The sequence below is a fragment of the Kribbella sp. CWNU-51 genome (genome assembly GCF_054073265.1).
Window position 1 is genome coordinate 1 of record NZ_JBSXMZ010000020.1, and the last position, 111305, is coordinate 111305.

Below are 111305 nucleotides of genomic sequence, written 5' to 3' on the forward strand. Positions count from 1 at the left end.
ACCGCACCTCGGACAACTTCCGCCCCATCACAACACCCTCCAACAATCAGGCGTTGCAACAATCCCCTGAATCTGCCGCCCGATTCGGGGGCAAGATCCTCCCCAACCGGCTTGTCAGGTGGATGGAAAGCGCGTGCCGGTGAGGTCTTGACCTCGGTGGCCGGGGATGCGAACCTCTCTTCACGCCCATCTGTCGAAGCGCTTCGATCATCACCGTCAGACTCGCTCGAAGCGCTTCGACACACAGCTCGCAGCGGAGTCGACGCCGATGAGTACTGCAGCCACGCCTCCCCCGTACCGCGACCCGGCTCGGCCAGTCGGCGAGCGGATCGACGACCTGCTGGCCCGGCTCACCCTGGACGAGAAGACCGCGCTGCTGCACCAGCACCAGCCGCCGATCCCGCGGCTCGGCCTGGACGCGTTCCGCACCGGCACCGAGGCCTTGCACGGCGTCGCGTGGCTCGGTCCGGCGACGGTGTTCCCGCAGGCGATCGGCCTCGCGACCAGCTGGAACCTGGACCTCGTCCGCGCGGTCGGCGCCGCGGTCGGCGACGAGGTCCGGATCTTCCACCGCAAGGACCCGGCCGGCGTCGGCCTCAACGTCTGGGCTCCGGTGGTGAACCCGCTCCGCGACCCGCGCTGGGGACGCAACGAAGAGGGGTACGCCGAGGATCCTTGGCTGACCGGCGTCATCGCCACCGCCTACGGACGCGGCCTGGCCGGCGACGACCCGGCGTACCTGAAGACCGCGCCGACCCTCAAGCATTTCCTTGCCTACAACAACGAAACCGACCGCTGCACCACCTCGAGCAACCTGCCGCCGCGGGTCCTGCACGACTACGAACTCCCGGCGTTCCGCGCGCCGATCGAGTCCGGTGCGGCCGTGGCGGTGATGCCGTCGTACAACCTGGTCAACGGACGCCCCGCTCATCTCAGCCCGCTCATCAACGACGCCCTCCGCACATGGACCGCCGACGACGTGCTGGTCGTCAGCGATGCGTACGCGCCAGGCAACCTCTTCGGCCTGCAGCAGTACCACCCCGACGGACCCACCGCGTACGCCGCGGCGCTCAAGGCCGGCGTGGACAGTTTCACCCAGGACGGCTCCGACTCCACTCCGACGATCGAGCGGCTGACCGAGGGACTCGATCGGGGTCTGATCACTCCGGCGGACATCGACACCGCGGTCCGACGGGTTCTCGTGATCCGCTTCCGTCTCGGCGAATTCGATCCACCCGAGCTCGACCCCTACCGCTGGCTCGAGCCGGATCTGGTGAACTGTCCGGCACATCGCCAACTCGCCCAGGACGCGGCCCGGCAGGCCATCGTCCTGCTCAAACACGAGTGCCAGGTCCTGCCCCTCGAGGCTTCGGCGATCAAGCGGATAGCCGTCGTCGGACCGCTCGCCGGCCGTCTCGCGGAGGACTGGTACGCCGGGACCCTCCCATACCAGATCACCGCATTGGACGGCATCGTCGAGCGACTGGGTCCCGAACGCGTCGAGTACTGCGAGGGGTCGACCGGATCACGCTGCGCGTCGCCGGCGCTTCGACGTATCTCGCGATCAGTGCAGACGCCGTACTGCGTGCCGAGGCCGAGCCTGGTGAGTTCGACGTGTTCGATTGGGGCGGCGACGCGTGCGCGTTGCGCTCGGTGCGGAACGGCCGGCACCTGACTGTCACCGACGACGGCACGCTCGTCGCGGACCAGCCCGGCCCGAACGGTTGGGAGGTCAAGCAGACATTCCGGCTTGTGCAGGTTGCCGGCACGGTTCTCGTCCAGCACCTGCACAGCGGTCGCTATCTGCACGTCGATGCGACCGGAGCTGTCACGCTGTCCGACGAGGCGACCGGCTTCGAGCTCGACGTCGTGATCGACGGCGCGGCCCGGGCCGCCGAGGTGGCCGCCCGCGCCGACGTCGCGATCGTTGTCGTCGGCAACCACCCGCTGGTGAACGGCCGGGAGACCGAGGACCGTTCCAACCTCGACCTGCCGGTGGCGCAAGACCGGCTGATCCGTCAGGTCCACGCGGCGAACTCCCGCACGGTGCTGGTGCTGAGCAGCAGCTACCCGTTCGCGATCGGCTGGGCGCAGCAGCAGTTGCCGGCGATCCTTTGGTCGGCGCACGGCGGCCAGGAGTACGGACGCGCCCTTGCCGACGTGCTCCTCGGCGACACCGACCCAGCTGGGCGCCTGACCCAGACCTGGTACCACTCCGCCGCGGATCTCCCCGATCTCCTCGACTACGACATCATCGCGACCGACGCGACGTACTTGTACTACCGGGGCACACCGCTCTACCCCTTCGGTCACGGCCTCAGCTACACAACCTTCGCGTACGGCGATCTGCGGCTCAGCTCGCCGTCGATCCCGGCCGACGGCGAGGTCCGGGTCACGTTCACCGTCACCAACACCGGAAGTCGTCCGGGGCGCGAAGTCGTCCAGTTGTACACCCATCAGCAACTCTCGCGGGTCAAGCAGCCGCTGGGGCAACTGCGTGGCTTCCGGCGGGTGTCGCTGTTGCCGGGTGAAAGCGTCGAGGTCGAACTGACCGTTGCTGCGACCGACCTTGGGTGCTGGGACGTGACGCGAGATCGCCATTGCGTCGAGACCGCGCGGCACAGTGTCATGGTCGGCCGTTCGTGCACCGATCTCCGACTCACCGCAACGCTCGAGGTCGTCGGCGAGCGGATCCCACCGCGATCACTCGACCATGTCGCTGCCATCAGCTTCGACGAGTACTGCGCGATCACCTTGACCACTGCGGCCCGCGACCGAGGCGACGCGGTCGTCTCGCTGGAACCCCAAGCCTGGTTGGCCTTTCACGACGTCCTGCTGGACGGCCGCGAGAGTTGTCAGGTCTCAGCCGCCAACCGCGGACCGGAGCCGGCGACGATCGAGCTACGCCTGGACGATCCGCTGCAGGGCGAGCTGTTGAGCACCGTGCAGGTTCCACCGATGCACCGGCTCACCTCGATCGCCGCCGAGCTTGCCCCGGCCACCAGTGTGCAGACGCTCTACGCCGTCTTCTCCGCGGCGTCCGTCGTACTGGAGAGCTTGACGGTGTAGCTGTCGCAGACGCCCTCGATCACCCGAGACTCGGGCTGGCCGTCGCGCAGGCTGAGCTCGATCACCGCGGCCACTCCCCCGTCGGCGTCCGGCAGTTCGACAGTCGTCGTCACATCCTCGGACGGCGCGAACCAGCGCAGCTCGACACCATCGGCCCAGTCGTACTCCGGCCGGTCGTCGACGGCACCGACCGGGATCACCGCGCCCTCGCGGACCAGCACCGGCAGGCTGTCGAACCCATGCGTCTGCCGCACCCACCGCGGACCCGCGATCACCTCACCGGTCAGCAGGTGAGTCCACCGACCTCCCGGCAGATAGAACGAGACTTCGCCGTCGAAGCTCATCACCGGCGCGACGAGCAGATCGTGGCCGAGCATGTACTGGCGATCGAGGTAAGCGGCGGCCGGATCGTCGGGGAACTCCAGGACCATCGGCCGCATCATCGGCACACCGTCCTGGTGCGCCTCGGCCGCGGCGGTCATCAGGTACGGCATGAGTGAGAGCTTCAGCTTGGTGAACTTCCGCAGTACGTCGACCGCCTCGTCGTCGAACGCCCACGGCACCCGGTACGACGACGAGCCGTGCAGGCGCGAGTGTGAGGACAGCAGCCCGAACGGCACCCACCGCTTGAAGATCGCCGGGTCGGGCGTGCCCTCGAACCCACCGATGTCGTGACTCCAGTAGCCGAACCCCGACGCGGCCAGCGACAGCCCGCCGCGCAACGACTCCGCCATCGCCTCGAACGTCGACTCGCAGTCGCCACCCCAGTGCACCGGGAACTGCTGGCCGCCGGCCGTAGCCGAGCGCGCGAACAGCACAGCCTCGCCCTCGCCGCGGTTCTCCTCCAGCAGGCCGAAGACGGCGGCGTTGTAGAGCTGCGCGTAGTAGTTGTGCATCCGCTCCGGGTCGGACCCGTCGTGCCAGGCGACGTCGGTCGGGATGCGTTCGCCGAAGTCGGTCTTGAAACAGTCGATGCCGAGGTCGATCAGCGCCTGCAGCTTCGAGCGGTACCAGGCGGTCGCGTCTGGGTTGGTGAAGTCGACAATCGCCATGCCGGCCTGCCACATGTCCCACTGCCAGACCGAGCCGTCGGGGCGTTTGAGCAGGTAGCCGAGCCGGCGGCCCTCCTCGAACAGGACTGAGCGTTGCGCGATGTACGGATTGATCCAGAGACTGATGCGCAGGCCGCGATCCTTCAGGCGGCGGATCATCCCCGCCGGGTCCGGGAATGCGATCGGATCCCAGACGAAGTCGCACCAATGGAACTGCCGCATCCAGAAGCAGTCGAAGTGGAACACGCTCAACGGCAGGTCGCGCTCGGCCATCCCGTCGACGAACGCGCTCGTCGTCTCCTCGGTGTAGTCGGTGGTGAACGACGTCGACAGCCACAGGCCCATCGACCACGCGGGAACGCGAGCCGGCCGACCGGTCAGGCCGGTGTAGCGGCGGAGGACGTCCTTCGGCGTCGGGCCGGCGAAGACGTAGTACCCGAGGTCCTCGCCTTCGACGCTGAACTGGTTGCGCGAGGTGACCTCCGAGCCGACCTCGAACGACACCCGGGCCGGGCTGTCGACGAGGACGCCGTACCCCTTGCTGCTCAGGTAGAACGGGACGTTCTTGTAGGCCTGCTCGCTCGACGTGCCGCCGTCGGCATTCCAACTGTCGACAATCTGACCGTTCTTCACCAGAGGGCCGAAGCGCTCGCCGAGCCCGTAGATCGTCTCGCCGACGCCCAGCGCGAGTTGCTCATGCAGGTAGTGCTTGCCGTCGGCATCGGTGATCAGGCCGATGCTGCGGGCGCCGGAGTTCGTGAGCGGACGCCCGTCCTGCTCGAACCGCACGTCCCACGGCCCGTCGAGCCGGACGACCACGCTGAGCTCACCCGACGTCAACCGAGCCTCAGCGGCGCCGACGTCCACCTTCACCGAATGATCGTCGTCGGTGTTCAGCCGGTACGACGGACGCGCGGGCAGCCCGCCGAGGTGGTGGGCGATCCGGACACCGATCACGCCACGGGCCGGCGACGAGAACGTCACCGTGAACATCGGCTGGTTGAGCGTGTCCCCGCGCCGCTCGATCCGGTGCGCCGGCGCGAACACCGTCAGCTCACGCTCGCCGGCCTGCACACTCTCGACCTCGGCCGGACGCAGCCGTGTCAGTCCCGCCCGCAACTGCCAGTACCCATCGGTGAACTTCATCGGGGAAGCCCTCTCTCGAGCTGAAGCCTTCTCTGGGCGGCGTAGTCGAAGCGCTTCGACAACGCTAGGTCGGGCGACTTCACGCCGTCAAGTTTGGGCCGGCTCGAGTGTCAGGCCAGGTACAGACCGGTCCCGACCAGGGCGACCCAGGTGAGGCCGGCGATCAGCAGCACGCGGTCCTGGAACAGGTCGCGTTCGGGGACCTCGCCGTTGCCCGTCGAGACGATCAACGCGTAGCGCAGGAGCCCGGTCAGGAACGGCAGGAACGAGATCGCCAGGAGTTCGCGGTAGACGTCGTACCCGAGGTGCTGGAATGCCCACGAGCCGTACGAGAGCGCGGCGCCGAGCAACGCGACCGTCATCACCTGGTCGAGCCAGCCGTCCGAGTAGGCCGCCAGGACGGGGCGACTGACCGCTGCCTGCGGTTCCGTGGGCTCCCCCGCGGCCATCCGTTCCGCCTTGCGTTTGCCGGTGACCAGGAACAGGGCGCCGAACAGGGAGACGAGGAGGAACCAGTGCGACACGGGCACGCCGGTCACGGTTCCGCCGGCGGCCGCGCGGAGGACGAAGCCGAGTGCGACCAGGATCAGGTCGACCACCGCGACGTGCTTCAGCTTCAGCACGTACAGCACCTGGGCGACGAGATAACTCACGCCGAGTAGGAACGTCGACAATCCGAGTGTCGACGTGACGGCGAGGCCGAGGAGCGCGGCGACGCAGCCGAAGAACACGGCGCGGGCGGGACTGATCGCCCCGGCCGCCACCGGGCGCAGGCGCTTGCGGGGGTGACGGCGGTCGTCGGCGACGTCGCGGACGTCGTTGAAGGCGTAGATCGCGATCGCGAGCAGCGTGAACCCGACAGCGGCGAGCGCTGCCTCGAGGAGGACGAGGGGTTGGTCGAGCACGCCGGCCGCCGCGGGTGCGGCGAAGAGCATCACGGCTTTGTGCCACTGGCGCGGCCGGCTCAGCCTCAGGAAGGACCGGGCCGACGACTCGGTGCGCGCGACGACTACCGGCGTACGGACGTCTGTCATTTGGCCACGACGTAGAAGAAGTCGCGCTGGTCGTCGACCAGGTAGCGATCCGACGGTGAGTTCATCGAGGCGAGCAGCCGTCGGCCGGTGACGGTGCCCTGCGGCCCGGGCTGTTCGATGTCGAACCTGACCATCGCGGCGTGGATGTCGAGTTCCATCCCCTGCTCGATACCGGCCTGCTGCATCGCCGCGGCCAGCGTGGCCAGCGTCAGGCCCTGGCCGGCCACGTAGATCAAGTTGCCGTGGGCATCGGTTCCGAGTCCGGACCGCCAGGTGTACTGGTACTGGCTTCGGTAGCTCCCCCAGCGGCCGTTCGCGTTCCCGGTCAGGCCGTCGACGATCCGATGGTCGACAATCAGCTGATCGAGGTTCTGCCGGACCGCGACGACGTCCGGCGTCATCCGGACGGTCCGGTTCCAGGTGCCGATCCGCGCGGTGCCGTCGCGGAAGATGACCACGGACGCGCGACCGTCGGCCAGCGGCACGGCGGCGGACTCGGTGGTCCACCAGCCGCCCTGCGAGTCCTTCATCTTGAAGCCGCCGTTGAAGGTCGCGACCAGGGCGGCGTGATCGGTCGAGGGGACCGAGTAGCCGTGGCGGGAGGCCATGCCGACGACTGGTTCCCGGGTGCCGGGCATCAGGACCAGGCGGTTCGCGGACTGTGGGATCAGCGCGGCAGCGACCGAGACCGGCAGGTGCGCCGGATCGGGCCGGAACCAGGTTGTCCAGAGCAGCGGCTTGCCGGCCGTCGTCTGCCGGGCTACCGACCAGGCGCCTTCGTGCGGCAGCGCTCGTACGCCGGGGAGCGCCTTGACGACCGGCAGACCCGCGGCCGCTGCATGGGTCGCGCCGGTCGAGCGGACAGTCACGCTGGGTGCCGTGACGTCGCTCGGGGTGCCGGTGGCGGGCGGCTGATTGCGTGAGTACTTCCAGTTCTCGACCGCATCGACGATCGGGCCGCCGCCGTGGTCGCGGAACCATTCGACTGTCCGGACCGAGAAGCTCGCGTTACCCGGATATAGCAGCGCCCGGACGTACGACACCGCGGGGACGACCAGCAACAGGCAGCAGACCAACGCGATCCAGCGCTTCCGTACTCGGCGGCGACGGCGTCGGAGCGCGTTCTGCTTCATGGCCTCAGTAGATCCGGAAGTGCCTGAGAGGATCCGGAGAGCGCTCAGCGCCAGGCGGCTGGAAGCATCCTTCGCGGCAGCAGGTTGAGGATCCGTACGGCGAGTCCCATCGTGCGTGGCGCCCAGACGATCGTCTGACCGCTGCGCACCGCGCCCGCGACCCGTCGGGCGACGCGGTCCGGCGTGGTTGCGAGCGGCGGCTTCGACTGGCCCGCCGTCATCCGGGTCGCGACGAACCCCGGGCGTACGACGAGGATCCGCACGCCGGACTCCGCGGCCTGGCGCGCGAGCAGAACGGCCGTCGAGTCGGCGAGCTGTTTGCCCAGCGAGTACGCCGCGATCGACTGCCTCGGCCGGACCGCGGCAGCCGACGACAACAGCACGATCTGCTCAGGTCCGCGCTGCACCAACGCTCGCAGCAACAGTGCGACGGACAGACCATTCACGACGATGCCGTCGGCGAACGACTCTTCAGTCATCGTGCCGACCGCCAACACCGCGAGGCCGAGTGGATGGTCCGCGCAGGCGTGCTCGAGCATCCCGTCGACCTCATCGGCCCGCAGGCAGGCGTCGTACTGCGCCGTCGTCACGGAGTAGCCGAGGTCGCGGAGCTTCTCGGCGTTCCACCACAGCTCGCTACTCGGCCGTCCTGCCAGCACGACCCGCCGCGGCGGTGGCCCGAGCAGCTCGGTCAGTACGGCGATGCCGATCTCCGACGAACCGCCGACGAGCAAGGCGGTCCCGTCGGTCATCGCAGCAGGCCCAGGCGCTCGGCCAGGGCGGACGTCCAGCGGCGATCCGGGTCCAGGCGGGCCTGCGTGCGTTGCCAGGCCGGCAGCCGTGGATACATGACTGGGATGAGGTCCGGGTCGCTGAGGGCGTCCTTCGCGAGGTAGACCCGGCCGCCGGCGGCCGCGACCAGCTTGTCGATCGGCCGTAACGCCTCCGTGTCGTGCAACCAGCGCGCCGGAAGGTCGACGGCCAGCGTCCAGCCGGGAATCGGGAACGACAACAGCCCGCCGGACCCGCGGCCGAGATTCTTCAGCGTCGCCAGCGCCGGCGCCATCCGGTGCGTCGCCAGGTAGCCCAGCACCTCCTCCACAACGTGCCCCTCCTCCGGCGGAACGGCGAACTGATACTGGATCAATCCCGCACGCCCGAACGCCGCCGGCCAGGACTCGGCCCGATCGAGCGGGCAGAGCGCCGCATGCAGCGGAACCAGTTGACGCCCGGCCCGGCTCAGGTGCCACCGGGCCGCCGACGCGGCCAGAATCGTTGCCCTCGACATCAATCCCGGCCCGGGCAGGGAGCGGGTCGGCCGGGCCGCCGTGGTTCGCCCGCGGCGTTCCGGGAACGGCGGGACGGCGGCGGGGAGATCTCTGCTGGTGGCCGGGTGGAACTCGTCGATGAGGGCGCGGCCGAGGGAGGTGCCGGTCGAGTGGGCGTCCAGCCAGGCGACGACGTGGTGATCGGGGTCGGCTTCCTGGTGCGTGGCCAGGGTTCGGAGGACGGACAGGGTGCCGCGCAGGGACTCGGTCCGGTGGCGCTCGCGGACAGCCCAGCCGGTGTCGACGCGGTGGAGTTGGATGGCCGCCTGCAGGATGACGCCGGTCAGGCCCATGCCGCCGATCGTCGACCAGAAGGCGTCGGTGTCCTGGCCGGGCGACAGTTGGGTGGGCACGCCGTCCGCGCGGAGCAACGCGAGCCACCGAACATGCCGGCCGAATGATCCCGCGCCCGGATGGTTCTTACCGTGCACATCGGAAGCGATCGCTCCGCCCACAGTGATCCACTCGGTGCCGGGCATCACCGGGAGCAGCCATCCGAGCGGCAGTGCCTGCTCGGCGATCTCCTTGAGCAGTACGCCGGCTTCCACCACGATCACCCCGTTGCCCTGGTCGAACGAGATGATCCGGTCGCGCGCGGTCATGTCCAGCACGATCCCCCGACCGGGCAGCGCCGCGTCGCCATAGCTCTTGCCGGCGCCGCGGATCGTCACCTCGGGCTCGGCCAGTACTGCGTCGACCACACCGCCCTGCGTGTCCGGCCGTCGTACGCGGGTGTGCTTGTGAGTGGTCCGCCCCCAGCCGGACAGTTCGGTCGTGCTGGAGTGGTCGGGGGTCATGATGCCGACGTTAGGGTCAGTGCACTGAGAGACACCTGAGTCTGGTACGTCGCCAGATGCTGCGGGATGACGTGGTCCCACGTCATGGCTGGAACGGTGTCGCGGTTGTGTTGCTGGATCCGCGCGAGACGGGCGAGGTCCGTGAGGAGAGCGGCGGTGGTCTCGCCCATCTCGACGTCGGAGTCGACCAGGTAGCCCTCGACTCCGTGCCGAATGAACTCGCCGACACCACCGGATGCCATCGCGACCACGGCCAGACCGGCGCAGCGCGCTTCCAGGGCGGCGACTCCGAAGGACTCCAGCCCGGCGGGCGCGAGATACACATCGGCAGCGGCGTACAACTGCTGGATCTCGAAGCGGGTCAGGCGTCCCGGCAACTCGACCCAGTCCGCGAGGCCACGACGCCGGGTCTCGGCGGCCACCGCCGCGGCTTGCGGTCCGCTGCCGACGATGACGGCTCTGACGTCCACATTGGGTGGCACGAGGGTGCGGATCCGCTCGAAGGTACGCAGCAGGGCCAGCGGGCGCTTGCGCCGAGTGAGCCGCATCGTGCTCACGATGGTCAGCGGATGCCTGCCAGGCCTGGGGTTTCGCCAGTGCGTGGGATCGACGCCGTTGTGCAGTACGTCGACCGGCCGGTGGGGCAACGATCGGCGCAGTACGCCGGCCACCACCTCGCTGACCGCGGTCCAGCGGGCCGGATCGACGTACCGGTCGAGGTGCGCGAGCGGCCACGGCATCGTTGGACTGGGCAACGAATGCAGGGTGATCACGGCGGCCGGTGCGACCCGAGCGGCGTGCCAGGCGAGTGGCGAGAACAGCGACGTGTGGGCGTGTACGACGTCGACCTTGTCCAGCGCCCGACGCAGGCGATCGGTTGCTGCTGGCAACGGTACGCCGCCGAGCGCCGGCAGTCGTACGACGGGGACGTCGCCGGCTGCGGCCGGACCGTCGGTGACGGTGAAGACGGTGACCTGATGGCCGGCGCGGATCAATTGTCCGGCGAGGTCGTGGACCTGGAGTTCGATCCCACCGAGCCGCGGGAGATAGCAGTCACTGACCAGGGCGATCCTCATCCGGCGAGCGCCTCCAACTCGGCAGAGCGCGCCCGGGTCCGGTGCTGGATGCCGAACCAGATCGCCAGCGTGATGCCGCCGACCGGGATCTCCATGGCGTAGGTGAAACCGCGGAACAGGATGAGTCCGGCCGCGACGCCGGCCGGGTCGCCGCCGAGGGCGACCAGCGCGGCCGCGGTGCCCACCTCGACCACCCCGGCCGCGCCCGGGGTGATCGGGACCAGGGTCAGCAGCCGCTCGACCGCCAGCGCGGTGAAGAGCACCGGAAGGGCGAAGGAGATACCGAGGACGTGGAAGCAGAGCCAGAGCAGGGCCAGTTGCAGCGCGAGGTAGGCGAGCATGCCGGCCGTCATCGGGCGCCAGCCGTTGCGCAGGACCCGCAGGATCGAACGCCGCAGGTCCGGGAGCCTGGCCGCCAGCCGGCCACGCTTGCGGCGGAGGACCTTGTCGAGCGCGGCGCCGATGCCGGCGGCAACCTTTTCGTCGGCGAGCATCCAGACGACGGCGACCACGCCGAGCGGCACCGGAAGGAAGAGCAGACCCGCCGCACCGAACGCCGATGCGCTGTGCAGGATCGGCACCAGCGCGAGCGCGACCGCGATCACGCCGAGTTTGGAGACGGTGTTCAGCAGGGTCGTGACGGCGAGAAAGCCGCCGAACGCGGACCGGCTGAAACCCCAGCGGCGGACCATCGCGAAGTTCAGGCCGGTCCCGGCCGCGCCGCCCAGCGGGAGGACATTGGCGACGGCGCTGCCGGTCAGACTCAACGTCAGGCCGCGGCGCTTCGTCAGTCCTGGCAGGGACGCGGCCAGGACGAACGAATGCGCCCACAACCCCGCGATCCAGACGACCGCGAGGACCACGACCGCACCGGCGGAAACCCGGCCGAGGACGGCTCCGACCTCGCTCCAGGTCGCACCCACCGCCCGCGGGAGCAGTACAACCAGCGCGGCGGTCGCCAGCCCGCTCAGGACTGAGGTCACGACCCGGCGGGGTGCTCTGGGCTTCATCGCACCATCGTGGAAGGCAGCTGCTGAGAGGGTCCTGAGAGCGAGTCGGGCGGCCCTTGGCGGCCGTGCGATGCTCGGGAAGTGGCACATCCGCAGGACACCGACGCTGCCCGGTTCACGCTGGTGGCTTTCCACGCGCACCCGGACGACGAGGCGCTGCTGATGGGCGGCACGCTGGCCCGGCTCGCGGCGGAAGGGCATCGGGTCGTCCTGGCGGTCGCCACTGACGGCGAGGCGGGTGCGGCCGCCTCGTCGTACCGGATGGCCGGCCGGCTGGCGGCGTACCGGCGGGACGAGCTGGACAGCTCGGCCGCGGCGTTGGGGTGTGCGCGGGTCGTGCGGTTCGGGTTCCCCGACTCGGGGTCGTCGGGTCCGGTGGCGGACGGCGCGTTCAGTCGTGTCCCCGTCGAGGAGGCGGCGGCGCCGTTGATCGAGCTGCTCCGGGCCGAGCGCGCCGACGCGTTGACGATCTACGATCCGGCCGGCGGCTACGGGCATCCGGACCACCAGCAGGTCTATGCGGTCGGCGTGTATGCGGCCGCGCAGGCCGGTACGCCGTTGGTGCTGGAGGCAACGATCGACCGGCGGCTGATCCGGCGGCTGATCCGGGTGGTCGAGGCGATTCCCGGCGTACTGCCGGCGGTGCGGGCGGCCGACTACGACTGGGCGTACTCCCCCGCATCGGCGATCACGCACTGTGTCGACGTCCGTGCGTATGCGGACCAGAAGCGGCAAGCGTTCCGGGCGCACGCCAGCCAGGCGAGCTCGGACGACGGTGCGCGGACGCTCGGGCTGCTGCTCAAGCTGCCACCGTGGCTGTTCCGGCGGGTGCTCGGACGGGAGTGGTACGTCGAACACGGCCGGACCCCGGGACATCGGCTCGACGACGTGTTCGCGACGCTCCGATGAGTGGCTCTCAGCAGATCCTCAGCGAGCGGCGGTGAGACTGAGACCATGCGGGTGCTGATGGTGGAGGACGAGGTCCGGCTGGCCGACACGGTCCGCCGTGGTCTCACCGACGCGGGGTTCGTGGTCGAGCTGGTGCACGACGGCGAGGACGCGGTGTGGGCGGCGACGGAGAACAGCTACGACGTGATCGTGCTGGACATCATGTTGCCCAAGGTGAACGGGTACAAGGTGCTCGAGCAGTTGCGGGACCGCGGCGTGTGGACCCCGGTGCTGATGCTGACCGCGAAGGACGGGGAGTACGACCAGACCGACGCGTTCGATCTCGGTGCGGACGACTACCTGACCAAGCCGTTCAGCTTCCTGGTCCTGATCGCCCGGTTGCGGGCGCTGATCCGGCGTGGCGGTCCGGAGCGGCCGGTCGCGCTGACCGCCGGCGACCTGGTGCTCGACCCGGCCCGGCGGCGGGTCGAACGGGCCGGACAGGAGATCGCGCTCACGCCCCGGGAGTACGGCCTGCTCGAATTCCTGATGCGTCACCGCGGCGACACCGTCAGCAAACTCGAGATCCTTGCCAGCGTCTGGGACCCCGCGTTCGACGGCGATCCCAACGTGGTCGAGGTCTACATCCGCTACCTCCGCCTGAAGATCGACGGCCCGTTCGGCCGGCGCTCCATCGAAACCATCCGGGGCATGGGCTACCGCCTCGATCCCGAGGGCGGCTGAGGCGTGGCGGTTCGGCGATTGGTGGCCGTGGCGCCCGGTCTGGTGATCGCGGGCGCGGGCGTCGCCGCGGTGGCCGGGCTGGCCGATTCGGTGCGCGAATCCAACGGGCTGGCTGCTGACGACCCCAGGCTGGCCGGCGACGTGCTCGGGCTTCGCACCGTGGAGCTGACCGACGTGGCTCGGGCCTTGACCTTCCTGGGCGACGTACCGGTCTTGATGGTGTTCACGCTGATAGCCGCCCTGGTGCTCTGGCGCGTGACCAAGAGTCGGCGGCCTGCCGTGCTGCTGCTTGTCGCGATGGCCGGCTCTGCCGCGCTCACGTATGGCATCAAATTGCTGGTCGAGCGGCCGCGGCCGAGCGTCAGCTATGTGCTCGGCGCCGTGGACACGACGTACTCGTTCCCGTCCGGGCACACGTTGAACTCGGCCGTGTTCTTCCTGACGATGGCGGGGTTGTTGTGGATGCTGCGGGCCGGGCTGGTGTGGCGGATCGCCGGTACGGCGGTCGCCGTCCTGCTCAGTGTGGGAATCGGGCTCAGCCGGATCTATCTCGGCTACCACTGGGCGACCGACGTACTGGCCGGGTGGTTGCTGGCCGCAACCTGGCTGAGCCTGGTCGCGACCGGTGCCTATTACACGCGGCGCCCGGGAGGATGATGGGGTGCGGGAACCTCGGCTGCCGGGAAGGAACGGTGTGTTGGCCGCGAGGCGGAAGGTCGGAGTCGGGCTGCGGCGCGCCAGCGTCCGGAGCAGGTCGACCGCGGCGGCAGTCATCGTTGTCGCCGTGGCGATGGGCCTCGGCGCCGCCGTACTGCTGCTGCTCCTCCAGCGCGCGCTGATCACCGGTGTGTCGGACGCGGCCGACGGGCGGCTCGCCGACGTGGCCGGCCAGGTGTCCGAGGAGGGTACGGCGGGACTCTCGCGCGATTTGACCGACACGACCCGGCCGAGCCAGCTGATCCAGGTCCTGGACTCGTCCGGGCGGGTGGTCGCCGCCTCGTCGACGCGCGTGGACAGCAGGCCACTGACGGATCTCCGTCCGGCGTCCGGGGCGGTCCTGCGGGCCGAGGTCGGTGAGATGCCGCTGCTCGACGACGACCACGCCTACCTCATCGTCACGCAGGGAGCGTCGTACGGCGGCCAGACGTACACCGTGGTGGTCGCATCGTCGGTGCAGACCCAGCGCGACACGGTGGCCACGGTGGCGAAGTACCTGCTGATCGGGTTCCCGGTCCTGCTGATCGTGGTCGGGGTGGCGGGCTGGCTGCTGGTCGGGCAGGCGCTCGGGCCGGTGGAGCGGATCCGGGCGCGGGTGCAGGGCATCGGGTCGGGAGATCTGACCGAGCGGGTCCCGGTGCCGGCGACCCGGGACGAGATCGCGCGGCTCGCGGCGACCATGAACGAGATGCTCGATCGGCTGCAGACCGGGCAGGCCATGCAGCGGCGGTTCGTCTCGGATGCGAGTCACGAACTCCGGTCGCCGCTGGCCACGCTGACGGCGGCGCTGGAGGTCATCGAAGCGGACACCACCGGGCATGCGTGGCAGGAACTGCATCTGGTGATGGAGGCCGAGACCGAGCGGATGCGGCGGCTGGTCGAGGATCTACTGCTGCTCGCGAAGGCGGACGACACCGGCCTGCGGATGCAGCGTACGGACGTCGACGTGGACGACCTGGTCGCGGCGGAGCTCCAGCGGTTGCGGAGTTCCGCACCCGATCTCACCGTGACGAGCGAGGTTCATCCCGTCCGCGTGGCCGGCGATCCGGCCCGCCTCAGTCAAGTGCTCAGAAACCTGGTCGACAACGCGGCGCGGGCCGCCCACACCACCGTCCACCTCACCGCCGCCGAGCAGAACGGGTCAGCCGTGATCACCGTGGCCGACGACGGTGACGGTATCCCCGAGGCCGATCGCCTCCGCGTCTTCGAACGCTTCGTCCGCCTGGACACCAGCCGGGCCCGCGCCAGCGGCGGCTCCGGCCTGGGGCTGTCCATAGCTCTCGAGATCACCCGGGCCCACCAAGGCACCATCACCCTCACCCCCTCCCCCGACGGCGGAACCACCGCAACCATCACCCTCCCCCGCTGACCACGGGTCGGAAATACCCCGGCGTCGTGGGCAACCCCGGATGAAAATGAGTGCATGGATCTGTCGGTCGTGCTGGGGTTCGTGGTTGCTGTCTTCCTGGTGTGCGTCGTACCGGGACCGGACATGCTGTTCATCGTGGCCAATGCGGCGGTCGGCGGGCGCCGGGCAGGTGTGGTGGCCGCGGCCGGCATGTCGACCGGTGTGGCTGTGCACAGTCTGGCCGCCGCCGTCGGTCTCGGTGCGCTCATCCAGGCCGCACCTCAGGTGCTGAACGGCGTACGCGTCGCCGGTGCTGCCTTCCTGCTGTATCTCGCCTATCTGACCTGGCGTGCCAGCCGGCACGAGGTCGGCGAGCCCGACGAGACGCCGGAGCTACCGAAGCGGACGCTTCGCCGGACCTATCTGATGGCGACGTTGACCAACCTGGCCAATCCGAAGGTGATTCTGTTCTATCTGGCGTTCGTGCCGCAGTTCATCACGACCGGCACGGGCAGTTGGCCGGCGACCACGCAGTTCCTGGTGCTCGGCGGGATCTTCATCGCCGTCGGGTTCCCGATCGACGCCACCGCCGCGCTGGTCGCGGGCAGTCTGACCGAGCGGTTCTTCCGCGCCGGTAGCAGCGTCCGCCGCCGTCTCGAGCGCGTCACCGCCGGTATCTTCGCCGCCCTCGCCGCCCGCCTTGCCACCGACATCCACTGACGATCAGACCGACAGGACCAGCTTGCCGCGGTTCGCGCCGGTGGCCAGGCGGTCGAGGGCCACGCCGGCATCGGAGAGCGGCAGTACGTCGGTGACGTCGATGTGGACCTTCTTGGCGGCGACGAGGTCCAGACCGGCACGGCCGAAGCGGGTGACGAGCTCCGGCGCCCGGCGCGCCAGATCCCCGATGTTGAACCCGCCGACGAACTGATTGCTCTTCCACAGCGGCCGGACCGCCAGGGTCAGATCCGGATGGTTCCCCGCGTCCCCGTACGCCGCCAGCCGGCCGAACACCGCGAGTACGCCGAGGCTGTCCACGCGGGTCTGCCCACCGACCGAGTCCAGCACCAGGTCGACTCCGCGCCCGCCGGTAAGCTCCCGGACCTGGTCCGCGAATCCGTCACGCACGACCACCTCGTCGTACCCGAACTGCCGCGCGTACGCCGCCTTGTCCGCCGAACCGACCGTGCCGAACACCTTCCCGGCACCCAACGCCTTCGCGATCTGCACCGCGACCGTCCCCACCCCACCGGCCGCGGCATGCACCAGCACCGTGTCCCCGGCCGCCAACCGCCCGGCGCCGGCCAGCAGACCGTACGCCGTGGTCAGCACCGTCGGCGCCCCCGCCGCCACCACGGGATCGAGATCCCCGATCGGATAGGTGAAGGCGGCCGGTGCGATCACGTACTCCGCATATCCGCCGAAGCCCGGCAGGTACGCCGTCACCTGGTCGCCGGCCGCGAGTCCGCTGACCGCCGCTCCGACCGCAGCCACGACGCCCGCCGCCTCGAGCCCGGGCACGTCGCCCTCCGGCTCCGGCTCCCCGAAGTCACCGCGCCGGTGCTGGACCTCGGCGAAGTTGACTCCGGCGTGCGAGACCCGGATGAGCACCTCACCCGCGCCCGGCTCCGGCACCGGCCGCTCCAGCTCGACGATCTCCCCATTGATCTTCGTGAACCCGACAGCGCGCATGCCCCCACCCTCACACGCGAACAGGCCACGGCCGGCGGTGGTCCCACATCCTGACAAGGCGTGGGCGCGGTCAGATTCAGCGGCTGAGGGGTGGTGCGGGCGGGGCTGTGGGGCCAAGCTGGGGGTGTGCCCGGGCGACGGGTCGCCGTCGCCCTACGAGCGACGAGGAGTGACTGATGAACGGCGAGAGCGGGTGGGTCCGGTGAAGGCCGCGGCGGGCGACCAGGTTGTTGTCGAGAGCAACCACCTGTCGGCGCACCGGCGGCAGGGCGAGATCGTCGAGGTGCACGACCCGAACGGCGCCCCGCCGTACCTGGTGCGCTGGAGCGACACCGACACCGAGTCCCTGTTCTTCCCCGGCCCGGACGCGCACATCATCCACGCGCAGTGAAGAATCCGGTTGCCGCCTGACCGGCCATCCAGCAGGATCGCCCCATGACGCAGCCGGACACGCAACGCCCAGTCGCCCTCGTCACCGGCGTGGGCCGGACCATCGGCATCGGCGCCGGCATCGCCCGCCGGCTCGCGGCCTCCGGATGGGACATCGCCTTCACCTACTGGGCGGCGTACGACGAACGCATGGACTGGGGCGTCCAGTCAGGCGCGACGGCCGAGATCACCAAGGAGCTGACCGAGCTCGGCGCGACCGCGGTCCCGATCGAGGCGGACCTGGTGGACCCGGCGGCGCCGGAGCGGATCTTCGCCGCGGCCGAGGAGCGGCTGGGCAACGTCACGGCGTTGGTCATGTGTCACTGCGAGTCCGTCGACTCGAGCATCCTCGACACGACCATCGAGAGCTTCGACCGCCACTTCGCGGTGAACGCCCGGGCGACCTGGCTGCTGATCCGCGAGTACGGGCGCCGCTTCACCGGAGCCCCCGGCACCGGCCGGATCATCGCGCTCACCAGCGATCACACGGTCAACAACCTCCCGTACGGCGCGAGCAAGGGTGCGCTGGACCGGATCACGCTGGCCGCCGCGCACGAGCTGTCCCACCTCGGCATCAGTGCGAACGTGATCAACCCAGGTCCGATCGACACCGGCTGGATGAACGACGACATCCGGGCCGCCGGCACCCGGGAGACCCCGCTCGGTCGCCTCGGTACGCCGGAGGACACCGCCAACCTGGTCGACTTCCTCTGCTCCCCCCGAGGCCAGTGGATCAACGCCCAACTCCTCCTCAGCAACGGCGGCCTCGCCTGACCTCGAGCCTTAACCGTCATCTACCGACGAGCGCCGGCCCGATCAGGCGCCGGCGACCCCGTCGATCTGCTCGCGGAGGATGTCGGCGTGGCCGCCGTGCCGGGCGTGCTCCCTGATCAGGTGCACGTAGATCCAGCGGAGTGAGACGTCGTCCACGTCTTCGCGGGACACGACGTGGTCGAGCGGCAAGCCGGCTGCGATCCGTCGCGACTCCGCGCAGGCCTCCTCGAAGGCCGCGATCATCCCGGCGACCGTCTCGCTGTCGTCGACCAGCCAGCTGGCGTCGCCGCCGCGCGCGTCGCCGGCGATCTCGTCCCGCGGGCGCCCGGCGACGATGTGCTGGAACCAGTTCCGCTCGACGCCGGCCAGGTGCTTCACCAGCCCGATCGGTGTGGTCAGCGACGGCACCAGCCGGCGCCGCGCGTCCGACTCGGACAGGCCGCGGAGCTTGTCCACCGCGACCTGCCGATGCGAGTCGAGAAACGCTTCGAGTACCTCACGCTCCCCCGCCGTACGAACCAAGCTCTCCATCCGGCGACTGTATTCAGGAGCGGGTCCATTTCTGGTCGTCGGAGCCGTTGCAGGGGGCGGTGTTGACGGCTGCGCCATTGCCGGTCCCGGTGGCGGTCAGACAGAGAGTGGGGATGGCAACACTGGTGACCGTTTGGTCGGCATTGACTTCCCAAGCCTGATTGGTGGCACCGGTGCAGGCCTCGATCGTGACGGAGGTGCCGGCGGTCATGCACTTGTCGGCGTACACGGCGAGTTGCTTGTCGGCCGTGTAGTTCCACGCCTGGTTGCCCCCGTTGTTGCAGTCCCACAGGTCGAGCGCCGTACCAGGAGTCGTCGAGAAGCCGGGTACGTCGACGCACCGGCCGCTGGCCACACCGCGAAGGGGCTCACCCGGCGGAGCGGGCGGCAGGGTGTTCGTCGGCTCCTGCTTCAGCAGGCCCCAGCCCCACCACAGCTGCGCGCGACCGCTCTGGCTGTTGACCTGGAGGTCGGCCGGGCCGACCTGCGTGGTCATGGAGTACGAGTCGCCGGTGCGCAGGCCCGGCCAGTAGACGATGCCCATCTTCTGTTCGTTCGCCACCTGGGTGAGCGCTCCGAGGTACGCCGTGTAGACGTTGCCCTCGTGGTTGCCGTAGTTCAGCCCGATCGTCATCGGCGAGCCGGCCTCGTCGATGATCGTGCGCCAGCCGTACGAACCGATCCGCGGCCGCAGGTTCGCCAGCCAGGCTGCCTCGGTCGTGTCGGAGGCCCAGAAGCCGTAGAAGTGCAGCGACAGCAGCGTGCCCGTCAGCTCGGGCGCCGCACCGACACCGGTGACGTTGTCGTTGTAGCCGGTGCCGGAGATGACGATCCGGCTGCGCGGAACGTTGCTGTGCCGGGCGATCCAGGACGAGGTCAGCGACACCCACTCGGTCAGCGAGTAGCCGAACGGCTCGTTCATCGGCTCGAAGTAGACGTGCGGGTTCTTGGCGTAGGCCTTCACCACCGTGTCCCACATCGCCGCGTACCGGACCGGGTCGTCGACCCGGCCGTCCTTGGCGTTGTCGGCCTCCCAGTAGCTGAGGATGACCTTGAAGCCGCTCGCGACCGACGCGTCGATCGCCCCGCGGTAGGAACTCCACCAGGTGGTCCCCACGCTCGACGGGTTGATCGGCAGGCGGATCGTGTTGGCCTTGAGCTCCTTGCGGAACTCGCCCACGATCCCGGTCGCCTTCCGGTACGTCGTCCGGTAGTCGTCCGTCGTACTCAGTCCGGACGGGACCACCTCGTCGTCGGCGTAGTTGTCCCGCGGATCGGCCCAGTTCACTCCCCGGAAGTCGTTGGTCCCGGCCGGGCCGCCCGCGTGCGCGGCGGCGGGTGCGGCCGGGGTCGCGGTGGGTGACGCCTCGGCCTGGATGGTGACGGCAGCTGCGATGGCGGTGGCAGCGAGCGCAGCGGCGGCGATACGGCGAACTGTTGATCTCACGCGGCGATGTTCACGTAGCCATACGGGACCGTCAATGCCTTGTGTTTGCGTCAACATCGGATGTGACCGGCGTCACGCCATGACGACGAGCTCCAGGTCGAGCCATTGCGCGAGGTCGCGGAGTTCGCGGTGGACGGCGGTGCCGAGCGACTTCGGGAACGGCGCGTCCTCGTGGATCGCGTCGACCCGGAAGACGCCGGCCTTGCGGTCCGACGTGGCGTCGACCTTCCCGACCAGGCGGTCGCCGTGCAGGATCGGGAGCGCGAAATAGCCCCACTTGCGGCTGGCGACCGGCTTGTACATCTCCAGTTGGTAGTCGAACTCGAACAGCTCGGTCATCCGCTTCCGGTCGTACACCAATCGGTCGAGTGGCGAGAGCAGCGCCGTACGTCCGGAGAAGGGCCGGCCGAGCAGCTCCGGGTCGACGCGCCACTCACCGCGGACACCGTCGACCACGGCCGGCTCCCCCGCGACGCCGCCGTCGAGCGGCTCGCCCGGGCACGCGGGGCCCTTCGCCCGCAGGATGCCCATCGAGCGCAACCGCTGTTCGTCCCGGATCTGCCGGGCCTTCTCGACCGGGACCACCGGCTCGTCGGGATATATCCGCGACGCCAGGTCCCACAGGCGGTCGCGACCGTCGCGGCCCGCGATCGCCACCTCGCCGCGCTGCATCATGAACTCGAGCAGTTGCGAGACATTGCGGTTGTTGGTCCAGCCGCTCGACTTCCACGGCACGACGCAGGTGTCCGGCAGGTCGCGCATGAGCAACGGGCCGTCCTGGCGCAGGCGTTCGAGGATGTCGAGCCGGCAACCTTCGTTCGCCTGCACCCAGTCGCGGCGGTACACCTGGTCGTCGAGCAGCTTCCCATCCGGCGTCTTGCCGGTCGGCCACTCCGCCATCTCCGCCCGGAACAGCGCCAGACTCTGCGGCAGCCGCGCGAACCCGCGCAACTCGAGCAGCTCCTGCGTCGCCAGCGCGTCGGCCAACTCGCGCACGTCGTACGACGATCCGAGCCGGCTCCACGCGACGAGATCAGCATTCGGCGCAACGTGGGCAGTCTGATCCAGCTGCAGCACGTTGAGCCCCTCGACCACCTCGAACAGCCCGGGCGGCCGCTCACTGGTCAGCAGTTGCGCCCGGACCGCAAGGCGCCGCGCGTCGCGCCGGGACAGCTGATGGACGGTCATACCGCGAGGCTAAGCCACGCCCAGGACAGTTCGCGGCCGCCGGGACGGTTGTCCAACTACTCCGCGTGATGCGAGACTGGGGCTAACCGAGCAGGTGGGGACCTCGGAGCTCGGCGGTGGGGGGTCATCGTGGCGGTGCGTGGTCGGGCGCTTATGCCCCTTGCGGTCTTGATCGCGACGGTCGCCGTCGCGGGTTGTTCGAGTGCGGAGGGCGCGGACTCCGGCGACGGTACGGTCGGGACCCCGTCGATCGTCATCCCGCGCACCCCCACCGCGGTCCTCAAGCCGGCGAAAGACTGCTCGCAGGCCACCGAGCCGCTCGAGCCGGAGTCCCAGATGGACGGCGTGCGGCTCGACGCCAGCACCGACCCGACCCACACGTCGCTGCTGTTGAAGAACACCGGCAGCCTGTCGGTCATCGTCGTACCGGATGCGAGCTTCGCGTCCCGGCTGGTCATGGCGCCGTACGCGAATCCGACCGACCAGGCGTCGAAGGCGGCCCTGAACGCGGTGACCCACAGCGGCCCGCTCGGCCCCGACCGCGGGCTGCCGCCGTACGTTCCGTCGACGCAGGTGTTCATCGTGCCGCCGCAGTGGGCGGTCTGCGCGCTCACCGACGACGTTCGCGAGGCCGCCGGCGTGCGCTACCTGCGGGACAAGGTGTCGAGTGCGGAGTACTTCGTGGCGAAGGGACTGGCCGACCAGCTGGTGTCGAAGTTCGAGTCGAAGAAGACCGGGCCGACGCTGATCAGGTGCGTGAAGAACACTCTGCAACTGCTGCGGGCGCACCCCGACCTGGCGGACGTCGAGCTGTACGCCGAGATCCTCGGTGCGGAGTCCACGTGCCGGGCCGGCTACAAGGAACTGCTCGGCCACGACGAGCGTGCCACCGAACGAACCGGTACCACCGTCCTGAACATGCTCGAGCGGACCCCGCGCCTGCTCGAGACCACCAGGCTCTTCGAGGCGCTGGCGCGCGCCTGACCAGGGTCCGCTCCGGGTGCGATCAGGGTGAACTCCACTGCACGGGACCGCATCGGGCCCGGACACTGGATGCAGAGACCCATTAGCACTCGGAGGACAGAACATGATCGGCTTCATCGTCGCCGGACTCATCATCGGAGCGCTGGCCCGGCTCTTCACGCCCGGCAAGCAGAAGCTCGGTCTGCTCGCCACGCTGCTGCTCGGATTGGCCGGTTCCGTGATCGGTGGCACGATCGCGAGCCTGCTCGGCACCGGCGGCATCTTCGAGCTGAACGTGCTCGGCTTCATCGTCGCCGTGATCTCGTCGGTGCTGCTGGTCGGCACCGCGGAGTCGCTCTCTGCGCGCAACAAGAAGTCGCTCTCTGCCCGCAACAGGCACTGAGCCGCTCAGCTGTCCCGCTCGTTGCTCGCCATCGCCGCCCGCGGTTCGCGGCCGGGTGGCTGCGGCGGGCGGGGCAGCAACGGCGTGCGCTTGTCCAACGTCCGGATCACCGGCTTGTCCGCGGTGACGATGATGTCCTCCCCCGCGTGCCGGATTGTCACCTGAGCGCCCTCGCCGTCGTGCACCGAGTACTTCACCGACACCGGATCGATCTCCACCTTCAGCCGAGCCCCACGCCAGCGGATCGCGAAGTTCAGCCCGGACAGACCTTGCGGCAGCGCGGGGTCGAAACACAGACAACCCTCCCGGTCCCGCAGGCCACCGAAGCCGGCGACCAGAGCACTCCAGGCACCGCCCAGCGACGCCATGTGCAGACCGTCGCCGGTGTTGTGATGCAGATTCCGCATGTCGATCAGCGCCGCCTCGTAGGCGTAGTCGTAGGCCAGGTCCAGGTGACCGACCTCCGCCGCCATCACGGCCTGCACACACGCCGACAACGACGAATCCCGGACCGTCAGCCGCTCGTAGTAGTCGAAGTTCCGCGCCTTCTCCTCCGTCGTGAACGCGTCGCCGCACCAGTACGTCGCCAGCATCAGGTCGGCCTGCTTGACCACCTGCATGCGGTACAGCTGGAAGTACGCCGCATGCAGCATCAGCGGGTACTTGTCCTTGTACGCCTCGAAGTCCCACACGGCGTTTCCGGTGAAACCCTCCGACTGCGGGTGTACGCCGAGATCCTCGTCGTACGGCACATACACAGCGGCGGCGGCGTCGCGCCAGGCGGCCTCCTCCTCCGCGTCGACATCGAGCTCGCGGGCCACGGCCGGCAGCCGGGCCGCGGTCTCCGCGGCCGAGCGCAGGTTGCGTGCCGCCATCAGGTTGGTGAAGACGTTGTCATCGGCAACAGCGCTGTACTCGTCGGGTCCGGTCACGCCCGGCAGATGCCAGCGGCCGTTGCGGTCGTGGTGGCCCAATGAGATCCACAGCCGGGCCGTCTCGACCAGCAGTTCGAGCCCGACCTCCTCGAGGAACTGATCGTCGCCGGTGGCCCGGTGGTAGCGCATCACCGCCTCGGCGATGTCCGCGTTGATGTGGAAGGCCGCCGTACCGGCAGGCCAGTAGCCGGAGCACTCCTGACCGCGGATCGTCCGCCACGGGAAGGCCGCGCCGCGTAGGCCCAGCACCTCGGCCCGTTCGCGAGCCAACGGCAGGATCGAGTGCCGCCAGCGCAACGCATCCGCGGCGGAGCCGGGCATCGTGTAGGTCAGGACCGGCAGCACGAATCCCTCGGTGTCCCAGAACGTATGGCCGTCGTACCCGGCGCCGGTCAGGCCCTTCGACGGGATGGCCCGCCGCTCGGCCCGGGCACCGGCCTGCAGGATGTGGAACAGCGCGAAGCGCACGGCCTGCTGCAACTCCGGATGACCCTGCACCTCCACATCGGCGCCGTCCCAGAAGTCGTCCAGGAACTCGGCCTGCTGGGCGGTCAGCCCGTCCCAGCCGGAGAAGCGTGCACTCGCCAGCGCCGCCGCGACCTGGTCCCGGACGGCGGTCTCCGACCGCAGGCTCGACCAGCCGTAGGTCAGGTACTTCACCACGCGCAGACTCTCGCCGGGCTGAAGCTGGCAGATCACCGTCGACCGGGCCCAGTCCTCGCGGACATCCAGGTCCATCGCGTAGCGCACCGAGGTGTCCACCTCGTGGCTCATCGCGGCCGCCATCAACTGCCGGCTGCGCGTCGTCCGGTGGATCAGGACGACGCCGTTCTCCCCGCCGTCGTGGCTGACCGGCTTCAACGGGTTGTCCAGTACGGCGGCCACCCGCGGATCGTCGGACAGCTTCGGCTGGGTCTCGTTCGCGACCAGCTCGGACTGGATCACGAACCGCGCGGGCTGGTCCACCGGCTCGACGATGTACTCGATCGCGGCGACGGCCCGCTGGGTCAGCGACACCATCCGGCGGCTGCGGACCCGGATCCGCTTGCCACTGGGTGAGGTCCAGTCCACGTCCCGCTGCAGGATGCCGGTCCGGAAGTCCAGCGACCGCTCGTGTTTGGTCAGGTAGCCGTAGCGGACGTCGAACGGCGAGTCGTCGACCAGCAACCGGATCAGCTTGCCGTTGGTGACGTCGACCAGGGTCTGACCGGACTCGGGGTAGCCGTAGCCGGCTTCGGCGTACGGGAGGGGGCGCTGCTCGTAGAACGAGTTCAGGTAGGTGCCGGGGATCGCGTACGGCTCGCCTTCGTCGAGGTTGCCGCGCAGCCCGATGTGACCGTTCGACAAGGCGAACAGCGACTCCGACTGAGCCAGCTTGTCGAGTGCGAGCCGGGTCTCCCGCAACCGCCACGGCTCGATCGGATGATGCCCGCGGTCGATCATGCGCCCTCCAGCAGTTCGGCCAGGTCGCGGACCACGACATCGGCACCGTGCATCTTCAGCTCGTCGGCCTGTCCGACGCGGTCGACACCTATGACATGCCCGAAGTGTCCGGACCGGCCGGCCGACACGCCGGCCAGGGCGTCCTCGAACACGGCCGCCTCGGACGGGTCGATCCCGAAGCCCTTGGCCGCGGCCAGGAACGTGTCCGGCGCGGGCTTCCCCCGCAGCCCTTCGGTCCTGATCGTCACGCCGTCGACGATCTGCTCGATGTACTGCGCGAGTCCGGTGACATCCAGTACCTCGCGGGTGTTCGCGCTCGACGACACCACGGCTCGCCGGAGTCCGGCCTGCACGGTGGCCTGCAGATAGCGCCGGGAACCCTCGAACACGTGCACGCCCTCGGTCCGGATCCGCCGTTGGACCGCCACGTTCTTCCGGTTGCCGAGGCCGTTCACCGTCATCGCGGTCGGTGGATCATCCGGCGTACCGTCGGGCAGCGTGATCCCGCGCGCGGTCAGGAAGTCCCGCACCCCGTTGGCCCGCGGCTTGCCGTCGACGTACGCGTCGTACTCCTTGCGCGCGTCGAAGGGCACGAACGGGATCCCCTGCCGCTGCGCGTAGGCACGGAGGAACTCGTCGAACATCTCTTTCCACGCGGCGGCATGAACGGCGGCGGTGTCGGTGAGCACACCATCCAGGTCGAACAGGCAGGCCCGGATCCCCGTGGGTAGTCCCAGCAGCATGTCCCCAGACTAGGCCGTGCCTCAGGTCGTCAACCGGTCCGGCAGGCCGAAGGCCGGGAAACGGGAGTAGCCGAAGGTGATGATCTCGACGACCTTGCCGCCGCTGACCCGGAGCACGTCGAGCTTGAACGCCCGATACACCGTGTCCCCGGGCCGCAGCAGGTACGACGCCGCGGCCGGCAACCGGTTCGCCGACGTCGGCACCAGCCGCCACTCGCCGTCCCGGTCCGGACCGAACGCCCGCTCGAACAGCGGCAGGACGGCGGCCAGGCCGTCGAAGGTCAGCGGGTTCGGCGGCATCGACACGCGCAGGTCCTCGCCCGCGATCGCGATCGCCGCCGCGGCGTCACACCGCTCATGCGCGTCGATGAACCGATCCAGCACGTCGCGCTCCTCGGCGGTCGGCCGTGGCGCACTCCAGTCGGTACGACGAGCCGGCAACCGCTGCTGCATCGTCGCCCGCGCCCGCTGCAGTGCGGAGTTCGCCGCAGCCACACTGGTCTCGAGCAGTACGGCGGTCTCCGCAGCCGACCACCCGAGCACATCCCGCGCGATCAGGGCTGCTCGCTGACGCGCGGGCAATGCCTGCAGCGCGATCAGGAACGCCAGCTCGATCGTCTCCCGATCCACCGCGACGGCATCCGGCTCGTCGGCGGGTGCCGCGATCTCGTCGAGCATCCTGTCCGGGTACGGCTGCAACCACGAGACCTCCCCGGGTGACGCCGTACGCCGGGTGTGCCGTCGTACGACGTCCAGACAGACGTTGGTCGCGATCCGGTACAACCACGCGCGGAAGTAGGTCCGGCCGTCGTACCCGTCCCGTCCGCGCCAGGCCCGCAGCAGCGTCTCCTGGACGGCGTCCTCCGCATCGTCGAAGGACGCCAGCATCCGGTAACAGTGCACATGCAGTTCGCGCCGGTGCCGTGCGGCGAGGTCGGCGAACGCGGACTCGTCACCCGCGAACGCCAACTCCTCCAGCGTGCTCACTTGGTCTTCCCGACCTCCTGGACCGTCCAGCCATTGCCGTCCGGATCCGAGAAGCTGAGGAAGGTCTCGTAATCACTCCGGTTCGGACTCAGACCGGTCTGCTGTCCTTCGGCGGTGAAGTGGAACGGCTCGCTGACCTCGACCCCGCGCTCGACCAGCTCGGCCCGGGCCGCCTCGATGTCGTTCACCACCAGGTGCATGCCCTGGTAGGTCCCGGGCGCTGCCTTCGTCAGCCCGATGCCGATCGTGATCGAGCACGCCGACCCCGGCGGGGTCAGCTGCACCACGCGGAACGACTCCCCCACACTGTGGTCGACGTCCTCGTGGAACCCGAGCTGGTCGGTGTAGAACTTCTTCGCCCGGTCCACATCCGTTACCGGGACGATGACGAGTTCGAGCTTCCAGTCCATTGACGGCCTCCTGCGGTCGGGTCGGTCACAGTCTGACCGACGCATGTGACCGTGTAACGCCGCCCGCACCGGAAACTCATCGGTCCGTCGATGATTCCTTCGCGGCGAAGATGTTCGCGATCCAGTCGAGCTGGGCCAGCTGCTGGTAGGTCTGACCGCCCTCGTGCTCGTTGTAGCTGTAGACCTCGATGTCCTTGGCGACGTCAGGCCGGGCGCCGTAGTGGTTGTAGGCGGCGAAGACCGTGGACGGCGGGCAGATGGCGTCCATCAGCGCGACCGAGAACAGCGTGGGAGCCGTGGCCAGCCGGCCCAGGTTCACCCCGTCGAAGTAGCTGAGCGTCCGCAGCGCCGCGTCGACGTCGTGGCGGAACCCCTTCAGGTACCGGGTGATCTCGCCGTACGGATCCTCGTCGGTGATCTGCAGCGCCCGCTCGAAGTGGCACAGGAACGGTACGTCGGGGGCACAGCCGAGCAACTCGATCCCGGCCAGTCCGGCGAGCCCGGCCGCCGCGATCGCGATGCCGCCGCCCTGGCTGGCGCCGGTGACGATGATCTTGTCCGGGTCGACCAGCGGGGACGCCTTGGCGGCCTCGAGTGCGCGGACGGCGTCGATGAAGACGCGGCGGTAGTAGTAGGTCTCCGGGTCGGTGATGCCCGCGGTCATGAAGCCCGGGGTGTGGTTGAGACCGGCGTACGCGCTGTCGTCCGGCGTACCGCTGCCGCCGCCGGCGCTGTAGCCCTGACCGCGGGTGTCCATCACGAAGTGGGCGTAACCGGCCTGCGCCCACAGGTTCGTGACGTGCGGGAAGCCACGGCCGCCCGAGTAGCCGAAGTACTGCACGACCGTCGGGAGCGGACCGGTGGCACTGGCCGGCACGTGCAGCCAGCCCTTGACGGGCGCACCGCCGAAGCCGGCGAACGTGACGTCGTAGGTGTCGATCACGGCGAGCTTGTTGTCGATCGCGGTGAACGAGGCGGACAGGTCGTCGGTGCGCGCCTTCTCGATCGAGCGGCGCCAAAAATCGACCAGGTCGGCGGGTGCGGCCACCTCGGGCCGGTATGCGCGGAGCTTGTCGAGGGAAAGATCGAACATGGCCATGAGCAACAAACCTACGCCGAACCGGACGCCGGTGGTAAGCGATCTCCAATACCGGACAACTTCCCGCTAGGGTGAGCTGATGCCTGGTCCGAACATCGTCTTCGTCATGTCCGACGACCACGCCGCCCACGCGATCTCGGCGTACGGGAGCAAGGTCAACAGCACTCCGCACCTGGACCGGCTGGCTCAGGACGGGGTCCGGATGGATGCGACGTACTGCACCAACTCGATCTGCTCTCCGTCGCGGGCGTCGATCCTGACCGGCACCTACAGCCATATCAACGGGGTGGCGTCGATCTACACCGAGATCGACTACCGGGTGCCGACGTTCGTGGAGGTGCTGAAGGACAGCGGCTACCAGACCGCACTGTTCGGCAAGTGGCACCTCGGAGAGCGACCCGAGTCCGCGCCGCGGCACTTCGACGCGTGGCGGGTCTTCCCCGGGCAGGGCGAGTACGTCGATCCGCTGATGATCGGCCCGGACGGCGCCGGGATCGTACCCGGCTACGCGACCGACATCGTCACCGATCAGAGCATCGACTGGATCCGGCAGCGCGATCCGGACCGGCCGTTCCTGCTGCTGGTGCACCACAAGGCGCCGCACCGGCCGTGGGTTCCGGACGAGAAGCACAAGCATCTCTACCCGGTCGGATCGATCCCGGAGCCGGCCACACTGCTCGACGACTACTCCACCCGGAGCCAGGCGGTCCGCCGCGTGCGGATGTCGGTGGCGGACGACCTCGGTTCGGACGAGCTCGGCGAGGAACTGCCGGCCGAGCTGCGCGGCCCGGAGAACCGGGACGCGCGGATGCGGTGGAACTACCAGCGCTATCTGCGGGACTATCTGCAGTGCGTGCAGTCGATCGACGACAACGTCGGCCGGTTGCTGGACGTCCTCGATGACGAAGGGCTCCGCGACAACACGGTCGTCGTGTACACCTCCGATCAGGGGTTCTTCCTCGGTGAGCACGGGTGGTACGACAAGCGGCTGATGTTCGACGAGTCGCTGCAGATGCCGATGCTGATCCGCTGGCCCGCGGAGATTCCCGCCGGCAGCACCTGCGACGCGATGGTGACCAACGTGGACTTCGCCGCGACGTTCCTCGACATGGTCGGACTGGAGGCCGCGGTCGCACTGCCGACGTCCCAGGGCCGGAGCTTCTTGCCGTTGCTGCGCGGAACGGACCTTCCGGACTGGCCGTCCGCGATCTACTACCGGTACTGGGAGCATGACGACCCCAGTCACCACGCCCCAGCGCACTACGGCGTACGGACGAAGGAGTTCAAGCTCATCCACTACTACGGCGCGGGCCTCGGCGTACCGGGGTCGTCGGAGCGGATCTTCGCTGCGGAGTGGGAGCTGTACGACCTGCGCAACGATCCGGAGGAGCTGGTCAACGTTGCGGACGATCCGGCGTACGCCGAGACCCGTGCGGCGTTGACCGACCAGATTGCCGAGCTGCAGCGGCACTACGCGGACACGCCGTACACCGGCCCGTCGACGCCGCACCCGACGTGGCCGTGGAGCTAGCGGGGCAGCACCTGGTCGAGTTGGCTGCGGGAGGTGATGCCGAGCTTGGGGAAGACCTTGCGCAGGTGGTACTGGACCGTGCGGGCGCTGATGAACAGGCGGGTGGCGATCTCGGGGTTGGAGAGGCCGTCGCGGGCCATCCGGGCGATCTGCGCCTCCTGGGCGGTGAGCTCGCTCTGGGCGGGAACGACGCGCCTGCGGGCGGTCCCGCCGGCGGCCTGCAGTTCGCGGCGCGCCCGCTCGGCGAAGCCGGCCATCCCCATCGCCTCGAACCTCCCGTGCGCCGACTTCAGGTACTCGCGGGCATCGGTACGCCGTCGTTCGCGGCGCAGCCACTCACCGTAGAGCAGGTGGGCTCGGGCGAAGTCCACCTTGAGCCGAGTCTTCTCCAGGTGCCCGATCGCCTCTCGGTAGAGGCGCTCGGCCGTGTCGCCGGCACTGAGCAGCGCCTGGGATCGAGCGTGCACCCCGAGCACCCAGTCGGTGCCGGTCGCAGCGGCCATCTCGCCGAGCCGCAGGCCGGCGCGGTGCGCGGCGTCGATCGCCCCGGTGCGTACCGCGGCCTCGACCAGCTCACTCTGCGCGAGCATCATCGACAGTGCGTCTCGGCGATCCTCGAGGGCCCGGGCCGCCGCCTCGGCCGCGTCCTGGTACCGGCCGAGACCGTTGCCGAGGACAGCGGTCGCCCATTCGGCGAACACGATCCCGATCCCCTCGCCGCGCCGGCTTCCGTCCTGTTTGGTGGCCTCGACCAGTGCGAGGGTCTCGGACCGATCGCCGCGGAAGGCGGCCAGCGCCAGCCGGCCGTACGGCGCGAGGTTGCCGCCAGTCGCCTCGTTGGCCGCCTGGACCTCGTCGGTCAACGTCGCCGCGGCGGTCAGGTCCCCCGCGAACACACACACGTAGGCGAGTGAGGTCAGTGCCAGGGCGACGTTGCTCAGGACTCCGGTCTCACGGGCGAGCTGCACGTGCCGTCTGGACAGCTGCTCCCAGCGATCCGCGTCCCAGAGGCGCAGCGATGTCGTGGTCGCCATCCACAGCAGCTGTAGCTCCTCCTCGACCGACAGGCCGGTGCCAAACCCGGCCAGTGCCTTGTGCAACAGCTGTGCTCCCGCCGCGTAGCCATCCCGGAAGTACAGCGCGGTGCCGTCGAGCAGGAGGTCCGACGGGCGCTCGAGGGTAGGCCGCGGCGCGTCTGCCGCCGCGCGGGCCACGTCGATCACGTCCCCGCCGGGCGTCGCCAGGCCGCCGGCGAAGATCGCTGCCGAGAGCGCATCCAGGTACGTCGCCCGCGACAGCGCGGCGTCGATGGTCTCCAGCCGCTTGGCCGCCTTGAGCATCAGCTGCGGCGCGTCGTTGCCACGGTTGGTGACGAAGGCGAGTTGCGCGCGGATCAGCTCGGCCCGGGCGCGCTGCAGCTCGGTGAGCTGCTCTGCCTCGGCCATGGCCAGCAGGTCCGCGGCCGATTCGAAGGCACCGGCCTGCATCTCGGCCTGCGCGGCCGCCAGAGCCCGGCCCGCTCGCTTCGCCGGGTCGAGCGTCAGTGCCGCCGAGCGCTGCAGGAACGCGGCGGTCGCGGCGAAGCCACTCCGTGCCTGCGCTCGCGCGGCCGACCGTTCGAGCTCTGCCGCGATCTCCTCGTCGGGTCCGGCGGCGGCCTGGGCCCGGTGCCAGGCCCGTCGATCCGGATCGACCTCGGCATCGATGACCTCGGCCAGGGCCTGATGCACCTGACGCCGCTCCACGGCCGACGCCGAGCGGTACGCCGCTGACCGCACGAGCGGGTGCCGGAATCGGATCCGGGTCGCGAACTCCGCCAGTCCGGCGTCGGTCGCCGGGGCCGCCGCCTCCGGACGGATCCCGAGTCGTGCGGCTGCTCGTCGTACCAGGACGTCGTCGCCGGACGGGTCGGCCGCGGCGAGGACCAGGAGTCGCCGGGTCTCGTCCGGCATGGCGGTGACCCGGCGTACGAAGCTCTCCTCGATGTCACCCGCGCCCGGCAGCCCGAACCCGCCGGCCAGCTGCGCCGGAGTCAACCCCTGTGGCAGCTCCAGCAGGGCGAGTGGGTTGCCATGTGCCTCGGCCACCAGCTGATCCCGCACCTGCGCGTCGATCGGTCCGGCCAGTACGGCGTCCAGGAGCAGCCGCGCGTCCGTGTCGTGCAGACCGTCGATCGGGAACTCAGGCACGCCCGCGAGGACCTGGCCGACGTCTCTTGTCGCGAAGATCAGCCCGACGGACTCGGCGCCCAGCCGGCGCGCCACGAACGCGAGGATCTGCGCCGAGCACCGGTCCAGCCACTGCTGGTCGTCGACCAGGCACACCAGTGGCTGCCGCTCCGCCGCCTCGGACAGCAGGCTCAACACCGCCAGACCGATCAGGAACATATCGGGCGGTGGGCCGGCGCTGATGCCGAACACAGTCCGCAATGCCTCGCACTGCGGTGCCGGTAGCTTCCCGAGAAGATCCAGCGCCGGCGCGCACAACTGGTGCAGACCAGCAAAGGCCAGCTCCATCTCCGACTGCACGCCCGAGGCGCGCGTCACCCGGCAGTCGTGCGCCTGTTCGGCCAGGTAGTCGAGCAGTGCGGTCTTGCCGACTCCGGCTTCGCCGTGCAGGACCAGCGCCCGGCTCTCCCCGGACCGCACCGCCCCGATCACCTGGTCGAGGACGCCGCACTCCGCGTGGCGGCCGGTCAGTTCCACCGCGCGCCGCCACCCGAGCAGATCCGCAGGCCCGTGCACGAATTCACGCTATCCCTTGCCGGCGCCTGGCGAAGATGGCCAGCCACTGGCGGATGCCAAGCCGTAAGACCTGACCGCACGCTCCTCCTATGACTCTGAAGAACAAGCACCTCGCACCGCGGCCGCGAACCACCGATACGAGCGGAGTCGAGTGATGGGGCTTTCCTGGCAACAAGGACCGCTGGCCACGGGTGCCGTCGGCCGATTCCTGGTTCCGGTCGAGCTGCCCGAGCGGATGCTGTTCGCCGAACCGCTGCGGCGGCGGATGCGGGTCCGGTTCGGCGACACCTGGATCGCCGACAGTGAGGACGTCGTACTGCTGCATGAACCGGCGCGGTATCCGGTGGCGTACTTCCCACTCGGTGACGTCGTGGCCGACGTACTCGCGGCCGAGGAGCGCACGACCAGGCACAAGGACCTCGGCGTCACGTCGTGGTACACCGTGAGCGCGGGCGAGAGCACCAAGGCGCGCGCGGCCTGGCAGCACATCGAGCTCCCGGACCACGCGAGCGAGCTGAAAGGACGGGTCGCGTTCGCCTGGCGGGCGATGGACGCGTTCTACGAGGAGGACGAGCGGATCGTCGGGCACGCCGCCGACGCCTACCACCGGATCGACATCCGGCAGACCAGCCGCCACCTCGTCGTCCGCGCCGGCGACCAGGTCGTCGCCGACTCGTCGCGCCCACTGGTGCTCTACGAGTCGGGGTTCGCGCCGCGGTGGTACGTGCCGCGTGCGGACGTGGACGCGGAGGCGTTGACACCGGTCGAGGGTCAGACATTCTGTCCCTACAAAGGATTGTGCAGCTACTACGACATCGGCGACGCGCGCGGCGCCGCGTGGGGGTACGAGGACGCTTGGACCGAGGTACGGCGGATCTCCGGGATGGTCTCGTTCGAGCCGGACAAGATCGAGGTCGAGCTCGACGGACGGCGGCTGCGGCAGGAACCTGGTCAGAGTGTGATCTCACACGGCATCGACCGTGACCTGACTGTGGAGGAGCTCTCCGGATGACCACTGCCACTGTGCTCTCGGTGAACGTCGGCCTACCGAAGAACGTCTCGTGGAACGGCAAGACCGTTTTCACAGGCGTCTGGAAGGAGCAGGTCGACGGTCCGGTGATGGCACGGCGGCTGAACCTCGACGGCGACGGCCAGGGCGACACCGCCGGTCACGGCGGTGAGCAGCGGGCGGTGTTCGTCTACCAGATCGAGTCGTACCACCACTGGGAACGGCACTTCGGCCGGGACGACTTCGTGTACGGGCAGTTCGGGGAGAACCTGACGGTCGACGGGTTGCCGGACGACGAGGTGTGCATCGGCGACCGGTACCGGATCGGCGAGGCGGAGTTCGAGGTGACGCAGCCACGCGTCACCTGCTACCGGGTCGGGCTGCGGATGGGCGAGCCGGAGCTGCCGGCTCTGCTCGTCGCGCACCACCGGCCGGGGTTCTACTTCCGGGTGATCACCGAGGGCCGGGTCGAGGCCGGCGACGCGATCGTCAAGACGAGGACCGGTCCGGGCACGTTGAGCGTCGCCGACACCGACGCTCTGCTCTATCTCCCGCATCGAGACCTCGACGGTGTGCGCCGTGCCCTGGAGATCCCGGCCCTCAGCCCCGGCTGGCAGGGGTCGTTCCGCGAACTCCTGGAGGCTGATGCGACCGGCGCGGGGACGTTCACGGCAGCGGGGACATCGGTGGCGACACCGCCCGCCTGGGAGGGGTTCCGTGCGTTGCGGGTGACCGACGTGGTCACCGAAACCCCTTCCGTCTCCTCGATCCGGCTGGCGGCGACCGACGGCATGGACCTGCCTGCGGCCCGGCCGGGCCAGTATCTGACGTTCCGGTTGCCGGACGCCGGACAGCCGGTCCCGGTGCGCAGCTACTCGCTGTCCTCCACGCCCGGGACCGGCAGCTACCGGATCAGCGTCAAACACGAGCCGCACGGGATCGCGAGCGGCTACCTGACCAGCCGGCTGCGGCCCGGCGCCGTACTGGAGGTTGCCGCGCCGCGAGGCGAGTTCGTGCTCGAGGACGGCACCGAGCCGGTCGTGCTCGTGTCGGCCGGTATCGGGGTCACGCCCGTCATGGCGATGCTGCATGCGCTTGCGGCCGCGCGCAGTACTCGCGAAATCTGGTGGATCTACACCGCCCGCGGACCAGCAGAACACCCCCTTGCCGCGGAAGCGAACGACGTGCTGGGAACGTTGCCGCATGTCCATGAGCACGTCTACTACAGCTCATCCGGCGGGCGGCTCACCAAGGAGAAGCTGGTCGACCTGGCGCTCCCGGTCGATGCGACGGCGTACATCTGCGGCCCGGTCGCGTTCATGACGGACATGCGCGAGGCGTTGACCGCCGTGGGGATCGAGCGGATCCACACCGAGCTGTTCAGTGCATTGCCGTCGACCAACCCGGGCGTCGTCAACCAGACGCTGCGTCCGCCCCACCAACCTGCCGAGCTCGGCACCGGGCCGCTGGTGACGTTCGCCCGCAGCGGCCTCTCGACGCCCGGTGGCGACGGCAGTCTGCTCGACCTGGCCGACGCCTGCGACGTCCCGACGCGCTTCAGTTGCCGCACCGGCGTGTGCCAGACGTGCGTGACGCCGTTGCTGTCCGGCGAGGTCGCCTACTCCCCCACTCCGCTGGAGACGCCTCCGGACGGCCAGATCCTCATCTGCTGTTCTCGCCCCACCACCGACACAGTCCTGGACATGTAATGGAATTCAAGCTCGAAGTTCTTACGCTGCCTGTTCGCGACGTCGACGCCGCGAAGGCGTTCTACACCTCGCTCGGCTTCCACCTCGACGTGGACTATCACCCGCGCGACGGCTTCCGCGTCGTACAGCTGACCCCGCCCGGGTCGGCCTGCTCGATCCAATTCGGCGATGGCCTGACTGACGCCGCGCCGGGATCGGCGCGCGCGAACTATCTCGTCGTGCCGGACATCGAGGCCGCGCACGCGGATTTGGTTGCCCGGGGCATCAAGGTCGGGGACATCCGGCACAAGACGCCGATCGACACCTGGGCCGGCGACTTCGCGCCGGGGCCGGATCCGGACCGGCGCTCGTACGCGAGCCTGGCCGAGCTCGCCGACCCGGACGGGAACACCTGGACGCTGCAGGAGATCCGCCGCTGATGACCCTCACCCGGGTCATCGAGCAAACGTTGGCTACGGCAACTTGATGCCGAATCCGGGCTGCTCCGACAGCGTGACGTAACCGTCCGCCAGCGTGTAGCCGTCGCCGTCGGTCCCCTCGGTGTGGCCGGGGACGCCTTCGACGATAGGGATGTTGCCGAGTCCGGCGGCGAGGTGAGCGGCGTACAGGGTCTTTAGGGGTAGGCCCCAGGCGTGCGGGGAGGCTGCAGTGGACGCGTCGACGAGGCGTGGCATCGTCCGCCGCCACGCGGTGAGGCCGTGGCCGGTGACGTCCATCAGCGCGATGTCCAGGAGCCCTTCCTGCGCGAGCCTGACGATGTGCTCCTCGTCCGGATCGAACTCGCCGTCCGCGATCTTCGGCCCGGACGTGCCGAGCAGTTCACGGAGGAAACGGAAGTCCTCCCAGCGCTCGGCGAACGGCTCCTCGATCCAGTAGAGCCGGCAGTCCCCGACCGCGTCGAGGTACGCCGTCAGCGTGTTCACCGTGTAGCCGTCGTTCGGGTCCACCAGGATCTCGGCGTCCGGGTAGAGCTCGCGAGCCAGCCGGGTCACCTCGATGTCCCGCTCGAGCCCGGCCTGCGGGTCCATCCAGCGGTACCCGCGTCCGAGCTTCAGCTTGAAGTCGCGGAACCCGAGGTCGTGGTCCTGGCGAAGGTTCGCCCGGATCACCTCGATCCCCTCCGCCGCATCGAGATCGTCGAAGTAGATGCCGCCGCTGTAGCACCGGACCCGCGGAGTGCCCGCGGACCCGAGCATCGCGTAGACGGGCACCTCCAGGATCCGCGCCGCCAGATCGTGCAGCGGATAGTCGAGGAACTCGGCCGCGGGGTCGATCACGCCTCGATCCGGGTCGATCAGCTCGGCCAGATTCCGGCCCACGAGTCGCGCCGGATCTCCGGCGGACAAGGGAAGTCCCCAGCCGGTGGCTCCACGATCCGTCTCCACGACGTACGCCGTCGCCGTCCCACCACTGCCGTGATCACCACGGAACGAGTTGCGCCCGACGGAGCGGACGTACCGGTAGCCGATCTCCGCGGTTGTGACAGCTCTGATGACATGCCTGGCAAGTGTCATCGTTCAACGATAGAGACCGACCAGCCGACGGTACGCGCCCGGAGCACTCAGGACGTCGGTGTTGTCGGCGAACTGATCGATCGCTCCGAACCGCCCGAGCCTCGTCAGCCGCGGATCCGTGACCGTGGCGAGGCACGCGTCGACGAACCGCGAAGCCCCCAGCACCATCGCGGGCCGGTCGAAATACGGCCGTGGTGACGGGTCGATCGCGTCGGTGATCCCCAGGGCGTTGTGCCGACGTGCGAGCAGTTTGTACGCCGTGACGAGGGCGTGTTCCCGCTGACCGAAGTCGTCGGCGGCGACCACCCCCGCCAGCGCCTGGTCCAGCCCGTCCTCGTGCCCCAACCGGGCGAACGCCGTACCGAACCATTTGGAGTACGGCGCATAGGTCCGCGACTGCAGGAAGGCCAGCCGCATCACGTCCCGCACCAGCCGCCCGGCCACGATCCGCGACCCCAGCTCGTCGCCAACCTCGTGGGTGCGCTGGACGAACGCCTCTTCCTGCGCGATGCGAGACCACTGACACGCGAGCAGCCAGCGCCACACCTCATCCGGATACCAAGCGAGGGCCTGACGGACCGCCTCCAGCCGGCCGTCGTCGGCGTAGACGCGCCCGGCAACCACTCCGAGAATCTGCTGCTGTGGAGTGACCAGCCAATCCTCGAGGCCGATCCCCCGCGAGGCATCGAACCCCAACTGTCCGCGCAGCCAATCCCCCAGCGTCGCGACCGTCACATGGTGTCCCGGCTCCCGACCGTCCCATCCGAAGCGGACAGCGAACCCCTGATACTCCTCCGGCAGCCGAGTCTCTACGAGCGCTCGCACCCGCTCGACCTCTCCCGCATCCACCAGCACCACTACCCGCGGGCCCCACCCATGATCCGTCGACCGCTCGGTGTCGTAGCCCAGCACGTCCGACCCCCACCCCAGAAGCCCCGCCGCGTACCCGACCTCGCCCACCAACGGCGCGATCACCTCGGCGTGAAAACCAACCCCCAGCTCCCCCGCACCCCGAAACTCCACCTTTGCCTCCTCAAACAGCTCGGCGTAGCACCCGATCGTCGTCCGTCTAGAGTGTCGCGGGTGATGAGTGTTTCGCATGTGGTTTGGGACTGGAACGGGACTCTCCTGGACGACAACCAGGTGGTGCTGACCGCGGTCAACGAGGTGTGTGCCGGGTTCGGCCGGGCGGAGCTGAGCTGGTCCGAGTGGCAGGCGGCGTACGGGCGGCCGCTGCGGGCGACGTACGAGCGGATGCTGGGCCGCGCGCTCGACGACGAGGAGTGGGCTCGGGTCGACAAGCTCTTCCACGACCGGTACGACGCACTCCTGCATACCTGCGGTCTCGCAGCAGGGGTGACGGACGCGTTGCGGCAGTGGAACGACAGCGGCCGCAGTCAGTCGCTGCTGTCGATGTGGTTCCACACCCGGCTGACCCCGACCATCGAAGAGTTCGGCCTCACGCAGTACTTCACCCGCATCGACGGCCTGGCCGGTGACGTCGGTGGTGACTCCAAAGCCGACAGCCTGATCCGCCACCTCGAGGCCCAGAACCTCAACCCCGCCGACGTCGTCCTGATCGGTGATGTGGTCGACGACGCGCACGCCGCCCGGTCCGCCGGCGCCCACTCCATCCTCGTCACCACCGGCGCCATGAGCCGCCCCGCCCTCGAATCCACCGGCGCCCCCGTCACCAACACCGTCACCGAAGCCCTCCACCTCCTCGAGCCCTGAACGAAACCCTTCATGGAGACCCGGGGTCGGCGGTGCGGGCATGATGGGGTTATGGAGGACACTGCTCGGCTGAGAGCTTCGAACGGTGACAGCTCAGTGGAGTTGGACGCGCAGGCGAACGGTCACGTGGCCGAGACCTTCGCGCAGTTGGCGTTGGAGATGCACGAGGCGGACGGCGTGGACGAGACCGTCGATGCGGTCGTCCAGTTCGCGCTCCAGGCGCTGAACTGCAGCTATGCGGGCGTCGCCCTCTACACCCGTGGCGGGCAGCCCGAGGTGCCGGCGGTGACGGACCCGGTCGTGACGGAGATCTACCAGTTCCAGATGAAGGGCGAGGACGGTCCGCTCTTCGCGACGATGCGGGACCGGGCGACCGTTCTGGTCCGCGACACCACGACCGACACCCGCTGGCCGGACTGGGCGACGAAGGTCACCGCGCTCGGGGTCCGCAGCGTCCTCGACGTACCGCTGGCTCTGGGTGACGAAGCCTCGCCGACTGTCGGCGTACTCGGTCTGTACAGCCCGCAGCCGGATGCCTTCGACACCGACGACGAGGCGATCGCCCACATCCTGGCCCGGCACGCCACCGTCGCGCTCGCGACCGCGCGGCACGAGCAGACGATGTCGGCGGCGGTCGACGCCCGCAAGCTGGTCGGCCAGGCGATGGGCATCCTGATGGAGCGGTACGCCGTCGACGGCGACCGCGCGTTCGCCATCCTGAAGCGCTACTCACAGGACACGAACACCAAGCTCCGCGACGTCGCCCAGCAACTGATCGACACCCGCAAGCTCCCGCACTGACAGGCCGGCTACCGCCCCACGGCCTTCGCCAGCTGAGCCTTGGTCATCTTCGACCGGCCCTTGACGTTCTTCTGCTTCGCCTCGTTGTAGAGCTGCTCCTTGGTCCGGCCCTTCGACCCGGTGTGCGAACGCAGCCCACCACGCCGGCTCGACGAGATGTCGTGCGTCGAGCTGCGGCTCTTCTGCTTCGACTCACCCGACCGCGCCCGTTCCTTGTTCACCGTGCGCGCCGCGATCTCCTCCGCGGTGTCCTCACTCCGGCCGCGCTTCTTCAGCCCGGCCTTGATGTGCTCGTACTGCCGCTCCCGCTTCGGACTCGATCCTGCAGGCATGGTCTACTCCTTTCCCGTAGCCCCGCAGGTACCCGCCGCGCAGCAGCACAATCCCCCGGTCTACGCCGGTGCGTGCTCCTTCAGGATCGTCATGAAGGCGCGCATCCAGGTCGGGTGGTCCGGCCAGGCTCGTCCGGACACGACGTTGCCGTCGACGACCGCGTCGCCGTCGACCCACTCCGCTCCCGCGCCGCGCATATCGAGCTCCAGGGCCGGGTACGCCGAGGTCTTGCGACCGTTCAGGACACCGGCAGCCGCGGGAATCAGCGGTCCGTGACAGAGCTGGGCGACCGGCTTGGATTCGCCGTAGAAGTGCTTGACGATCCGCTGGCAGTCCGCGTCGTTGCGGATGTACTCCGGCGCCCGCCCACCGGGAATCACCACCGCCACGTAGTCGGCCGGATCCACATCGGCGAACGCGACATCGGCCTGCCACGTGTGCCCGGGCTTCTCGGTGTACGTGTCGAAGCCGTCAACGAAGTCGTGCACCACGAACTGCAACTTCTTCACCGCCGGCGCGGCGATGTCAACGTCGTACCCCTCCTCGAGCAACCGCTGGTAGGGGTAGAACACCTCCAGGTCCTCCGCGGCATCACCGGTGAGAATCAGAACCTTCGCCATCACGTATCTCCTTCGCAGCGTCCGTCACCACCGCCAGCCTCCTCCGCCCCCCAACACCGGTCAAGGGTGGTCGGAGCGTCATCACCGCCGACGAACGACGGAGCCTCGCGATCAGTCAGCGCCTGCTCGGCACCACCGAGATCATCCTCATCCACCACACCGACCGCCGGATGCCGACCGTCACCGACGACGAGTCCAAGGCCACGATCCAGGCCGAAGCTGCCAGGCATCGTCGCGATCGGTCACTTGGTGTACGAGATCCGTACGGCGCCTCGGTGTGCGCATCTGGTGCACAAAGTCGACGCCCGCTGGGGTCACGCGGTACCGCTCACAGAGCGCGCTGCGATGACGAACTTCACTCGCACCTGGGTCCGCCCTCCGAACCATGGATAGGGTCCGTCCAGGTACTTCTTGGCCAGATCCTCGATGTGATCGGCTGCGCCATCGTTCGTGATTTCCACGACTTCGCCGCGCACCTGGAAGTACTGCGACGGGTTCGCCGGGTCGAACACCGTGACGGCAACCCGCGGATCACGACGGACGTTCCTCGTCTTCACATGGCCTTCCACACTGTTGATGATGATGTGCTCGCCGTCCGTGTCCACCCAGGTCTGGGTGAGTTGCGGCGACCCATCCGGCATCAACGTGGCGATATAGCAGGTGCTGGGGCGGCGCAGCAGCGTCAAGAGTTGATCTGACAGGTGCACGAAGCTCTCTTTCGCGATGGGTGGCATGGCCCTGCAGGCAGGCAGACGAGCGCATGCCTGTGGTGTCTGCGACCAGATTGTGCACCCCGACGGCGTACTACTCACCGCCGCCCCGATGTTCGGTCCCGCGCCCGCCAACTGGGGCTGCTGGTCGTCGGACGTTCGTCCCGTGGTCATCCGGGAATCGGCGGCAAGCTACGTCGCGGTCCGACGGTGGCACAGCGCCGAATGATCGGCGCCTCAGCACGTGGATGTGAGGACCTGATGAACGAGTCTCCCGACACGCCCGCCGGCCTGAGCCGGCGCCGGCTCCTCGGCTCCGGGGCGGCCGCAGCCGGCCTGGCCGCGGCATCGCTCGCCCTGCCGCCGAACGTACGCACGGCGCTCGCCTCGCCGCCCCCGAAGCACGGTGGGCTGAAGGACATCAAGCACGTCGTCATGCTCATGCAGGAGAACCGCAGCTTCGATCACTACTACGGCACGCTGTCCGGCGTACGGGGTTTCAGCGACCCGCACGCGGTCCGTCTGCCCAACGGGCGGAACGTGTTCTACCAGCCCGACCCGTCCAACCCCGACGGCTACCTGCTCCCGTACCGGCTCAACACGAAGATCACCGCAGCGCAGGCGATCCCGTCGATGAGCCACGCCTGGGCGGTCCAGCACCAGGCGCTGAACGGCGGGAAGATGGACAACTGGGTGCCCGCGCACATGGCCTCCGACGGCCCCATCGACGGCCAGTACACGATGGGGTACTTCACCCGCGAGGACATCCCGTTCCAGTTCGCGCTCGCCGAGGCGTTCACCCTGCTGGACGGCTATCACTGCTCGGTGCTCGGCCCGACCGGCCCGAACCGGCACATGTGGATGTCGGGCACCATCGACCCGAACGGCCTGGCCGGCGGACCGTCGCTGACCACCGGCGGCCCGACGAACCAGTTCAGCTGGACGACGTACCCCGAGCGACTGCAGGAGGCCGGCGTCAGCTGGAAGATCTACCGCCAGCCCGGCGGCCTCACCGGCTCCGCGGCGATCAGCAAGTGGACCAAGTTCGGCAGCGCGCAGCCCGGCGACCCGATCTACGACAACGGCGTCGCCACCCAGCCGCTCGGCCAGTTCGAGTACGACGCGATGAACGACCAGCTGCCCACCGTGAGCTGGATCCTCCCGCCGTCAGGCTTCGACGAGCACCCGTCCGCGCTCCCCGCGGCCGGTGCGACGTTCGTCGCCGGCAAGATCGACGCCATCGCGGCCAACCCCGAGGTCTGGGCCAAGACGGTCTTCATCCTGTCGTACGACGAGAACGACGGCATGTTCGACCACGTCCTGCCCCCCACCCCCAAGCCCGGGACACCGGACGAGTTCGTGTTCAAGACCTCGAACACCGGCGAGGTCGGCGGCGGCCTGCCCATCGGGCTGGGCTTCCGCGTGCCCTGCATCATCGTCTCGCCGTGGACGACCGGCGGCTACGTCTTCTCCGAGACCTCCGACCACACCTCGCAGCTGCGCTTCCTCGAACGGCTCACTGGCGTCAAGGAGACCAACATCAGCGACTGGCGCCGCGACACGGTCGGCGACCTGACCGGCGCGTTCCGGTTCGGCGACACCAAGCACGCGCCGCCCCTGCCGGACACCACCGGCCAGTACAACCTGGCGCAGTACCAGGCTTCTCAGCTGCCACTGCCAACCGTCCCCGGCAGCGAGCAGCGCCCCCCACGCCAGGAGCCGGGCCACCGCCCCCACGTCGGCTGAACCCTCATCCGGCCTGGACCTGACTTCGTCTTTCGTCGCCCTTCCAGTCCGAGTTGAAGCCGTTGAGATGGGGGTGGTACATCTCGTTGCCGGCGTGCTGGGTGAACTCGACCTTCATCCAGAGCCGGTCCAGGTCGAACATGTCGACGCACAGGTCGATCAGGCTCTGGGCCAGTTGTGCCCGGGTTTCGTCGGGGCGGCCCTGGCGGATGTCGCACATGATGAGGGCCGAGGGTGTGGGTGGTCCGGATTCGTGGCACCGCCAGACGCCGCCTTCGCCCAGGTCGTGCACGGAGACCGTCAGGAGGTCCATGGCCACCTGCATCGTTGCTCCGTAGACGGCGCCGACGCGGTGGGCCAAGGCTTGTTTGGCGGCTGCGTCGATGGTGATCGGCAGGTCGATCTGGATGGACGGCATGAGCTCTCTCCTCTTCAGCGTGACTGGGCCGTGGTTTGGGTCGCCTGCAGTGCTCGAGCCGCCGCGAACAGCTTGTGTTCGTTGCCGGGGGCTACCAGAAGCTGGAGCGCCACCGGCAGACCTTCGAGGTATCCGGCGGGCAGGCTGATCGCCGGCATTCCCGTCAGGTTCCACGGGCTGGTGAGCGAAAGCAGGGCCGACCGGACCTCGAGGTCGTTGCCGGCGACATGGATGCTGCGGGCCCCTATCGGTGGTGCGACGATCGGCACCGTCGGGAGGGCCAGAATGCCGAAGTCCCGCAGCATCCCGTCCACGACTGCCCGCAGGTAGTCGCGAGCGTGTTCAGCCTGGGCGTAGCGCTCCGGCTGAACCCGCCCTCCGGCTTGGAGTCGTGCGAAGACCTCGGTGTCGATGAGCTCGCGATCATCATCCAGGTGGTGCTCGTGCACGCGGAAAGCCTCGCTGCTTTGCAGCGTCGTGAATACTTCGAACCAGGTCTGCTCGCCAGGCGCCCGCGGGAACCGTGGCGCTTCCTCGACAGCGAACCCGGAGCGGTCGAGGACATCGCGGACCAGCGCTTCGACGCGTGGGTCGGTCATCGCGATGTCACCAGGCGAGATCCATCCGACCACCTCGCCCCCACGCTCCGCGTCGTACGTCGGTTGGTCGACGAGGGCGTCATATCCGAGGCGCACGTCCTCGACGGTTGTCGCGAACACACCGACATGGTCGAGGCTTGGTGCCAGCGGATACACGCCTTTGGTCGAGATCGCGTCGTACGCGGGTTTGAAGCCGACCACTCCGCACAGCGCTGCCGGCACCCGGACGGAACCGGCGGTGTCCGTGCCGATCGCGAGCGGCACCATTCCCGCAGCTACGGCCACGGCGCTCCCACCGCTGCTGCCGCCGGACATCCTGCTGGAGTCGATCGGGTTGCGCGACGGCCCATGGACGGAGCGGTCACCAGTCGCTCCGTAGGCGAACTCGTGCAGTGTCGTCTTCCCGACGATGACGGCACCACGGTCACGTAGTCGCCTGACGACTTCGGCATCCTCCGTGGCCGTGGCGCCGAAGGAGGTAGCCGATCCGCACGTGGTCGGGAGCCCCTGCATGTCGATGAGGTCTTTGACGGCGACCGGTATGCCGTGGAGCGGGCCGCGATCGATACCGGCCGCACGCTCTTCGTCCACGATGCGCGCCGAACTGTAGGCACCTTCCTCGTCGATCAGCGCGAAGGCGTTCACGGTCGGGTTGAGCTCGTGGATCCGGCGCAACGCTCTGCCGACCAGGTCTGTGGCCGAGGTCTCGCCGCTGCGCAAGGCGCGCGCGAGCTCGGTGATGCTGGGAGTGACGGTCATGAGGCGACTCCAGGGATCAGGCCGAGGACAGGCACGATGACCGCCGTACAGACACTCATCGAGGCCACGTTGCCGATGAAGGGATGGAAGGACGCAGGGAGGCGGCGCGAGATCGCAGCTGCGACCGGCGGAGCGATGAGTGCGCCGACCAGGGCGCCCAGGAGGACGGCTGGGACCGTCGCACCGAAGGCCAGCACAGTGGCCGGGGCGACCGATACGACCGGTACGAACGTGGGGTAGAAGCCGTGGGCATGCCAACGGCTGCGCCAGATGAGGACACCGGTCAACGCGGTGACGGCCTGTGCCGCAAGGACAGCCAGGAAGAGACCCGAGCCGTAGACCAGCGCCGAGGGGCTGATCGCGTAGGCGACGACGGCCCCGAGAAGCATCGCGGCGCTCGCCCATTCGTTGCCGAAGAACTGCGCTTCGGTGAAGTCGGCCAGCGCGCGGCGTGGGACCCACAGCCAGGAAGCGGTGCGTGGATCGGGGTCAGCTGCCTTGGCTGCCCGCCAGGCGCCCGGCGCGGGCATCCAGGGAAGGAATCGGACGAGAGAGAACGCCACGAGGGCGCCGATCCACATCCCGCTGGTTGCGCCGACGACCAGAGGCAGCTCCAATGGCTTGCAGACAAGGTCGACCGCGGCGATCGACGCCGGTGGAGCGAACAGCGCCCCGGTGACGGCCGCCGTCAGGCCGACGATCCGTCCGGGACCGTAGAGCACGACCATGGCCGGCGCCACGGAGACGAGCGGCACGAACAGGGGCTGCCAGATGCCGGGCTCCAGCGTCCACCCCCACGCAATGGTGCCAAGCAACAAGCTCAGGATCGCGCTGCCCGCAGCCCACGGCCAGAGCCCGGTGCCGCAGGCCTGCACGAATCCTCGCCACTTCCATGAATTCCGATCCGCCAGGTGCCCGATCGCACCACCCACGAGCAGGCAGGCGCCGGCGGAGGCGACAGCGTAGTACTGCGGTTCGCTGATGGAAGTGATCAACCACAGGGCCAGGCCCCGTGCATCGGCGTAGCGGCCGTCCCACACCTGCTCAGCCGGTTCGTTGCCTGCAGCAAACACCCAGGCGACCAGGAGCACGAGAAGGAGGCCGCCGACGCCGCCGGCGACGTACTCGACCCGATACCGCCGCAGCGTGCTGCCCGGACGGCCGACCGTCGTCGTCATCACGTCACCGCGGCAGCGGCGCCGCGCCGCGATAGCCGAGCATCTGGTCGTACAGATCGGTACGGCGATCGCGATGCAGGTCGTTGAGCTGGTTCCAGATCGGGGCGGTCCTCGCGGCGGTGAGGTCGATGTCCGCGTAGATGATCGTGTCCTCGTCCGGTCCGGCGATCCGGTCCACGGGCCAGCCGTTCGTGCCGGCGATCAGCGAGTTGCCCATGAAGCCGGCGCCGCGCTCCTGACCGATCCGGTCCGCGGTGGCGATGAAGACGTTGTTGGCGTGCGCGGCGGTGATGGTCAGATGTGCGGCCATGCACACACCGCTCGCGTCGTACAGGGGCGGCGGGGTCCAGACCCAGCCGGTGGGGATGCAGATGATGTCCGCGCCCAGCTGCGTGACGATCCGGGCGGTCTCGGGGAACCAGATGTCCCAGCAGACCAGCAGCCCGATCCGGCCGATCCGCGTGTCGAACACCGAGAACCCTTCGTCGCCCGGGGTGAACCACAGCTTCTCGGTGTTCCACAGGTGGGTCTTGCGGTACCGGCCGATGTAGCCCTCCGAGCCGACGAGGACCGCGGTGTCGTAGAGCCTTCCGTTCGCCTGTTCGACGACGTTCCCCACGATGTAGACGTCCCGCTCGGCGGCGATCCGGGTGAACATGTCGACGCTGCGGCCGCCGGGCACCGGCTCGGAGTGCGCGTATGCCTCCTCGCGGGTCTCGAACACGTAGCCCGTGGTCGCGAGTTCGGGAAGGACTATGAGGCCCGCGCCGTGATCGGCGGCGGTCGTCAACCGCTCCTCCACGGCGGCGGCGTTGGCCTTCAGGTTCTCCACTCCGACGTGCGGCTCGAACTGCACCACCGCCACGCGCACCGGGCTCACCCTGGTGTCCCCACCGGCCTGAGACTGCTCCGTCATGGTCTCTCCTCCGTTCTGCCCCGCATCAATCGGTTTCAATTTGAAACCGATGCGAGGGACCGTAGCAGCGGCTGGTTTATACTTGCAACCAGTTGCGAAGAAAAACTTGTCGGCGGATCGATCGATCAGCGAGGAAGTGACATGGCGCGACGCGTGAGCCACGAGGGGGCGGAGTGTCCGGTGGCCAGGGCGGTCGACGTCGTCGGCGACCGCTGGTCACTCCTGCTCGTTCGCGACGCCTTCGACGGGATCACCCGGTTCAGCGACTTCCAGCGCAGCCTCGGGCTGGCGAGGAACATCCTCGCGTCACGACTGAAGGACCTGGTCGGCGCGGGCATCCTGGAGGTCGTGCCCGCCGGCGACGGCAGCGCCTACCACGAGTACGCGCTGACCGAGAAGGGTCGCGAACTGTTCAGCCTCATCGTCGCGCTGCGGCAGTGGGGTGAGGATCACCTGTTCGAGGACGGCGAGCCCCACTCCGTCCTCCTCGACGCCACCCACGAACGCCCATTGCAACGGCTCGAGGTCGTCGACGCCACCGGCCGCACGCTGACATCGTCGGACATCTTCGTCCGCAAGGTCTCGCACTGAGCTCAGTCGGGATAGGTGCCCGGGTCCGGCGTGACTGTGGGTGGGATTCGAGGCACGAGTGTGGGGTCGCCCGCTGTCGCCTCAGCGAGGTCGCGACAGCGGGCGAACTCGACGTCGCCGCACGACTGGGCGTACTCGATCAGTTCGCGCAATGCCACCAGCCGGCTCGGACGTCCCGTCAGGAACGGATGCATGCACAGATTGAACAAGCAGTGGTACTGGCGCATCGCGTCCAGCTCCGCCCGCCACATCTCTAGCACCTTCCGCGGCGACTCGATCACCGACCCGATCTGCGGGGACGGCAGGTACGCGTACTGTTCCCAGTCGTCCAGCGACCAGTGCACCGGTAGCTCCACGAACGTCGCGCCGTCGACCTCGAGCCGGTAGGGCCGGTCATCCCCCATCAGCGACGAGTCGTAGGCGAGCCCGTGCTCGGCGATGAGGTCGAGCGTGACCCCGCGTCGCTTCCCACAGCGCTGCCCGGTGCCCGCGGATCTCGATGCCTTGGGCATCAAACACCGCCAGGGCCCGCTCGAAGTCCGCACGCTCCTCGGCCGCGCCGAGCGCGGTCGGCGCACGATGACTGTAGGAGTGATGCGCGACCTCGTGACCGCGCTCGACGATGGTTGCCGCCAGCCCCGGTCGGTGCTCGGCCACCCACCCTGGAACGAAGAACGTCGCCGGTACGTCGAGCTCCGCCAGCAACTCCAGGATCCGCGGGACCCCGACGTCCGGCCCGTAGGCCTGGTGCGACATCGTCATCAGATGATCGGCGTACCGGCGGCCCGCCGCCAGGATCGGCGTCTCGGCATCGACGTCGAAGGTCAGCGTGACAACAGCGGCCGCCCCGCCGTGCCACGTCGACTCCGTCATGGCTGATCAGTCTGCCACTGGCGGGCATTCGCCAAGGTCGCCGCCGGCTCCAGCATCCGGCGATCGAAGCGAGTCAGCTCCGCTTCGTCGGCCAGGCGCCGCGGCAGGTCCGGATTCGCCAGGGCTCCCCGGCCCAGTGAGAGCAGGTCGGCGTGGCCGTCGGTCAGTACCCGATCCGCCTGTTCCGCGTCGTGCATCCCGCCGTTCGCGATCACCGGCAAGCCGCTGACCCGTCGCGCGAGTCCGGTGATCGTGTGACCGCCCTGCAACCGGGCGGTGTCGAGCCAGTTGCGCCCTTCACTGGCGATGTGCAGGTAGCCGATGCCGGTGTCGGCCAGGGTCGCGAAGATGATCTCGGCGTCGTGAGCGCCGCCCGGCCAGCGATAGTCGAGGTCGTTCACCTTGGTCTGCGACAGCCGGACCCCGACGACGAAATCCGAGGGGGTCGCGGCCACGACGGCGGCGGCGACCTCGGCAGTCAACCGGATCCGGTTCGCCACAGGACCGCCGTACGAGTCGGTGCGCTCGTTGGTGTAGACGGTGAGGAACTGGTCGAGCAGATACCCGTTGGCGCCATGGATCTCGACTCCGTCGAAGCCGGCGTCATGTGCTCGCACCGCCGCCGCGGCGAATCCGGCGACGATCTCCTCGATCTCGGTCACGGCGAGTTCGCGTGGCGTGGGCCAGGGACCGCTGCCGCCGTACTCGGTCAGCATCTCGCCGATCGGCCGGACAACGGACGGCCCGACGCGCTCCGAGCGATGCGGGTTGCCCTGCGACAGCGCGCCCGCGTGCATCAGTTGAGCGATGATCGGGCGCCCGGCGGCATGCACCCGGCGGGTCACCTCCCGCCAGCCGGCGACCTGCTCCGGCGTGCTGAGCCCTGGCTGGTTCAGATACCCCTGGCTGTACGACGAATCCGGGTAGGTCCCCTCGGTGATCACCAGACCGAACCCGCCCTCGGCGAACTCGGCGTAGTAGCCGGCCATCTCCGGCGTCGGCATACCGTCGGGTGCGGCCGACACCCGGGACATCGGTGCGACGGCGAACCGGTTCGCCAGCGCGAGGCCGGAGAGTTCGGCAGGTTCCAGGGCGGGGTGGAGGCTCGTGGTTGTCAGATCCATGCCGACAACTGCACCATCCGTCGACCCCCTTCGCGATGGAGCCGGCCACAGAGAACCGGGCGTGCGCTGGAGGATTCTCCACTGAATCCGGGCAACCCGCCTGGTTGGGTTGCCCTATGACACAGACCATTTCGCGCACGACCGTCCCGGCACGGACCGGACGAGCAGTCCGAGTCCAGCGCGGTGACCACGTTCGGGTCGTCGACCTCGCCGGAGCACAGGTCGGTGACCTCTTCGCGTACGTCGCCACGCCGGACGGCATCACCGCGGAACATCTGAGCGCCTCCCACACCAGGGCCGCCGTCAGCCGCCTGTTCCCAGCAGTCGGTGAAGCCTTTGTGACCGATCGACGCCGGCCCATTCTCACGCTGGTCGATGACTCGTCGCCCGGCGTGCACGACCTGCTCATCGCGGCCTGTGACGACGCCCGGTACGCCGGCCTCGGCGTACCGGATCATCCGTCGTGTGCGCGCAACCTGCGAGATGCGCTCGCGGTCGACCTGGATGTCGTACCGCAACCGGTGAACGTCTTCATGCGGGTCCCGATCGGCGCCGGGAACACGCTGGATTGGTTGCCTGCGGCAACGCGCCCGGGCGACTCGATCACGTTCCGCGCCGAGCTCGATTGCGTCGTGGTGGTGTCGGCCTGCCCGCAGGACCTGACCGTGATCAACGGTGCGGCACCGACCGACCTCGCCATCGACGTACTGCGGTAACTCGCTACCGCGACCTGGCCATGTCGCCCGCCTCGAGGGCGAGGTAGAGATCGACCCGGTCCTCGGTCCGGGCGACGTCGCGACCGGTCAGCTCGGTGATCTTCGCCAGCCGGTTCCGCAACGTGTTGACGTGTACGTAGAGCGCGGTCGCGGTGGCGGCGAACTGTCCGTCGTTCGCAAGAAACGCCCGCAGCGTGCTCTCCAGCTCGCTGTCGCGCAGTCTGTCGTGCTCGCGAAGCGGTCCGAGCACTCCGTCCACGAACCCCTGCAGCGTCGCGGCGTCCTGGAGGCCGAGGAGCAGCCGGTGAGTGCCCAGCTCCCGGAACGACGCGACCGCCGGACCGCCGCGCCGGCGCCGCAGCACCTGACACGCCTCACGAGATTGCACCAGCGGTTGCCGCAACTCTGCCGCCGAGGAAGCGGTGTCTCCCAGCCCGACGACGGGCCGCCGATCGGAGAGTCGGGTCCGCACCGCGGAGCACAGCTCGGTGGCGAGCTTGCCGAGATCCCGTCGAGGACGTTGGACGACGGCGACCACGTCCTGGCTGCCTGCGGCGACGGCAACGGCCAGGCTCTGGGACAGGAAGAACTCACCGACCGTCTCGGCCAGTCCCGGCAAGGTCGACTCGGCACCGTCGGCGAACGCGACCGTGAGAACGACCAGCTCGGCCGACGGGTCCACACCGAACGCCCGCAGCCGGTCGGCGACCTCGGCCGCCCGCTGCGGCCCGGACTGGATCATGTCGAGCAGCTCGCTGGCGAACCGCGACTCGATCGCCTGGATCGCCTGCTGTTTGGCGACCTCCAGGCTGAGGAAGCGCGCGGCCTGGTCGAGCGCCTCCTGCTCCGCCCTCCCGAGCCGGCTCACCGGCCGCAGACACAGCAGCGCGGCATCGGTGTCGCCGACCGCGCCGACCAGGAACACCGTCGCGCGGCCGATGTCTGCCCCGAGGTCGATCTCCAGCGGCGGCGGGTGCCGGGCCAGGCCGTCGGCCACCGTTCGCCGCTGCTCGGCCGACAACTCGCCGCCGGTGGATGCGAGCTGCCGCGCCATCCGGTCGACCACCACCAGCGGAACGTCGTGCTCCTTCCGCAGCACGGCCAGCACACCCGAGGCTCCCGCCCCGCGCGAGATCGCGGACGCCAAGGCGTCGCCGCGCCGAACCATGCCGACCAGCGCGTCCCGGCGCCGATCGGCCTGGATCGCCGACGCGGCCTCGGTCACCGCGGTGAACGGGACCTCGATCGAGATCTCCACCAGCGGCAGACCCTCCTGCCGGCAGGCCTCGACCAGACCGTCGGGGGTGACCGGTGTCTCCTGACGCAGGCCGAAGATGATGCCCACTCCCCCGGCCCGGCGAACGCTCGCCACGAACGCGCCGGCGGACGTCTCGTGCTGCCACAGCCCGTTGGTGAGGACGATCTCGCCGGCCCGCACGTACGGCGAAGGGTCGGGCAACTCGGTGTTGTGCACCCACAGGGCCTCGCGGTCGAGCGCCCCGGCCGGGCCGGGGACCAGGACTTTCAGTTCGAGCGCACGATTGCCGACAAGCGCCGCCAGACTCAGCATGGTGTGAACATATCCAGTGAGAGCCCGGATTCACTAGACATCTACCCACTGCCCCGACGTGGTCACGGCTGGTTTTCTGAGCCAACTCGATCCACTGGAGGCCGCCATGACCACCCCCGCACCCGAGGCAGTGCCGTTCGACGCGCACGGCGTGGATCCGATCCCGCCGGCCGACCGGGACTCCAGTCCCCGTGAGCAGTTCTGGATCTGGGCCGGCGCGAACCTGGCTCCGATCAACTGGGTCCTCGGCGCGCTCGGCATCACTCTCGGCCTGAGCCTGCTGGAGACCCTCCTCATCGTTGCCATCGGCAACGTCCTTGGCTGCGGACTGTTCGGCCTGCTGAACGTCATCGGTCACCGGACCGCCGTCAACCAGATGGTGCTCGGCCGGGCGCCGTTCGGGCGCTACGGTGCCGTCGTACCGGGCCTGATCCAATGCCTGCTGACGATGGCCTGGGTCGGCGTGAACACCTGGGTCGTCCTCGACCTCGTCCTCGCCGTACTCGGCAAACTCGGCATCCGGAGCGGCGGCGGTCTCGAGTACGGCGTCGCCGCGGCGATCATGATCGTCCAGCTCGGCCTGGCACTGTACGGGTTCTATGCGATCCGCACCTTCGAGAAGTACACCGTCCCGTTGACGGTGCTGGTGATGGCGATCATGACGGTGCTCGCGCTCAGCCGGACGGACCTGCACTGGACCGCAGCCACCGCGAGCACGCCGGCCGACAAGCTGACGGCGATGACGCAGTTGATGACCGCTATCGGCGTCGGCTGGGGAATCAGCTGGCTGCCGTACTCCGCCGACTACAGCCGCTTCGTCCGGCCCGAAGCGACCAGCCGATCCGTCTTCTGGGCCACTGCTCTCGGGATGTATGTCCCGACCGTCTGGCTCGCCGCCCTCGGCGCCTGCCTGGCCAGCGCGGGCACGAGCATCGATCCGTCCGCTCTCGTCACCGAAGCCTTCGGCGTCATGGCCGTGCCCGTGCTCCTGCTGATCATGCACGGGCCGATCGCGACCAACATCCTGAATCTGTACTCGTGCTCGCTCGCCGCACTCTCCATCGGGATCAAGGCCGCGCGGTGGAAAGTCACCCTGGTGGCCGGCGTGGTCGCGTCCGCCGTACTCGTCGTCTTCGTGCGCGCCGGCAGTTTCGGGCAGGCCTTCGACAGCTGGATGGTCTCGATCCTGGTCTGGATCAGCCCATGGAGCGCCATCGTCGCGGTCGACTACCTGATCCTCCGCCGGGGTCGCCTGGACATCCCCGGCCTGTATGCTGCCAACTCGCCGTACGGCCGCTGGAACGTCCGGGCACTCGTCAGCCTGCTGCTGGGCCTGGTCGCCGGCTGGAGCTGGCAATACGGATTGGTCCCGGCCATGCAGGGCCCCATCGCGGTTGCTCTCCACAACACCGACTTCTCCTGGCTATCAGGCGCCCTCGTCGGCGGAGGCCTCTACTACCTAGCCAGCCGCCGGGTCATCCTCAGAGCCGCGGACTTCACCCTGGAAACCAGCTGACTTAGCCGCGGGCTACCTGGAAAGGTGCGAAGGATTGGGCGGTCGGCATCAGTTCGATGGTGTTGATGTTGACGTGCGCGGGGCGGGTGGCCACCCAGTGAATGGTGTCGGCGACATCGTCCGCCGTGAGCGGCTGCATCCCGTCGTACACGGCCTCGGCCTTCTCCTGGTCGCCGGCGAACCGAACGGCGGAGAACTCGGTCGCCGCCATCCCCGGCTCGACGCAGGTCACGCGAACGCCCGTGCCGTGCAGGTCGCTGCGCAGGTTGAGGCTGAACTGGTGAACGAAAGCCTTGGTCGCGCCATACACATTGCCACCGGGATATGGATAGCTGCCGGCGACCGATCCGAGGTTGATGACCTGACCACCGCCTCGCTCCACCATGCCGGGAACGACCGCGCGGGTGACATGCACCAGACCGCGGCAGTTGGTGTCGATCATCCGGTCCCAGTCGCCCAGGTCGGCGCGTTGCGCGGGCTCGAGGCCGAGAGCCAGACCCGCGTTGTTCACCAGCACGTCGATCGCGGCGAACTGCTCAGGCAGGTCGCCGAGGATCCGCGCGACCGCCTCCGGATCGGTGACGTCGAGGACGACCGGAAGTACGTCCGCACCGAGGTCGGCGGCGAGTCCGGCCAACCGGTCGGCTCGCCGTGCCGCCGCGACGACGCGGGCGCCGTCGAGCGCGAAGCGACGGACAACAGCGGCTCCGAAGCCCGAGCTCGCTCCAGTAACCAGGACGGTGCGCGGCGCCGTCACCGTGGATCAACTCCGTCGCCCATCGGCTTCAGGAACTCCGCCAGTGCGAGGTCGAACTCCTCCGGTCGTTCGAGGTTGGGAAGGTGGCCCGCGCCGTCGATCACCACCAACTCGGATCCCGGGATGTAGCCGGCCGTCCTGGTCGCCCACTCCACCGGCGTGTACTCGTCGTCGCGGCCGACCATCACGAGCGTCGGTACGTCGATCCGCCGCAGCAGGTCCACGTAGTCCTGCCGTTCCGCCCGGCCGCGAAGAGCCGCCGCGGCGCCTTCGGCCGGAGCGTTCCGCATCATCGTGAGGACGTGCTGCGCGACCTCGGGCCGCGCCTCGATGGTGCCCGGGGCAATCATCTTCGGCAGCAGCTCATCGGCGTACTCGGACATTCCTTCGCGCAGCAGCCGATCAGCCACCTCGTTGCGCTGCCGCTTGCCCTCGGCGGTCTCCGCCTCGGGGAAGGTGTCGGCGAGGACCAACGCACGGATCCGCTCCGGCACGAGCCGATACAGCTCCAGCGCGATCTGGCCGCCCATGGACAAACCAGCGAGAGCGAAGCGCTCGATCCCCAGGTGGTCGAGCAATCCGATGATGTCGGTGGCGAAGACCTCCAGCGGCGTCACACCTGGAACCACCGTGGTGTCGCCGTACCCCCGCAGGTCGGCGGCGATCACGCGCCACCCGTCCGCGCCGAAGCAACTCCGAGATCCACCGCCTCCTCCGGCACTTCGAATCCAGGGGCTGCGCCCTGACTCCGCGATTCCTCGGTGTCGCGGCCGATGGTGCGGAGCGGCTGACCTTCATCGCGGGCGACACCGGCTACCCACCGCTGTCTGACGATGTCCGCTCGGACGAAGCGCTGGCCAACGTCGCGCGCGCGATTCGTGAGGTACACGACGCAAGCCAGGGCTTCGAGATGTCGAGCCTGGTGCCCGGTCTGAGCTACGAGATCGCCGGCCCGCCTGTGGTGGACTGCATCGGTCACAACGACCTGGCGCCGTGGAACATCCTCTTCGACGGGACCGAGGTCTGCGGCATCATCGATTGGGACACGGCACGGCCGTCCAGCAGGGTCTGGGACTTGGCGTACGCGGCGCATCAGTTCGTCCCGTTCCATCCCACCGCGGATCTCGCTGCGTGGGGCTGGCTGGACGAGCCGGATCGACGGCGGAGGCTGCGACTCTTCCTCGAGAGCTACGGTCTCGGCATCGAGGCCCGCGAGATCGTGGACACCGCTGTGATCAGGCTCTACGGCATGGGTGCTCATATCGCCGGCCAGGTCGCCCGAAAGGACCCCGCATTCGCGGTTCATGCTGAGGAGAACCATGCCGCGGGCTACTTCAAGGCAGCGCAGTCGTTGATCCTGATGCGCGACGCTCTGGTGTAAGGATCCGGCGAGCCGGGATCAGAGGACGACGCGGTAGTGGGTGGTCAGGCGACCGTTGTCGTCCAGGACGTGGAAGGCCAGCCCGGGTGGCTGCTCGAGGTCTGCGGCCTCGTCGCCCTCCCACGGCATCCGCAAGGTCCAGGTGATCGCCGGCCCCACGATCAAAGGCCGGGCGGCGAAGATCGACGCCGCTGCGGTGTGAGCGTGGCCGGTGATGACGGCGGCTACCTGCGGATGTGCGTCGAGCAGGTCGGCCAGTTGTCCGGGCTGTTCGAGCATGCCGGAGTCGGGCAGCGGGTGGTGGAGCTCGACCGGTGGCTGGTGGAACGCGATCAGCGCTGAGGCGTCACGCGGAAGTCCGGCGAGGGTGGAGTCGATCCACGCGAGGGTCTCGGCGTCCAGGCGTCCCTCGTCGCGGCCCGGGATCGTGGAGTCGCACATCAGAATGGTGGTCCCGGCGATGTGGTGCGCCTGATTGATGGGGCCGTCGTCCGGCGCCTCGCCAAGCAGAGCCTTGCGGTACGCCGGTCGCACATCGTGGTTCCCGGGGCAGGTCAGCACCGGGAAGGACGCGGTCAGGATCCGGGCCGCCTCCTCGTATTCGGCCTCCGCGCCGTGATCGGCAATGTCCCCGGTGACCAGCAGAGCGTCGACCGGGCGAGGCAGGGCCCGCAGGTAGTCCATGACACGGACGGCGCGACGCGTCGCCCGTTCGGTGCCGTCCAGATGCAGGTCACTGATCTGTGCAAAGAGTGCTGTCATCTCACTGTCTCCTCCGCTGGCAGGTTCTAATGGAAGATGTCCGATCTTCCGTTAGAGACCCTACGATACGCAGAGCGACCGCATCAAGTGACTATTCGTCTGAGGCAGTCGTCGGGTGCAGTTTGTTCAAGTGGTGAGGTTGTGGAGTTGGTGGCGGCCGGTGATGCCTAGCTTTGGGTACGAGCGGTAGAGGTGGGAGGCGACGGTGCGCGGTGACAGGAACAGGCGGTCGCCGATCTCCGCGTTGGTGAGGCCGCGGGCGGCGAGGATGACGATCTCGCGCTGCTGTGCGGTGAGTTCGGCGAGGGCGTCGGGTGCTGTCGGCGTGACCGGCTCGGCTACGCCACAGGCGCGCAGCTCCGTTTCCGCCCGTCGGGTCCAGGGTGCCGCGCCCAGCCGGCGGAACGTCTCCAGGGCGGTCGCCAGGACCGGCTTGGCGTCGTTGATCCGTCGCTGCCGGCGCAGCCATTCACCATAGTCGAGCCGCAGCTGGGCCCGCTCGAACGGCCACTGCTCCCCGGCTGGATCGGCCAGAGCCTTGTCGAAATGGGCCTCTGCGTCCACGGGTTCGGCGAGGAGGGCGCGGGCGCGCGCCGCGAGCTGGTGTAGCCGGGGGCCGCTGCTCTCCTCGACCGGCACCAGCGCGCGCTCGATGAGCGTCCGCGCCTCGAGCCGACGCTCGGCCCGTACCGCCGCGGCCGCGAGATCACCGATCGCCAAGTAGGAAACGTGATGGTGCAGGGGTTCGCCGTCCGCGTCGAAGAGCTGCCGCAGCTGGGCAAAGGCCGGGAGGAAGTTGCCCTGCGCGAACGCCGCCATCCCTGCGGCATGGCGGGCACGGGCAGCGATCGACCGATACTCCCGCTCGTCGGTGTACGTCGCCGCACTGGTCAGCAGTGACTGCACCTGTTCGTGATCGCCGCGCAAGGCGAGGATCGAGGCCGCGCAGAGGTCAGCCGTCGCCGCGACAGTCTCCATGCCGTACGCGGCGGCAGCGTCACTCGCCTCCCGGGCAGCTGTGAGCGCTTCGTCCCAGCGACCGCTGTCGATGCACGCCCATTGGAGCGCGGACAGCGCAGCCCCACTGCGTCCCAGCATTCCGGGCGCGCGGAGCCGGCTCAGCGCTTCGCGGAGTAGCCGCACTGCGAGTTCGGTCTCGTCGAGCAACCAGGCCGACGCGCCGACCCTGGCCAGGTCGGTCACTGTCCGGGCGGCGACCCGATGCAGCTGACCGACGCCGTCCGCGTGCGCGATCAGTGGCTCGGTGCACGCTCGTACCCACACCCGCTGCTCGTCCGCGAGGCCGTCCGGCCAATCAGCCGACGGCCGGACCGGCTCGGGAAGCCGATCCAGGGCCCGTACGATCGCAGCCCGGTCGGCGGGCGCGCCGGATTGATAGGAGACGGTTGCGGCCAAGCCGAGCGCGTCCCAGGCGACGTGCGGGAGCCGGGGCGATGCCTCCTCGACGACAGACAGCAGTGTCGACAATGCCTCGGCATGCTGGTTGGACCACACGAGTGCCCAACCGATCCGCTGCTGGGCGGCGATGCGCACTTGCGGATCGACGGTCACAGCAAGAACCCGGCGAGCGAGGTCCTGAACCCAGTCCGCCTGACCGGCTGCCAACGCCAGTCCGGCCGCGGCCAGGAGCCGTCGGGCTTGGTCCTCTTCGGCGGGGCTGAGCTCGGCGGCCCGCTCCAGCGCTCGCGCCGCGGCCGCGGCGCCGCCTCGCCGCTGTGCCTGCGCGGCGGTGTTCTCCAGCAAGGCGGCGAGCCGTTCGTCGGGTTCGAGTGCTGCAGCCGCCAGGTGCCACCCTTGGCGGTCGGGCTGGTCGCGGAGTACGTCCGCGACTCCCAGATGGGCCGCAGCACGCTCGGCGAACGGTACTGCGTGGTACACAGCCGCCCGCACCAGCGGATGCGTGAACTGTGGGCCGGATTCGTCGACGCGGATCAGTCCGGATCGCTCGGCTGGGGCGAGGGTCTCGGCGTCGAGCCCGGAGATGCGCGCGGCCACGTCTGGGCTGTCCGCGACCGCGGCAAGCAGCAGCGCCGTTCGGGCCGACGGTGGCAGTACGCCGTACTGGGCGGCGATCACGCTGGTCAGTCGCTCGGTCAGTGGGAGCGGCTCGGCGGTCCAGCGCCGGCCTGCGCTCGGATCGGCGGCGATGGCCTTCGACAACTCGATCAGCGCGAGCGGGTTGCCGTCGGATTGTGCAAGCACCTGCTCGCGCGCTCGACCGTGCGGTGAGTGCGGCTGCTGGTCGAGGAGCTGCCCGGCTTGCGGCGTACTCAAGGCCGGCAGGACCAGCTCCGGGAAGTCCCGGTCGAATCCGGGCGGCGCGGTCGTACCGCGGGCGGCGACCAGCAGCACGAGCGGCTCGGTGTCCAGGCGTCGCGCAGCGAACGCGAGGCTGTCGAGCGACGCACGGTCCAGCCATTGGCTGTCGTCGACGACAACGACCAGCGGGCTGTCCTCGGCGACAACGGACAACAGTGTGAGTACGGCGATCCCGGTGAGCAGGGCGTCGGGTAGGACCGGGTCGTCGGTCAGCGCGAATGCGCCGAGCAATGCCCTGGCCTGCCGATCCGGTAGCGCCGGCACGCGATCAAGCACCGGCCGTAGCAGCTGGTGCAGGCCGGCGAAGGCCAGATCACGTTCGGACACGCGGCCCGTGACACTCAGCACGCGTATCCCCGCGGCTCGAGCCCGCCGGGTCAGCTCGGCCAGCAGTGCGGTCTTGCCCAGGCCGGGCTCGCCCAGCAACACCTGGACCTGGCTCGCGGACGGCGGCGCGTCCACGAGCTGCGACAACCGCGACAGCTCGCTGTCCCGTCCGATCAACCCGACGTCAGCGATAGCCACCTCAACCCCTCGCGTGACCCAACTGCAGTCAGCATACGGATGCCCCACACCCCGTCCAGCCGCGCATAGTGGGCGAGATGGAAGTGGTCGTAGGGCGCGAGAACTCCGGCGCCATCCGAATCTGCTACGAGGACCACGGGCATGGAGATCCCGTGGTGCTGGTGCACGGCTACCTACAGGACGGTCGCTCGTGGGAGAAGCAAGAGACCGCACTCCTCACTGCCGGGTATCGGGTCATCACCTACGACCGTCGTGGCTTCGGCGCGTCCACCAGACCGAGTGTCGGCTACGGCTTCGACACACTCGCGGCCGATCTCGCCGTACTCCTCGAGACCCTCGACCTCCACGACGCCGTCCTGGTCGGCTTCTGCTCCGGAACCGGCGATGTGACGCGGTATCTCGGCACCTACGGGCAGTCGCGAGTACGAGGCGTGGCGCTGCTCGCACCACTGCCGCCGTACCTGCCACGGACCGCAGGCAACCCCGACGGCATCGACCCCGCGATCCTCGACGAGCTCGCCCGCGAGGTCATCGCCGACCGTCCCGCCGCGGCGAAGACCTTCCTCGACCGGTCGTACAACATCGACCTGCTCGGCGGCACCCAGGTCAGCGACCAGGCGTGGCAGAACAGCTTTCACGTCGCGCTTGGCGCGTCGGCCGTGGCCGCGCGCGGGGGCGTCGAGGCCTTGCTCGAGGACTTCCGCGCCGACCTCGCGCGAATCACCGTTCCGGTCCTCGTCGTCCAGGGCGACCGGGATCGGATCATGCCGCCCGAGGCGACCGGTGATCGGCTCTCCGGCCTTCTCCCCCGCGCCCGGCACGTCGTCGTACCCGAGGGTCCGCACGCGCTCATCTGGACCCACGCCGACCAGGTCAACCAGGCGCTCCTCGACTTCCTGCACACCCTCTGAGCCGAGTGCAGTCAACATGCGGATACCCGGGCTGCCATCCGGCTGGCGAGCATGACGGGAGCACGCACTTCCCGAAAGGACGTACCGAAATGAACGCACGACCCAACATCGTTCTCGTGCATGGCGCCTGGGCCGATGGCTCTTGCTGGAGCGGTGTCATCGAACGGCTGCAGGCCGACGGCTACCACGTGACCGCCCCGCAGTTCCCGTTGACCTCGCTGGCCGACGACGTCGCCCGGCTGCGGAACGTGCTCGAACTCCAGGACGGCGACACGATCGTCGCCGGGCACTCGTACGGCGGACAGGTCATCACCGCGCTCGGCGCCGACGCCCCGAACACGACTGGCCTCGTCTACGTCGCGGCCTTCGCCCTGGACAACGGTGAATCCCTGGGCGCCCTGCTGTCGCAGGGACCCACGACACCCGCGCTGGTCCATCTGTTCACCGACAAGCAGGGGTTCGCCTGGCTGTCCGAGGACGACTTCGTCAACCACTTCGCGTCCGGCGTCGACCCGGTCCGCGCCAAGGTGTTGTACGCCGTACAGCAGCCGCTCGCCGGCTCCGCCTTCACCGACGTGATCGACGTACCGGCGTGGAAGTCGTTGCCGACCTGGTACGCGGTCGCGGCCGAGGACCAGGCCATCCCGCCCGAGGCCGAACGCCAGTTCGCCGGCCGGATGGGCGCGACCACCATCGAGGTCGCGGCCGGCCACCTCGCGATGATCTCCCACCCGGACGAGGTGGCCCAGCTCATCCGCACCGCGGCGGAAGGAGTCCATCGTGCCGATGATTGACGTGTACGCCGCGGCCGGAACCTTCGGCGACCGTCACCAGCTCGCCGTCGACCTGGCCATCGCCGTCATGACGATCGAGCAGGTCCCGGACATCCCGATGTTCCGGCGCAACACCGCCGCGTTCGTCCACGAGCTCCCCGCCGACAGCCTGTCCAACGTCGACGGCGACAGCACCTACATCCGTGTCCAGGTCCTCACCAACGCCGGCGCCCTCGACCGGGACAAACAACTGGCCGTCGTCGAACAACTGACCCGGATCGTCGCCACCGCCGCCGGCGACCCCGGCCGCACCGACCGGACCTGGGTCCTGCTCACCGAAGCCGCACCCGGCGGCTGGGGCCTGGGCGGCCACGCCAACACCAACGAGGAGCTCGTCCTCGCCGCCCGCGCCCAGATCGCGGACCTCAAGTCCAACCAGTGATTCGCGGTGGCGGAGCCCTAGTCGGCCTCATGTGTTCGGGTGATGCTGTAGGTGCTTCCTGGAGCGTGAAGGAGGAAAGGGTGACAGTCACGTACGTCGATGCCCCGACCAAACGGGTCACGGCGGGTAACGGGATCGACTACGCCTACCGCGAGTCCGGCGACAGCGCCGTACCGCTGGTTCTGCTGCAGCATTTCCGGGGGAACCTCGACAACTGGGACCCCGCCCTGGTCGACGCACTCGCAGCCGATCGGCGAGTCGTTGCCTTTGACAACACTGGTGTCGGTGCGTCCGGCGGGAGTACGCCGCGATCGGTCGCGGAGATGGCGCGAGACGCGCTGGCGTTCCTGGACGCGATGGGCTTCGAGCAGGTCGACCTCGTCGGCTTCTCCCTCGGCAGCTTCGTGGCGCAGGAGATCACGCTGATCCGGCCGAGCGCCGTACGTCGTCTCGTCCTTGCTTCGTCAGCGCCGCAGGGTGCGGCCGGCATGCACGGCTGGGCGCCGGACGTGATCGGCGCCGTCGGCCAACCGCAACCCAACCCCGCCGGGGTGCTCGGCGTCTTCTTCGCCAACTCCGAAACCAGCCGCCAGGCCGGGATCGACGCCTTCGGCCGGATGGCGGCCCGCACCACCGACCGCGACGACCAGACCACGTGGGCGACCAGGCTCGCGCAGTACGACGCCGTCTGTGACTGGGGTGTCCCCAACCACGCACTGCTCGAACGGGTGAGCGCCATCGAAGTGCCGGTGTTCGTCACGAACGGCGACAGCGACCCGATGATCCTGCCGCACTACTCGTACCTGCTGGCGGGCCTCATCCCGCACGCGCGGATCAAGATCTACCCCGACTCCGCCCACGGATTCCTCTTCCAGCACCACACCGAGTTCGCCGCGGACGTCCACGCCTTCCTGACCCAACCTGGCTGACCCGCCGCAGTGCCGCGCCGCCACTCGGTCCAGCTCGGGGTGCCTTCAGAGTTCGCCGCCGAGCGCGCCGGCGAGCCCGTCCCGGGTCAGGCCGAGACCGAGCAGCAACTCCGCGTCCGCGTCGTTGTCGGGGTCGATCCGATCTGGCAACCGATCGGCCACCGAATCGGCAACATCAGGTCCGTAGGTGCGACGAATGATCACCAGCGCCTCAGCTTTCGTCATAACCGCCATGTTTTTTGCCCGCTCCCAAGAACACAGACGCCATCCGATAGCTAGGACCAGACATAAACCAGTTCTGTGACAACCGACAGACCGTGGCCGCACGATGCCGACCTGCAGACTCTGCGCGGCGGATCAGTTGGTTCTCGGATTCGCAGGCGCGCGTGCGGTCGAGATAGTCGAGACAGGCAAACGACCGCACCTGTACCGACTCCAAGAGGAAGTGCAATGACTGCTCAGCCCGACTCTGACCTGCCCGCCGTTCCCGCACGCAGGGCCGGCCGGCTCGTGGAGCTCAACTACTGTCTGTCACTGAAGACCCTTCCCGGCCGGGACCTGCACCCGAGCGAACTCGCCGAGCTTGCGGCCTCGATCGCGGCGCAGCCACACCTGTGGGAGGACAAGGTCGCCTACAGCGACGACGAACGTGTCTTCGCCCCGCTGTACCGCGACGCCAACGTCGACGTCTGGCTGATCTGCTGGACGCCGGTCAACGACACCGGCTGGCACGACCACGACGTCTCGTCCGGCGCGGTGGCGGTTGCTCGCGGCAGGGTGGTCGAGCACAACTTGGCGATCGGGGTCGACTCGATCGAGACCGAGGTGGCTGCGGGTGACGTCTACGGCTTCGGCCCGGATCACATCCACCGCCTGACCGGCCTGGGCGAGGGCAGTGTCACCGTGCACGCCTACAGCCCGCCGTTGTGGCGGATGGGCCAGTACTCCGTCAAGGACGGCGTACTGCGCCGCGTCTCCGTCTCGTACGCCGACGAGCTCCGCCCACTCGACTGAAGCCAATCGACTGTTGCCCGCAACGGAATGGCGCGGCTACTGCCGGTCCGGAGTCGGTCAGAGTAGCCTCGAAACGCTGGTCGCTCTGGTTGCGTGACGGCCGATCACGCCGGAGCGCTACGTGCCCGATCGGAGGGGTTCGAATGAGCGATGTGCTCGCTGACAACACGACGAAACTTCTGCGCGGAGCCGGGCGGCACTGGGGCTGGCCGCTGGCCTACGGAATCATCACGCTGCTCCTCGGGGTCGTGGTCCTGGCCTGGCCGGACCGCACGATCAAAGTGGTCGCAATCCTGTTCGGCATCCAACTGCTCGTGGCCGGAATCTTCTACTTCGTCTCGGCCATTGCCGCCGACAACGAGAGCGGCGGCGCCCGGGTGTTGCTGGCGTTGCTAGGCGTGCTGTCGTTCATCGCCGGCCTGTACGCCCTGCGTCACCTGCTGGTGACGATCGCGGCATTGGCCGTGATACTCGGGATCTTCTGGATCGTGAACGGAGCCATCGAGATCTTCACAGCGCTCACAGACGACACGATGCACGGACGGGGCTGGACTGTACTGATGGGGCTGCTCAGCATCGCGGCCGGAATAGTGGTCCTGGTCTGGCCGGGCATCTCCCTGCTGACGCTCGCTGTCGTCCTCGGCGTGTGGCTGCTCGTGCTGGGCATCATGGAGATCGTCTTCGCGTTCCAGCTCCGTTCGGCGGGCCGAGCCGTCGGGCAGATGGCTCCTGCGACGTAGGTCGCCCGGCCGGACGGCGCGAGGTTGACGTGACCGCGGACCCTGGCAAGTCCGCGGCGCCGCAGCCGCCGGCAGGAGGGAAAGGCGGGTGGTGGCCGAAGGTACGCCCGGCCGTCTATCTCGTGCTGGGCGGTGTGTCGCTGTACCTGGTGCTCCCGAGCCTGCTGTCGGTCTTCGGCTCATGGCGATCGCTCGAACATCTGGACTGGCCGTTCGCGATCCTGGCGCTCGCCTGCGAGATCACAAGCTATGTGTGCCTGTGGGAGGTCGATCGGATCGCCTTGGGCACGCGCGCCTGGTTCCCCGTCGCCGCCGCCCAGCTCACCGGGTTCTCCGCCGGCCACGCATTACCGGGCGGTGGCGCCACGTCGACAGCTGCCGCGACCGCGATGTTGCGCAAGGCCGGCATCGCCGAAACACAGGACATCGTCACGGCGTACGGCGCGGCCGCGATCCTGCAGATGGCGACCACGTTCTCCCTGCCCGTGCTGGCGCTACCAGCGATCCTGGGCGGTGCCGCGGTCAATCACAGCCTGGCGACGGCGGCCTACCTCGGCGTCGCCGTACTCGTGACAATCCTGGCCGTGGGTACGGCGGTGTTTGTCAGCGACAAGCCCGTCGAACGGGCCGGCCGCGCCGTTCAGTGGCTCCTCAACGCGACCGTCAGACGACGTAAGCACCTTACCGACGTTCCGCAGAAGCTGCTCGCGGATCGCGACTTCGTTCGCACCACGGTCGGCAAGCGTTGGAAGGCGACACTGTGGGCGGCCGCCGGCAACAGCCTGTTCGACTACTTCGCGCTGCTCGCCGCCCTTCACGCCGTCGGAGCCGACCCGCACCCGTCGCTCGTCCTTCTCGCGTACGTCGCGGGCGAGCTGCTGGCGCTGCTGCCGTTCACCCCCGGCGGCCTCGGCTTCGTCGAGGCCGGCCTCGTCACGACGCTCACTCTCGCGGGCGTGCCCAGCGGCGACGCGCTGGCGGCGACGCTGCTCTACCGCATCGTCTCGTACTGGCTCCCGCTCCTGGCCGGAGGCGTGGCGTACCTGCTCTTCCGCCACCGCTATGGCTCCGGCAACGCCCGGAGCTGACGGACGCCGCGTGCACGTGCCGCAGGCGTAGGCTGGCCACTGACCACTGAGGAGCTGCAATGACGTCGACCCCAGGACCTGAGCACCTCACCAGCCATCACCGTGACACCCTTCGGAAGATCTTCCAGCACCCCGTGAGCCACAACATCGAGTGGCACGATGTGGTGTCGTTGCTGGAGGCCATCGGCACCGTGGAGCGCCACCAGGACGGCAAGATCAAGGTCACGATCGGCTCGGAGACCGGGTTCTTCGACAATCCCGTCCACAAGGACGCCGAGATCGAGGCGGTCGTCGGCCTGCGCCACCTGCTGGCGGCCGCCGGCTATTCAGAAGGCGGCGCGCCGAGCTGAATCCGGTGGGCGTCGGTGCTGCCTCGGCAGGGCTCTCCGACGGTTGCGGACATCACGACGCGCCGATCAGGCCGTTGGCGAGGGCGAACAGGACCAGCTCGGCGCGGGTGTCGAGTCTGAGCTTCCGCATGATGTGTGCGCGGTGCGTATCGACCGTTCGCCGCGAGATGTAGAGCTTCTGGCTGATCTCGTGGTTCGTGTAGCCGAGCGCGAGCAGATAGAGAACGTCGCGCTCGCGATCGCTGATCGGTTCGAGCGCCGGCTGCCCGTCCGCGACGACGAGTTGCGCCCCCAGTTCGGGATCGACATAGCGTTCGCCGGCCGCGACCTGACGGATCGCCTCGATCAACTCGGTGTCAGACGCGCGCTTGGGCACGTAACCACGCGCACCCGCGGTGATCGCCTGCCGTACCGACGTCGGTTGGGTGTGCGACGAGACGACCAGAACCTTCGGCGCCGGGGTCACTCTCAGCAGCCGCGGAATGATGTCGACGCCATTCGTCCGTGGCAGGACCAGGTCGAGCAAGACCACGTCGGGCCGCAACGCAGATGCCTTGATGACCGCCTGCTCGGCAGTACCGGCTTCGCCGACAGGCACGATCCCGTCTTCGTGCTCGAGTCGCAGGCGCAGCGACGTACGGAAGAGCTCGTGGTCGTCGACGAGGAGGACGCGGATCATCGGTCGGCTCCGCTGAGGACGAGTACGGCGCGCGCTCCGCCGCCGGCTCGCGGCTTGAGCTCCAGCACGCCTCCGAACCGGGCGACCAGGCGACGACACAACGCGAAGCCCAGTTGACCACCAGTCGCGTAGCGATCGGTCGGTCCGAGTCCGACGCCGTCGTCATCGACGACGAGCACCCGCCGATCCCCGCGAGCAATCGCCGAGATGAAGATGCGCCCGGCGCCCGCCGCGACGGCGTTCGCCAGCAGGTTCCGGAGCACGATCCGCAGGGCAGCCGGCGGGATCGGGAACTCGCCGGTCACCGTTGTGACGACCTCAGCGCGTAGGTCTCCGAGATCGGCGACGGCCTGCCGCACGCAGTCGGCTCCCTGGGCTGCGTCACCATCAGCTCGATCGGCGCGCGTCGCCGCGAGGATCGAGTCGACGATCTCCAGCGCCCGCAGCAGGGCCTTGCGCGGTTCGACGCTCGTCAGAGCGCAAATCAGCGAAGACTTCACATCGTGCGCAACGAGTGCCGCAAAATCCTCGAGTGCCTCGTTCTTACGAGCAAGCCCGGCGGCATGCTCCGCAAGCTGCTCGGCAGTCAACCGGTCGTGCGCGCGCTGCCGCTCGGGGAACGTACCCTCGCCCCAGTCGGCGGAGTAGGCCTCCGGGGTGTCTTTCGCAGTTGTCGTACTCATGACATGGGTTCCTCATTCAGTTCTCGAGCGACCGTGCGGTGCGCTGATGTGATTACCCTCAGGTCGATCGGCGCGCGTCGTCCCCGGGGCGACCCCGGGGGCGACCCCTGGTTGAGCCCGGGGACATGCTCCGGTGGGCGCGGGAGACGAGAGCCCGTGTCCACCATCAGGCGATCGAGCGGCTTGGTGTCGACTAGTTGGCCGGTCGGGCGAGCGCATGCTCGCCGATGCGCCACATGGTCCAGCCTCGTGCGCACAGCGCCGGCCAGAGCCGGTTGCCGCAGTGTTGGCACAGGTAGAGGTCTCCGGCTCGCTCGGCGCGGTACATCGCGCGGACGGAGGGTCCGCATCGGTCGCAGGTCTCGTTCATGCCATCACTGTCGCGCCGATCCAGAGGTGTCGACCCCGGTGCAGACCCGGGTCCAGGCCCCGGGTTGTGCCCGGGGCAGGCGTCAGCGGAGGTCTTTGCGTGAGGTGATGCCCAACTTGGTGAAGACGTTGCCCAGGTGCCACTCGACGGTGCGGGGGCTGATGAACAACTGACTGCCGATCTCCTGATTGGTCTGTCCGCTCCGGGCCAGCTTGGCGATCTGGGCCTCCTGAGCCGTGAGATCGGTGAGCATGTCCGCGACGTGCTTGCGCACGGTTTCCCCGGTGGCCAGCAGTTCTCGGCGGGCGCGGCCGGCGAAACCTTCCATCCCCATGTCGGTGAGCATGTCGTGGGCGAGGTGAAGCTGCTCGCGCGCGTCGGGACGGCGACCATCGCGCCGGAGCCATTCGCCGTAGACGAGATGCGCCCGCGCCAGCTCGGCACCCATGCGGGTACGGCCGAGCCGCTCGATCGCCTCCTGGTACAGACGATCGGCGGTCTTCCCTTCGCTCAGCAGTGCCCGTGACCGCGCTTCGACCCCGAGCGCCCAATCGCTGCCGCTGGCACTGGTGGACTCCACCAGCCGCCGCATGGCGTCGGTCCCACTATCGAGCGCCCCTGTCCGGGCGGCCGCCTCGACCAGCTCGACCAGACCCCAGATCGCGGTAGAGCTCACGTTGTAGAGGTATGCGCTGGCCTTTTCGGCTGCGGCCAACGCGTTCCGATAGTGACCAAGACCGTTGTAGAGCACCGCGATCGCCCAATCGGTGAGGCCGATCACGAGACCCTCGCCACGTTGGACAACCTCGTCCTTGGTGACGGCGGCCAGCGCGGAAAGCTCGGCTTCGCGACCCCGCAATGCGGCGAGGCCCAGGGCGCCGTACGGCGCGAGGCTGCTTCCCGTTGCCTCGGTGACGACCTGCACTTCCTCGACCAGGGAGGCCGCGGCGGCCAGCTCGCCGGCGAAGAAGAGCCAGTAGGCGCGTTGGGTCAGGGCGATGGGAATCTCGCTCAGCGCGCCGGCTTCCCGGGTCAGCCGGACGTGTCGGGCGGACAGCGTGTCCCACCTGGCGTCGTCGCGCTGGTGGATGGCAGCGGTACAGGCCAGGAACAGCCAGCGAAGATCCTCTGCCGCCGACGTCTCTCGGTCGAAGGCGCTCAGCGCGCGCCGGAGGAGGGGCAGTCCTGCCGCGTATCCCTCGCTGAAGTTCGCGGCCAGGCCGTCCAGGAGAAGATCTGATGCGCGGGGCGGGTGCGACGGCCGTGGCGCCGCTCGGGCCGCCGCGGCCGCCTCCTGCGGCCCTGCGCCCGGAACTGCCAGCCCGCCCGCGAACAGTGCGGCGTTCAGCGCGTCCAGGTAGGTCTCGCGGGCCAGACCGGCATCGATGGGCTCGAGCCGTTTGGCGGCCCTCAACAGCAGTGGCGGGGCGTCGCTGCCCCGGTTTGCGGCGAAGGCGAGCTGAGCCCGCAGGAGATCGACGCGGGCACGCTGGAGTTCGTCCAGCGGTGCGGCCTCGGCCATCCCCAGCAGCTTCACCGCGGCATCGAACGAGCCTGCCTGGATCTTGGCCTGAGCCGCGGCCACTGCGCGGTCGGCCCGCCGCGCCGGGTCAGGGGTCAGCACCGCCGCGCGCTCGAGGAACGCGGCCGCCGCCGCCAGTCCACCCCGCGCCTGGGCCCGCACGGCCGAACTGTCCAGTTCGGCGGCCACCTCCTCGTCAGGTCCTACCGCGGCGTGGGCGCGATGCCAGGCCCGCCGGTCGGGATCAACCTCACGATCGGTCGCCTCGGCCAGCGCCCGATGCGCCTCCCGCCGGTCACCGGCCGAGGCCGCCTGGTAGAGCGCAGAGCGGACCAGGGGATGGCCGAAATGCACCCGGGCGCCGAGCTCGACCAGTCCTGCAGCCTCGGCCGCCGCTCCGGCGTCGGGTGGGATCCCCTGCAGCTCGGCCGCGCGCCACAACAAGGTCATGGAGCCAGTCGGATCGGCCGCGGCGGTCAGCAGCAACCGCCGTGTCTCGCGCGGCAGCGACTGGAACTGCCGGTGAAAGCTGCTTTCGATGCGGCTGGCCAGTGGCCGCGAGTCGGGAAGCCAATACCCGCCGGCCAACTGGGCCGGTCCCAGGCCGCGGGGCAACTGCAGCAGCGCGAGCGGGTTGCCGCGAGTCTCCGCGACGATCCGGTCCCGCACCTCCGCGTCCACCCGCCCGCCGATGGCCGTGGCCAGCAACGCGCGCGCGTCGGCACTACTGAGCCCGGTCACGGTTAGTCCGGGCAGGCTGGCCAGTTCTTGATCGTCGCCGGGCTCGCGTACGGCGAAGATCAGGGCGATCGGCTCGGCCAGCAGCCGCCGTGCCGCAAACACCAGACTTTGCAGCGAGGCCCGGTCGAGCCACTGCGCGTCATCCACCAGGCAGGCCACCGGCTGGTCCTCGGCCGTCGCGGCCAGCAGGCTCAATACAGCCAGGCCGACCAGGAAACGATCCGGTGCCTGCCCCTCCCGCATCCCGAAGGCGACCGCCAGCGCGTCCCACTGCGGCTTCGGCAGCCGTTCCAGCCGGCCGAGCATCGGCGCGCACAACTGGTGCAGCCCGGCGAATGCGAGCTCCATTTCCGACTCGACGCCCCAGGCCCGCACTACACGGAAGTCCGATGCCGACGCCCGGCGCATCGCATAATCCATCAGGACCGTCTTACCGATCCCGGGCTCGCCGCGCACAACCAGCACGGCGCTGTCACCGGCCCGCGCCCGGTCGAACACCCGGTCCACTGCCGCGCGCTCGCCGAGCCGGTCCAGCAGCCCTGTCCCGAGATCACCGCTAGACACGCCCATGATCGATGTTCTTCCGCTCAGCTGCGAAGTCTGCCCGCTATCAGCAGCGTAGGCCAAGGAACGCCAGCGATCGTGACGGGTAATTTCGCCCGCGTCGGAGCTTCATCGAACTGAACGGGAAGCCGGCACTCGCCGCCAACCTGGGCGCGCGGGCACTGATGAATTGTGGGGCGAGCCTGGCCGCACGACTACGCCTCCGTCGTCGGCGCACCGGCCTGCGCGATTCGGGCTCGGGCGTCGGCTAGGTCGCCTGTGGGGCGAAGGCAAGGCCTGGGTAGGGTCCCGGGTTCTGCCCGGGGGACGGGGTACCGGCCGAGCCGTGTGCGCTTGCTCCCAGCGGTCCGCCGGCGCTGCGGCGAGTTGACCGTTGCTCGAGAGGTCACCGGTGGATCGCGGCGACGGCGTCAGCGGAGGGCTTTGCGGGAGGTGATGCCCAACTTGGTGAAGACGTTGCCCAGGTGCCACTCGACGGTGCGGGGGCTGATGAACAACTGGCTGCCGATCTCCTGGTTCGTCTGTCCGCTCCGGGCCAGCTTGGCGATCTGGGCCTCCTGAGCCGTGAGATCGGTCGTCGTTTCCACCGTGCGCTTGCGAACGGTCTCGCCGGTGGCCAGCAGCTCTCGGCGAGCCCGGTCCGCGAAACCGTCCATCCCCATATCGGTCAGCATCTCGTAGGCGACGCGAAGCTGGTCGCGCGCATCGGTACGGCGCTCCTCGCGCCGCAGCCACTCGCCGTAGACCAGATGCGCGCGGGCCAGATCCACACGCATGCGAGTGCGGCCAAGCCGCTCGATCGCCTCACGGTACAGACGATCAGCGGCCTCGCCGTCGCTCACCAGTGCCCGGGAACGCGCCTCGACCCCGAGCGCCCAATCGGTGCCGGTGGCACTGGTGGACTCCGACAGCCGCCGTACGGCGTCGGTCGCGCGTTCGGGCAACCCGCAGCGGGTGGCGGCCTCGACCAGCTCGACCAGAGCCCAATTCACTGAGGCGCTCACGTCAACGAGGTATGCGCAGGCTGTTTCGGCTGCTGCCATCGCGCTCTCGTAGTGGCCGAGACCGATATCGTGTACTGCGGTCGCCCAATCAGTGAGGCCGATCCCGATACCCTCGCCACGTTGCATGGCTTCGTCCTTGGTGGCGGTGGCCAGGTCTGAAAACCCGCCTTCGCGGCCTCGCAGCGCGGCGAGGCACACATCACCGTAGGGCGTCATGCGGGTTCCCGTTGCCTCCGTGACGACCTGCATCTCCTCGACGAGGGAAGCCGCGGCGGCCAGCTCACCGGCAAACAGGAGCAGGTAGATGCGTTGGCTCAAGGCAAGGGGAAGCTCGCTGAGCGCGCCGGCGTCGCGCGTCAGATGTAGGTGCCGGCCGGCCAGCGTGTCCCACCGGGCGTCGTCCCACAGATCGACAGCAGCGATACAGGCCAGCCACAGCCAACGAAGATCCTCCTCCGCCGACGTGTCCCGGTCGAAGGCGCTCAGCGCACGCCGGAGAAGGGGCAATCCTGCCGCGTATCCTTCGCCGAACTTCGCGGCCAGGCCATCCAGAAGGAGACCGGACGCGCGGGGCGGATGCGACGGCCGTGGCGCCGCACGCGCTGCCGCAGCCACATCCTGCGGCGTTCCGCCAGGACGTGCCAAGCGGCCCGCGAACAGCGCGGCATTCAGCGCGTCCAGGTAGGTCTCGCACGCAAGACCGGCATCGATGGGCTCGAGCCGTTTGGCGGCCCTGATCAGTAGTTGCGGGGCATCGCTGCCCCGGTTTGCCGCAAAGGCGAGCTGAGCACGCAGGAGATCGACGCGAGCACGCTGGAATTCGTCGAGCGGTGCGGCCTCGGCCATACCTAGCAGCTGCCCAGCCGCCTCGAACGCGCCTGCCTGGACCTTCGCTTGAGCCGCGGCCAATGTTCGTTCGCCCCGCTGCGCCAGGTCCGGTGTCAGCATCGCCGCACGCTCGAGGAATGCGGATGCCGCCGCCAGTCCACCACGCGCCTGTGCCCGGCCGGCCGAGCGTTCCAGCTCGTCTGCCACCTCCGCGTCAGGCCCCACTGTCGCGTGGGAGCGATGCCAGGCCCGCCGGTCGGGATCAGCCTCAGGATCGGTGGCCTCGGCCAGCACTCGGTGCGCCTCCCGCCGGTCGCCGGCCGAGGCCGCCTGGTAGACCGCAGAGCGGACCAGGGGATGGCCGAAGTGGACCCGGGCGCCGAGCTCGACCAGTCCGGCGGCCTGAGCAGCGGCGACGGCATCGGCCGGGATGTCCTGCAGCTCGCCGGCGCGCCACAACAACCTCATGGAGCCGGTCGGATCGGCTGCGGCGGTCAGCAGCAACTGCTGTGTCTGGCGCGGCAGGGACTGGAACTGCCGGAGAAAACTGTCCTCGATCCGGCTGGCCAGGGGCCGCGAGTCGGGAAGCCAGAAACCGCCGGCCAGCTGGGCCGGTCCCAGACCGCGGGGCAGCTGCAGCAAGGCGAGCGGGTTGCCCCGTGTCTCCGCGACGATCCGGTCCCGTACCTCCGCATCCAGCCGCCCGCCGACCGCCGACGCCAGCAGGGTGGCCGCGTCGGCACTACCGAGCCCGGACATGGTCAGTCCGGGCAGGCCGGCCAGCTCAGGGTCACCACCGGGCCCGCGTACGGCGAAGATCAGCGCGATCGGCTCGGCCAGCAACCGCCGCGCCGCAAACACCAGACACTGCACCGAGGCGCGGTCGAGCCACTGTGCGTCATCCACCACACAGGCCAGCGGCTGGTCGTCCGCCGCCGCGGCCAGCAGGCTCAAGACGGCCAGGCCGACCAGAAAGCGATCCGGTGCCGGCCCTTCCCGCAGCCCGAATGCGACCGCCAACGCGTCACGCTGCGGCCTCGGCAGCTGCTCCAGCCGGGGGCCTAGGAACGGCACGCACAACTGGTGGAGCGCGGCGTACGCGAGCTCCAGCTCCGACTCCACGCCCGACGCCCGGACCACACGCAGGTCCGATGCCGACGCCCGGCGCACCGCATAATCCAGCACGACCGTCTTGCCGATCCCGGGCTCGCCGCGCACGACCAGCACGGCGCTGTTGCCGGCCCGTGCCCGGTCGAGCACCTGATCCACTGCCCCGCGCTCGACGCGCCGGTCTAGAAGGCCCGTTCCGGGACCACCGCTGGAGACGCCCATATCGATGTCCTGCCGCTCAACTGGCAAGTCTCGCCGATATGAGCAGCGTTGACCACCCGCCACCCGCCACCGCCTCCCGCGTCTGCTCGGGCTACTAACCAACGGCTGGTCGGTCAGTGGCCGAGGAGGCCGACGGCGAACGAGACGACCAGGACCGAAATCATCAGGGCCGAGACCGATTCGACAGCCATCAACAGCTTGGCCCGGACGGACAGTGGCATGGTGTCGGTCGGGCTGAAGGCCGAGGAGTTGGTGACGGACACGTACAGGTAGTCGACGAACCCCGGCGCCCAGCCGGACTTGGCCGAGGACCGCTGCGCCACTTCACTGATCGCGTCGTGGTCCTCGTCCTGCGGGAAGCGGAAGTCGGCGTCGGGCAGTCGCGGCCGCGCCACCCGGAAGCGGGTGACCGGACCGCCCCTGTCGAGCTCCCAATACGCGAGCGCGAAGACGAGAACGTTCGTGAGCCACACCTGCCCAGCGGCTGCCAGTAACTGACCACCCGCCTCCGCGTCTCCCGCGACCAGCGATCGGATCAGCAGCACGAGTGCGGTCGTGTTGGACAACGCGATCAGCAACACGAGGCCGATCGACAGCCGCCTCAGCAGCCGGTTCTGCTTGCTCATCCGGCGCGGATTGGCCAGGACCAACGGGATGAACAACAGCAGCTCCAGCCCCGGGACCACGAATCGTGGCCCGATCTGCAGCGCACTGGGCAGAAAGGCGTACAGCCCGATCGCCGCCACCACCCCGACGGCAGCCGGCAACCGCGGCTCACCCGGATGCGCCTGCGTCGTCGTCCGTTCATTCATGCGGGTCACCCTGGCACACGCCTCCTGAGACCAACCACCAACTTCTGATTGGTCAGGTACCCCGCGCGGGGCAGGTATGCGCGTTTACGCCAGATCAGGTCCAAGGCCCAGCGCAGCCGCACCGAACCGCAGACCGACGTACGCCGTCATCAGCCGCAGCAGCCCGACTGCTTCGTGGAGGTCTCCTCGATGACGGTCAGCAGGCCGCCGCTGATCCCAGTGGCCCGGCCGCGACCCGCCGGCGCGGAGATCTCTACGGCTTGGGGTGCCGGGCCGCAGCAACCGCCGGCCTCGTCGTCACTGCCCCGGTAGGCCAGGTTGGACGAGCAGACACCGGTCTCGGGCAGGTCGAGCTGCACGTCGCGGGCCGCTTCCCAGTCCCCGGCCAGTGCGGCGACGACCGAGCGGGCTTGTTCGTAGCCGGTGGCGAGGAGGAACGTCGGTGCCCGGCCGTAGGATTTCGCACCTACGGCGTAGTACCCGGGTTCGGGGTGCGCGAGCTCGTCGACCCCGTGCGGCGGGACGGTGCCGCAGGAGTGCTGGTTCGGGTCGATCAGCGGTGCGAGAGCGCGGGTCGATGCCATGATCGGGTCGAGGTCGAGGCGCAGTTCGGAGACGAAATCGTGGTCCGGGCGGAAGCCGGTCGAGTTCACCACGGTGTCGGCCACGACCCGGCGTTCGCCGGCAGCCAGGTCGACGCGGCGGTCGGCGGTGCGGGTGATCGCTTCGATCCGGAACGAGCTGACCAACTCGACGTGCCCGGACTGAACCAGCTTCTTCAGACGGCTGCCGAGCGCGCCACGGGCGGGGAGTTCGTCGGCATCGCCGCCGCCATACGTGCGGGCCTGGTCGGTGCCGCGCACGACCCAGACAATCTCGGTTCCGGGAACCTGGTCAGCCAGCTCACCCAAGTCGAGCAGGGTAGTCGCTGCCGAGTGACCCGCACCGACGACGGCGGTACGACGACCTGCGTAGCGGTCACGGTCAGCGCCAAGGACATCCGGCAAGGCGCGGGCGATGCCGTCCGCTGCGGTGGCTTCACCTTGGGCGGGGATTCCGGAACCACCGAGGACGTTCGGCTTGCGCCAGGTGCCGGCGGCGTCGACAACTGCGGAGGCGAGTAGCTCGCTACCGTCGGCAAGGCGGATCAGGAATGGCGCGGCCTCGCGGCCGGCGGTGCGAATGCGGTCGAACCCGACCCGGGTGACGGCGGCAACGGTCGCGTTGTACCGGATGCGGTCGTTGAGCTGTTGCGTCTTGGTCAGCGGTGCGAGGTAGGAGTCGATCAGGTCGCCACCGGTGGGGAGCGTGCCCAGGTCAGGCTCGGTCCATCCGCTCGCCTCGAGTAGGCGCCGGGCCGCGGAGTCGATGTCGTAGCGCCATGGGCTGAACAGCTTCACGTGCCGCCATTCTCCGATTGCCGCCGCGACGCTGGGCCCGGACTCCAGCACGACGAATTCCAGCCCGCGTTCCGCGAGGTGCGCCGCCGCGGCCAGACCGACCGGCCCCGCGCCGATGACGACCACCGGCGCCGCTGTCTGCTCGCTCACGATTCCAGCTCCCTGTCTAGAAGATCATCGAAACAACAGTTAGCTTGCCTCGTGATTAGACAAGAGTCAAGATAGACCTATGTCGAAACAGGAACTCACGTTGACGCCCGTCGGGACCGGTGGTTGTTGTGCGCCGATCTCCGATGCTGCACTCGATGCAGCCGGGGCGGCCGAGGGTGCGGCGGTGTTCAAGGCGCTGGCGGACCCGATCCGGCTCCGCCTCCTGTCGATGATCACGTCAGCGGGCGATGAGATCTGCGTGTGTGACCTGACCCCACAGTTCGAGGTGAGCGGTCCGACGATCTCCCATCATTTGAAGGTGTTGCGCGAGGCCGGCCTGGTCGACTGCGAGCGCCGGGGCACGTGGGTCTACTACTGGCCCGTGCCCGAGCGGCTGCAATGGATCTCAACTCTTCTCGCTGTGCCGGAGCCTGTGTCGCCTCGCTGATTCACGGTCGCGCCGACCTGAACTGATGTAGGCCGCGCCGGCTTGACTCCGCTAGATACCTCAGTGATCATTGAGTCAATGGACGCTGAGCGATTGGCCCTGGCTGAACGAGCCCGCATCCATGCGGCACTCGGCGATCCTGCGCGGCTCGCGATCGTGGACACTCTGGTCGCGGGTGACGCGGCGCCGGGCGAGCTGGGGGCTGCGCTGGACCTGTCGACCAACCTGATCGCCCACCATCTGAAGGTGCTGGAGGATGCCGGCCTGGTCCTGCGTACCCGGTCCGAGGGTGACCGTCGGCGTACCTATGTCCGGCTCCGACCGGACGCGCTGGCCGCGATCGCCACTCCTGCGCTGCTCGCGGCGAAACGGGTCGTGTTCGTCTGCACCCAGAACTCCGCACGCTCACAACTCGCCGCGGCGATCTGGTCCCGCCGCAGCCATGTGCCGGCCGTCTCCGCAGGCACCCAACCGGCCGAGCGCGTCCATCCACGGGCGTTGAAGATCGCCCGCCGCCACGGTCTGGACCCCGTTGACTGGCACACCTCCAATCTGGGCGACGTCGTACGACGCGATGACCTGCTGATCGCCGTGTGCGACAACGCTTATGAGCATCTGCCGTCCGAGCAACGGCCCCGGTTGCACTGGTCGATTCCCGATCCGGCACCGGTGGACACCGACGCGGCTTTCGAGTCCGCCTACACCGAGATCGCCGACCGGATCGATCGGCTGGCGCCCGCACTGTCGCCCGAGGCGACTGACTCCACCCGGAGCACACCATGACCGAACTCGCCTGGCATCGCCACGCAGATCTCTCGATCGACCAGAGCCTGGCCCTGCGTACCGCCTCCGTGCGGTTGACCGAAGAGTTCTCCGACATTTACGGTCCGGAGACCATCGAACGGTTCCTGCACTCCAGCTACGACCAGTTCGCCAGTGGCAGCACCATCCCGAACTTCCTCCCCCTGCTGGCCGAACGGTTCGCGCGGCAACGCCTCACGGCACTCGCACGGGTCGAAGGTCACCGCGACGACGGCAAACCCGTCGTGCTGTTCCTCTGCGTCCACAACGCCGGCCGGTCCCAGATCGCGCTCGGCTTCTTCCAGCACCTGGCCGGCGACAACGCGATCGCCTGGTCCGGCGGTTCCGAACCCGGTATCGACATCAACCCGGCTGCTGTCGGTGCGATGGCCGAACGCGGCATCGACATCTCCGCCGAATATCCCAAGCCCTGGACCGACGAGGTTGTCCGCGCCGCCGATGTTGTGGTCACGATGGGCTGCGGCGACGCGTGCCCGATCTTCCCCGGCACGCGCTACGAGAACTGGGACCTGGACGACCCCAATGGACTCGACGTCGCCGACGTCCGCCCGATCCGCGACGAGATCGAACGCCGCGTGCGCGTCCTGCTCGACGAACTCGCCGTACCGGCGAGCCGCGGATGAGCCACGCACAACCGTTGTGGCGCCGCGCGGTCGCCGAGGCTTTGGGCACCGGTTTGCTCGTCACCGTCGTTGTCGGCTCCGGCATTGCCGCGGCCAACCTGTCGCCCAGCGACACCGGCCTACAGCTCCTGGAGAACTCCTTCGCCACCGCGCTCGGGCTAGCGGTACTGATCGTCACGCTCGGTCCCGTGTCCGGCGCCCACTTCAACCCGGCCGTGTCCGTGATCGACTGGCGGCTCGGCCAGCGCACGGGCAGCGGGCTGAAAGGCCGCGACCTCGCCGCCTATATCCCCGCTCAAATCGGCGGCGGCATCGCCGGGGCGATTCTCGCGAACCTGATGTACGGCGAACCCGCGGTCTCCTGGTCCACCAAGGACCGATCCGCCGGACACCTCTACCGTGGCGAGACTGTTGCCACGGCCGGTCTGATCCTGCTGATCTTCGCGCTCGCCCGGTCCAGCCGAGCCCAGCTCGCACCTGTTGCCGTAGGCGCCTATATCGGGGCCGCGTACTGGTTCACCTCGTCCACCTCGTTCGCCAACCCGGCGGTCACGATCGGGCGCGCGTTCAGTGACACCTTCGCCGGCATCGCGCCCAGCTCGGTGCCCGGCTTCATCTTCTTCCAAGCCTTCGGCGCCATCCTCGGCGCCGCCCTCGTCGTGGTCCTCTACCCCCACGCGAGCGAGGGCGCGGACAACGTGGTCACACCTCAATCAGACACCACCCACACAGGAGCATCCGCGTGAGCAAGCCCGCTGTTCTGTTCGTCTGCATCCACAACGCCGGCCGCTCACAGATGGCCGCCGGTTGGCTGCGCCACCTTGCCGGCGACCGCATCGAAGTCCGGTCGGCCGGCTCCGAACCCGCCAGCCAGATCAACCCCGTCGCCGTCGAAGCGATGCGCGAGGTCGGCATCGACATCACCGGCGCCGTGCCGCACATCCTCGAAACGGAAGACGTCCGCGCCAGCGACGTCGTCATCACCATGGGCTGCGGCGACGCCTGCCCGATCTTTCCCGGCAAACGCTACGAAGACTGGGAACTCACCGACCCCGCCGGCCAACCCATCGAGATCGTCCGCGAAGTCCGCGACGACATCCGTAGCCGGGTCGAGAAGCTCGTCGCCGAACTGCAGGCCGCATGACGGCCCGCGGCTGCGACGAGTTCGCGATGAAGCTCGTCATCCTCGCCGGCACACGGACTTTGCCACCGGCCGGCGCTGAAGGACCTGGTGAACGCGTGTCGAAAGGCCGTGTCACGCAAGGGGAGCCCGCAGAAGGCTGGAGTTGAGGGAAGGAGGGCTCATGACTGTGCAGCATCCTTTGTCCAGGGTGGTCGCGCTGGCTGCGGTTTGCCGGTGCGTCGCGTCCACGATGCGGCTGCTGGCACAACGACGCGTGCATCAGCCGCGCAAGTACGTCGGCAGATGGCTACGGTTCGCCGACGGGACACAGGGCCAGGTGTACCGGGAGACCGTGGTCGATCGGCCGCCGCCGGCCGATCCGTGCGTACTGGTGGTCGCGTTTCGGCTGCGTGGTGTGCATGGCCGGGGACACGCCGTGTTCCGGTGGGAGTCCTGGTTCAACACTCCGCTGTTCGTCGGCTTCCCCGGCTTCGTGTCCAAGCTGTGGTTGGCACATGACGACGTCGGCACCTACCGGGGGCTCTACGAGTGGGACGGCGCCGAGTCGGCCGAGGCGTACGCGCGCGCACTGTGGCGGGTGCTCGAGCTCGTGAGCGTGAAAGGCTCGATCCATTACCACGTGGCGCCCGATAGGCGACGCGACGAACTGCTTCGCGATCCGCACCTGCTGGACCCCGTTCAGCCGGCGAACCAGGGGGCATGGTGGCGCATGGTCGGCGCGAGCTGAGCCGTCGCGGTGGGACCTTCGGCCCTGGCGTTCGGGCCGGAACGCACTGCCGTCCGCCTGCCGAAGGCGGAGATCGTGGGACAAACATGACGTTCCCGATGTCGCCCGCGCAAGTGCGGCGGCGGAGTTCCTGGCGGTGACGGAGATGACACCTTTCCCGTTCGGCGTGCCGTGGTTCTTCCAGGTGTGGGCGCGCCCCGACTTCGCCGACGCTCAACGCGATCCGCAGCGCCCGGCCCGCTCCTGGCCTCTCTTCGGCCGGCGGCGCGCGGCAGATCCGGCCACCGACAGCCCGGAGCCTGACACCAAGTGGCCGTACCCGCCGTTGCTCCTGCCGTTGACCGAGGATGAGCTGATCACCTTCGGACGTGAGCTCACGTCCACGTCCGACGTCATCGCCCGCCTTCTGGCCGAGTGCTGATCACCGGGGCGCAGCGTCGTTCTGCTCGTATCCATCCACGCCCGCGCGGCGAGCCCCTCGGGCTCGCGGCGGCCGACTACGGACTCTCACCACCGGCGACAGATCCGCCGTCCAGCCCAGCCAGAATCGGAGCGGGCTTGAATCCCTTGACGATGAGGTAGATACCGAACGACAACTCCCAGAAGAACTCCGGAATCGTCGCGATGCCCTGCACGGTGCCTCCACGCTCGATGACATCGAACATGACCAGGATCCCCGAGATGACGATCAGCGGACCTCCGATGAGCCCCAGCATCGTCATTCCTCGTGGCACCAAACCAGACCGATACATCAGGTAGCCCAGGATTATTCCGTTCGCGACGCCGGCGCAGAAGCCTGGCCCGATCAGGAATGCCCGATCGTAAATCGCGACGAAAGCCTGTCCGAGGGCGGCGTCTGTGCCGGCCGTGCCTTCCTGCCGCATCAACAGGAACGTGAGCATGCTGACGATACCGATGGCGATGAAGGTGGCCTCGACGAGACGTGCTGCGACGTAGCCCAGAGCGAGGCTTTCGCTGTATCGCCTGTAGATCGCGTACGGCACTACGGCGGTGCCGATGTTGGCGATAATGACGATGAGTTCGAGGGTAGCGCCCAAAGCCACGCTCGAGGTGGGGTCGGCTCCGGCTCCGGTGATGTAGTCGGGGTGATCCCGCACCGGCGCGTAGAGGATGAAGTACGCCGGGATCGAGGCGACGAAGGTGACCACCATCAACCAACCCGTCAGGGTGGCAATCTTCCTCGCATTCACCGTGCTGCTGTAGCGATCCGTGCCAGTGTCCATGTGAAACCCGCCCCCCGAGCGGACATAACTCGGCAACCCCCTCCGGTCCCCAAACGCAAGATGCGACCGCTCAAACCTCAGCATGTTCCTTCCCACTGGAACTGTCCACCACCCAGCTCAAGCTCACTTGACCAGCGGGGCTCCGCTCTGGACCGAGGCGACCACGTCGATGATCGCTTGGGTTGTGGCCGCTGCGTATTCCTCCTCCGCAATCAGCGCCTCGTGGGTGGCGCCCTTGATGACACGGTGCGCGCTGTTGGTCGACAAAGCGGCCATCTCCTTCTGCTTCGCTTGCCAGGCCGCATCATTTCCGCTCCCGGCCGTCAGGACGACCAAAGGCTTGTCGGCGAAATCTCGGAGAGCTGCGGATTGCTCCATCGACGCGTTCGCCTGAACGTACTCATCGATCGTGCTACGGAGATTGCCGGCCGTCGCGCCGGTGGCGCGTACCTCGTCCCGGGACCGCGGTGGCAGGCTGCCGAACGAGAACTGACTGAACAGGCGGCCCAGACCAACTCGAGCCGAGCTCGAAACCAGTGCGGAGAAACGGCCCAGGATGTCAGAGGAGCCTGGATCGCCGGGCGATGCTGCCGCCGATTTCGAGGCGGTGGAGTCCACGAGCACCATGCCGGCGACCTCGTCGGGGTAGCGGGCGGCGAACGTGCGTACGTAGAGGCCGCCGAAGGAGTGGCCGGCCAGCACATAGGGTCCTGGAACGTTTCCGCGCTGCAGCAAGGTGTGAAGGTCGGTCGCGATCTGCACGCTGTCCTGGGGGGCGTCAGCGGGCTCGCTCCACCCGCGACCTGCCCGGTCGTACACGCAAACCCGGGTCTTGCCGGCTACGGCCGGCGTTATCCACCCAAAATTCGAAGACATCTCGCCTCCGCCGGGTTCGAGTACGACGGTCGGACTGCCCGAGCCGGTGCAGTTCAGATGCAGGCTGTGTCCGCCGACATCGATCAACTGACCAGCCATCGGATAAGCCTTGGCATCCGCCGCTTCACGCACGGTCTCGTAGCCACCGCCGATCGAAGCGAGACCCAGCAGCGCAATCACCGGGTAAAGCAGCCATCGTCCGCTCCGGCTGCGCAACTGACGATGGACGCGGACAGCCATCCAGATCACCAACACCAGCAGGGCGGGAGGCCACACCCATTTGAGCACCTCGTCCACCCCGGAGCCGAACACCACCAGGAGAAGACCGCCTATTCCCATGAAGAGCGCAGGAACCACCGCCCACCGCTGTGGCTGATCGGTGAACCGCACCGAGAGTACGGCGAGCAGCGCCCAGCCCAGCGCGAATCCGCACAGGACCGCGCCGACAACCTCGCTGTCCCCTGCCGAGATGAACGGGGCAGCGACGAGCAGCAAAGCGGCCACGGGTCCCACGACCAACGAACCAGCCACGATCCAGCCGATGTGTCCCCGCGGCCGGCCATCGTGGCGGGCCGAACTGCCCTGCCCCTTGTCCTTGGGGGTGTGCGTAGTCGTCATAACAGCTCGATTCCATCCACAGGTCGCGTCGCGCGAACTAGCCCTGGCGGTGGCGCCAGCGGGGGGCGACGATCTCCCACTCGCGTTCCCAGGCCCGCATCCGGCGCCGGTTCAGTGGTACGACGGACAGCCGCGCCAGGCCCGTGATCAGCAGCCACGACGTCATCGCCAGACTCAATCCGACCACGTCACCCAACGCCGCACTGTCTCCGGCGGCCCGCGGCGGGACGGTGACCGCCCCCGAACTGTCGAGCCAGACGATCACCTCGGCGTCCTTCTTCGTCCCGAACGCAACGCTCGCCCGACCCTCGCGGGGCAGGCCGGCCGGATCGATCCACGTCACTCGGACCGTGGTAGCGACCTGTCCGGACGCGTCGGGGGCCGACTCGGTGTCCTCCAACGTTCGTGCCTGAACCTGGGTGAGAACGGCGCGACGATGTGCCGCGGCCTGCTCACTCGCGTTCCGTACGGCGGTGCCCGTAGCGGCGGCGATCGGAATCATCAACAGGGCGGCGAGCACGGCACCGAACACGATCGCCGACTCGATCCGGTCCACGCGGCGGCGTAACGGGTTGCGCCCGTACCCGAGCCGGCGCGCCCGCATCAGCACCCACGGCTCCCCAGACCTGCTCCGGCCGACGCTCATCGCGAACTCCTCCCCTGTCTACACCATGCCTGTCTGCCGCTGCTCGTGGCAGGGCCGAAAGTCCCAGCCGACCGGGACAACATTCCGGACGGGTCGGATACTCGGGACCGACGACTGCAACAGCCAGGACGAAAGGCACCAGCGCGGCAGCGTCCGAGTCGCGAGGGTGGAGGCACAACCACGACAACCCGAGTCGAAGAGGTGAGGACGATGCTGATCCGCGAGGTCATGACCACCCCGGCGGTGACCGTGACGACACAGTCCTCGACCGAGACGGCCTTGTGGCTGATGCGGGAGGAGCAGATCAGTTCGATTCCCGTCGTCGACGACCGCGGCGCTCTGCTCGGTGTCCTCGACGAGACAGCTCTGGTCCAGGACGGGGCTCTGGTCGACAACCGGGTCCTGGCTTCAGCCGGGCGCGTCTCCGGTACGACGCCCTCGCGACGGGTCGCCGACGCGATGACCCATCACGTCGTGACCGTCAGTCCGGACGACACGGTCGACCTGGCGATCGACCTCATGCGGTCGACGATCCTGGAGTACCTGCCGGTCGTCGAGAACGATCGAGTGGTCGGAACAGTCGGCCGCACTGACATGGTCCGCCTGCTTCCCTCCCCCAACCGCTTCTGCGTCTTCGAGGCCTCTTCCGGCACGGCACGCAGTACGACTCTGCAGTGAGACAGCTCCCGCCGACTGGGAACCGTCGGCAGAACGAGGTGATGACGATGTTGATCCGCGACCTGATGACCACACCTGCGGTCACCGTGACGGCGCAGACACCGATCGGCCTGGCGCTCCGGCTCCTCGACGATCGGAAGATCACCGCCATGCCGGTCCTCGACACGGCCGGCATCCTGGTCGGGATCGTCAGCGAGGCCGACCTCGTCCAGGAGGAGGGCCTGCTGGACGACCGCGTCCCCAAGGCCACCGTCCAGACCACCACGGACACGCCGGCACGCCGGATCGCCGATGTGATGAGCCACCTGGTGGCCACCGTCGACGCCGATGACGAACTGGAGATCGCGATCGATCTGATGTGGTCGACGATGGTGAAGAGCCTGCCGGTGCTGGACCACGGCCGCGTCATCGGCATGATCAGCCGCAGCGACGTCATCCACCTGCTGGCGGGCCGGGACGACCGGATCCGCGCCGAGGTTCGCGAGATCATCCAGGCAGAGAACCCGGGCTGGCAGGTCGACGTCCGCGACGGAGTCGTCACGGTGACCGGCCCGGCCGACCCGCGTGAGCGCAGCCTCGCCGACACCCTGGCCGGCACGGTCCGCGGCGTCATCGCCGTTCGCATCTGCTGACGTGGCTGGACTGGACTACTCGGGATCGCAGGTGTCAGCTGAGAGGTAGGCGCGATCGCCCGAAGGGAGGCACGCCGACTCCTAGCCGGGCTCGACGCGAGGACGAGAGGAAGTCACCCATGATCACCACGGTCGTCGCCGGGTACGACGGGTCTCCCGCCAGCGAGACCGCGGTCTGGTGGGCCGCCGAGGAGGCCGACCGCCGGTCGGCGCGACTGCGCCTCACCTACGCCCAGCCGTTGCCGTTCTTCAGCAGCCCACTGGGGATCCCCTCGGTTCCGCTACCCACCGACATGCTGCGGGTTGCGGCCGAACACCTGCTGGCCGAAGCCGCCCAGGAGATCCGGGAGACCTTCCCGCGCCTGCTGGTCGACGCCGTCGTCACCTTCGGCGGCGCCGCACCGGCTTTGTTGCAGGAGGCAATGAACGCCGAGCTGGTCGTGGTCGGCTCCCGGGGCCTCGGCGAGTTCCGGGACCTGGCGATGGGATCGGTGTCGGCCCACGTGGCGACGCACGCGGCGTGTCCGGCCGTCGTCGTACCGCCGCGGTGGGAGTCCGGCCGGGCGAGCGGGATCGTCGTCGGAGTCGACGGCTCCAAGTGCTCACTCCAAGCGATCGAGTTCGCCTTCGAGCAGGCCGAGTCCAGGCAGACGACGCTGGCGGCGGTGATGGCCTGGCACGACCCGATCAGCACCGGCGCGAACGATCCGCTGCCTGTTGTCTACGACCTCGACACCCTCGAAGAGGAAAGCACGGCGCTGCTGGCCGAGTCGATGGCCGGCCACCGGGACAAGTACCTGGACGTCCCCGTGGACGAACTTCTCGTCCACGGGACCGCGCACGACGCACTGCTCTCCGCCGGCCGGTCCGCCGAACTGCTCGTGGTCGGATCCCGGGGCCGTGGCGCGTTCCGCGGTCTCCTGCTCGGCTCGACCAGCCGCGCCCTCGTCCACCACCCACCCTGCCCGGTCGCGGTCGTTCGCTGACTCAGGAGGACACGTTCAGCAGTAGGTAGCCGGCTGCCTACTGGAAGTCGATGGTGCCAGGCGGTCGCCACCATGCTCCGGTGGTCGGTCGCCGACCATGGACCCGGCTGGTTCAGGACTGTCGGCCCTGCCGGCCGCCCACCCGTTGCCGTGTGCTGGAGGTGATCGGGAAAGGAGCGCGACGACGACCCCAGCGCCTGGAACACCGAGATCGTCCAGCCGTATTGCCCGGCCCTGGACCTCTCGTAGTACCCCGGCCGTAGGGCCGCACAAGGAGGACACCCGTGAACACCACCAAGGCACTGACCGACGACGAGGTGGGCATTCTGCTCGCCGCCGCGGTCCACGCTCCGTCGATGGACAACACCCAGCCGTGGCGGTTCGAGGTCGCCGGGCCGGTGATCGACGTCCGGCTCGACGAGGACCTGGTCCTGCCCGCCGCCGACCCGGCCGGCCGCGCGATCCGGATCGGTCTGGGCGCCGCGGCGTTCAACCTCCGCGTTGCCGCCGCCATGCTCGGGCACGAGTCGGCGTTCGCCGTCACGCCCGACCCGGCCGAACCGGACGTGGTCGCCCGGATCTACCTGTCCGATCGCAGCGGCCCGATCACCGACCTGTCCGACCTGTACGGCGAGATCTCGCGCCGGCACACCTATCGCGGCCCGATGCTCGACCAGGCCATCCCACCGATGGTGATCAGCGCGCTGACCGACGCTGCCGAGATCGACGGCGCCGAACTGCACTGGCCGGCCGACGATGCCACCCGGACGCTCGGGCAGCTCCTGCGGCAGGCCGACGACCTCGACCTGCGCGACGAGGACCGCCTGCTGGAGCGCGGCCGGTGGGTCGGCGGCGAGCGGCCGCACGACGGCGTACCGGACACCGCACTCGGGCCGGTGCCTACCGATCCGGCCATGGTCCGGGATTTGGCGACGGGTCTCGACACACCGGGCCGGGAGCACGCCGTCTTCGAACAGCGCCCGCGCATCGCCGTGCTCGCCACCGCGGACGAAGACGAGCCCGCCTGGGTGCTGGCCGGCCTGGCCTTGGAGCGGGTGTTGCTGACCGCAACTTCCTCGGTGCTGGCCGTCTCCTTCCTCAATCAGGCGCTGGAGTACCCGACCTTGCGGGCACAGGTCCGGGACCTGATCGGCGGACGGAGCTGGCCGCAGATGATCCTCCGGATCGGCTATCCGGCCCAGGCCGAGGCGCACACCGGCCGCCGCCCGTGGCGGGACGCGACCGGCTGGGTCGGTCTCGAGCCATGAACGACTGGATCCACCGGTTCGGTGGCTACGATCCTGCCGACGAGCGGCGGCGTGAGGCGTTGTGCACCGTCGGCAACGGGTACTTCGCAACCAGAGGGGCGTGGGCCGGTGCGGTGGCCGGCGAACACCATTACCCCGGGACCTACCTGGCCGGCTACTACAACCGGCTGGCCGACCAGGTCAACGACCACCTACTCGAGAACGAGAGCCTGGTGAACCTGCCCGACTGGCTGCCGCTGACAGCCGCCATCGACGGCGGCGACTCGCTCACTCCCGACAACTGCGAGGTGCTCGAGCACGACCAGGAACTGGACCTGCTCCGCGGCGTCCTGACCCGGCGGTTCCGGCTCCGCGATCCGCACGGCCGGGAGGTCCGCGGTGTGGAGCGGCGCTTCGTCAGCATGGCCGATCCACACCTTGCCGGCCAGACGCTGGCCGTCACCGTCGTCAACTGGGAGGGCCGGCTACGACTCGGGACCGCGGTGAACGGCGCCGTCTGCAACGCCGGCGTCGAGCGCTACCGGAAACTGTCCGGCCGGCATCTGACCGACGTGTGCCCAACGGTTGCTGACGGCAACCTCATGGTCGCGGCGACGACATCGCAATCACGCCACCGGGTTGCCGTCGCGACCCGAACCATTGCCACCCACAACGGATCGCCGGTCACGGAGTGGACCTCGCGGACGGACGCGACATCCGCCTTCGCCGAGCTCGTCGTCCCGGTCCGGAGCGGCGACGTCGTCACCGCCGAGAAGGTGGCCGCGGTCTACGGGTCGCGGGACCCGGGGATCTCCGAACCGCTGCTGGCCAGCCGCACCGCAGTTGCGAACGCGTCCAGCTTCGACCAGCTGCGCGACGCCCACGTGCTGGCCTGGTCACACCTGTGGCGGCAGTTCTCGCTCGATCTCGAGGAGCCGTTCGACGGCACCCTGGCCGCTGTCCGGTTGAACCTCTTCCACTTGCTCCAATCGGTCTCGCCGTACAGCGCCGACACCGATGCCGGCGTACCCGCCCGCGGCCTGCACGGGGAGGCGTACCGGGGCCACATCTTCTGGGACGAGTTGTTCGTCTTTCCGGTCCTCACCTTGCGCATGCCGGCGCTGACGCGGGCACTGCTGCTGTACCGGTACCGGCGGCTGCCCGCCGCCCGGCTAGCGGCTCGGCAGGCGGGCTGTCCGGGAGCCATGTATCCGTGGCAATCCGGCAGCGACGGCCGCGAGGAGAGCCAGCGGCTGCATCTCAATCCATTGTCCGGCCGCTGGAGCGAGGACGCGACCTTCCGGCAACGGCACGTCGGCCTGGCGATCGCCTACACCATGTGGCAGTACGTCGAGCTGACCGGCGACCTCGCGTTCCTCGGCGACTACGGTGCCGAGGTCATCGTCGAGGTGGCGCGGTTCTTCGCCGGCCTCGCGGAGTACGATCAGGGTCGCGACCGGTACGTGATCCGCGGTGTGGTCGGACCCGACGAGTTCCACACCGGCTATCCTGATCAGCCGGCCGCCGGGATCGACAACAACGCCTACACGAATGTGCTGGCCGTCTGGCTGTTCGGCGTGGCCGGCAAGGCCCTCGATCTACTACCGGACTGGCAGCGCACGCAGCTCGTCGAGTCCCTCGGCCTCCGCGCCGAGGAACTGAGTCACTGGGACGAACTGACCCGCCGGATGTACATCCCGTTCCACGACGGGGTGATCAGCCAGTTCGAGGGATACGAGCAACTGGCCGAGCTCGACTGGGAGCACTACCGGGCCGAGTACGGCGATATTCGCCGGCTGGACCGGATCCTCGAGGCCGAGGGCCACGACGTCACGGCGTACCAGGTCTCCAAGCAGGCCGACGTACTCATGCTGCTGTACCTCCTGCCCCGCCGGGAGTTGCGTGAGCTGATGGAAAGGCTCGGCTACCCGCTGACCGCCGAAACGATCCGCGCCACGGTCGAGTACTACCTGGCGCGCACGTGCCACGGCTCGTCGCTCAGCGCGGTTGTGCACGCCTGGGGGTTGGCGATGCTCGACCCCGATCGGGCGCTGGGCTTCCTCGAACAGGCACTGCACAGCGACGCCGGCGATCCGAGCCAAACCGGCACCACCGCCGAGGGCATCCACCTTGCCGCGATGGCCGGCGGTGCCGATCTCATCCAGCGCTGCTTCACCGGTCTGAGCACGTCGAACGACGTACTCCGCTTCGGACCGCACTGGCCGGGCAAACTCGGCACCCTCCGGATGGTGCTGCGCTACCGGGGACACCGTCTCGTCGCCGAGGTGTCCACCAGCGGGCTCACGCTCACCGTCGATCCCGGCCCGGGCGCCCCGATCACCGTCCGCTGCTTCGGCCGAACGCGGCAATTGAAGGCCGGCGAGTCCCACACCTGGCCGTCCAGCTGATCAGCTACGCGGTCGCCGGCCGTAGACGAAGTAGGCGATCGGCACCATACCGGCCGCGTTGATGAGCGTGATGGCGAGGGCCCAGAGCGTCTTCGAGCCGTTCACCTCGGTTGGCGGGCGGCGCGCCAGGTCAGCGAGGGCGGCAGCTTTCAGGGCGCCCTCGATGGCAGCGCCTGCGATCATGACGCGGCGTCTGCGAGGACTGAGGTCGTGCCACTTCGTCCTGGTCACGTCTTCACGATGCGCACAGCCGACCTCCCCGGCAAGGGGGGCCGGCTGGGCCTACGCCGCTCAGCGTGTGTCGCTCTCCGCTGAACTCGGGGCCACGGCGGCGCGGCCTGCTTCGAGGCGGGCGATCGGGATGCGGTACGGGGAGCACGAGACGTAGTCCAGACCGGCCTCGGCGAAGAAGGCGATCGACGCCGGGTCGCCGCCGTGCTCACCGCAGACGCCGATGACCAGGTCAGGGTTGCCGCTGCGTCCCTCGGCGACGGCGATCCGGACCAGCCGGCCCACGCCCACGACATCCACCGACTCGAACGGCGAGACCGCGAAGATCCCGGCGTCGAAGTAGCGCGGGAAGATCGATGCCTCTACGTCGTCGCGGCTGAACGCCCAGGTCAGCTGGGTGAGATCGTTGGTGCCGAACGAGAAGAAGTCGGCGGACCGGGCGATCTGCTCGGCACCCAGCGCCGCCCTCGGCACCTCGATCATCGCGCCGATCCGGGTCGGAACCGTGCGCCCGGTTCGGGTCGCCACCTCGGCGAGGACACCTTCGATCTCCTGCCGCACCAGGTGCAGCTCAGCTTCTCCGGCCACCAACGGCACCATGATCTCCGGACGTACCGTCTTGCCCTCCCCCGTCACGATGGCGGCCGCCTCGGCGATCGCCCTGGCCTGCATGGCGAACAGGCCCGGGATGACGATCCCCAGCCGGACACCGCGAAGTCCCAGCATCGGGTTGCTCTCGTGCATCCGCTGGACCGCCGGCAAGAGGCGCTCCGCGTCGACATCGGGAGTGCCGGTAGCCCGGCCGACGGCCGCCCGCACCGACAGGTCGGTCAGGTCGGGCAGGAACTCGTGCAGCGGCGGATCGATCAGCCGTACTGTCACCGGCAGGCCGGCCATCGCCCGGAAGATCCCGACGAAGTCGTCGCGCTGGAGCCGCAGCAGTTCCTCGAGCACTGTCTGCTGGTCCGAGGCACCTTCGGCGAGCACCAGCCGCTCGACGAGCTTGCGACGCTCACCGAGGAACATGTGCTCTGTGCGGCACAGCCCGATGCCTCCCGCGCCGAACTGCCGGGCGCGCTCGGCGTCCGCGGGAGTGTCGGCATTCGCGTGAACGCCGAGCCGGCGACGGGCATCCGCGTGCCGCAGCAGCCGGTCGACCGCCCGCACCAGGTCATCCGCCTCGGCGAGGCCCAGGCGACCCTCGAAGTACTCCACGACCGGCGAGGCGACGACTGGAACCTCCCCGTGGTAGACGACGCCCGACGTTCCGTCCAAGGAGAGCACGTCACCCTCCTCGATGACGACGCCGTCGGCCGTGACAGCACGGCGCGCGACCGGGTCCACGGACAGACTGTCGACGCCGCAGACACAGGTCTTGCCCATGCCGCGAGCGACGACAGCGGCGTGGGAGGTCTTCCCGCCTCGGGTGGTGAGGATCCCCACCGCTGCCAGCATGCCGGGCAGGTCGTCGGGGTTCGTCTCCCGGCGGACGAGAACGACGTGCCGGCCGTCGTCGGCGAACCGCCGTGCCGCCTCGGAGTCGAAGGTCGCGACCCCTACCGCGGCACCCGGCGAGGCGGGAACACCGTGGGCCAGCTCCGGTACGCCGTGTCGCTCGCCGAACCGTGGAAACATCAACTGGCCGAGCTGGGCGCCGTTGACGCGCAACAATGCCTCGTCGAGGGTGATGAGGCCCTCGTCGACCAGCTGGACCGCGATCCGGAACGCCGCCCCAGCGGTACGTTTGCCGACCCGAGTCTGCAGCATCCAGAGCCGGCCACGCTCGATCGTGAACTCGATGTCACACAAGTCGCGGTAGTGCTGCTCCAAGGTGGTCATCGCGGTCAGCAGCCCGGCATAACTCACCGGATCGATATCGGCCAGCCGAGCCAACGGAACCGTGTTGCGGACACCGGCGACGACGTCCTCGCCCTGAGCGTCCTGGAGGTAGTCTCCGTAGACCCCCGTCGCACCCGACGCCGGATCGCGCGTGAAGGCGACGCCGGTGCCGCTGTCCGGGCCACGGTTGCCGAAGACCATCGCCATCACGTTGACCGCCGTACCGAGGTCGTCCGGGATGTGCTCCTGGCGCCGGTACAAACGAGCCCGAGGTGTCGACCACGAGCGGAAGACCGCGCGGACCGCGAGGTCGAGCTGCTCCGCCGGGTCCTGCGGGAAGGGCCGACCGGCGTGGTCGGCGATTACCTGCTTCAGCGCCGTACAGGCACGTTCGATCGCCTGGGCCGGCAGCTCCTCAGGAGTCCCAACGCTCCACTCGACGTACTCCGTGGACACGGCCGCCTGTAGCAGGTCGTCCGGTACGTCGAGGACTGTGCGCGCGTACATCTGCAGCAGCCGCCGGTAGGAGTCCCACGCGAAATGCTCGTCGCCCGAGTGCTTCGCCAGCCCGTGCACCGACTCGTCGGTCAATCCGATGTCGAGGATGGTTTCCATCATCCCGGGCATCGAGAACTTCCCACCCGAGCGCACCGAGATCAGCAGCGGGTCGGCTGGGTCACCCAGCCGGCGGCCCATCACCTGCTCGAGCCGGCCGAGGTGCGCCGTGATCTCGTCGGCCAGGCCGACCGGCAGATCGCCGGTCGCCAGATAGGCACGGCACCCCGTGGTCCCGATCGTGAATCCCGGTGGCACCGGGAGACCCAGCCGGGTCATCTCCGCGAGATTGGCGCCCTTTCCCCCGAGCAGCTCTTTCTGGTCCATGCTCCCTTCGGCGAAGTCGAAGACATAGCGGTCCGTCGTCGGCATTGTGGTCATGTGTGTGCCACCTCCCTCTCTCACGGTCCTGTCCCACACGCCGCGGGCACAGGGCCGAAGGTCCCGTTCGAGGACCAGTCCGCCGCAGTCGCGGTGGGTGGTTAGGGTGCAGGCATGGGGAGCAGCGTCTACATCGCGTCGGTGGAGGGGTCCACCGGAAAATCCACGGTCGCTCTCGGTGTGCTTCAGCAGCTGTCGCGCCGGGTCGAACGGGTGGCCGTGTTCCGTCCCATCGTTCGTCCGGACACGGCGATGCATGGTGGTCGGGACTACGTCCTGGACCTGCTGACCGCTCACGAGGCGGTCCAGTCGGCGTACGACGAGAGCCTCGGCATCACGTACGACGAGGTGCACGCGGACCCCGACGCCGCGCTCGACGCGATCGTGCAGCGCTATCACGCGATCGCCGACCACGCCGACGCCGTACTCGTCGTCGGCAGCGACTACACCGATGTGGGGACTCCGACAGAGTTCTCCTTCAACGCCAAGATCGCCGCCAACCTGGGCACACCGGTCGTCCTCGTCCTCAACGGGTTCCAACGCAGCCCGCATGAGGTTCGGATGATCGCCGACATGGCTGTCGGGGAACTGCGAGGCAACCACGGTTCGCTGGCCGCGGTGGTCGCCAACCGCGTCGCCCCGGACCACCTCGCTGACACGGTCGCGGTCTTGGCAGGCGCCGGTGCACCGGCGTTCGCCTTGCCGGAGGAGCCGCTCCTGACCCAGCCCACGGTCGCGGACCTGATGGTCCCGGTCGAAGGCCGCCTGCTGAGGGGTGATCCCGCCCTGCTGACGCGAGAGGTCACCGGTCTCGTCGTCGCCGGGATGACGATGCCGAACGTGCTCGACCGGCTGTTCGACGGAGCAGCGGTGGTGACTGCGGCAGATCGGCCGGAGGTGGTCCTCGGGGTGTTGGTCGCGCACGCGTCGCTCAACTTCCCGCAGATCTCCGCGGTCGTCCTCAACGGCGGCTTCACGCTGCCGGCGCAGGTCCAGCGGCTGCTGGACGGCGTCGGGGTGACACTGCCCATCCTCGAGACCACTCTCGACACGCAGGCCACGTCGGCGGCGCTGACCGCCGTCCGCGGCAGGCTCACGAAGGACTCGCCGCGCAAGGTGGACGCGGCGTTGTCCCTGTTCGAGCAGAACGTGGACGGCGAGGCCCTCCTCGATCAACTGGAGGTCGCGCGCAGCAACGCGGTGACGCCGCTGATGTTCGAGCACCAGCTGATCGACGAAGCAGTTGCCCACCGCAAGCACATCGTCCTGCCCGAAGGCGAGGAGGAGCGGATACTGCGGGCCGCGGACGTCCTGCTCCGCCGTGGAGTGGCCGACCTGACCCTGCTCGGGAATCCGCTGGTGATCAGCGCGAAGGCCGCCGCACTCGGCGCCGACGTGGCGTCCGCCCGGATCGTCGACCCTGAGCACGACCCCCTGTCCGAGAGGCTCGCGGACGAGCTGCACCGGCTCCGGAAGCATCGCGGGATCGACCTGGACCGAGCCCGGGAGCTGGTCAGAGACGGCTCGTACTTCGGCACGATGATGGTCCAGCTCGGCCTCGCCGACGGCATGGTGTCCGGCGCGGCGCACACCACCGCCCACACCATCCGGCCGGCGCTCGAGATCGTCAAGACCATCCCCGGGGTCTCCGTCGTCTCCTCGGTGTTCTTCATGTGCCTGCAGAACCAGGTCCTGGTGTACGGCGACTGCGCGGTCAACCCGGATCCCACCGCCGAGCAGCTCGCGGACATCGCGATCTCCTCGGCCGCGACAGCGGTTGCCTTCGGCATCGAACCGCGGGTCGCGATGCTGTCGTACTCCACCGGCACCTCCGGTTCGGGGACCGACGTCGAAAAGGTGTCCAAGGCAACGGCGATCATCCGCGAACGGGCACCGGAGCTGCCGGTCGAGGGACCGATCCAGTACGACGCCGCGATCGACAGCGCGGTGGCGAGGACGAAGCTGCCCGGCTCGCCGGTGGCAGGCCGGGCGACCGTGTTCATCTTCCCCGACCTCAATACCGGCAACAACACCTACAAGGCGGTGCAGCGCTCGGCGAACGCCGTCGCGGTCGGGCCGGTCCTGCAAGGTCTGCGCCGACCAGTCAACGACCTGTCGCGCGGAGCGACCGTACGAGACATCATCAACACCGTTGCGATCACCGCGGTCCAGGCGGCCGGGAGCGGCACGCGATGAGCGACCACGTCCTGGTGATCAACGCCGGCTCCTCGTCGCTCAAGTACAGCGTGGTCGACGCCCGTACCGGTGAACCGGCGGCCGCCGGCCTGGTTGAGCGCATCGGGGAAGGCGAGGGCCGCCACGTCCACCGCGGCCCGGCCGGCGAGACCGAGACGACGCGGTCGATATCCACCCACGAGGATGCGCTGCGCGCGGCGATCGATGCCTTCGAGGCGGACGGGCCGTCACTCGCAGACCTCGACCTCGAGGCAGTAGGCCACCGCGTGGTCCACGGAGGCTCGCGGTTCTCCGCGTCGGCCCTGATCGACGACGCGCTCATCGCCGAGGTGACGGACCTGGTGCCACTCGCCCCACTGCACAACCCAGCGAACCTGGAGGGAATCCGGATAGCAGGTCGCCTCTTTCCCGACCTGCCTCAGGTCGCCGTCTTCGACACAGCCTTCCACCAGACGCTCCCGCCGCACGCCTACACCTACGCGGTGCCGACGGACTGGCTGGAGGACCACGGGATCCGCCGCTACGGCTTCCACGGCACGTCGCACTCGTTCGTCTCCCGGGAAGCCGCCCGGCTCCTCGTCCGTGATCCGTCCGACGTGAACGTCATCGTGCTGCACCTGGGCAACGGATGCTCGGCGTCGGCCGTCCAGGGCGGCCGATCGGTGGAGACCTCGATGGGCCTGACTCCGCTTGAGGGCCTCGTGATGGGCACCCGCTCGGGCGATCTGGACCCGGCGATCCCGGCGTACCTGACGCGGGAGCTGGGCATGTCCGTGGACGAGATCGACCATGCCCTCAACTCCGCATCGGGGCTGAAAGGCCTGGCCGGCGAGAACGACTTCCGCGAGCTCTCGCGGCTGCGGGCAAGCGACGACGAGCGGGCCTGCCTGGCCTTCGACGTCTACTGCCATCGGATCCGCAAGTACGTCGGTGCCTACTACGCCGTCCTGGGAACAGTCGACGCCGTCGTCTTCACCGCCGGCGTAGGCGAGAACTCGGCCGACGTCCGGGCCGCATCACTGGCCAGCCTGGAACGCCTCGGCATCACCATCGACCCCGAGCGCAACATGGCACCGGTGACCGGGGCCCGGCGGATCTCCACCGACGGCAGCGAGGTCGCCGTCCTCGTCGTCCCGACGAACGAGGAGTGGCAGATCGCCCGCGAGACGCTCACCGTCGTCCGAGCCTGATGGCTGTCAACGATCGGGACTTTTGACCCTACTGTGGTGACTCTCGTCGGGTGATCGTTGGCGGATGGACAGGTCAAGGTGATTGTCCACCGTCAGGAGGCCTCCGATGACCACGCAGCTGCACTTCGACCGCACCCGCCTGCAGATCCTCAGCAAGGGCGACTGTCTGCGTCTGCTCGGAACCGTCCCCCTCGGACGCCTCGTCTACACGCACGGCGGCCTCCCAGCGGTCCGGCTGGTCAACTGCGTCCTGGACGACGACACGATCGTGTTCAGCACCGGACCGGGTGACAAGCTCCGGGCTGCTGAACGCGGCGACGTGGTCGCCTTCGAGGCCGACGACGTGGACCTCGAGCGGCACGTCGGCTGGACCGTCACAGCCATCGGCCACTTGTCCGTTGTGACCGCGGACGAGGCCGCGGCGCTGCGCAGTACCCTGCCGCTGCATTCCTGGCTACCGATGGACGACCCGGACCTGGTCCGGGTGGGGATCGAATCTCTCCAGGGACGACGCCTCGTCCCGTGGGGCCAGCGTCCGCGGGCGAGCCTCTAGACCCCCCTGACGACGGTTCCTACCCACCGTGGCAGTCCGTATATGGTGGGGCCGTGGCTGATGACTCGCGGGCGGGGCGAGCGGGCTGGGACGAGGGGGCGCTGGAGTTCGCCGGGTTGTCCCGGGTGCGTCTTGACGCCCTCCTGCAGGAGTTGCTCGGTCGCGTCGACGAGATCATGGACACCCAGGAGCGGCTACGTGCCCTGCTCGACGCGGTCGTCGGTATCGGCGCGGACCTCGACCTGAACAGCACCCTCGACCGGATCGTCACCGCGGCCTGTGAACTGGCCGGAGCCCGGTACGGCGCTCTCGGCGTGGTCGGCCCGGACGGCAAGCGGCTCGTCCGCTTCATCACGCACGGCGTGACCGACGAGGAGATCGCCGCGATCGGCCCGTACCCGGAGGGTCACGGCATCCTGGGCCTGCTGATCGAGCACCCCGAACCGATCCGCCTGCACGAGCTCGCCGAACACCCCAGGTCCTACGGCTTCCCGGCGAACCACCCGCCGATGAAGAGCTTCCTCGGCGTCCCGATCCAGACCCGCGAGCACGCCTTCGGCAACCTGTACCTGACCGAGAAGACCGGCGGCGCCGACTTCACCGAGGACGACGAACGCACGGTCACCGCCTTGGCCGCGGCCGCCGGTGTGGTGATCGACAACGCCCGGCTGTACGCCGACACCGAGCAGCGCCGGCGCTGGCACGAAGTCACCGCCGAGATCACCCAGCTCATGCTCGGCGAGTTCGAGCCCGACCAGGCGCTCCAGCTGATTGTGCAGCGATCCCGCGAGGTCTCCGGCGCACACGTCGCTGCCGTCCTGCTCGTCGAGGATGCGGACCTGGTCGTGCGTGCCGTCGACGGACCACCGGAGTTCCACCACTTCCTCGGCCGCCGTGTCCCGGCCGACCTGCCTGTGCTCGGCCTCGCGAGCACCAGATCCGAGCAGGTGGTGATCGAGGACCTGGCTCAGTTCCTGAAGGACGCCGGCGGACTGACCGAATTCCCGCAGGGGTCGAGTCTCGGCCGTACGACGATCTCGCCGCTACCGGCCGGCAGCACCGGCACCGGCGGAGTCCTCGTGGTGGCCTTGGAGCAGGGCTCCAACACCCGGATCTCCGAGGGTGCGGACCTGGTCCGCCTGTTCGCCGGGCAGGCCACGCTGGCCCTGGAACGTGCTCAGGCACAGCACGACCGCGACATGCTCGCCGTGCTGGAGGACCGCGACCGGATCGCCCGAGACCTGCACGACCTGGTGATCCAGCGACTCTTCGCCACCGGCCTGCAACTGCAGGGCATGCACCGGCTCGCCCGCCCCGAACATCAGGAACGACTGAGCCGGGCGGTCGACGACATCGACACGACCATCCACGACCTTCGTGCCGCGATCTTCCAGCTCCAGCAGGCACCTGGCTCCAGTTCGTTGCGCGGAGACCTCCAGGCGCTGGTCGCGGAGTACACCGAACCACTCGGATTCCGGCCCCAGCTGATCTGCACCGGCCCGATCGACACCGTCGTACCGGATCTCGTCCGCCCGCAGATCCTCGCCACCGTCCGGGAGACGTTGTCCAACGTGGTCCGCCACGCCCAGGCATCCCAGGCCATCGTCGAGGTGTCCGTCGGCTCGGGGGAGGTGACGGCCCGGATCTCCGACGATGGCGTCGGCATCGGGACCGGCGATCGCAGAAGCGGGCTGCACAACCTCGCCGAGCGCGCCGAGGCCCTCGGCGGCAGCCTCCGGCTCACCGGCAACGAGCCGCACGGCATCGTGGTGGAGTTCAGGGCGCCGATCGGCGACTGACCGACTGCCGAACGGCCTCCCGAGTCGGGACTCTTGCCCGCAGCGCCACCCTCCTCCCCGGCGCGAAGCTGAAGTATCACCAGTGGGAGGAGCCAACGATGTCGGACCAGCACTTGCCGGCGCACCACGTCGACAGCATGCTCGCAGCGGCGATCGCCGCGCCCAGCATGCACAACACCCAGCCGTGGCGGTTCGAAGTGAACGGTCACGTCATCGACCTCTTCCTCGACGGATCACGCACCCTGCCCGCCGAGGACCCCACCGGCCGGGCGATGCGGATCGCGGCCGGCGCCGCCGCGTTCAATCTGCGCTGCGCGGCCGCCGCACTCGGGTACGGCACCTGGTACGGCCTCGCGCCGTACCCGGAAGAACCCGACCTGCTGGCCCGCATCGTCATCGAACCCACCAGCGCCCAGGACGACGACCTTCGCAACCTCGCCGAGCAGATTCCGCACCGGCACACCGACCGCCGCCCCTCCGATCCGACGCCGTTGGCCGAGAGGATCCGTATCGCTCTGCTGCGGGCGGCGTACGCCGAGGGCGCCGAGCTGACCTGGCTCGGCGAGCCTGAGATCCACGCTGTGCTCGACCTGGTGCTCGACACCGACCTGCGCGAGATCGGCGACTGGCATCGCCGCGCCGAACGCGCCCACTGGGTCGGCGGTGAGCGCACCACCGAAGGAGTGCCGAGCTCGGCACTCGGACCGCGATCCACCAGCTACCCGGCGGCCGTTCGGGACATGGCCACCCGGCCGACCGACCGGACCCGCGAACAGAGCACCTTCGAGGCCAACCCGGATCTCGCCGTACTGTCCACCGACTTCGACGAGCCCGCGGACCAGGTCACTGCCGGCGCCGCGCTCGAACGTGTCCTGCTGACCGCGACCCGGGAGGGCGTCAGCGCGTCCTTCCTCAACCAGCCGCTCGAGTTCGAGGACCTGCGCCGCAAGGTGCAGCGACTCACCAAGCGGCCGGGACACGCCGACATGATCATCCGCTTCAGTCGCAGCCATCCCGGTACCGGGACCGCTCGCCGGCCAGTCGCGGAATTCGTCACCACCAAGGAGCAGTCATGACCACCACCCTGCACCAGGAGATCGAGCGCTGGGAGGCCGACCTCGAGACCATCGCGGCGAACAGCGCCTCGGACAACTGGTTCCTGGAGGAACGCCGCTTCGCCGAGGCCCAGCAGACGATCACCGCGTACCGCGGCCGCATCCTGCCGATCTTCACGAGTCAGCAACCGCACGACGCGATCGTCGCCCACGAGATCGAGCACCTCGTCGACCGCCTCGAAGACCTCCGCAACGACCTCTACCGAACCGTCCACCCACCCACAGCTCACCAGCAGGTCGCCGAGGCCATCGCCGCCCTCCGCGCCCTCTCGCGGGTCGCTCTGCGCTTCGAGGACACGGTCCAGAACGCATAGTGACCAGCCGTCCCCGTCTCGACCCTGTCGAGACGGGGACGCTGCACGTCCGGCTCAGCTGTCCGCGCGCATGCGGCGGGCGTGCCAGTCGGGTTCGGGGTTCGCCGGGGTGAGGCGCATTCTGATGTCGACCGCGAAGGCGCCGGACGGACCGGCGATCAGCGGGTTGATGTCGAGTTCTGCGAGCTCGGGGACCTGTTCGGCGAGCCAGGCGATGCGGTGGACAACGTCCAGGACGGCCTCCTGGTCCGCAGCTTGGGCGCCGCGGTAGCCGGCCAGCAGTGGTGCGCAGCGCAGTGAGTGCAGCGTCTCGATGGCGTCGAGGTCCGTGAGCGGTAGGCCGCGCCACTGGCGGTCGGCCAACAGGTCGGTGAGGATGCCACCGCTACCGGCCATCAGCAGCGGGCCGAACAGACGGTCCCGCACCACGCCGATCACCAACTCGGTCCCACCGGGTGCCATCGCCTGCACCACGACCTGCGGATCCCCGGCCGCGGCCACAACCTCGTCGTACGCCGTCGCCACCTGCACCGAGTTCGCCAATCCAACCCGCACACCGCCGATATCGGTCTTGTGCAGGACGCCGGGCGCGGCAGTCTTCAGTGCGACCGGATACCCCGCCGACTCGGCCGCCCGGATCGCCTCGGAACGACTCGACGCGGCGAGAACCGGGATCGCCGGGACCCCGGCGCACTGCAGAAGCTGACCGGCCTGCAACGGCCCCAACCAGCCTCCGTCCGGGCTCTGCTCGAGGAACCACCGCACGACGGCTCGCGCTCCAACGGCATCGACCCGCGCCAGGTCCGGTACGACGCCCTGCGGCCGCGACCGCCACTCGGCGTACTGAACGGCATGGGCCAACGCGCGCACGGCGCTCTCCGGGAACGGGAACACCGGCAAGCGACGGCCGTCCGCAAGCGCGACCTCCGGCGCGGCGTGAGTCGCACCGACACAGTTCACGACGATCGGCACCTCGGCGGCCTGGGTCGCGGTCCTGGCGACGGCGTCGTAGATGTCCTCGACCCGGCCGGCGCGCGTGGCGGCATAGCAGACCAGCACGATGTCGGCCTCGCCGCTGTCGACGATGACCTTCATGGCTTGGGCCAGGCTGTTCGGCGACGCGGCCGCGCCGAGGTCGACGGGGTTGCCGCTCCCCACCGCACCGACAGCGGCCAACTCGGCCTGAACAGCCGGGCTCAGCTCGGGCAGTTCAAGACCGAGCCGGCCGGCCGCGTCAGCGGCGAGCACTCCGGCACCGCCCGCGTTACCGACGACGGCGAGCCGACGGCCGCGAGGCAACGGCCGGACGCTCAGCACCCGGGCCGTCTCCACCAGTTCTTCGACGGTGTCCATCCGCAGTACGCCGGACTGCGCGAACAGGGCGTCCACAGCGGTCTCAGGAGTCGACGCCGCGGCAGTGTGCGAGGCACCGGCCCGCCGGCCACCCGCCGAACGACCGCCCTTCACGACGAGAATCGGCTTCGTCCGGCCGACCAGCCGGGCCACCCCGCCGAACTTGCGCGGGTTCCCGAACGACTCCAGGTACAGCCCGATCACCGCGGTCCGCGGATCGCCCCACCAGTGCAGCAGCAGATCGTTGCCACTGACATCGACTTTGTTGCCGAGGGAGACGAACTCGGAGATGCCCAGGCCGGTCCGGGCCGCCTGATCGAGCACCGCGATGCCGACGGCACCGGACTGCGCCGCGATGGCCAGCGTTCCGCGCGTGGGCGAGACCTCGGCGAAGGTCGCGTTCAGGTTGATCGCCGGGTCGGTGTTCACCAGCCCGAGGCAGTTCGGGCCGATCAGCCGGATGCTGTTCCGGCGAGCGACCTCGAGGATCTCCCGCTGCGCCTCGCGCCCGGCCGCGCCGAGCTCGGAGAAACCCGCGGTCAGCACCACTGCTCCCCCGACGCCCTTGGCGCCACACTCGGTCAGCACCTGCCGTACCTGCTCGGCCGGGACCGCGATGATCACGAGGTCGACCTCACCGGGAACGTCCACGATCGACGGGTACGACGGCAGGTCCGCGACCCGGTCCGCGTGCGGATTGACGGCGTACACGGGTCCGGTGAAGTTGCCCTTGACAAGGTTCCGTAGGACCTCGTGGCCGATGCCGCCAGGGTTCCGACCGGCGCCGATCACCGCCACCGCGCGGGGCGAGAACAGCCGGTGCATCGAACGGTCTTCAGCCGCCCGCTCGCGATCGGCCATCCGTTCCAGCGTCGAGGGCTGGTACGCCGTGTCCAGCGCCAGCGCGACGACACCGCTGTCGAACCTGCGGACCTGTTCGAAGCCGGAGCCGGCGAACACGCGCAGCATGCCCGCGTTCTCGGCGAGAGTGTCGGCGCGCAGCCGCTGGATCCCGTTCTCCCTGGCCATCGCTGCGAGCTGCTCGAGGAGAAGGGTGCCGATGCCCCGGCCGTGCACCGAGTCCTCCAGCAGGAAGGCCATCTCGGCCTCGCCCGCGCGCAGCGGTTCGTAACTCGCCACGCCCACCAGCTGACCGCCGTACTCGGCCACCACCGCGACATGGCCGTCATCGTGGACTGTCGCCAAGTGGTGCGTGTGCTCGTCGGCATTGGATCGGCTGATCCCGAAGAACCGCAGATAGATCGACCGGTCCGACACTCGCTCGTTCATCGCGTCCAGCGCCGCCTCGTCGTCCTCCCGGAGCGGACGGATCCGCACCACCGAACCGTCCGAGGCGAGCACATCCCAGCCCGCGCCGGGCCGCCCACCCACTTGCTCGACCGCCGTCATGACGTCTCCTTCCGACACCCCACCAGCTCACCGCGGCAAAGGCTGCCCAGGCCAGTGCCGATGGGTCCCACGACGGCGGGACCTTCGACTCTGGGTGAGCACTGGCCGATGCCGCGACGCTGGGAGCCATGGATGAGCTCATCGGTAAGCCGCTGTCCGCCGACGAGGTGGCCGACATCGACGCCTATTGGCGGGCGGCCAACTATCTGTCCGTCGGCCAGATCTACCTACTCGGCAACCCCCTGCTCACCGAACCGCTGCGGCCGGAGCACATCAAGCCACGCCTGCTCGGTCACTGGGGTACGACGCCTGGGCTGAATATGCTCTACACGCACCTCAACCGGGTCATCCGACGGCGCGACCTGAGCATGATGTACGTCATCGGGCCGGGCCATGGCGGGCCGGCCATCGCGGCGAATACGTGGCTCGAAGGCAGCTACAGCCACACCTACCCGGACGTCTCTCGGGACGCCGACGGGATGGCGAAGCTCTTCCGTCAGTTCTCCTTCCCCGGCGGCATCCCGAGTCACGTCGCCCCCGAGCTGCCTGGCTCGATCCACGAGGGCGGCGAACTGGGCTACTCCCTCAGCCATGCGTACGGCGCCGTACTCGACAATCCGGACCTGGTCGTCGCCTGTGTGATCGGCGACGGCGAGGCCGAGACTGGCCCGCTGGCGACTTCGTGGCACTCGAACAAGTTCCTCGATCCCCGCACCGACGGCGCGGTCCTGCCGATCCTGCACCTCAACGGCTACAAGATCGCCAATCCGGCCGTCCTGGCCCGGATCGGTGACGACGAACTGACCCGGCTGTTCGAGGGATACGGCTACCAGCCGTACCTGGTCGACGGCGACGAGCCCGAGCACGTCCACCAGGCTCTGGCGCTGACCCTCGACCAGGTCCTCGACGAGATCGCCGAGATCCAGGCCGAAGCGCGCGCCCACGAGGGAACACCCCGCCGCCGCTGGCCGATGATCGTCCTGCGCACACCCAAGGGCTGGACCGGGCCCCACGAGGTCGACGGCCTGCAGGTCGAAGGGACGTGGCGGTCGCATCAGGTGCCGCTGACGAACGTACGGACGTCACCGGACCACTTGCGGCTCCTCGAGAAATGGATGCGCAGCTACCGGCCGGCAGAACTGTTCGACGCCGAGGGCCGGCCGGTGGCCCGGCTGCTCGCGCAAGTACCGCCTGACCATCGCCGGATGGGATCCAGTCCGCACAGCAACGGCGGCCTACTTACTCAGGACCTCGAACTGCCGGAGCTCAGCGAGTACGCCGTACCGGTCGCAGATCCGGGCGAAACCGAGCACGAGCCCACGCGGGTCCTCGGCGACTACTTGCGCGATGTGATGCGAGCCAGCCTGCCGCACCGGAACTTCCGCGTCTTCGGTCCGGACGAGACCGCCTCGAACCGGCTGGACGCCCTGTACGACGTCACGGGCAAAGCCTGGAACGCCGAGGTGCTGCCCACCGACGAGCACCTGGCGGTGGACGGCCGGGTGATGGAGATCCTCAGCGAGCACACCTGCCAGGGCTGGCTCGAGGGCTACCTACTGACCGGCCGACACGGCTGGTTCTCCTGCTACGAGGCGTTCGTGCACATCGTCGACTCGATGGTGAACCAGCACGCGAAGTGGCTCAAAGTCACCCGGGCCCTGCCGTGGCGGCGGCCGATCCCCTCGCTCAACTACCTGCTCACCTCGCACGTCTGGCGGCAGGACCACAACGGCTTCTCCCATCAGGACCCCGGATTCATCGACCATGTGGTGAACAAGAAGGCCGAGGTGATCCGGGTCTACCTGCCGCCGGACACCAACACACTCCTGTCGACCGCCGAGCACTGCCTGCGCAGCCACGACTACATCAACGTGATCGTCGCCGGCAAGCAGCCCCAGGCGGACTGGCTCGCCCCGGAGGCCGCGGCCCTGCACTGCGCGCGCGGCCTCGGCATCTGGGACTTCGCGAGCAACGACGACGGCACTCCGGATGTGGTGATGGCGTGTGCGGGCGACGTACCGACACTGGAGACGCTCGCCGCGGTGAGTCTGCTGCGCGAGCACCTGCCGTCGTTGAAGGTCCGGGTCGTCAACGTGGTCGACCTGATGCGTCTGCAGCCGGCCAGCGAGCATCCACACGGCTTGGCCGATGCCGACTTCGACGCACTGTTCACGACGGACAAGCCGGTCATCTTCGCCTACCACGGCTACCCCTGGCTCATCCACCGCCTCACCTACCGGCGGACGAACCACCACAACCTCCACGTCCGTGGCTACAAGGAGGAAGGCACGACCACGACGCCGTTCGACATGGTGGTCCGCAACGACCTGGACCGGTACCACCTCGCCCTCGACGTCATCGACCGGGTCCCCGGCCTCGGTCAGCGGGCCGCCGAGGTGCGCCAATGGCTCATCGACCAGCGAGCGCGACACCACGCCTACATCCTGGCCCACGGCGAGGACATGCCCGACATCACGAACTGGCGCTGGCCAGGGCCGTCGGCGTGACGGCGAAGAGGGTTGTCGTCGGCATCGACGGCGAGGCCGACTGCGAGAACGCGATCCGCTGGGGTGCCGCCGAGGCCGCCGCCACGGGGGTCGGTCTGCAGCTGGTGCACGCGTTCGTGTGGGCGGAGTTACGGGTTCCGCTCGGACCCAGCGATGTCGCTCCCGGGCTGCGCGCCGCCGCCGACAAGATCGTCGCGGAGGCGCTCGAGGTGGCGCACGGCTTCGACCCCGGCGTGCCCATCACGGCAGAGCGGGTCGATGGTTTTCCCACGCCCGTTCTGCTGGCCGCGTCCCGGGACGCCGAGGTGATCGTGATCGGCAGCCGGGCGTCCGGCCGGGCCGTCAGTCTGCTCGTCGGCTCCACCGGACTGGAGCTCGCCGCCCACGCGCACTGTGCGGTGGTCGTCGTACGTCCCAGCGACGACTCCTTGGTGGGCAGCCGGGTGGTGATCGGGTACGACGGGTCCGCGGCCGCCGACGCGGCGGTCGACTTCGGGCTCGAGTACGCACGGCGACACGAACTCGCCGCCCGGATCGTGACGGTCCTGGCCGACGACGAGGACGACGACCACGACCTCACTGCCGCGCTCCGGGCTCACGCGGACACGCGGACCGCCGAGGCGATCGAGGTGCCCGGTCATCCCTCAGAACTCCTGCTCGAGTGGTCCGCCGATGCACAACTCCTGGTCGTCGGATCCCGCGGTCGCGGCGGTTTCGCCGGGCTGCTGCTCGGCTCGGTGAGCCAGACGATGCTGCACCAGGCCCCGTGCCCGGTCGCCGTCATCCCACGCGCGGCGATCGAGGGCCCTGAGGCCCGCTGACCGAGGCCGTTCGGCACTGCCGGGGCAGTGCTGCGGCTGGTGTGCTTGGGGTGACCAGAAGGAGGTCTCGATGTCCAGGAAGGTATTGGTCGCTTACGCCAGCAAGATGGGCGGCACCGCCGGCATCGCCGAGGCGATCGGCGCCGAGCTGCGCGAGCAAGGCCACGACGTCGACGTCCTCGACGTCACTCAAGTTCACACCATCGAGCCGTACCAAGCCGTCGTGCTCGGCAGCGCGATCTACATCCGCCGTTGGCGGCGCGAAGCCGTCCACTTCCTGCGGGCGAATGTCGACGAGCTGCGCACGCGCCAGGTCTGGCTGTTCCACAGCGGCCCGGTCGGCCCCGACAAGGACCAGGCCCAGCAGATGCCTCCCGCCGTACGCCGTCTCGCGCGCGACATCGGAGCCACTCCAGCGGTGACCTTCGCCGGCCGGCTCGAACCCGCCACCGCCAAAGGCTTCCTCGCCCGCCGACTCGCCACAGGCAACCTGGCCGGGGACTCTCGCAACTGGGCCGAGATCCGCGCGTGGGCCACCGACCTCGGCATCGCCATCTCCGCCACCCGGCACTAATCACCGCACAACTGGGCACTTCCTCGGCCGATGAAGGGGCCACCTACTGCTGCGGGTGGTTCTGCGCGTGTTCGATGGCGAAGACGGCTGCCTCGGTGCGGCGTTCGAGATTGAGTTTGCGGAGGAGGGAGGAGACGTAGTTCTTGACCGTCTTCTCCGCCAGGTAAAGGGACTGGGCGATCTGCCGGTTGGTCTTGCCTTCCGCGATTTCAGCCAGGATGCGGCGTTCCTGCTCGGTGAGAGCGGCGTACCTCGGGTCCTCCTCGGCGACCGGGTGGCGGAGGCGTTCCAGGACCTTCATCGTCATGGTCGGGTCGAGGAGCGATTCGCCGGCGGCGATCCGTCGTACCGCGTCGATCAGGGCGTCGCCGTGGATCTGCTTCAGTAGGTAGCCCGCCGCGCCGGCCATGATCGCGGTGAAGAGCGCCTGGTCGTCGGAGTACGACGTGAGCATCAGGCAGGCCGGCGGAGTGTCCATCGACGAACGGATCTCGCGGCAGACGGTGATGCCGTCGCCGTCGGGCAGCCGGACGTCCAGGACGGCGACATCGGGGCGTACGGCGGGGATCCGCGCGATCGCCTCCGCGGCGGTCGAGGCGTCACCGACGACGTCGATGTCGGGCTCTGCGTCGAGCAGCTGGTGCAGTCCCAGCCGGACCACCTCGTGGTCGTCGAGCAGGAACACCTTGATCGTCATGACCGTCTCCTTCGGCTTGTCATCCACCGTACGAGGTGGCCCCAGCAGCATCTCGTTGCCGGCCGGAGCGCGCCAGGGGCAACGGTCCCACCCGGAGCGGGACCTTCGGCGCGAACGTGCCGACCGGCCCTGGTCTTCAGGACGTCATGCCCTGCCCGCCCGGGCACCCACCTGATTGTCTGGAACTGCCGCAATCGATGGGAAGGCAGACTCCGATGGACACCAGGTCACAGACCGCAGGCAAGCCGAGCGACCTCAGCATCCGCATCCGGGGCCGCCGGCTGGCCCTGGGCCTGAGTACGGCGGAAGTCGCGGAGCGGACCGGCCTGAGCACGGAGCGCATCGAGAACATCGAGACCGGCCCGTTCGCTCTTACCGGCGCAGAGCTCGTCCGGTTGTCGCGTGCCCTCGACATCAGCGTCGGCGAACTGACCGGGCCTTATCGGCCCAGAACCCCTCAGCGTCCAACGATCGCACCCGTACTCGAGCCGATGCGCAAGGAGGAGTGCGTGAAGCTCATCGACGCCGGTGATGTCGGCCGGATCGCGTACAACGGGGCCGACGACCTCGTCGTCTTCCCGGTCAACTACTGCTACCTCAACGACCTGATCATCTTCCGGACCGCGGCCGACAGCGCGGTCGCGCAGTTCGACCTGGCCCCGATCGCCTTCGAGATCGACTTCACCGACGAAGCCTTGCAGGACGGCTGGAGCGTCCTGGTGCACGGTGTGGTCCGCCCGGTCACGAGCGAGGAATTCGACGCCGCCCGCGGCCGGGTCGAGCCATGGGCCGGCGGAACCCGCGAGTCCTACATGGCCATCGCTCCTCACGGCATCACCGGCCGGCGCATCCGCTCCTGGTGAGCGCGGCATGTGAGACTGGCGTACGCGCGGCAACCACGACACCCCAGTCGTCATCGGAGCGAATGATGAAGGCAGTCCGGTTCGACCAGTTCGGAGGCCCGGAAGTCCTCGAGATCGTGGATTTCCCTGATCCGCATCCGGGTCGCGGCGAGGTCCGGATCGCGGTGCGCGCGGCCGGCGTCAACCCGAGTGACTGGAAGAAGCGCAAGGGCCTGATGGACGGGGAGCTCCCGCAGACCATGGGCCACGAGGCGGCCGGCATCGTCGACGAGCTCGGCGAGGGCGTTGCGGATGTAGTCGTCGGCGATCGCGTGTTCGGCTTCTCCGCCGAGGGGAGCGCCCAGGCCGAGCTGGCGGTGCTGTCCTACTATGCGCCGGTCCCGCCGTCGCTCGACTTCCCCGCCGCTGCCGCGCTGCCGGCCGCCATCGAGACCGCCACGCGCGCGCTCGACCAGCTCGGCGTCCGGAGCGGCAGTTCGCTGCTCATCAACGGAGCCTCCGGAAGTGTCGGCAGCGCCGCGGTTCAGCTCGCCGTGGCGCGCGGTGCGCGCGTGATCGGCATCGCCAGCCCAGCGAACCACGAGTACCTTCGCTCGCTGCGGGCTGAGCCGGTTGCCTACGGCGAGGGTCTCGTCGAGCGGGTTCGCGCGCTCGCACCCGACGGCGTCGACGCCGCGCTCGACGTCGCCGGGAGTGGCGTCCTGCCCGAGCTCATCGAGCTCGCGGGCGTCCCGGGACACGTCGTGACGATCGCCGACTTCGGTGGCGCGCGGGAGCACGGGGTGAGGTTCAGCAGCGGAGACGCCGGCCGCGCGGTCCACGCGCTCGCCGAGATCGGCGAGCTGATCGAGTCCGGGCAGTTCTCGCTCCCGGTCGTGCAGACCTTCCCGCTCGCCGAGGTCGCGGCGGCGCACCGCGTCAGCGAGGACGGTCACGCGCGCGGGAAACTCGTCCTGGTGGTCGACTCTCCTCTCAACCCGTCCAGGTGACGACGGGGGCGCGGCAGCTGATGGCGAGCCTGTCCCAACGGGTGGCCATTCGGTCGGGTCAACGCCGTCTCAGCGCCTCAGGCCACCGGCACGGAGGTGGTGAGCAGCCGGCCGAGCTCGTCGCCCCATCGGCGGGCGCGCTCGATCTCGACCTGGCGGATCGGCCCGGTTGTCTCGTCCACGAAGAAGCTCGTCGACGGCGAGATCAGCCGGAACCCCAGCTTCCGCAGCAGCTTCGCGGCCGACCGTGCGGCCGATCCGGGCAGCCGGCGGACCTTGGCGATCCGCGTGTCGAACGTCGCGACCTCGAGGTGCTTCGACCGGCGTCCGGTGCCGGCCCTCGTGTCGGTCGCCAGCGCGTCGAGCCACTCGCGGATCCCGACCTCGATCGGCATCACCACGTCGTCCTGCTTCCGCGCATCCTGCCGGGTGGACGGCCGGCTCATCGAGAACGCATGCGTCGGTCCCCCGACGACCAGCAGACGTACGTCGGCGGGGACCACGGTCGGCGCCCGGTACGCCGGGACGATCTCGGCCGGGATACTCCGCTGCAGCCCGTCACGGATCGCCCGCGCGATCCGCTCGGTGTTTCCGAACATCGACTCGTACACCACAAGCGCACGTACGGTCTCGGACATGATCAAGGCCTCCGATCAGGGTCAGTACATCGGTACGACGAGCTCGCCGCGCCGGGCGTCGAGCTCCTGCTCCACGGGCTCGCGCTCGGCCGCGGTCACGTGATGCGGCACGATCGCGACCGGACAGGTCATCGCAGCCACCGAACGGCGCGCCACCGGGTCGACCGGCAACGGACCAGTGTGTGAACCGACCACGACCAGGCCGACCTCGCCACTTTCGTGCACCAGTGCGGCAGACGGCTGACGGCTGCTCAGGAACCGCGTCACCTTCACGGCCGGGAACCGGCTCGTCCACGGGGCGAGCGTCTCCGACAGCAGGTGATCCGCCCGGCTGATCCACGAGTGGTCGGGGTCTTCGTCGTTCCAGGCGTGCTCCGCGGGCAGACCCGCGTGCACCACGACCAGGTCGGCCTCCCGGCCGGCGGCGGCACCGAAGGCGAACTCGAGTGCCTCCGCCGACAGCGCCGTACCATCGATGCCAACGGCAACCTTCCGGTCCACCAGCGACGGCTTCCACGACGCCGGTACGACGACCACCGGGCAGCCGGCCCGGCTCGCCAGCGTCAGGTGCACGTGGGTGTTCATCAGCCGCTGCGGACCGCGACTGCGCGCCCGACCGACCACCAGCATCCGCGCCTTCCGCGCGGCGTGCGCGAGAACCCGCACCCGCGACCCCTCACCGGCTACCGCGGCGAGCTCCAGCCCATAACCATCCCGATGCCGCACATGCGCGACGGCGGCCCGCAACGCGTCGTCCGCGAGCTCTGCCGGCGCCTTCGCCGCATACCCGGGCATCATCGGGAAGAACGAACCATGCGCCGAATACGGCGCCACCAGCACCAGCTCGGCCGCGCTCCGAAGTGCCTCCCCGGCCGCGTAGTCCACGATCCGCAGGTTCTCCGCGGTGCCGTCGACCTCGACCACAACCGGCCCGGTCCGTGTCCAAGTACTCATCTCTTCACCTCTCTTGTCACTTCGAGCCTGCCGCGACCCCGGCGGCTCCGGCAGGGCCTTGCGGGCCCTCCGCTCCCGCCGGATGGACGGATCGGTGAAGGACCTTCGGCGACATCAGCTACTCGCGTGCGCCGGTACGACGGCCAGCGGGCACGTCGCGTGGTGGAGCACACCACGGGTCACGGATCCGAGCAGGAAGGACGTCAGCCTGGTGTGGTGGCGGGTGCCGACGACCAGGAGCTGGGCATCCCATTCGGTGGCCGCCGTGACGACGCCGTCGACCGGGTGGCCCCGGCGTACATCCGCATGGATCGTCAGTCCGGGGTACTTCTGCCGCCACTCGGCTGTCAGGTTCTCGAAGTGGCGCTCGGCGTTCTCGGTCCATTCGGCCCTGACGCCGGCGACGTTCATCGCGTCCCAGCTGTACATGGCCGGAAGGTCCCAGACATGGACCAGCCGCACGGCCAGCCCGCGCTCGATCGCTTCCTCGATGGCGAACTCGATGATCGCCTGGTTGTTGTCCGAGTCGTCGACAGCGACCAGCACCGGACCGGTGTGGTCGCCGGGCTTCCAGTGCTCGGGCACGATCACGACCGGGACCTGCGCGCTGGCCGCGACCACCTCCGAGGTGGAGCCGACCAGCAGTCGCTTGAACGTCCCCATCCCCCGGCGGCCGACCACCAGCATCCGGCTGCAGGCCGCGACTTCGGTCAGCGTCCGGGCCGGTGGCCCGACCGCGAGATCAGCCTCGTGGTCGAGCGAGCCGGGGCTCTCGTCCAGGTACTTCTGAACCTCGCCGACGAGCTCCAACGAGGAGTCGTCCACGACGTCCGCCTTCCAGCTCGGTGCATGTCGAGGCCTGTCCTCGATCACATGCATCGCCTGGAGGGGCTCGTGCCGGAGCAGTGACTCGAGCAGGGCCCACTCCAGCGCACCGGTGTCACGCCAGGAGCCGTCGATCCCCACGTGGATCACCGGTTTGACGGGCATTGTGCTCACCGCAGCCACGGGTACCGGCGGACGATGCCGAGCTTGCCCCACCAGCGGCCGAGCCCCCACACGTTGCCAGCGGCAACGAGTGCGAGGACGACGAGGGTGATGGCGCCGAGGATGTGATCGTCGAGCACCGGGTTGGTCTGCGGCGGCAGGTTCGCCGACCACATCAGCAGGTACAGCAGCGAGCCGCTGACGGCGGCGATCCGCATCCCGATGCCCAGAGTCAGGGCGAGACCGATGCCGGCCAGGCCGATCATGAACAGCGGAGTGACCCACCAGTCACCGACCAGCGAGTGGTAGAAGTCGCTCATCGGACCACTGGTGCCCTTGCCCAGGAAGCCGGCGGTCGGGTCGCCACCGTCGATCCAGCCCTTGCCGGACGGGGTGGCGTAGCCGAGGCCGAACAGCTTGTCGAAGAACGCCCAGAGGAATTCGAGGCCGAACGCGATCCGCAGGACGGCGAGCGCACGCCCGGCCGCCGTGGTGATGATCGGGTACTGATCGACGTCGGGTTCCATCGCCGGAGTCGGTAGGTCGCGGCGGTGCGGCGTGGTGGTCATGGTCTGTTCCTTTCACTCGATGCGGACACCTCGATCGTGGATCTCGCCCCCCGCCGCCGGTCAGAGCCGTTCTCACCCCGCCGCCACCAGCCGAAGGTCCCCTCAGCTCGGGACGTATGCCGCTGTCCCACCGCTCGACTCCCGGCGCACGCTGAGAACATAGGAGGCCACCACCATGTCTTCACGACCTGCGCCGATCCTCGTCGGGTACGACGGTTCGCCCGGCAGCCAGAGCGCCCTGCGCTGGGCCGTCACCGAAGCCGTCCGGCAGCTCGCACCGCTGCGGATCCTGGATGCGTTCGAGCTCATCATCACTGTGCGCCCCTCGCCGGGGCAGGTCGTTCCGCTCGACGCCTTGCGAACGGCGCGTCAGACCGAGCTTGACTCGGTTGCCGAAAGCGTCCGTCTGCAGCACCCCGAACTGCAGGTCGAAGCGAGCCTCGTCGGCGGAGCCGCCGTACCAGCCCTCCTCGACGG

The 111305-nt window shown here is 69.0% G+C and carries 107 protein-coding genes (1 of these 107 running past the window's edge); 54 read left to right on the forward strand and 53 right to left on the reverse strand.

All coding sequences use genetic code 11. The features are described from left to right. Positions 1 to 268 precede the first annotated feature (268 nt). A complete protein-coding gene (locus ACXC9Q_RS21775; protein WP_457058452.1) occupies positions 269 to 1675 on the forward strand; it encodes a glycoside hydrolase family 3 protein in 1407 nt (468 codons plus the stop codon). Further along, positions 1615 to 3069 carry a glycoside hydrolase family 3 C-terminal domain-containing protein gene (locus tag ACXC9Q_RS21780; protein WP_457058454.1) on the forward strand — a complete coding sequence of 485 codons (1455 nt, stop codon included), beginning with the start codon at positions 1615 to 1617 and terminating at the stop codon, positions 3067 to 3069. Before ACXC9Q_RS21775 ends, ACXC9Q_RS21780 begins: the two co-directional genes overlap by 61 nt. Here the strand turns inward: ACXC9Q_RS21780 and yicI are convergent. From yicI to ACXC9Q_RS21815, 7 genes are all read right to left on the reverse strand, one after another. Beyond that, positions 3018 to 5267, reverse strand: a complete 2250-nt coding sequence (yicI, locus tag ACXC9Q_RS21785) for an alpha-xylosidase (protein ID WP_457058455.1) — start codon at positions 5265 to 5267, stop codon at positions 3018 to 3020. The genes ACXC9Q_RS21780 and yicI overlap by 52 nt on opposite strands. 110 nt (positions 5268 to 5377) lie before the next feature. Beyond that, positions 5378 to 6301, reverse strand: coding sequence for a decaprenyl-phosphate phosphoribosyltransferase (locus ACXC9Q_RS21790; RefSeq protein ID WP_457058456.1), 924 nt, complete (start codon positions 6299 to 6301; stop codon positions 5378 to 5380). Next, complete coding sequence (locus ACXC9Q_RS21795; RefSeq protein WP_457058457.1) at positions 6298 to 7434, reverse strand: phosphodiester glycosidase family protein; 1137 nt, start codon at positions 7432 to 7434, stop codon at positions 6298 to 6300. Before ACXC9Q_RS21795 ends, ACXC9Q_RS21790 begins: the two co-directional genes overlap by 4 nt. A gap of 44 nt (positions 7435 to 7478) precedes the next feature. Continuing rightward, entirely contained in the window at positions 7479 to 8186 is a 708-nt protein-coding gene (locus tag ACXC9Q_RS21800) for an SDR family NAD(P)-dependent oxidoreductase (protein ID WP_457058458.1), read from the reverse strand. After that, entirely contained in the window at positions 8183 to 9559 is a 1377-nt protein-coding gene (locus ACXC9Q_RS21805) for an FAD-binding oxidoreductase (RefSeq protein WP_457058459.1), read from the reverse strand. The genes ACXC9Q_RS21800 and ACXC9Q_RS21805 overlap by 4 nt, the downstream gene beginning before the upstream one ends. Further along, complete coding sequence (locus ACXC9Q_RS21810; RefSeq protein ID WP_457058460.1) at positions 9556 to 10635, reverse strand: glycosyltransferase family 4 protein; 1080 nt, start codon at positions 10633 to 10635, stop codon at positions 9556 to 9558. Before ACXC9Q_RS21810 ends, ACXC9Q_RS21805 begins: the two co-directional genes overlap by 4 nt. Continuing rightward, positions 10632 to 11645, reverse strand: coding sequence for a lysylphosphatidylglycerol synthase transmembrane domain-containing protein (locus tag ACXC9Q_RS21815; protein ID WP_457058461.1), 1014 nt, complete (start codon positions 11643 to 11645; stop codon positions 10632 to 10634). Before ACXC9Q_RS21815 ends, ACXC9Q_RS21810 begins: the two co-directional genes overlap by 4 nt. Before the next feature lie 81 nt (positions 11646 to 11726). Here ACXC9Q_RS21815 and ACXC9Q_RS21820 point away from each other — a divergent pair, with 81 nt between their 5' ends. The 5 genes from ACXC9Q_RS21820 to ACXC9Q_RS21840 are packed head-to-tail and all read left to right on the forward strand — an operon-like array spanning position 11727 to position 16062. Then, entirely contained in the window at positions 11727 to 12554 is an 828-nt protein-coding gene (locus tag ACXC9Q_RS21820) for a PIG-L deacetylase family protein (protein WP_457058462.1), read from the forward strand. Between the two features lie 45 nt (positions 12555 to 12599). Beyond that, the gene (locus tag ACXC9Q_RS21825; protein ID WP_457058463.1) at positions 12600 to 13277 is read left to right on the forward strand and encodes a response regulator transcription factor; all 678 of its coding nucleotides are present in this window, start codon (positions 12600 to 12602) and stop codon (positions 13275 to 13277) included. Positions 13278 to 13280: 3 nt separating this feature from the next. Next, positions 13281 to 13934, forward strand: coding sequence for a phosphatase PAP2 family protein (locus ACXC9Q_RS21830; protein WP_457058464.1), 654 nt, complete (start codon positions 13281 to 13283; stop codon positions 13932 to 13934). Positions 13935 to 13974: 40 nt separating this feature from the next. Beyond that, positions 13975 to 15363: a sensor histidine kinase gene (locus ACXC9Q_RS21835; RefSeq protein WP_457058465.1), complete on the forward strand. Its 1389-nt coding sequence runs from the start codon at positions 13975 to 13977 to the stop codon at positions 15361 to 15363. A 54-nt stretch (positions 15364 to 15417) separates the two neighbouring features. Beyond that, complete coding sequence (locus tag ACXC9Q_RS21840) at positions 15418 to 16062, forward strand: LysE family translocator (RefSeq protein WP_457058466.1); 645 nt, start codon at positions 15418 to 15420, stop codon at positions 16060 to 16062. Between the two features lie 3 nt (positions 16063 to 16065). Here the strand turns inward: ACXC9Q_RS21840 and ACXC9Q_RS21845 are convergent, their stop codons facing one another. Continuing rightward, entirely contained in the window at positions 16066 to 17034 is a 969-nt protein-coding gene (locus ACXC9Q_RS21845; RefSeq protein WP_457058467.1) for a quinone oxidoreductase family protein, read from the reverse strand. A 169-nt stretch (positions 17035 to 17203) separates the two neighbouring features. Here ACXC9Q_RS21845 and ACXC9Q_RS21850 point away from each other — a divergent pair, with 169 nt between their 5' ends. Together ACXC9Q_RS21850 and ACXC9Q_RS21855 are read left to right on the forward strand one after the other, a co-directional pair. Next, positions 17204 to 17425 (forward strand): DUF1918 domain-containing protein, encoded by a 222-nt coding sequence (locus tag ACXC9Q_RS21850; RefSeq protein ID WP_457058468.1) that lies wholly within the window; start codon positions 17204 to 17206, stop codon positions 17423 to 17425. Positions 17426 to 17469: 44 nt separating this feature from the next. Beyond that, positions 17470 to 18237, forward strand: coding sequence for an SDR family oxidoreductase (locus tag ACXC9Q_RS21855; RefSeq protein WP_457058469.1), 768 nt, complete (start codon positions 17470 to 17472; stop codon positions 18235 to 18237). A gap of 42 nt (positions 18238 to 18279) precedes the next feature. Here ACXC9Q_RS21855 and ACXC9Q_RS21860 read toward each other — a convergent pair whose 3' ends face one another. The 3 genes from ACXC9Q_RS21860 to ACXC9Q_RS21870 form a co-directional block, all read right to left on the reverse strand. Then, complete coding sequence (locus tag ACXC9Q_RS21860; protein ID WP_457058470.1) at positions 18280 to 18768, reverse strand: DinB family protein; 489 nt, start codon at positions 18766 to 18768, stop codon at positions 18280 to 18282. 13 nt (positions 18769 to 18781) lie between these two features. Next, positions 18782 to 20215 (reverse strand): ricin-type beta-trefoil lectin domain protein, encoded by a 1434-nt coding sequence (locus ACXC9Q_RS21865; RefSeq protein ID WP_457058471.1) that lies wholly within the window; start codon positions 20213 to 20215, stop codon positions 18782 to 18784. A gap of 72 nt (positions 20216 to 20287) precedes the next feature. Further along, the gene (locus ACXC9Q_RS21870) at positions 20288 to 21403 is read right to left on the reverse strand and encodes a DNA glycosylase AlkZ-like family protein (protein WP_457058472.1); all 1116 of its coding nucleotides are present in this window, start codon (positions 21401 to 21403) and stop codon (positions 20288 to 20290) included. 153 nt (positions 21404 to 21556) lie between these two features. Here ACXC9Q_RS21870 and ACXC9Q_RS21875 point away from each other — a divergent pair, with 153 nt between their 5' ends. Together ACXC9Q_RS21875 and ACXC9Q_RS21880 are read left to right on the forward strand one after the other, a co-directional pair. Next, on the forward strand, positions 21557 to 22387 hold the full coding sequence (locus tag ACXC9Q_RS21875) for a hypothetical protein (RefSeq protein WP_457058474.1): 831 nt from the start codon (positions 21557 to 21559) through the stop codon (positions 22385 to 22387). A gap of 103 nt (positions 22388 to 22490) precedes the next feature. Then, on the forward strand, positions 22491 to 22769 hold the full coding sequence (locus ACXC9Q_RS21880) for a GlsB/YeaQ/YmgE family stress response membrane protein (RefSeq protein WP_457058475.1): 279 nt from the start codon (positions 22491 to 22493) through the stop codon (positions 22767 to 22769). A gap of 5 nt (positions 22770 to 22774) precedes the next feature. On the opposite strand, the gene ACXC9Q_RS21885 is transcribed toward ACXC9Q_RS21880, so the two are convergent. The 5 genes from ACXC9Q_RS21885 to ACXC9Q_RS21905 form a co-directional block, all read right to left on the reverse strand. Beyond that, positions 22775 to 25147 carry a glycoside hydrolase family 65 protein gene (locus tag ACXC9Q_RS21885; protein ID WP_457058476.1) on the reverse strand — a complete coding sequence of 791 codons (2373 nt, stop codon included), beginning with the start codon at positions 25145 to 25147 and terminating at the stop codon, positions 22775 to 22777. Then, the gene (locus ACXC9Q_RS21890; RefSeq protein ID WP_457058477.1) at positions 25144 to 25890 is read right to left on the reverse strand and encodes a beta-phosphoglucomutase family hydrolase; all 747 of its coding nucleotides are present in this window, start codon (positions 25888 to 25890) and stop codon (positions 25144 to 25146) included. The genes ACXC9Q_RS21885 and ACXC9Q_RS21890 overlap by 4 nt, the downstream gene beginning before the upstream one ends. 21 nt (positions 25891 to 25911) lie before the next feature. Continuing rightward, positions 25912 to 26877, reverse strand: coding sequence for an RNA polymerase subunit sigma-70 (locus tag ACXC9Q_RS21895; protein ID WP_457058478.1), 966 nt, complete (start codon positions 26875 to 26877; stop codon positions 25912 to 25914). Next, positions 26874 to 27287, reverse strand: a complete 414-nt coding sequence (locus tag ACXC9Q_RS21900) for a VOC family protein (RefSeq protein ID WP_457058479.1) — start codon at positions 27285 to 27287, stop codon at positions 26874 to 26876. Before ACXC9Q_RS21900 ends, ACXC9Q_RS21895 begins: the two co-directional genes overlap by 4 nt. Before the next feature lie 76 nt (positions 27288 to 27363). Further along, positions 27364 to 28386, reverse strand: coding sequence for an acetylxylan esterase (locus ACXC9Q_RS21905; protein WP_457058480.1), 1023 nt, complete (start codon positions 28384 to 28386; stop codon positions 27364 to 27366). A gap of 79 nt (positions 28387 to 28465) precedes the next feature. Between ACXC9Q_RS21905 and ACXC9Q_RS21910 the strand changes: the two genes are divergently transcribed. Next, positions 28466 to 29917 carry a sulfatase family protein gene (locus tag ACXC9Q_RS21910; RefSeq protein WP_457058481.1) on the forward strand — a complete coding sequence of 484 codons (1452 nt, stop codon included), beginning with the start codon at positions 28466 to 28468 and terminating at the stop codon, positions 29915 to 29917. Here the strand turns inward: ACXC9Q_RS21910 and ACXC9Q_RS21915 are convergent. Further along, complete coding sequence (locus ACXC9Q_RS21915; RefSeq protein WP_457058482.1) at positions 29914 to 32661, reverse strand: helix-turn-helix transcriptional regulator; 2748 nt, start codon at positions 32659 to 32661, stop codon at positions 29914 to 29916. The two genes, ACXC9Q_RS21910 and ACXC9Q_RS21915, sit on opposite strands and share 4 nt — an antisense overlap. 154 nt (positions 32662 to 32815) lie before the next feature. Between ACXC9Q_RS21915 and ACXC9Q_RS21920 the strand changes: the two genes are divergently transcribed. Genes ACXC9Q_RS21920 through ACXC9Q_RS21930 form a run of 3 tightly spaced genes read left to right on the forward strand, consistent with a single transcriptional unit; the run spans position 32816 to position 35798 of the window. Further along, positions 32816 to 33673, forward strand: a complete 858-nt coding sequence (locus ACXC9Q_RS21920) for a DUF427 domain-containing protein (protein WP_457058483.1) — start codon at positions 32816 to 32818, stop codon at positions 33671 to 33673. Continuing rightward, entirely contained in the window at positions 33670 to 35379 is a 1710-nt protein-coding gene (locus tag ACXC9Q_RS21925; protein ID WP_457058485.1) for an MOSC domain-containing protein, read from the forward strand. Before ACXC9Q_RS21920 ends, ACXC9Q_RS21925 begins: the two co-directional genes overlap by 4 nt. Beyond that, the gene (locus ACXC9Q_RS21930) at positions 35379 to 35798 is read left to right on the forward strand and encodes a VOC family protein (protein ID WP_457058486.1); all 420 of its coding nucleotides are present in this window, start codon (positions 35379 to 35381) and stop codon (positions 35796 to 35798) included. Before ACXC9Q_RS21925 ends, ACXC9Q_RS21930 begins: the two co-directional genes overlap by 1 nt. A gap of 33 nt (positions 35799 to 35831) precedes the next feature. Here ACXC9Q_RS21930 and ACXC9Q_RS21935 read toward each other — a convergent pair whose 3' ends face one another. Both ACXC9Q_RS21935 and ACXC9Q_RS21940 read right to left on the reverse strand, forming a co-directional pair. Beyond that, on the reverse strand, positions 35832 to 36893 hold the full coding sequence (locus tag ACXC9Q_RS21935) for a mandelate racemase/muconate lactonizing enzyme family protein (protein WP_457058487.1): 1062 nt from the start codon (positions 36891 to 36893) through the stop codon (positions 35832 to 35834). Positions 36894 to 36896: 3 nt separating this feature from the next. After that, positions 36897 to 37916: a DUF4037 domain-containing protein gene (locus tag ACXC9Q_RS21940; RefSeq protein WP_457058488.1), complete on the reverse strand. Its 1020-nt coding sequence runs from the start codon at positions 37914 to 37916 to the stop codon at positions 36897 to 36899. Between the two features lie 63 nt (positions 37917 to 37979). Here ACXC9Q_RS21940 and ACXC9Q_RS21945 point away from each other — a divergent pair, with 63 nt between their 5' ends. Together ACXC9Q_RS21945 and ACXC9Q_RS21950 are read left to right on the forward strand one after the other, a co-directional pair. Beyond that, positions 37980 to 38627, forward strand: a complete 648-nt coding sequence (locus tag ACXC9Q_RS21945) for an HAD family hydrolase (protein ID WP_457058489.1) — start codon at positions 37980 to 37982, stop codon at positions 38625 to 38627. A 51-nt stretch (positions 38628 to 38678) separates the two neighbouring features. After that, a complete protein-coding gene (locus ACXC9Q_RS21950; RefSeq protein WP_457058490.1) occupies positions 38679 to 39428 on the forward strand; it encodes a GAF and ANTAR domain-containing protein in 750 nt (249 codons plus the stop codon). A gap of 8 nt (positions 39429 to 39436) precedes the next feature. Here ACXC9Q_RS21950 and ACXC9Q_RS21955 read toward each other — a convergent pair whose 3' ends face one another. The 3 genes from ACXC9Q_RS21955 to ACXC9Q_RS21965 form a co-directional block, all read right to left on the reverse strand. Then, entirely contained in the window at positions 39437 to 39760 is a 324-nt protein-coding gene (locus tag ACXC9Q_RS21955; protein ID WP_457058491.1) for a plasmid stabilization protein, read from the reverse strand. Positions 39761 to 39820: 60 nt separating this feature from the next. Beyond that, positions 39821 to 40381, reverse strand: coding sequence for a DJ-1/PfpI family protein (locus ACXC9Q_RS21960; protein WP_328519887.1), 561 nt, complete (start codon positions 40379 to 40381; stop codon positions 39821 to 39823). Between the two features lie 314 nt (positions 40382 to 40695). Further along, positions 40696 to 41115, reverse strand: coding sequence for a PPOX class F420-dependent oxidoreductase (locus ACXC9Q_RS21965; protein WP_457058492.1), 420 nt, complete (start codon positions 41113 to 41115; stop codon positions 40696 to 40698). A 237-nt stretch (positions 41116 to 41352) separates the two neighbouring features. On the opposite strand from ACXC9Q_RS21965, the gene ACXC9Q_RS21970 reads away from it, so the two are divergent. Beyond that, a complete protein-coding gene (locus ACXC9Q_RS21970) occupies positions 41353 to 42837 on the forward strand; it encodes an alkaline phosphatase family protein (RefSeq protein WP_457058493.1) in 1485 nt (494 codons plus the stop codon). Between the two features lie 4 nt (positions 42838 to 42841). On the opposite strand, the gene ACXC9Q_RS21975 is transcribed toward ACXC9Q_RS21970, so the two are convergent. The 4 genes from ACXC9Q_RS21975 to ACXC9Q_RS21990 are packed head-to-tail and all read right to left on the reverse strand — an operon-like array spanning position 42842 to position 46707. Further along, complete coding sequence (locus tag ACXC9Q_RS21975; RefSeq protein ID WP_457058494.1) at positions 42842 to 43255, reverse strand: hypothetical protein; 414 nt, start codon at positions 43253 to 43255, stop codon at positions 42842 to 42844. A gap of 14 nt (positions 43256 to 43269) precedes the next feature. Beyond that, positions 43270 to 44613 (reverse strand): amidase, encoded by a 1344-nt coding sequence (locus ACXC9Q_RS21980; RefSeq protein ID WP_457058496.1) that lies wholly within the window; start codon positions 44611 to 44613, stop codon positions 43270 to 43272. Further along, positions 44610 to 45791 carry a hypothetical protein gene (locus ACXC9Q_RS21985; protein WP_457058497.1) on the reverse strand — a complete coding sequence of 394 codons (1182 nt, stop codon included), beginning with the start codon at positions 45789 to 45791 and terminating at the stop codon, positions 44610 to 44612. The genes ACXC9Q_RS21980 and ACXC9Q_RS21985 overlap by 4 nt, the downstream gene beginning before the upstream one ends. 4 nt (positions 45792 to 45795) lie before the next feature. Further along, entirely contained in the window at positions 45796 to 46707 is a 912-nt protein-coding gene (locus ACXC9Q_RS21990) for a nitrilase family protein (RefSeq protein ID WP_457058498.1), read from the reverse strand. Positions 46708 to 46848: 141 nt separating this feature from the next. Here ACXC9Q_RS21990 and ACXC9Q_RS21995 point away from each other — a divergent pair, with 141 nt between their 5' ends. Further along, complete coding sequence (locus ACXC9Q_RS21995; RefSeq protein ID WP_457058499.1) at positions 46849 to 47298, forward strand: winged helix-turn-helix transcriptional regulator; 450 nt, start codon at positions 46849 to 46851, stop codon at positions 47296 to 47298. Between the two features lie 2 nt (positions 47299 to 47300). Here ACXC9Q_RS21995 and ACXC9Q_RS22000 read toward each other — a convergent pair whose 3' ends face one another. Genes ACXC9Q_RS22000 through ACXC9Q_RS22010 form a run of 3 tightly spaced genes read right to left on the reverse strand, consistent with a single transcriptional unit; the run spans position 47301 to position 49295 of the window. Further along, entirely contained in the window at positions 47301 to 47702 is a 402-nt protein-coding gene (locus ACXC9Q_RS22000) for a hypothetical protein (RefSeq protein WP_457058500.1), read from the reverse strand. Beyond that, positions 47692 to 48171: a polysaccharide deacetylase family protein gene (locus ACXC9Q_RS22005; RefSeq protein WP_457058501.1), complete on the reverse strand. Its 480-nt coding sequence runs from the start codon at positions 48169 to 48171 to the stop codon at positions 47692 to 47694. Before ACXC9Q_RS22005 ends, ACXC9Q_RS22000 begins: the two co-directional genes overlap by 11 nt. Further along, positions 48168 to 49295 (reverse strand): oxidoreductase, encoded by a 1128-nt coding sequence (locus ACXC9Q_RS22010; protein WP_457058502.1) that lies wholly within the window; start codon positions 49293 to 49295, stop codon positions 48168 to 48170. Before ACXC9Q_RS22010 ends, ACXC9Q_RS22005 begins: the two co-directional genes overlap by 4 nt. A gap of 116 nt (positions 49296 to 49411) precedes the next feature. On the opposite strand from ACXC9Q_RS22010, the gene ACXC9Q_RS22015 reads away from it, so the two are divergent. Further along, the gene (locus tag ACXC9Q_RS22015; RefSeq protein ID WP_457058503.1) at positions 49412 to 50011 is read left to right on the forward strand and encodes a DUF1989 domain-containing protein; all 600 of its coding nucleotides are present in this window, start codon (positions 49412 to 49414) and stop codon (positions 50009 to 50011) included. A 4-nt stretch (positions 50012 to 50015) separates the two neighbouring features. Here ACXC9Q_RS22015 and ACXC9Q_RS22020 read toward each other — a convergent pair whose 3' ends face one another. After that, positions 50016 to 51581, reverse strand: a complete 1566-nt coding sequence (locus ACXC9Q_RS22020; RefSeq protein WP_457058504.1) for a PucR family transcriptional regulator — start codon at positions 51579 to 51581, stop codon at positions 50016 to 50018. A 106-nt stretch (positions 51582 to 51687) separates the two neighbouring features. On the opposite strand from ACXC9Q_RS22020, the gene ACXC9Q_RS22025 reads away from it, so the two are divergent. Then, positions 51688 to 53097 carry a purine-cytosine permease family protein gene (locus tag ACXC9Q_RS22025; protein ID WP_457058505.1) on the forward strand — a complete coding sequence of 470 codons (1410 nt, stop codon included), beginning with the start codon at positions 51688 to 51690 and terminating at the stop codon, positions 53095 to 53097. Between the two features lies 1 nt (position 53098). Here ACXC9Q_RS22025 and ACXC9Q_RS22030 read toward each other — a convergent pair whose 3' ends face one another. After that, a complete protein-coding gene (locus tag ACXC9Q_RS22030) occupies positions 53099 to 53854 on the reverse strand; it encodes an SDR family NAD(P)-dependent oxidoreductase (RefSeq protein WP_457058506.1) in 756 nt (251 codons plus the stop codon). Next, positions 53851 to 54609, reverse strand: coding sequence for an alpha/beta fold hydrolase (locus tag ACXC9Q_RS22035; RefSeq protein WP_457058661.1), 759 nt, complete (start codon positions 54607 to 54609; stop codon positions 53851 to 53853). Before ACXC9Q_RS22035 ends, ACXC9Q_RS22030 begins: the two co-directional genes overlap by 4 nt. Before the next feature lie 155 nt (positions 54610 to 54764). On the opposite strand from ACXC9Q_RS22035, the gene ACXC9Q_RS22040 reads away from it, so the two are divergent. Beyond that, entirely contained in the window at positions 54765 to 55235 is a 471-nt protein-coding gene (locus ACXC9Q_RS22040; RefSeq protein ID WP_457058507.1) for a phosphotransferase, read from the forward strand. Between the two features lie 18 nt (positions 55236 to 55253). On the opposite strand, the gene ACXC9Q_RS22045 is transcribed toward ACXC9Q_RS22040, so the two are convergent. Together ACXC9Q_RS22045 and ACXC9Q_RS22050 are read right to left on the reverse strand one after the other, a co-directional pair. After that, a complete protein-coding gene (locus ACXC9Q_RS22045) occupies positions 55254 to 55997 on the reverse strand; it encodes a metallophosphoesterase (RefSeq protein WP_457058508.1) in 744 nt (247 codons plus the stop codon). Positions 55998 to 56123: 126 nt separating this feature from the next. Beyond that, positions 56124 to 58862 carry an ATP-binding protein gene (locus ACXC9Q_RS22050; RefSeq protein WP_457058509.1) on the reverse strand — a complete coding sequence of 913 codons (2739 nt, stop codon included), beginning with the start codon at positions 58860 to 58862 and terminating at the stop codon, positions 56124 to 56126. Positions 58863 to 58939: 77 nt separating this feature from the next. Here ACXC9Q_RS22050 and ACXC9Q_RS22055 point away from each other — a divergent pair, with 77 nt between their 5' ends. The 4 genes from ACXC9Q_RS22055 to ACXC9Q_RS22070 all read left to right on the forward strand — a co-directional run bounded on the left by ACXC9Q_RS22055 (position 58940) and on the right by ACXC9Q_RS22070 (position 61917). Beyond that, the gene (locus tag ACXC9Q_RS22055) at positions 58940 to 59773 is read left to right on the forward strand and encodes an alpha/beta fold hydrolase (protein ID WP_457058510.1); all 834 of its coding nucleotides are present in this window, start codon (positions 58940 to 58942) and stop codon (positions 59771 to 59773) included. A gap of 89 nt (positions 59774 to 59862) precedes the next feature. Then, positions 59863 to 60567, forward strand: a complete 705-nt coding sequence (locus tag ACXC9Q_RS22060; protein ID WP_457058511.1) for an alpha/beta fold hydrolase — start codon at positions 59863 to 59865, stop codon at positions 60565 to 60567. Further along, positions 60554 to 60988 carry a tautomerase family protein gene (locus ACXC9Q_RS22065; RefSeq protein ID WP_457058512.1) on the forward strand — a complete coding sequence of 145 codons (435 nt, stop codon included), beginning with the start codon at positions 60554 to 60556 and terminating at the stop codon, positions 60986 to 60988. Before ACXC9Q_RS22060 ends, ACXC9Q_RS22065 begins: the two co-directional genes overlap by 14 nt. Before the next feature lie 80 nt (positions 60989 to 61068). Beyond that, positions 61069 to 61917 carry an alpha/beta fold hydrolase gene (locus ACXC9Q_RS22070; RefSeq protein WP_457058513.1) on the forward strand — a complete coding sequence of 283 codons (849 nt, stop codon included), beginning with the start codon at positions 61069 to 61071 and terminating at the stop codon, positions 61915 to 61917. A gap of 45 nt (positions 61918 to 61962) precedes the next feature. Here ACXC9Q_RS22070 and ACXC9Q_RS22075 read toward each other — a convergent pair whose 3' ends face one another. Beyond that, positions 61963 to 62142 carry a hypothetical protein gene (locus ACXC9Q_RS22075; protein WP_457058514.1) on the reverse strand — a complete coding sequence of 60 codons (180 nt, stop codon included), beginning with the start codon at positions 62140 to 62142 and terminating at the stop codon, positions 61963 to 61965. Between the two features lie 225 nt (positions 62143 to 62367). Here ACXC9Q_RS22075 and ACXC9Q_RS22080 point away from each other — a divergent pair, with 225 nt between their 5' ends. The 4 genes from ACXC9Q_RS22080 to ACXC9Q_RS22095 all read left to right on the forward strand — a co-directional run bounded on the left by ACXC9Q_RS22080 (position 62368) and on the right by ACXC9Q_RS22095 (position 65109). Next, positions 62368 to 62931 carry a cysteine dioxygenase gene (locus ACXC9Q_RS22080; RefSeq protein WP_457058515.1) on the forward strand — a complete coding sequence of 188 codons (564 nt, stop codon included), beginning with the start codon at positions 62368 to 62370 and terminating at the stop codon, positions 62929 to 62931. Between the two features lie 143 nt (positions 62932 to 63074). Continuing rightward, on the forward strand, positions 63075 to 63671 hold the full coding sequence (locus tag ACXC9Q_RS22085) for an HdeD family acid-resistance protein (protein ID WP_457058516.1): 597 nt from the start codon (positions 63075 to 63077) through the stop codon (positions 63669 to 63671). Positions 63672 to 63700: 29 nt separating this feature from the next. Beyond that, positions 63701 to 64759 carry a lysylphosphatidylglycerol synthase transmembrane domain-containing protein gene (locus ACXC9Q_RS22090; protein WP_457058517.1) on the forward strand — a complete coding sequence of 353 codons (1059 nt, stop codon included), beginning with the start codon at positions 63701 to 63703 and terminating at the stop codon, positions 64757 to 64759. Positions 64760 to 64818: 59 nt separating this feature from the next. Next, positions 64819 to 65109: a hypothetical protein gene (locus ACXC9Q_RS22095; protein ID WP_457058518.1), complete on the forward strand. Its 291-nt coding sequence runs from the start codon at positions 64819 to 64821 to the stop codon at positions 65107 to 65109. 52 nt (positions 65110 to 65161) lie between these two features. On the opposite strand, the gene ACXC9Q_RS22100 is transcribed toward ACXC9Q_RS22095, so the two are convergent. From ACXC9Q_RS22100 to ACXC9Q_RS22130, 7 genes are all read right to left on the reverse strand, one after another. Next, entirely contained in the window at positions 65162 to 65788 is a 627-nt protein-coding gene (locus ACXC9Q_RS22100) for a response regulator (protein ID WP_457058519.1), read from the reverse strand. Then, positions 65785 to 66471 carry a sensor histidine kinase gene (locus ACXC9Q_RS22105; RefSeq protein WP_457058520.1) on the reverse strand — a complete coding sequence of 229 codons (687 nt, stop codon included), beginning with the start codon at positions 66469 to 66471 and terminating at the stop codon, positions 65785 to 65787. The genes ACXC9Q_RS22100 and ACXC9Q_RS22105 overlap by 4 nt, the downstream gene beginning before the upstream one ends. 193 nt (positions 66472 to 66664) lie before the next feature. Further along, positions 66665 to 66841: a hypothetical protein gene (locus tag ACXC9Q_RS22110; protein WP_457058521.1), complete on the reverse strand. Its 177-nt coding sequence runs from the start codon at positions 66839 to 66841 to the stop codon at positions 66665 to 66667. Positions 66842 to 66923: 82 nt separating this feature from the next. After that, on the reverse strand, positions 66924 to 69674 hold the full coding sequence (locus tag ACXC9Q_RS22115) for an AAA family ATPase (RefSeq protein WP_457058522.1): 2751 nt from the start codon (positions 69672 to 69674) through the stop codon (positions 66924 to 66926). Positions 69675 to 70078: 404 nt separating this feature from the next. Continuing rightward, positions 70079 to 72832, reverse strand: a complete 2754-nt coding sequence (locus ACXC9Q_RS22120) for a helix-turn-helix transcriptional regulator (RefSeq protein ID WP_457058523.1) — start codon at positions 72830 to 72832, stop codon at positions 70079 to 70081. A 113-nt stretch (positions 72833 to 72945) separates the two neighbouring features. Next, positions 72946 to 73644 (reverse strand): hypothetical protein, encoded by a 699-nt coding sequence (locus tag ACXC9Q_RS22125; RefSeq protein WP_457058524.1) that lies wholly within the window; start codon positions 73642 to 73644, stop codon positions 72946 to 72948. A 149-nt stretch (positions 73645 to 73793) separates the two neighbouring features. Further along, positions 73794 to 75194, reverse strand: a complete 1401-nt coding sequence (locus ACXC9Q_RS22130; protein WP_457058525.1) for an FAD-dependent oxidoreductase — start codon at positions 75192 to 75194, stop codon at positions 73794 to 73796. A 79-nt stretch (positions 75195 to 75273) separates the two neighbouring features. Here ACXC9Q_RS22130 and ACXC9Q_RS22135 point away from each other — a divergent pair, with 79 nt between their 5' ends. The 7 genes from ACXC9Q_RS22135 to ACXC9Q_RS22165 all read left to right on the forward strand — a co-directional run bounded on the left by ACXC9Q_RS22135 (position 75274) and on the right by ACXC9Q_RS22165 (position 79379). Next, positions 75274 to 75642 carry an ArsR/SmtB family transcription factor gene (locus ACXC9Q_RS22135; RefSeq protein WP_457058526.1) on the forward strand — a complete coding sequence of 123 codons (369 nt, stop codon included), beginning with the start codon at positions 75274 to 75276 and terminating at the stop codon, positions 75640 to 75642. A 78-nt stretch (positions 75643 to 75720) separates the two neighbouring features. Continuing rightward, on the forward strand, positions 75721 to 76425 hold the full coding sequence (locus tag ACXC9Q_RS22140; protein ID WP_457058527.1) for an arsenate reductase/protein-tyrosine-phosphatase family protein: 705 nt from the start codon (positions 75721 to 75723) through the stop codon (positions 76423 to 76425). Beyond that, entirely contained in the window at positions 76422 to 77087 is a 666-nt protein-coding gene (locus ACXC9Q_RS22145) for an arsenate reductase ArsC (protein WP_457058528.1), read from the forward strand. Before ACXC9Q_RS22140 ends, ACXC9Q_RS22145 begins: the two co-directional genes overlap by 4 nt. After that, positions 77084 to 77833, forward strand: coding sequence for an MIP/aquaporin family protein (locus ACXC9Q_RS22150; RefSeq protein ID WP_457058529.1), 750 nt, complete (start codon positions 77084 to 77086; stop codon positions 77831 to 77833). Before ACXC9Q_RS22145 ends, ACXC9Q_RS22150 begins: the two co-directional genes overlap by 4 nt. Continuing rightward, complete coding sequence (locus ACXC9Q_RS22155) at positions 77830 to 78231, forward strand: arsenate reductase ArsC (RefSeq protein ID WP_457058530.1); 402 nt, start codon at positions 77830 to 77832, stop codon at positions 78229 to 78231. Before ACXC9Q_RS22150 ends, ACXC9Q_RS22155 begins: the two co-directional genes overlap by 4 nt. A gap of 160 nt (positions 78232 to 78391) precedes the next feature. Beyond that, positions 78392 to 78958: a hypothetical protein gene (locus ACXC9Q_RS22160; protein ID WP_457058531.1), complete on the forward strand. Its 567-nt coding sequence runs from the start codon at positions 78392 to 78394 to the stop codon at positions 78956 to 78958. 145 nt (positions 78959 to 79103) lie between these two features. Then, positions 79104 to 79379 carry a hypothetical protein gene (locus ACXC9Q_RS22165; RefSeq protein WP_457058532.1) on the forward strand — a complete coding sequence of 92 codons (276 nt, stop codon included), beginning with the start codon at positions 79104 to 79106 and terminating at the stop codon, positions 79377 to 79379. A 76-nt stretch (positions 79380 to 79455) separates the two neighbouring features. On the opposite strand, the gene ACXC9Q_RS22170 is transcribed toward ACXC9Q_RS22165, so the two are convergent. The 3 genes from ACXC9Q_RS22170 to ACXC9Q_RS22180 all read right to left on the reverse strand — a co-directional run bounded on the left by ACXC9Q_RS22170 (position 79456) and on the right by ACXC9Q_RS22180 (position 82342). After that, a complete protein-coding gene (locus tag ACXC9Q_RS22170; protein ID WP_457058533.1) occupies positions 79456 to 80202 on the reverse strand; it encodes a DUF4386 domain-containing protein in 747 nt (248 codons plus the stop codon). A 123-nt stretch (positions 80203 to 80325) separates the two neighbouring features. After that, the gene (locus ACXC9Q_RS22175) at positions 80326 to 81582 is read right to left on the reverse strand and encodes an alpha/beta fold hydrolase (protein WP_457058534.1); all 1257 of its coding nucleotides are present in this window, start codon (positions 81580 to 81582) and stop codon (positions 80326 to 80328) included. Between the two features lie 151 nt (positions 81583 to 81733). Then, positions 81734 to 82342: an Rv1733c family protein gene (locus ACXC9Q_RS22180; RefSeq protein WP_457058535.1), complete on the reverse strand. Its 609-nt coding sequence runs from the start codon at positions 82340 to 82342 to the stop codon at positions 81734 to 81736. Between the two features lie 210 nt (positions 82343 to 82552). Here ACXC9Q_RS22180 and ACXC9Q_RS22185 point away from each other — a divergent pair, with 210 nt between their 5' ends. From ACXC9Q_RS22185 to ACXC9Q_RS22205, 5 genes are all read left to right on the forward strand, one after another. Then, positions 82553 to 83020: a CBS domain-containing protein gene (locus ACXC9Q_RS22185; RefSeq protein ID WP_457058536.1), complete on the forward strand. Its 468-nt coding sequence runs from the start codon at positions 82553 to 82555 to the stop codon at positions 83018 to 83020. 41 nt (positions 83021 to 83061) lie between these two features. After that, positions 83062 to 83652 carry a CBS domain-containing protein gene (locus ACXC9Q_RS22190; RefSeq protein ID WP_457058537.1) on the forward strand — a complete coding sequence of 197 codons (591 nt, stop codon included), beginning with the start codon at positions 83062 to 83064 and terminating at the stop codon, positions 83650 to 83652. 119 nt (positions 83653 to 83771) lie between these two features. Beyond that, on the forward strand, positions 83772 to 84638 hold the full coding sequence (locus ACXC9Q_RS22195; protein WP_457058538.1) for a universal stress protein: 867 nt from the start codon (positions 83772 to 83774) through the stop codon (positions 84636 to 84638). Between the two features lie 284 nt (positions 84639 to 84922). Next, positions 84923 to 85906: an Acg family FMN-binding oxidoreductase gene (locus ACXC9Q_RS22200; RefSeq protein WP_457058539.1), complete on the forward strand. Its 984-nt coding sequence runs from the start codon at positions 84923 to 84925 to the stop codon at positions 85904 to 85906. Then, a complete protein-coding gene (locus ACXC9Q_RS22205) occupies positions 85903 to 88293 on the forward strand; it encodes a glycoside hydrolase family 65 protein (protein ID WP_457058540.1) in 2391 nt (796 codons plus the stop codon). The genes ACXC9Q_RS22200 and ACXC9Q_RS22205 overlap by 4 nt, the downstream gene beginning before the upstream one ends. Here the strand turns inward: ACXC9Q_RS22205 and ACXC9Q_RS22210 are convergent, their stop codons facing one another. Next, complete coding sequence (locus ACXC9Q_RS22210; RefSeq protein WP_457058541.1) at positions 88294 to 88524, reverse strand: hypothetical protein; 231 nt, start codon at positions 88522 to 88524, stop codon at positions 88294 to 88296. 60 nt (positions 88525 to 88584) lie between these two features. Further along, the gene (gene ppdK / locus ACXC9Q_RS22215; protein ID WP_457058542.1) at positions 88585 to 91299 is read right to left on the reverse strand and encodes a pyruvate, phosphate dikinase; all 2715 of its coding nucleotides are present in this window, start codon (positions 91297 to 91299) and stop codon (positions 88585 to 88587) included. Between the two features lie 114 nt (positions 91300 to 91413). Between ppdK and pta the strand changes: the two genes are divergently transcribed. From pta to ACXC9Q_RS22245, 6 genes are all read left to right on the forward strand, one after another. Further along, positions 91414 to 93495, forward strand: coding sequence for a phosphate acetyltransferase (gene pta, locus ACXC9Q_RS22220; RefSeq protein ID WP_457058543.1), 2082 nt, complete (start codon positions 91414 to 91416; stop codon positions 93493 to 93495). Continuing rightward, positions 93492 to 94685, forward strand: coding sequence for an acetate/propionate family kinase (locus ACXC9Q_RS22225; RefSeq protein WP_457058544.1), 1194 nt, complete (start codon positions 93492 to 93494; stop codon positions 94683 to 94685). Before pta ends, ACXC9Q_RS22225 begins: the two co-directional genes overlap by 4 nt. Positions 94686 to 94791: 106 nt before the next feature. Further along, positions 94792 to 95238 carry a pyridoxamine 5'-phosphate oxidase family protein gene (locus ACXC9Q_RS22230; RefSeq protein ID WP_457058545.1) on the forward strand — a complete coding sequence of 149 codons (447 nt, stop codon included), beginning with the start codon at positions 94792 to 94794 and terminating at the stop codon, positions 95236 to 95238. A 53-nt stretch (positions 95239 to 95291) separates the two neighbouring features. Next, positions 95292 to 97037 (forward strand): GAF domain-containing protein, encoded by a 1746-nt coding sequence (locus ACXC9Q_RS22235; protein ID WP_457058546.1) that lies wholly within the window; start codon positions 95292 to 95294, stop codon positions 97035 to 97037. 98 nt (positions 97038 to 97135) lie between these two features. Further along, positions 97136 to 98113 carry an Acg family FMN-binding oxidoreductase gene (locus tag ACXC9Q_RS22240; RefSeq protein ID WP_457058547.1) on the forward strand — a complete coding sequence of 326 codons (978 nt, stop codon included), beginning with the start codon at positions 97136 to 97138 and terminating at the stop codon, positions 98111 to 98113. Next, a complete protein-coding gene (locus tag ACXC9Q_RS22245) occupies positions 98110 to 98466 on the forward strand; it encodes a hypothetical protein (protein ID WP_328519837.1) in 357 nt (118 codons plus the stop codon). The genes ACXC9Q_RS22240 and ACXC9Q_RS22245 overlap by 4 nt, the downstream gene beginning before the upstream one ends. A gap of 54 nt (positions 98467 to 98520) precedes the next feature. On the opposite strand, the gene ACXC9Q_RS22250 is transcribed toward ACXC9Q_RS22245, so the two are convergent. Then, on the reverse strand, positions 98521 to 101229 hold the full coding sequence (locus ACXC9Q_RS22250; protein WP_457058548.1) for a bifunctional acetate--CoA ligase family protein/GNAT family N-acetyltransferase: 2709 nt from the start codon (positions 101227 to 101229) through the stop codon (positions 98521 to 98523). Positions 101230 to 101357: 128 nt separating this feature from the next. Here ACXC9Q_RS22250 and ACXC9Q_RS22255 point away from each other — a divergent pair, with 128 nt between their 5' ends. From ACXC9Q_RS22255 to ACXC9Q_RS22265, 3 genes are all read left to right on the forward strand, one after another. After that, complete coding sequence (locus tag ACXC9Q_RS22255; RefSeq protein WP_457058549.1) at positions 101358 to 103736, forward strand: phosphoketolase family protein; 2379 nt, start codon at positions 101358 to 101360, stop codon at positions 103734 to 103736. Then, positions 103733 to 104557, forward strand: coding sequence for a universal stress protein (locus ACXC9Q_RS22260; protein ID WP_457058550.1), 825 nt, complete (start codon positions 103733 to 103735; stop codon positions 104555 to 104557). The genes ACXC9Q_RS22255 and ACXC9Q_RS22260 overlap by 4 nt, the downstream gene beginning before the upstream one ends. 70 nt (positions 104558 to 104627) lie before the next feature. Beyond that, a complete protein-coding gene (locus ACXC9Q_RS22265; RefSeq protein WP_457058551.1) occupies positions 104628 to 105131 on the forward strand; it encodes a flavodoxin domain-containing protein in 504 nt (167 codons plus the stop codon). Between the two features lie 43 nt (positions 105132 to 105174). Here ACXC9Q_RS22265 and ACXC9Q_RS22270 read toward each other — a convergent pair whose 3' ends face one another. After that, the gene (locus ACXC9Q_RS22270) at positions 105175 to 105828 is read right to left on the reverse strand and encodes a response regulator (protein ID WP_457058552.1); all 654 of its coding nucleotides are present in this window, start codon (positions 105826 to 105828) and stop codon (positions 105175 to 105177) included. A gap of 215 nt (positions 105829 to 106043) precedes the next feature. Here ACXC9Q_RS22270 and ACXC9Q_RS22275 point away from each other — a divergent pair, with 215 nt between their 5' ends. Both ACXC9Q_RS22275 and ACXC9Q_RS22280 read left to right on the forward strand, forming a co-directional pair. Then, positions 106044 to 106691 carry a helix-turn-helix domain-containing protein gene (locus ACXC9Q_RS22275; RefSeq protein ID WP_457058553.1) on the forward strand — a complete coding sequence of 216 codons (648 nt, stop codon included), beginning with the start codon at positions 106044 to 106046 and terminating at the stop codon, positions 106689 to 106691. Between the two features lie 65 nt (positions 106692 to 106756). After that, positions 106757 to 107680, forward strand: a complete 924-nt coding sequence (locus tag ACXC9Q_RS22280; protein WP_457058554.1) for an NADP-dependent oxidoreductase — start codon at positions 106757 to 106759, stop codon at positions 107678 to 107680. A 77-nt stretch (positions 107681 to 107757) separates the two neighbouring features. Here the strand turns inward: ACXC9Q_RS22280 and ACXC9Q_RS22285 are convergent, their stop codons facing one another. The 4 genes from ACXC9Q_RS22285 to ACXC9Q_RS22300 form a co-directional block, all read right to left on the reverse strand. Next, complete coding sequence (locus ACXC9Q_RS22285) at positions 107758 to 108318, reverse strand: flavodoxin family protein (protein WP_457058555.1); 561 nt, start codon at positions 108316 to 108318, stop codon at positions 107758 to 107760. Between the two features lie 21 nt (positions 108319 to 108339). Further along, positions 108340 to 109272: a universal stress protein gene (locus ACXC9Q_RS22290; RefSeq protein WP_457058556.1), complete on the reverse strand. Its 933-nt coding sequence runs from the start codon at positions 109270 to 109272 to the stop codon at positions 108340 to 108342. A gap of 114 nt (positions 109273 to 109386) precedes the next feature. After that, positions 109387 to 110262, reverse strand: coding sequence for a universal stress protein (locus tag ACXC9Q_RS22295; RefSeq protein WP_457058557.1), 876 nt, complete (start codon positions 110260 to 110262; stop codon positions 109387 to 109389). 5 nt (positions 110263 to 110267) lie between these two features. Next, positions 110268 to 110828 (reverse strand): hypothetical protein, encoded by a 561-nt coding sequence (locus tag ACXC9Q_RS22300; protein ID WP_457058558.1) that lies wholly within the window; start codon positions 110826 to 110828, stop codon positions 110268 to 110270. A 175-nt stretch (positions 110829 to 111003) separates the two neighbouring features. On the opposite strand from ACXC9Q_RS22300, the gene ACXC9Q_RS22305 reads away from it, so the two are divergent. Beyond that, positions 111004 to 111305, forward strand: partial view of a universal stress protein gene (locus ACXC9Q_RS22305; protein ID WP_457058559.1) — the start only. It continues 574 nt past the right edge of the window; only the first 302 of its 876 coding nucleotides appear in the window; it begins with the start codon at positions 111004 to 111006; its stop codon lies off the right edge, out of view.

Coding starts and splice junctions, on each gene's coding strand:
- ACXC9Q_RS21775 (WP_457058452.1), top strand. CDS start 269: ATGAGTACTGCAGCCACGCCTCCCCCGTACCGCGACCCGGCTCGGCCA.
- yicI (WP_457058455.1), bottom strand. CDS start 5,267: ATGAAGTTCACCGATGGGTACTGGCAGTTGCGGGCGGGACTGACACGG.
- ACXC9Q_RS21790 (WP_457058456.1), bottom strand. CDS start 6,301: ATGACAGACGTCCGTACGCCGGTAGTCGTCGCGCGCACCGAGTCGTCG.
- ACXC9Q_RS21795 (WP_457058457.1), bottom strand. CDS start 7,434: ATGAAGCAGAACGCGCTCCGACGCCGTCGCCGCCGAGTACGGAAGCGC.
- ACXC9Q_RS21800 (WP_457058458.1), bottom strand. CDS start 8,186: ATGACCGACGGGACCGCCTTGCTCGTCGGCGGTTCGTCGGAGATCGGC.
- ACXC9Q_RS21805 (WP_457058459.1), bottom strand. CDS start 9,559: ATGACCCCCGACCACTCCAGCACGACCGAACTGTCCGGCTGGGGGCGG.
- ACXC9Q_RS21810 (WP_457058460.1), bottom strand. CDS start 10,635: ATGAGGATCGCCCTGGTCAGTGACTGCTATCTCCCGCGGCTCGGTGGG.
- ACXC9Q_RS21815 (WP_457058461.1), bottom strand. CDS start 11,645: ATGAAGCCCAGAGCACCCCGCCGGGTCGTGACCTCAGTCCTGAGCGGG.
- ACXC9Q_RS21825 (WP_457058463.1), top strand. CDS start 12,600: ATGCGGGTGCTGATGGTGGAGGACGAGGTCCGGCTGGCCGACACGGTC.
- ACXC9Q_RS21840 (WP_457058466.1), top strand. CDS start 15,418: ATGGATCTGTCGGTCGTGCTGGGGTTCGTGGTTGCTGTCTTCCTGGTG.
- ACXC9Q_RS21845 (WP_457058467.1), bottom strand. CDS start 17,034: ATGCGCGCTGTCGGGTTCACGAAGATCAATGGGGAGATCGTCGAGCTG.
- ACXC9Q_RS21855 (WP_457058469.1), top strand. CDS start 17,470: ATGACGCAGCCGGACACGCAACGCCCAGTCGCCCTCGTCACCGGCGTG.
- ACXC9Q_RS21860 (WP_457058470.1), bottom strand. CDS start 18,768: ATGGAGAGCTTGGTTCGTACGGCGGGGGAGCGTGAGGTACTCGAAGCG.
- ACXC9Q_RS21870 (WP_457058472.1), bottom strand. CDS start 21,403: ATGACCGTCCATCAGCTGTCCCGGCGCGACGCGCGGCGCCTTGCGGTC.
- ACXC9Q_RS21875 (WP_457058474.1), top strand. CDS start 21,557: ATGCCCCTTGCGGTCTTGATCGCGACGGTCGCCGTCGCGGGTTGTTCG.
- ACXC9Q_RS21880 (WP_457058475.1), top strand. CDS start 22,491: ATGATCGGCTTCATCGTCGCCGGACTCATCATCGGAGCGCTGGCCCGG.
- ACXC9Q_RS21885 (WP_457058476.1), bottom strand. CDS start 25,147: ATGATCGACCGCGGGCATCATCCGATCGAGCCGTGGCGGTTGCGGGAG.
- ACXC9Q_RS21890 (WP_457058477.1), bottom strand. CDS start 25,890: ATGCTGCTGGGACTACCCACGGGGATCCGGGCCTGCCTGTTCGACCTG.
- ACXC9Q_RS21900 (WP_457058479.1), bottom strand. CDS start 27,287: ATGGACTGGAAGCTCGAACTCGTCATCGTCCCGGTAACGGATGTGGAC.
- ACXC9Q_RS21905 (WP_457058480.1), bottom strand. CDS start 28,386: ATGGCCATGTTCGATCTTTCCCTCGACAAGCTCCGCGCATACCGGCCC.
- ACXC9Q_RS21910 (WP_457058481.1), top strand. CDS start 28,466: ATGCCTGGTCCGAACATCGTCTTCGTCATGTCCGACGACCACGCCGCC.
- ACXC9Q_RS21920 (WP_457058483.1), top strand. CDS start 32,816: ATGGGGCTTTCCTGGCAACAAGGACCGCTGGCCACGGGTGCCGTCGGC.
- ACXC9Q_RS21925 (WP_457058485.1), top strand. CDS start 33,670: ATGACCACTGCCACTGTGCTCTCGGTGAACGTCGGCCTACCGAAGAAC.
- ACXC9Q_RS21930 (WP_457058486.1), top strand. CDS start 35,379: ATGGAATTCAAGCTCGAAGTTCTTACGCTGCCTGTTCGCGACGTCGAC.
- ACXC9Q_RS21935 (WP_457058487.1), bottom strand. CDS start 36,893: ATGACACTTGCCAGGCATGTCATCAGAGCTGTCACAACCGCGGAGATC.
- ACXC9Q_RS21945 (WP_457058489.1), top strand. CDS start 37,980: ATGAGTGTTTCGCATGTGGTTTGGGACTGGAACGGGACTCTCCTGGAC.
- ACXC9Q_RS21950 (WP_457058490.1), top strand. CDS start 38,679: ATGGAGGACACTGCTCGGCTGAGAGCTTCGAACGGTGACAGCTCAGTG.
- ACXC9Q_RS21955 (WP_457058491.1), bottom strand. CDS start 39,760: ATGCCTGCAGGATCGAGTCCGAAGCGGGAGCGGCAGTACGAGCACATC.
- ACXC9Q_RS21960 (WP_328519887.1), bottom strand. CDS start 40,381: ATGGCGAAGGTTCTGATTCTCACCGGTGATGCCGCGGAGGACCTGGAG.
- ACXC9Q_RS21965 (WP_457058492.1), bottom strand. CDS start 41,115: ATGCCACCCATCGCGAAAGAGAGCTTCGTGCACCTGTCAGATCAACTC.
- ACXC9Q_RS21970 (WP_457058493.1), top strand. CDS start 41,353: ATGAACGAGTCTCCCGACACGCCCGCCGGCCTGAGCCGGCGCCGGCTC.
- ACXC9Q_RS21975 (WP_457058494.1), bottom strand. CDS start 43,255: ATGCCGTCCATCCAGATCGACCTGCCGATCACCATCGACGCAGCCGCC.
- ACXC9Q_RS21980 (WP_457058496.1), bottom strand. CDS start 44,613: ATGACCGTCACTCCCAGCATCACCGAGCTCGCGCGCGCCTTGCGCAGC.
- ACXC9Q_RS21985 (WP_457058497.1), bottom strand. CDS start 45,791: ATGACGACGACGGTCGGCCGTCCGGGCAGCACGCTGCGGCGGTATCGG.
- ACXC9Q_RS21990 (WP_457058498.1), bottom strand. CDS start 46,707: ATGACGGAGCAGTCTCAGGCCGGTGGGGACACCAGGGTGAGCCCGGTG.
- ACXC9Q_RS21995 (WP_457058499.1), top strand. CDS start 46,849: ATGGCGCGACGCGTGAGCCACGAGGGGGCGGAGTGTCCGGTGGCCAGG.
- ACXC9Q_RS22000 (WP_457058500.1), bottom strand. CDS start 47,702: ATGGGGGATGACCGGCCCTACCGGCTCGAGGTCGACGGCGCGACGTTC.
- ACXC9Q_RS22005 (WP_457058501.1), bottom strand. CDS start 48,171: ATGACGGAGTCGACGTGGCACGGCGGGGCGGCCGCTGTTGTCACGCTG.
- ACXC9Q_RS22010 (WP_457058502.1), bottom strand. CDS start 49,295: ATGGATCTGACAACCACGAGCCTCCACCCCGCCCTGGAACCTGCCGAA.
- ACXC9Q_RS22015 (WP_457058503.1), top strand. CDS start 49,412: ATGACACAGACCATTTCGCGCACGACCGTCCCGGCACGGACCGGACGA.
- ACXC9Q_RS22020 (WP_457058504.1), bottom strand. CDS start 51,581: ATGCTGAGTCTGGCGGCGCTTGTCGGCAATCGTGCGCTCGAACTGAAA.
- ACXC9Q_RS22025 (WP_457058505.1), top strand. CDS start 51,688: ATGACCACCCCCGCACCCGAGGCAGTGCCGTTCGACGCGCACGGCGTG.
- ACXC9Q_RS22040 (WP_457058507.1), top strand. CDS start 54,765: ATGTCGAGCCTGGTGCCCGGTCTGAGCTACGAGATCGCCGGCCCGCCT.
- ACXC9Q_RS22045 (WP_457058508.1), bottom strand. CDS start 55,997: ATGACAGCACTCTTTGCACAGATCAGTGACCTGCATCTGGACGGCACC.
- ACXC9Q_RS22055 (WP_457058510.1), top strand. CDS start 58,940: ATGGAAGTGGTCGTAGGGCGCGAGAACTCCGGCGCCATCCGAATCTGC.
- ACXC9Q_RS22060 (WP_457058511.1), top strand. CDS start 59,863: ATGAACGCACGACCCAACATCGTTCTCGTGCATGGCGCCTGGGCCGAT.
- ACXC9Q_RS22075 (WP_457058514.1), bottom strand. CDS start 62,142: ATGACGAAAGCTGAGGCGCTGGTGATCATTCGTCGCACCTACGGACCT.
- ACXC9Q_RS22080 (WP_457058515.1), top strand. CDS start 62,368: ATGACTGCTCAGCCCGACTCTGACCTGCCCGCCGTTCCCGCACGCAGG.
- ACXC9Q_RS22085 (WP_457058516.1), top strand. CDS start 63,075: ATGAGCGATGTGCTCGCTGACAACACGACGAAACTTCTGCGCGGAGCC.
- ACXC9Q_RS22095 (WP_457058518.1), top strand. CDS start 64,819: ATGACGTCGACCCCAGGACCTGAGCACCTCACCAGCCATCACCGTGAC.
- ACXC9Q_RS22100 (WP_457058519.1), bottom strand. CDS start 65,788: ATGATCCGCGTCCTCCTCGTCGACGACCACGAGCTCTTCCGTACGTCG.
- ACXC9Q_RS22105 (WP_457058520.1), bottom strand. CDS start 66,471: ATGAGTACGACAACTGCGAAAGACACCCCGGAGGCCTACTCCGCCGAC.
- ACXC9Q_RS22110 (WP_457058521.1), bottom strand. CDS start 66,841: ATGAACGAGACCTGCGACCGATGCGGACCCTCCGTCCGCGCGATGTAC.
- ACXC9Q_RS22115 (WP_457058522.1), bottom strand. CDS start 69,674: ATGGGCGTGTCTAGCGGTGATCTCGGGACAGGGCTGCTGGACCGGCTC.
- ACXC9Q_RS22120 (WP_457058523.1), bottom strand. CDS start 72,832: ATGGGCGTCTCCAGCGGTGGTCCCGGAACGGGCCTTCTAGACCGGCGC.
- ACXC9Q_RS22125 (WP_457058524.1), bottom strand. CDS start 73,644: ATGAATGAACGGACGACGACGCAGGCGCATCCGGGTGAGCCGCGGTTG.
- ACXC9Q_RS22135 (WP_457058526.1), top strand. CDS start 75,274: ATGTCGAAACAGGAACTCACGTTGACGCCCGTCGGGACCGGTGGTTGT.
- ACXC9Q_RS22140 (WP_457058527.1), top strand. CDS start 75,721: ATGGACGCTGAGCGATTGGCCCTGGCTGAACGAGCCCGCATCCATGCG.
- ACXC9Q_RS22145 (WP_457058528.1), top strand. CDS start 76,422: ATGACCGAACTCGCCTGGCATCGCCACGCAGATCTCTCGATCGACCAG.
- ACXC9Q_RS22150 (WP_457058529.1), top strand. CDS start 77,084: ATGAGCCACGCACAACCGTTGTGGCGCCGCGCGGTCGCCGAGGCTTTG.
- ACXC9Q_RS22160 (WP_457058531.1), top strand. CDS start 78,392: ATGACTGTGCAGCATCCTTTGTCCAGGGTGGTCGCGCTGGCTGCGGTT.
- ACXC9Q_RS22165 (WP_457058532.1), top strand. CDS start 79,104: ATGACACCTTTCCCGTTCGGCGTGCCGTGGTTCTTCCAGGTGTGGGCG.
- ACXC9Q_RS22170 (WP_457058533.1), bottom strand. CDS start 80,202: ATGGACACTGGCACGGATCGCTACAGCAGCACGGTGAATGCGAGGAAG.
- ACXC9Q_RS22180 (WP_457058535.1), bottom strand. CDS start 82,342: ATGAGCGTCGGCCGGAGCAGGTCTGGGGAGCCGTGGGTGCTGATGCGG.
- ACXC9Q_RS22185 (WP_457058536.1), top strand. CDS start 82,553: ATGCTGATCCGCGAGGTCATGACCACCCCGGCGGTGACCGTGACGACA.
- ACXC9Q_RS22190 (WP_457058537.1), top strand. CDS start 83,062: ATGACGATGTTGATCCGCGACCTGATGACCACACCTGCGGTCACCGTG.
- ACXC9Q_RS22195 (WP_457058538.1), top strand. CDS start 83,772: ATGATCACCACGGTCGTCGCCGGGTACGACGGGTCTCCCGCCAGCGAG.
- ACXC9Q_RS22205 (WP_457058540.1), top strand. CDS start 85,903: ATGAACGACTGGATCCACCGGTTCGGTGGCTACGATCCTGCCGACGAG.
- ppdK (WP_457058542.1), bottom strand. CDS start 91,299: ATGACCACAATGCCGACGACGGACCGCTATGTCTTCGACTTCGCCGAA.
- pta (WP_457058543.1), top strand. CDS start 91,414: ATGGGGAGCAGCGTCTACATCGCGTCGGTGGAGGGGTCCACCGGAAAA.
- ACXC9Q_RS22225 (WP_457058544.1), top strand. CDS start 93,492: ATGAGCGACCACGTCCTGGTGATCAACGCCGGCTCCTCGTCGCTCAAG.
- ACXC9Q_RS22230 (WP_457058545.1), top strand. CDS start 94,792: ATGACCACGCAGCTGCACTTCGACCGCACCCGCCTGCAGATCCTCAGC.
- ACXC9Q_RS22240 (WP_457058547.1), top strand. CDS start 97,136: ATGTCGGACCAGCACTTGCCGGCGCACCACGTCGACAGCATGCTCGCA.
- ACXC9Q_RS22245 (WP_328519837.1), top strand. CDS start 98,110: ATGACCACCACCCTGCACCAGGAGATCGAGCGCTGGGAGGCCGACCTC.
- ACXC9Q_RS22250 (WP_457058548.1), bottom strand. CDS start 101,229: ATGACGGCGGTCGAGCAAGTGGGTGGGCGGCCCGGCGCGGGCTGGGAT.
- ACXC9Q_RS22255 (WP_457058549.1), top strand. CDS start 101,358: ATGGATGAGCTCATCGGTAAGCCGCTGTCCGCCGACGAGGTGGCCGAC.
- ACXC9Q_RS22265 (WP_457058551.1), top strand. CDS start 104,628: ATGTCCAGGAAGGTATTGGTCGCTTACGCCAGCAAGATGGGCGGCACC.
- ACXC9Q_RS22270 (WP_457058552.1), bottom strand. CDS start 105,828: ATGACGATCAAGGTGTTCCTGCTCGACGACCACGAGGTGGTCCGGCTG.
- ACXC9Q_RS22275 (WP_457058553.1), top strand. CDS start 106,044: ATGGACACCAGGTCACAGACCGCAGGCAAGCCGAGCGACCTCAGCATC.
- ACXC9Q_RS22280 (WP_457058554.1), top strand. CDS start 106,757: ATGAAGGCAGTCCGGTTCGACCAGTTCGGAGGCCCGGAAGTCCTCGAG.
- ACXC9Q_RS22285 (WP_457058555.1), bottom strand. CDS start 108,318: ATGTCCGAGACCGTACGTGCGCTTGTGGTGTACGAGTCGATGTTCGGA.
- ACXC9Q_RS22290 (WP_457058556.1), bottom strand. CDS start 109,272: ATGAGTACTTGGACACGGACCGGGCCGGTTGTGGTCGAGGTCGACGGC.
- ACXC9Q_RS22295 (WP_457058557.1), bottom strand. CDS start 110,262: ATGCCCGTCAAACCGGTGATCCACGTGGGGATCGACGGCTCCTGGCGT.
- ACXC9Q_RS22300 (WP_457058558.1), bottom strand. CDS start 110,828: ATGACCACCACGCCGCACCGCCGCGACCTACCGACTCCGGCGATGGAA.